Source organism: Micromonospora sp. M71_S20 (assembly GCF_003664255.1).
Classification (GTDB): domain Bacteria; phylum Actinomycetota; class Actinomycetes; order Mycobacteriales; family Micromonosporaceae; genus Micromonospora.
On sequence record NZ_RCCV01000001.1, the window covers coordinates 964,545 to 1,079,887 of the forward strand.

Here is a 115,343-nt window from a genome sequence, read left to right on the forward strand (position 1 = left end):
GCAGGTTCTCCAGCCCGGTCAGCGCCGGGTAGAACCCGGGGGTCTCGATCAGCGCGCCGACCCGACCGAGATAGCGCGCGGGCTGTGAGATCGGGTGACCGAGCACCGTGGCGGTGCCGGCGGACGGACGGACCAGGCCGAGCAGCATGGCCATGGCGGTGGTCTTGCCGGCGCCGTTGGGGCCCACGAACCCGGCGACGGATCCTCGCGGGATGTGCATGGTGAGCTGGTCGACCGCCGTGCGGGCACCGTAGCGCTTGGTCAAGCCGTCGAGGGTGACCGCCGCGTCCGGCGGCGCCGGCGGGGATGTGATCGTCATGGCGTACAGCCTCGGCGACCAGCCGCCGCACGTCGTCCGCATGCCGTGGAGATCGCCCTACGTCAGATGTGCAGACGCACTCAGCGCCGTGGCACCCGGACCAGGCCACTGTGGTACGCGAACACCACCAGCTGGGCCCGGTCCCGGGCGTGCAGCTTCATCATCGCCCGGCTCACATGGGTCCGCACGGTCGCCGGCGTGACGAAGAGCCGCGCGGCGATCTCGTCGTTGGACAGGCCCTCGGCGACCCGCGTCACGACCTCCCGCTCCCGGTCGGTCAGCAGCGCCATCGACGGCGGGACGGCGGTGGGCGCCGGCCGCGCCGCGTACTCGGCGATCAACCGTCGGGTCACCCCCGGCGACAGCAGGGCGTCACCGTCCGCCACCACCCGCACCGCGCGCACCAGCTCCGCCGGATGGGTGTGCTTGACGAGGAACCCGCTCGCCCCGGCGCGCAGTGCGTCGAACACGTACTCGTCGAGGTCGAACGTGGTCAGGATCAACACGCGGACGCCGGACAGGCGGTCGTCGGCCACGATCCGCCGGGTCGCGGCGATGCCGTCCGTCCCGGGCATCCGCACGTCCATCAGGACCACGTCCGGGACCGTGGCGACGACCGTGGCGAGGGCGGACGCGCCGTCGTCGGCCTCACCGACCACCGTGATGTCAGGCTCCACCGCCAGCAGCGCCCGGAAGCCGGCCCGGACCAGCAGCTGATCGTCGGCGAGCACCACCCGGATCACCGGTCCGCTCCCTCTACGGCACGAGCCGCCGCAGCGGGCCAGTGGGCCGCGACGGCGAACCCGCCACCCGGCCGAGGGCCGACCGCCAGGGAGCCGCCGGTCGAGGCGGCCCGCTCCCGCATCCCGATCACGCCGACCCGCCCCCCGGGTCGCCCGGCGCCACCCGCGGTGCCGACCCCGTCGTCCGTGACCGCGACCCGCAGCCCGTCCGCGTCGTCGTAGGTCACGGTCACGCGGGCCCGCGCGCCTGCGGCGTGGCGGGTCACGTTCGTCATCGACTCCTGCACGATGCGGTACGCGGCGAGCGCCACCGGTCGCGCCACCCGACCGGGTGGCACGGTGACCCGCAGCTCGACCGGCGTGCCGGCCAACTCGGTGGAGCGCGCCAGCGCGGCCAGGTCCGTCAGCCCCGGCACCGGGCGCAACGGCGACCGCTCGTCACCCGCGCGCAGCACCCGCACCATGGCGTTCAACTCGTCGAGGACCGCGCCGCTGACGCCACGGACCACCTCGAACGCCTCCCTGGCCAGGTCCGGCCGGCTGTCGATCACCTGCCCGGCCATGCCGGCCTGCACGTTGATCGTCGCCATCGCGTGGGCCACGGTGTCGTGCAGGTCCCGGGCGATCCGCAGCCGCTCCTCGGCCAGGCGGCGCTCCTCGTCCCGCTGCCGGGCCTGCGTCCGCAGCCGGGTCCGCTCCTCCTGCGCGAGCCGCCGCTCCCGAACTCCGCGCACGGCGTCGGCCGCGAACACGGCCGCCGCCGCCCACCCGACGAACGCCAGGTCCACCACGCCCGGCCCGCCGTCGACCAGGGCGCCGGCCGCCACCACCACGACGGCGGTGCCGGCCGCGAACCCGTAGGCCAGCCGCCTGGACCGCACGGAGCCGAGCCCGTACAGCACCACCAGACCCGCCAACAGCACCGGCCCGTCCGGATAGTGCCGCCCGGTGTACAGCAGCAGGGTCACCGCCACCGCGCCCGCTGCCTGGACCGGCCAGCGCCACGACACGGCGACAGCCGCACAGGCGCCGGCCACCGCGAGGTGGGCCAGGGCGTCGACGGCCCGCTCTCCGTCGTCCGGACGGACCTTCGTCGTGCCGACGACGACCAGGACGGTTCCGCACAGCCACAGTCCGACCCGCCAGAGCCGGACCAGGGCACACCGCTGCAACGACAGCATCACCGGCACATTGTGTCCGCCAGACACCGTGCGGTCGTCAGCGCCGTGTGGAGACCGCGGTCGCGCTGCCGGCCGTTGTCGTGACGACACCGAGGCCGGTTGGCGGCCTGCCGGCCCCACCGTCAGAGGATGCGGCGGACCCAGCCGTGCGGGTCGTCGACCTTGCCGCGCTGGAGGTCGACGAGCTGCTGGCGCAGGGCCGTCGTGACCCGGCCGGGCTCGCCGCCGCCCACCAGGAACTCGCCGTCGGGGAAGCGCACCCGCCCGATCGGGGTGACGACGGCGGCGGTGCCGCAGGCGAACACCTCGCGGAGCCGGCCGCTCGCGGCGTCCGCCTGCCAGTCGGCGAAGCTCACCGGCCGCTCCTCGATCCGGTGCCCGGCGTCGGCGGCCAGCGTGAGCACCGACTCCCGGGTGATGCCGGGCAGGATCGTGCCGGTCAGCGGCGGGGTGACCACGGTGTCGTCGTCGTAGACGAAGAACACGTTCATGCCGCCCAGCTCGTCGACGAAGCGACGCTCCACCGCGTCCAGGAAGACCACCTGGTCGCAGCCGTGCTCGATCGCCTCGGCCTGGGCCACCAGCGAGGCGGCGTAGTTGCCGCCGCACTTCGCCGCGCCGGTGCCGCCCGGGGCGGCCCGGGTGTAGTCCGGGGAGACCCAGACCGTCACCGGCTTCACCCCGCCGGAGAAGTACGCGCCGACCGGCGAGGCGATCACCACGTAGAGGTACTCGTTGGCGGGCCGGACGCCGAGGAACACCTCGCTGGCGAACATGAACGGCCGCAGGTAGAGGCTGCCGTCCGCGCCCTCGGGGATCCAGTCCTGGTCGGTGGCCACGAGCTGACGCAGCGAGTCGACGAACGCTTCCTCGGGCAGCGGCGGCATCGCCATGCGCCGGGCGGAGGCGGCGAACCGGGCGGCGTTGGCCTCCGGGCGGAACATGGTGACCCCGCCGTCGGCCGTCCGGTAGGCCTTCAGCCCCTCGAAGATCTCCTGCGCGTAGTGCAGCACCGCGGCGGCCGGGTCCATCGGGATCGGCGCCCGCGCCTCGACCCGGGCGTCGTACCAGCCCTTGCCGTCGGCGTAGCGGATGGTGACCATGTGGTCGGTGAAGACCCGGCCGAAACCCGGGTTGGCCAGCAGGGCGGCCCGGTCGGCGACGGATACCGGCGCGGGATTCGGACGGATCTCGAAGTCGAGCTTGTCACCACCGCTCATCGCGCTGACCTCCCTGCGGGACTACGGCACGCGGGTCCGCCTGCCGAGAAATCTGGTGCGAGAAACTTACCCCGAACGGTCGTTCAGCGGGTAGCGCCGCCCGGGCGTACCGGCAGCACCGGACGGGTGTACGCCGCCGGGCCAAGGTGCGGCCGGGCGGCGTGGTCGGAACTTCGGGACGGGGTGGCCGGCGGCCTCAGGAGGTGGCGTAACCGGCCAGCCGGTCGCCGACCTCCTCGGTGCGCAGTGCCGCGCCCGGCGCCCGCCCGGCCAGCTCCACGCCCACCGCCGCGGTGACCCGGGCGGCGGCGTCGGCGTGCCCGAGCTGGTCGAGCAGCAGGGCCGCCGAGAGTACGGCCGCCACCGGGTCGGCCACGCCGCGCCCGGCGATGTCCGGCGCCGAGCCGTGTACCGGCTCGAACATCGAGGGGTACGTCCCCTCGGGGTTGATGCTGCCGCTGGCGGCCAGCCCGATCCCGCCGGTGACGGCGGCGGCGATGTCGGTGAGGATGTCGCCGAACAGGTTGTCGGTGACCACCACGTCGTAGCGCTGCGGCTGGGTGACCAGGAACATCGCGGCGGCGTCGACGTGCTGGTACTCCGTGACCACGTCGGGGTGCTCGGCCGCCACGGCCTCGAACGCGCGCGCCCACAACGAACCGGCGTGGGTGAGCACGTTGGTCTTGTGCACGAGGGTGACCTTGCGCCGCTCCCGGCGCGCGGCACGGGCGAAGGCGTCGCGGATCACCCGCTCCACGCCGTGCCGCGTGTTCAGGCTCTCCTCGGTGGCGACCTCCGCCGGGGTGCCCCGGTGCAGCGCGCCACCGGCGCCGGCGTAGAGGCCCTCGGTGCCCTCGCGGACGACCACCAGGTCGACCTCGCCGGGCTTGACGCTCGCCAGCGGCCCGGCCACGCCGGGCCAGAGCCGCGACGGGCGCAGGTTGACGTACTGGTCGAAGGCGAAGCGCAGCTTCAGCAGCAGGCCCCGCTCCAGCACTCCCGGCGGCACGGTCGGGTCGCCGACGGCGCCCAGCAGGATCGCGTCGTGCCCGGCCAGCTCGGTCAGCACCGAGTCGGGCAGCACCTCGCCGGTGCGGTGCCAGCGGGCGGCGCCGAGGTCGTACTCGGTGGCGTCCACCCCCGGCAGCACGGCGTCGATGACCTTGCGGGCCTGCGCGACCACCTCGGGTCCGATCCCGTCCCCGGCCACCACCGCGATCCGTGCCACGTCCCTGTGCTCCCTCGCCTCGCCGTTTCGTCCGACCGTACGCCGCCGTCCCGCCTCCCGGTACGATCCTTCCAGAATGCGGGAAAGGAGGATGCACAGGATCCTCCCAGGTGGCATTCATGATGGGGTCATCTCCGCTGCCTAGCGTGATGACGAGCGGGTCAACGGGGGCCCGTGACGGAGGCCGCGAGGGCGCGGCCGGCGTCAGCGAGGGAGCAGCGTCATGCGGATCGACCAGCAGCCACGGACCCGATGGGTGGACCAGTCGGCCTTCCAGCCGCGCCGGCCGGACCTGCGGCTGGGCGCCCGCAGTCACCGCGTGGACCGGCCCGGCACGGTCGGCGAGGACCGGATCGCCGTCCAGCACACCGTGCGGACCTCCACGGCGGAATACTCGCTGCTGCTCAACGCCCCCGAGTGGCTGGGCCGTCGCGGTGTCGGGGAGGCGCTGCGGGACGCGGTGGCGGAGCTGCGGGCGATCGACCTCACCTACGGCCCGACCCGGCCGGAGAGCCTGGTCTCCCGGCTGCGCCGGGGTGAGATCAGCCCCGACTCGTACCCGCCGCTGGCCGACCTGGTGGACCGCTGCGCGGCGATGCGGGCGGCCACCGACGGCTGGTTCGACGCCTGGGCGGTGCCCGGCGGCTTCGACCCCGGCGGCCTGCTCGGCGGGTGGGCGGTCGAGCGCGCCGCCGCCCGGCTGCGCGCCGCCGGCGTCCACGACTACGCCGTGCTCACCGGCGCCGACCTGGTCGTCCGCGGGCACGCGGCGCACGGCGGTCCGTGGCGGGTGGCGATGCACCACCCGACGGACCAGCACCGGGCGCCGCTCGTGCTGGAGATGACCGCGGGCGCGGTCGGCACCTCGGGGGTGAGCGGCCGGCAGGGGCACGTGATCGACCCGCACACCGGGGAGCCCGCCGACCAGCTGGTCGCCGCGACGGTGGTCGGGCCGGACCTCGCCGTCGCCGACGCCTACGCCACCGCGCTCTACGCCGCCGGGCCGGCCGGGCTGGACTGGTTCCGCGACGGGTCGGACTACCGCGCGCTCTTCGCCCACCGCCGCTGAGCCGGCCCCGCGTCGCCTTGGGGAGCGGGCCGGACGCGCGATCGGCCCCCACGGTCTCGGCAACGACCGTGAGGGCCGGTCAGCGACGAGTGCGCGTGGCTCGCGCAATCGAGGGGTGCGGGCCGGACGGCCGGACGTCGACCTCGCCACCCGAAGACGGGCCCACGCCGCGAGCTCGGCCAGTGACCGCACCGATACGCTAGCGAATCGACGCAACTCAACGCAAGGGTCTCCACAGCGGACCGTCGCGACAGGAGCGTGCCGATCCGACGGCGGGCCGATTTCGACGCGGTGAACGGCGAATGGCACGCTGTCCGCCGTGAGTTTCGATCTGAGCGTGTGGGCCCTGGCGGACGGGGCGACACCCGAGGACGTGCGGGCGGCGGTGCTGCGGTGCCGGCAGGGACAGCACGTCGACCGGTACCCGGACCCGCGGGTGGTGGCGTTCTACCGCGCCATCACCGGCAGCTACCCGGACCGGCCGGCCGGCCCCGGCACCCCGTGGGCGGTGGCGCCGCTGCACGCGGCCAGCGACCACGTCGAGCTGAACCTGCACCCGACCTGCGAGGACCAGGTGCTGCTCGACATCGAACGGCTGGCCGGCGCGTACGACCTGATGCTCTTCGACGCGCAGGACGGCTCGGTCTATCCGCCGCCGGCCCGACTGCCCGGCTGACCACTCCCCGAGTACGACGAGGGGCCCGGCGGATCCGCCGGGCCCCTCCTGTCGCGCGTTCAGGTCACTCGTCGCGCAGGTCCGCCGCGCTGGCCGCGACCGCGCCGATCGAGTCCGCCGCCGAGGTGAGCAGGTCGGCGCCGAGCGCCTGGTCGACCGTGAGGGTCATCAGGGTCTCGCCGCCCGCCTCGCGGCGGGCCACCTGCATCGCCGCGATGTTGACGCCGGCCTCGCCGAGCAGCGTGCCGACCGTGCCGACCACGCCCGGGCGGTCGACGTAGCGCAGGAAGACCAGGATGCCCTCCGCGCCGATCTCCACGTCGAAGCCGTCGACCTCGGTGAGCTTGATGACGTCGCGACCGCCGGCGGTGGTCACCGTGCCGGAGACGCTGACCGTACGGCCGTCGGGCAGCGCGCCGCGGACGGTGACCAGGCTGGGGTGGTCGACCGCGTCGGTCTGGGCGACCAGCGTGACCTCGACGCCGCGCTCGGCGGCCAGGTGCGGCGCGTTGACGTAGGTGACCTGCTCCTCGACCACCGAGCTGAACAGCCCCTTGGTGGCGGCGAGCTTCAGCACCGACACGTCGTGGTTGACGATCTCGCCGCGCACCTCGACGGTGACGCTGGCGGCGACCCCGCCTGCGACGGCGGTGAAGGCCCGGCCGAGCTTCTCGGCCAGCGGCAGCAGCGGCCGCACGTCCTCGGCGACCACACCGCCGGCCTGCACGTTCACGGCGTCCGGCACGAACTCGCCCTGCAACGCCAGCTTCACGCTCTTGGCCACGGCCAGGCCGGCCTTGTCCTGCGCCTCGCCCGTGGAGGCGCCCAGGTGCGGGGTGGCGACCACGTTGTCGAAGGCGAACAGCGGCGAGGAGGTGCAGGGCTCCTTGGCGTAGACGTCCACGCCCGCGCCGGCGACCCGGCCCTCGGCGATCGCGTCGGCCAGGGCCTGCTCGTCGACGAGCCCGCCCCGGGCGGCGTTGACGATCCGGACGCCGGGCTTGACGACGGCCAGCTCCTTCTCGCCGATCAGGCCGACGGTCTCCGGGGTCTTCGGCAGGTGGATCGAGATGAAGTCGCTCTCCCGCAGCAGCTCCTCCAGCCCCACCAGGCGGACGCCGAGCTGGGCCGCGCGGGCCGGCTGGATGTAGGGGTCGTACGCGATCAGCCGGGTGCCGAAGGCGGCGATCCGCTGGGCGAAGAGCACGCCGATGCGGCCGAGGCCGACCACGCCGACGGTCTTGCCCTGGATCTCGACGCCGGTGTACTTCGACCGCTTCCACTCCCCCGCCTTCAGCGCGGCGCTGGCGCTGGCGGTGTTGCGGGCCACGGCGAGCAGCAGCGCGAGGGCCTGCTCGGCGGCGGAGACGATGTTCGAGGTGGGGGCGTTGACGACCATGAGGCCCCGCGCGGTGGCGGCCGGCACCTCGACGTTGTCCAGACCCACGCCCGCCCGGGCGACGACCTTCAGTCGGGGCGCGGCGGAGATCGCCTCGGCGTCGATCTGGGTGGCGCTGCGCACGATGACGGCGTCGGCCTCGGAGAGCGCCGAGAGCAGGGCCGGACGGTCGGTGCCGTCGACGTGCCGGACGTCGAAGTCGTGGGCCAGCACCTCGATGGCGGCGGGGGCGAGTTCTTCGGCGATCAGTACGACAGGAGTCATTGGTCCTCGTAGTTGTCGTCAGAGCGGTGGGCCGGGCTGCGGGACGCCGCGCTGCGCCCTGCGCTGATCCGGGCCATGGCCGTCAGGTGCCGGCTACGCACCTACCCCGCGATCGTAGGGGCCCGGCCGGCCGGCATGTCCCGGACTACGGGGTGAGTGCCCTCACAACGGGTGACGGCCCGCCGGTGAACGGCGCGTGACGGGCGCGTGGGGTCGCCCCGGCGTGGCGGGTGCGTCGGTCGGGCCCGGCCGGTTCGGCCCGGCCCGTCGCGCGGCGAGCCGGGGCGGACACGGCCTGCGCGAGCGGCGTGGTGGTGCGGACAGGGAGCGGCCCGGTCCGGGCGCCGGGGAGAGCGCCCGGGCCGGGCCGCCGGGGGTGTGTCTCAGGCAGTCTCGGTGATCGGGCGGTCGACCCAGCTCATCATGCCGCGCAGCTTGCTGCCGGTCTCCTCGATCGGGTGCGCCGCGCCCTCGGCCTGCCACTTGCTGAAGTTGGGCCGGCCGGCCTCGTCCTCGGCCACCCACTCCCGGGCGAACTCGCCGGACTGGACCTCGCTGAGGATCTTGCGCATCTCCTCCTTGACCCGGGCGTCGATGACACGCGGGCCGCGGGAGAGGTCGCCGTACTCGGCCGTGTCGGAGATGCTGTAGCGCATCTTCGCGATGCCGCCCTCGTACATGAGGTCGACGATCAGCTTCAGCTCGTGCAGGCACTCGAAGTAGGCCACCTCGGGGGCGTAGCCCGCCTCGGTGAGCACCTCGAAGCCGGTCTGCACGAGCGCCGCCGCGCCGCCGCAGAGCACCGCCTGCTCGCCGAAGAGGTCGGTCTCGGTCTCCTCGGTGAAGGTGGTCCGGATGACGCCGGCCCGGGTGCCGCCGATGCCCTTGGCGTACGACAGGGCCAGCGCGAGGGCGCCGCCGCTGGCGTCCTGCTCGACGGCGACCAGGCAGGGCACGCCCTTGCCGTCGGCGTACTGGCGGCGCACCAGGTGACCCGGGCCCTTCGGCGCGACCATCGCCACGTCGACGTCGGCCGGGGGCTTGATCAGGCCGTAGCGGATGTTGAAGCCGTGGCCGAAGAAGAGCGCCTTGCCCGGGGCCAGGTTCGGCGCGATCGACTCGGCGTAGATGCTGCGCTGGGCGGTGTCCGGCGCGAGGATCATGATGACGTCGGCCTCGGCCGCCGCCTCGGCCGGCGTGAGCACGCGCAGGCCCTGTTCCTCGGCCTTGGCCCGGCTCTTGGAGGCCTCCGGCAGACCGATCACCACGTCGACTCCGGAGTCGCGCAGCGACAGCGCGTGGGCGTGGCCCTGGCTGCCGTACCCGATCACCGCGACCTTCCGGCCCTGGATCAGGCCCAGGTCGGCATCGTCGTCGTAGTACACCTCAACGCTCATGATTTCCCTTTCGTACGGCGGCCCGGGCGGCCCGTCGTGGATCTGTGCGGTCCCAGGCGGCGCGACGCGCCGGCACTGGTCGGGCGGTCCCGGCCGGCGCGGGGCACCGGCCGGGTCGGGGTCAGGCGGCCCGGAGCGAGGGCCCGGCGGTGATGGAGCGCGAGCCGCGCCCGATCGCCACCAGCCCGGACTGGACCATCTCCTTGATCCCGAACGGTTCGAGGTCGCGCAGCAGCGCGTCGAGCTTGTCCGGGGTGCCGGTGGCCTCGATGGTCAGCGTGTCCGGCGCCACGTCGACCACCCGGGCCCGGAACAGGCCGACCGTCTCCAGCACCTGGGCCCGGGCCGCGCGGTCGGCGCGCACCTTGACCAGGAGCAGCTCCCGGGCGACCGAGACCTGCGGGTCCAGCTCGACGATCTTGAGCACGTTGACCAGCTTGTTGAGCTGCTTGGTGACCTGCTCCAGCGGGGACGACTCGGCGTTGACCACGATGGTGATCCGCGAGACGTCCGGGTTCTCGGTCTCCCCGACGGCGAGACTGTCGATGTTGAAGCCGCGCCGGGAGAACAGCCCGGAGACCCGGGCCAGGACGCCCGGCTTGTTCTCCACCAGGACGCTCAGCGTGTGCATTGTCATGCCACGACCTCGCTCCGCTCGGTCGTGCCCTGACGCGGCACGGGACTGAGCCTGATGATTCGCTCGCGTTGCTCGCTCATGTCAGATGTCATCCTCGTCGAAGGCCGGGCGGACGCCCCGGGCGAACATGATCTCGTCGTTGCTGGTGCCGGCGGCGACCATCGGCCACACCATGGCGTCCTTGCCGACGACGAAGTCGATGACCACCGGTGCGTCGTCGATGGCCATCGCGGCGGCGATGGTCCGGTCGACGTCCTCGGCGTTCTCGCAGCGCAGGCCCACGCAGCCGAGCGCCTCCGCGAGCTTCAGGAAGTCGGGGATGCGGTGCTTGTGGGTGCCGAGGTCGGTGTTGGAGTAGCGCTCCCCGTAGAACAGGGTCTGCCACTGCCGCACCATGCCGAGGTTGCCGTTGTTGATCACGGCGATCTTGACCGGGATGCCCTCCAGCGCGCAGGTGGCCAGCTCCTGGTTGGTCATCTGGAAGCAGCCGTCGCCGTCGATCGCCCACACCACCGTGTCCGGCTTGCCGGCCTTGGCGCCCATCGCCGCCGGCACCGCGTAGCCCATCGTGCCGAGGCCGCCCGAGTTCAACCAGGTGTACGGCTTCTCGTAGGAGATGAACTGCGAGGCCCACATCTGGTGCTGGCCGACCCCCGCCACGTAGATCGCGTCCGGGCCGACGAGCTCGCCGAGCCGCTTGATCACGTACTGCGGGGAGAGGGTGCCGTCGGCCGGCTCCTCGTAGCCCAGCGGGTACCGGTTGCGCAGGTCGTCGAGCTGGGTCCACCAGTCGGCGAGGTCGACGCGCCGGCCGGCCGCCTGCTCGTTGGTCACCGCCGCGATCAGCTCGTCGATGACGTGCCGGGCGTCGCCGACGATCGGGACGTCCGCGTGCCGGTTCTTGCCGATCTCGGCCGGGTCGATGTCGGCGTGCACCACCGCCGCGTCCGGGGCGAACGAGTCCAGCTTGCCGGTGACCCGGTCGTCGAAGCGGGCGCCCAGGGCCACGATCAGGTCGGCCTTCTGCAGGCCGTAGACCGCGGAGACCGTGCCGTGCATGCCAGGCATGCCCAGGTGCTGCGGGTGCGAGTCGGGGAACGCGCCGAGCGCCATCAGCGTGGTGACCACCGGGATCCCGGTCAGCTCGGCCAACCGGCGCAGCCCCTCCGTGGCGCCGGCCTTAAGCACGCCGCCGCCGACGTAGAGCACCGGGCGCCGGGCGGTGGCCATCAGCCGGGCCGCCTCGCGGATCTGCTTGCCGTGCGGGTGCAGGGTCGGGCGGTAGCCGGGCAGGTCCAGCGTCGGCGGCCAGGTGAAGGTGGTGGGCGCCTGGAGGACGTCCTTGGGGATGTCGACCAGGACCGGCCCGGGTCGGCCGGTGGCGGCCAGGTGGAACGCCTCGGCCAGCACCCGGGGGATCTCCTCGGCCTCCTGCACCAGGAAGTTGTGCTTGGTGATCGGCAGGGTGATGCCCTGGATGTCCGCCTCCTGGAAGGCGTCCGTGCCGATCGAGGGCCGCGCGACCTGCCCGGTGATCGCCACGATCGGCACCGAGTCCATGTACGCGTCGGCGATCGGGGTGACCAGGTTCGTGGCACCGGGCCCGGAGGTGGCCATGCAGACCCCCACCCGGCCGGTCGCCTGGGCGTAGCCCGTCGCCGCGTGCCCGGCGCCCTGCTCGTGCCGGACCAGGATGTGCCGGACGGTGGAGTCGTAGAGCGGGTCGTACGCCGGCAGGATGGCGCCGCCCGGGATGCCGAAGACGATGTCGACGCCGAGCGCCTCGAGGGACCGCACGAGCGAGCCAGCACCGCTGACCTGGGCCGGGGCGGGTGAGCGTACCCCCGGGACGGCCGGGGTGGCCGCGGCACGGGCGGCGCCGGCGTGCTCGGCGTCGCTCGCGGGCTCGGCGACCGTGCGGGCCCGCCGGGCGGAGTGGGCGAGTGTCTCTGGCGTGGGTCTCGTCATGGCGGTTCAGGCCTTCGGCTGGAGTGGGTGCGGCTGTTCGAGCGGGTGACGCGGGCGACGCCCGGCGTCGATGGGTCCGACGGCAACAAAAAAGCCCTCGTGCAGGATGCACGGGGCCAGCGCACTCTCGACATGGAGAGTGCGCTCAGGTAAGTACTCGCAGCGACCGGTACGACGACATGCGGCAAGCCTGACGCATCTCACGCGATGAGTCAACTGATCCCACATGTTGGTTGACGGAGCGTCGGATTTCACCCGTCCGGGACGCTAGGAACCCCGCTCCACCTGCGCGGACCTGTGCTCGGAGGGGCGTGGGGCGGGCAGCGTCGGCAGCCGCCGGGGCGGCGGCGACGCGGGCGAGCCGGCCGGCGCCGGGGCCTGGGCCGGGCGGGCCCCCGGGGACGTGGCCGCCTCCAGCATGGCTTCCAGGTGCTCGGCCGGCACGCCCCAGCCGAAGAGCGCTCCCTGGCCGAACCGGCAGCCGGCGGCGACCACAGCGGCCAGCTCCGTCGGCGTGGTCACCCCCTCGGCGATGACCTCCAAACCGAGCTGGTGACCGAGTCGCATGACGATGTCGACCATCGGCGCGAACGCCGGGCCGTCCCTGCCCACCGGCCGCACCGGCTCGTGCTCCGCGACCAGGCCGTGGTCGATCTTGAGGATGTCGATCGGCAGGCGGCGCAGCTGGCCGAGCGACGAGTATCCGGCGCCGAAGTCGTCCAACGCGATCCGGACGCCGGTCAGCCGCAGCGCCGTCAGCCGCCGGATCAGTTCGTCCAGGTCCGTCGCGACGGCGTGCTCGGTGACCTCCAGCACCAGCCGCTGCGGCGGCACGCGGTGGGCGCGCAGCGCCTCGGCGACCTGGACCACGTATTCCGGGGCGTGCAGCTCGCGGGGGGACACGTTGACCGAGACCCAGACGTCGTGGCCGTCGGCCAGCCAGCGGGAGAGCTGGTGGCACGCCTGGTGCAGCACCCAGGCGCCCAGCTTGGCGATCATCCCGCACTCCTCGGCCAGCGGGATGAACTCGTCCGGGCCGACGTTGCCCAGCACCGGGTGGCGCCAGCGCAGCAGCGCCTCCGCGCCGACCGGGCGCACCGAGGGCAGGGACGCCACCGGCTGGAACGCCAGGCGCAGCTCGTCGCGCTCGATCGCGCCGCGCAACTCGTGCTCCAGCGTGGTACGCCGGCGCAGCAGCTGGTCGTACGCGGCGTCGTAGCGCTCGATCCGGTTCTTGCCGCGCTGCTTGGCGTAGCGCAGCGCCAGGTCGGCGTGGCGCAGCAGCAGCTCCACGTCGGGCTCGCCCGTCCAGCCGGCCACCCCGATGCTCACCGACAGGAAGACCGGCCCCTCCGGCTGGTCGTAGGCGCGCCCGAGCACGCCGAGCAGGCGCTCGGCGACCCGGTCCGCGTCGGCGGGCTGGCCGTGCATCAGCACCGCGAACTCGTCGCCGCCGAGCCGGGCCGCCACGTCGCCGGGGCGCAGGTTGGCGCGCAGCCGCTCGCCGACCTCGGCCAGCACCGCGTCGCCCACGTCGTGGCCGCGCATGTCGTTGACGTGCTTGAAGCCGTCGAGGTCGAGCCCGAGCAGCACGCAGGGGGAGCCGGCCTCGGCGCACCGGTGCAGCGCCTGCAACAGCCCCCGCCGGTTGGCCAGCGCGGTCAGTTGGTCGGTGTGCGCCAGCTCGCGGAAGTGCGCCTCCCGCTCGGCCAGCCGCCGGGCGTAGCCGCGCACGTCGTGCAGCGTCAGGTACTGCCGGGTCACCAGGGCGAAGCCCTCCACGCTGCCGGCGACGATGCCCAGCGCGTCGAACCGGCCGTCCTGGAGCAGGTGGTACATCGCCGAGGCGGCCATGGCGAACATCGGGACGAACGCGTACGCGCCGTCGCGGCGGATCAGGTCGGTGGCCGGCCGGTCCGCCGCGTCCGGCCGGCGGGCGGCCGACGCGGCGGCGACCAGGCCGGCGGCGAGCACGCCCGCCCCGACCAGCGCCATGCCCGGCCCGGCCTGGCAGAGACCGGTGGCGATGCCGAGCCCGCCGCAGGTGACGGCGGTGGCCCCGGCGCCGCCCCAGGCGGCGCGACCGCGCGGCGGCGGGGCACGGAAGGCCACGATCAGGGCGAGCCCGGCGGTCAGGGCCGCGCTGACCGTGGCGAGCAGGATCGGCACGCAGGCCACCGGGGTGGCGTCGCCGAGCAGCCGGGTGGGCTCGGAGAAGATCACCCAACCGACGAACCAGAACGCCGTCGCCATCACCAGGCCGTCGAGCGCCAGCCGGGCGGTGGCCGCCGCCGTGGCGGCCACGCCGGGCAGCCGGAGCAGCCCGGCGGAGAAGATCAGCCCGCTGACCGCCGTGCCGATCGACACGACGCCGGCCCAGCCCATGCGCCGGTCCGGGGCCTGCCCCGCGTGCCCGGCGACGGAGAGCGCCACGGCCACCCCGACCAGCAGGGTGACCAGCGCCACCCCGGACGCGGCGGCGAGCAGCAGGTACGCCTGCCGGTGCGGACCGGCGCGGCGCAGGACGCCGACGGCCGACAGCGCGGTGGCCGCCGCGGCGACCAGCCCGCACAGCACCGCGACCGCGACCATGCCCGGGGGGAACTGCACGTTCCAACTGTGCCGGATACGTGCGCGGCGTGGGGGCCCGGGTGTGCATCCTTTGGGACACGGCGCGGACGGCGGCCGGCCGTCCCGGCGGCGGTGTCACACTGGTGGGCATGCCTGAGCTGCGGTCGAAGACCTCCACGCACGGTCGGACGATGGCCGGCGCCCGGGCCCTGTGGCGGGCCACCGGGATGACCGACGACGACTTCGGCAAGCCGATCGTCGCCATCGCCAACAGCTTCACCCAGTTCGTACCCGGTCACGTGCACCTCAAGGACATGGGCGGCCTGGTCGCCGAGGCGGTGGCGGAGGCCGGCGGGGTGGGCCGCGAGTTCAACACCATCGCCGTGGACGACGGCATCGCCATGGGCCACGGCGGGATGCTCTACTCCCTGCCCAGCCGGGAGCTGATCGCCGACGCGGTGGAGTACATGGTCAACGCGCACTGCGCCGACGCCCTGGTCTGCATCTCCAACTGCGACAAGATCACTCCGGGCATGCTGCTGGCCGCCCTGCGGCTGAACATCCCGGCCGTCTTCGTCTCCGGCGGGCCGATGGAGGCCGGCAAGACCGTGGCGATCGAGGGCGTCGTGCACTCCAAGATCGACCTGATCGACGCGATGATCGCCTCCTCCAACGAGGCCGTCACCGACGACCAGCTCGGCGAGATCGAGCGGTCGGCCTGCCCGACCTGCGGTTCGTGCTCCGGCATGTTCACCGCCAACTCGATGAACTGCCTCACCGAGGCGATCGGCCTGGCGCTGCCGGGCAACGGCTCGACGCTGGCGACCCACGCCGCGCGCCGGTCCCTCTTCGTCGAGGCCGGCCGCACCGTCGTGGAGATCGCCAAGCGGTGGTACGACGGCGACGACGCCTCCGTGCTGCCGCGCGCCGTCGCCAGCCGGGCCGCGTTCGAGAACGCGGTCGCCCTGGACGTGGCGATGGGCGGCTCGACCAACACGATCCTGCACCTGCTCGCCGCCGCCCGCGAGGCCGAGCTGGACTTCGACGTCGCGGACATCGACGCCGTCTCCCGCCGGGTGCCCTGCCTGGCCAAGGTCGCCCCGAACTCCCCGCAGTACCACATGGAGGACGTGCACCGGGCCGGCGGAATCCCGGCCATCCTCGGCGAACTGGACCGGGCCGGCCTGCTCCACCGGGACGTGCACGCGGTGCACTCCCCCAGCCTGGATCGCTGGCTCGCCGACTGGGACGTCCGGGGCGGGTCGGCGACGGCGGAGGCGGTCGAGCTGTTCCACGCCGCCCCGGGCGGGGTGCGCACCACCGAGCCGTTCTCCACCACCAACCGCTGGTCGTCGCTGGACACCGACGCGGCCGAGGGCTGCGTGCGGGACCTCGCCAACGCCTACAGCGCGGACGGCGGGCTGGCCATCCTGCACGGCAACCTGGCCCCGGAGGGCTGCGTGGTGAAGACCGCCGGGGTGCCCGAGGAGTGCCTGACCTTCCGGGGCCCGGCCAAGGTCTACGAGTCGCAGGACGACGCCGTCGAGGCGATCCTCAACAAGCGGATCGTCGCCGGCGACGTGGTGGTGATCCGCTACGAGGGGCCGAAGGGCGGCCCCGGCATGCAGGAGATGCTCTACCCGACCTCGTTCCTGAAGGGCCGGGGCCTGGGCCGCTCCTGCGCGCTGCTCACCGACGGGCGCTTCTCCGGCGGCACCTCCGGGCTCTCCATCGGGCACGTCTCACCGGAGGCGGCCTCCGGCGGGCTGATCGCCCTCGTCGAGTCCGGCGACGAGATCGTCATCGACATCCCGGGCCGGTCGATCGAGCTGAACGTGGCCCCCGACGTGCTGGAGGCCCGCCGCGTCGCGCAGGAGAAGCGCGACAAGCCGTACACCCCGGTCGACCGGCAGCGGCCGGTGTCCGCGGCGCTGCGCGCGTACGCCTCGATGGCGACCTCGGCCAGCGACGGCGCCTACCGCCGCGTGCCCGACTAGCCCGGCCCCGCCCCGCCCCGCCCCGCCCCCGGCGGATCTTGGCAGGAAACGGCCCCTCCAGGGGCGCTCTCCTACCAGGATCGGCGCGGTGGCTCGGTGATCGGCGAGCAGGCGTGCGTCGGCGGGTGGCGCCGATGCTACGTTGCGTCTTTTCGGGGCGGCTGGCGTCCCGGCGACGGGGCTCAGCCCCGGGGAGAAACGCGGTGCCCATTGTCGACATGCCCGCACTGCACGAGCGGATCGTCGTCCACATCTGCGCGACGATCGGCCCGATGTTGGAGCGACGTGCGACGGAGGAGCTGTACGCGGTGGCGCTCACCACGGACAGCGACGTCATCACGGTCCGCTTGGCGACGCACACCGAAGAAGCCCTCAGGCTGCTTGTCGATGTCGACGACGAGTATGCCGACGACTACCGCTGGTGGCCCGACGAGTGGGTTGTCGCCGATGACGACGGGACGCCCGAACAGGGTGTCGAGTCGACGGCCCAGATCAGCCGGGACATGTTCGACACCCACCTTTCTCTCGGCGAAGATGCCAAGGCTCACGGCGAATGGTGCGAGCGGGCCCGCGCGACACTCGAAGACGCCCTGGGTGACCGCCGCGTCCGGGCGAGCATCGCCGCTGTCAATCCCGCCTGGCACCCCGTGCTGTTCGTCACGGACACAGACGGCGATCAACGCCCCACGGTGCGCAGCATCGACCTCCTCAACACCGGCCACCCGAACCCCGACCTCGTCGCTTCCGCCCGCAGCTTCTTCCAGCAGACGTGACCGTGACGACGCCGCTCAGCCGGCCCTGGCGGCCTCCTGAGCGGCGTCACCAGTCAGGCCTTCCCCGCCCGGCAGCACGACGGTCCGGGCGTACCGGATGGCGGTCGGGGTGTCGGGGAAGACCAGGCCGTCGCGACGCAGCCGCTCCGCGACGCCGAGGGTGGCGAGCACCTGGTCGTGGCCGGGAGCGATGCCGGAGAGCAGCACGGTGATGCCGCGCTCCTGAAGCCGGAGGATCGCGTCGCCGAGCACGTGCGCGCCGGTCGCGTCGAGGGTGGTCACCCGCGACATCCGCAGGATGACCACGCGCACGTCGGCCACGTCGGAGAGCTGGAGCAGGAAGCTGTGCGCGGCGGCGAAGAAGAGCGGGCCGTCCAGCCGGTAGGCCACGATGTGGTCGGCGAGCAGGGCCCGCTCCTCGGCGCTGTGCTCGCCGGGGTCGAGCGGAACCCGTTCCACGCGGGCCGTGCGGGCCACCGCGCGCAGCGCGATCACGATCGCCACGCCCACCCCGACCGCGACGGCGGTCACCAGGTCCAGCGCCACCGTGACCGTGAAGGTGAGCACCAGCACGAGGGCGTCGCCCCGGGTGGCCCGGGCCAGCGCCCAGAGCGACCCGGCCTCGACCATCCGGACGGTGGTGGCCAGCAGGACGCCGGCCAAAGCGGCGAGCGGGATCCGACCGACCAGCGGGGCGGCGGCCAGCACGATCCCCGCGAGGGCGACGGCGTGGGTGAGCGCGGCCAGCTTCGAGCTGGCGCCGGCGCGCACGTTCACCGCCGTACGGGCGATGGCGGCGGTGGCGGGGATCCCGCCGAACGCCGGGGCGGCGAGGTTGGCCAGCCCCTGACCGAACAGCTCGCGGTCGGGGTCGTGGCGCTGGCCCACGGTCATCTGGTCGGCCACGGTGGCCGAGAGCAGGCTCTCCAGGGCGGCCAGCGCGGCGACCGCGAGGGCGGATGGCAGCAGGACCCCGACGGCGTCGAGGTCGAGGAAGGCCAGCGAGGGCGCGGGCAGGCCGGTGGGCAGTGCGCCGATGCGGGCCAGCTCGACCGGTGCGGTCTCGGCCACGACGGTCGCGACGGCCACCCCGAGCAGGGAGAACGGCCACCCGGGACGCCAGCGGGCGCCGAGCAGCATCACCGCCGCGACGCCGAGGGCCATCGTCACCGGTGCCGGCCGCGGGTCCGCGACGAACCGGGCGACCGCGTCGGCGGCCACGGCCCAGACGCGGTCGCCGTGCGCGTCGGTCACCCCGAGCGCCGCCGGCACCTGTTGCAGGGCGATGACCACCGCGATGCCGGCGGTGAAGCCCTCGATCACGGGGACGGGGAGGTAGCGGACGTAGCGGCCGAGGCGGGCGAGGGCCAGCGCGATCAGCACGAGCCCGGCCAGCGCCCCGACCATCAGCACACCGGTGGGGCCGAACTGCTGGACCACCGGCACCAGCACCACGGTCATCGCGCCGGTCGGCCCGGAGACCTGGAGGTGGGAGCCGCCGAAGACGGCGGCGACGGCGCCGGCCACCACCGCCGTCACCAGCCCGGCCTGGGCGCCAAGGCCGGAGGTGACGCCGAAGGCCAGGGCCAGCGGCAGCGCCACCACCGCCACGGTCAGCCCGGCGAGCAGGTCGCGCCGGGGCGAGCGGCGGACGGCCTGCCAGTCTGCGCGCGGCGGCAGCAGCCCGAGGAAGCGCTCGCCCAGCCTGAGTGCCTGGCTCACCGCTGCGTCCCGGCGGACCGCAGCTCGTCCAGCAGCGCGTCCCGGTCGGTGAGGACCGCGCCGAGAATGCGCCGACCGGCGGCGAGCAGGTCCGCCACGTCGGGGGTGCTGAGCGCGTACATCACCAGCGGCCCCTCCCGGCGGGAGGTGACCATGCCGGCCCGGCGCAGCACCGCGAGCTGCTGCGACAGGTTGGACGCCTCGACGTCGATCGCCGCCAGCAGGTCGCGGACCGGCTTCGGCCCGTCCTGGAGCAGCTCCAGCACCCGGATCCGGACGGGGTGGCCGAGGGTGCGGAACAGCTCCGCCTTGGCCTGGTAGAGCGGTACCGACACGTCAGCCTCCGTCGCGCCACGTCATATCGTTGCCGACTTTAGCACTTGCAGAATTCTTCAACTCGTGTCGCGGCGTGGACGGCGACGTGGTCCGCGCCGAGGTGCTTCCGATCGTGTCCGCCCGGGGCCGAGCCCGCCCCTCACCGCGACGACCGCAGCCGACGGGCGACCGGCTCTGGCGGCCACCGGCGCGTGCCGGCGTGGGCGTCAGACGGCCCGGCTACCGCTGCACACGCGGCAGGGCCGCCCCCTCAGTACGCGACTAGGGCGATGGCCAGCGACGACACCGCGGCGGCGAGCAGCACCGCGCCGGTGCCGACGCCGACCACCGCGCTCGCCGCGACGGTGCGGGCCCGGGCCACCGGGGCCGCCGCCAGCGCCACCGCCGTCACCAGGGCGGCGACCACGTGGATCAGCGGATAGTCGAGCAGCGCCGCGACTGGGAACAGGTGCACCCCCACCACGAGGGCGACCCAGACCGGGATCAGGTCCCGTCGGCGCCGCAGGGCGAGCAGCCCGGCACCGAGTGCGGCGATGCCGAACTCGATGCCCACGACGACGCCGAAGGCGCGGCTGGTGTCGGCGTCGAAGGCCGTCGCTTCGGACCAGCGCCGCCAGGTGATGGTCCCGCCGGCGACCGCGGTGAGCAGCGACAGCACCGATCCGACGCCGAGGAACGGTCGCCAACTCCTGGGCGGCGCCTCCTGGGCCCAGCCGAACCAGCTGGACGCGAAGAAGCCGAACACCACCGCCGTGCCCGACGCGTCACGAACGTGTTCCGCGATCATGGTTCTCCCCTGGGTGATGCGGCGTCGGGCTCTCGCCGCAGCGGCCACCCGATCTTGGTTAATCCTCGCCCCGAGGAGCGGACCGTCTGCCACCGGGGGCGGTGAGCTGCTCGGGGATGCTCGGGCCGACTCCCCTCGGGCACCTGAGGTGAGCGCCAACCTCAGCGACCGAGCCCCGCCGCCATGGCACGACGACAGCATCTCGAGCAGTCACCTGGCTGACATCCGGCACGGATTACTTCCACAAAGGTCCATACCGCTGAGGGGTTGACCAACCGCCAGACAAAGACGCATAGCCAACAGACGAAAGGACCTCCTACGCGGTCGGATCTTCGTGTGCGGAAGGGCAGCCGGTCCGACCGGTATCCGAACAAATAGCAGGTAGCTTCTCGTACACCACCGCTACGAGGAGTTCGTGCATGTCTGAGGAAACCTGGCTTACCGCTCGCTTGATTCCTACGTCAGGCATCAATGGGGCTGAGGAGCAGGAGCGCCGAGCAACTTCCGCCCTGCTTGCGGTCATGAGCGCGGTGCGCGAGTTCGGCCGGGTGATCACACAGTCGGTCGGCGCTCCAGCCGGGACAGTGCAGACCTTCATCGAGGTGCCCTTCAAGCTCGGCACCCAGCAACTGTTCCCGGACGGCTTGATTCGCGTCAGTCGGGGCCAACGGCAATGGACCGCACTGGTCGAGGTGAAGACCGGCAACAACACGCTGAAGACCGAACAGCTTGAGGCCTACCTGGATGTGGCTCGCGAGCAAGGCTTCGACGCCTTGATCACCATTTCCAATGAGATAGCACCTGTCGCTGGCCAACATCCGACGCCGGTTGACCGACGCAAGTTGAGGAAGGTCGCACTGCACCATCTGCCGTGGACCGAGATCCTCACGCACGCCGTCATTCAGAAGGAATACCGGGGTGTCGCCGACCCTGACCAGGCGTGGGTCCTCGGGGAGCTGATCCGGTACCTGGAGCACCCGCGCTCAGGCGCGATGGAGTTCAGTGACATGGGGCCCGCTTGGGTTCAGGTGCGCGAGGGCGTCTCCACCGGCACCCTCCGCGCCACCGACAGCGGCGCGGCCGAGATCGCGGGCCGGTTCGATGCCCTGATCCGATACGCCTGCCTGCGGCTGGGCAGACGCCTCGGCACCGAGGTGACGCCCGCCCTGAGCCGGAGGGACGTTGCGGACCCGAACGCGCGGACGCAGTCGCTTGTCGGCCAGTTGGCCTCGACCGGGACCCTGACCGGTGGCATCAAGATTCCCGGCTCGGTGGGCTCGCTCCACGTGTCAGCAGACCTTCGCGCAGGGCAGATCATTTGCCACGTTGACGTCGACGCCCCACGTGCGGGTCGGCCGACGACTCGGGTCAACTGGCTCGTACGCCAGTTGAAGGACGCACCCGATACGACACGGATCGAGGCCTTCGTCATGCACTCTCGCGGAGGCGGCGCCACCGAACTGCTCCGCGAGGTGCGTACTGACCCGACCGTTCTGATCATGGACCCCACCCGCGAGCTGCGCACCTTCCGCGTGGCCCGGTCCACCGCATCCGGCACCAAACGCGGTACTGGCCGAGGCGCGTTCATCGACTCGGTGCTGAACGCCATCGACGACTTCTACGAACAGGTCATCCAGAACCTCAAGCCTTGGATGCCGACGCCACCGCGCCTGCGCGCCCCGGAAGAGGTTGAGCAGGCGGAGCCCGTGGCCGCCAGCTTGATTTCCACCGCCATCTCGTCCCAGGACACCCCCGACTTCGGCCGGGAACCGCGATCAGAGAACCAGCGAGGGTGACGAGCCGTCGCCCCTGACAGCACGACGGAGATCTTGGTACGGAACGGCCCCTCCAGGGGCCGTTTCTTGCCAAGATCTCCGTCGTCGACCGTCAGTCGGCGACGGTGTCGCTGACGTGGCGCAGGACGGGGCGGGTGGTCAGGGCCGCCGGGGCCAGTGGGGCGTTCGTGCGCACCGTGAACGTGGTCGACTCGCCGGGTAGCAGGGTGACCAGTGCCTCGTCGACCTCCGCCGCGGGGTCCAGCCGGTCCGGGAAGAGCGTCAGGTCGCGCAGGACCGTGCGGGCGGTGACCCGGACCCGGTGCCCGCCGTCGACCGACTCGACCGCAGCGTCGTACCCGGCCGGCGGCCAGTCGGCGTCGCGGTCCTCGGCGAAGAACCAGAGCGCCCGCTCGGCCGTGCCGCCCGCGTCGGCCACCAGCAGCTCGCGGCGGGCCTCGTCCGGCCGCGCCAGCTCCGCCGGCAGCGCCAGCTCGATCCTGGCGTACGCGGGGACGTCCAGCTCCAGCGTGACCTTGGCCCGTGGCTCGCCGGTCAGGGTCAGCCGGGTCACCGATGCCGTCGCCCGCCACGGGGTCGCCCCGTCGTTGACCCCGATCAGGGCCAGGCCGCCCGCGCGGGGCTGGACGGTCAGCAGCCGGTCCGCGTACGCCCGGCGCAGCGCGTACCACAGCGGCTTGCGGCGGCCGTCGCCGTCGACGGCCGACCACGAGGTCACCGGCCAGCAGTCGTTGAGCTGCCACACGATCGTGCCCGCGCAGACGTCCCGGTGGGAGCGGAAGTGCTCCACCGCGAGCTGGATCGCCCGCGCCTGGTTGAGCTGCGTCAGCCAGTGCCAGTCGTCGAAGTCCGCCGGTGGCGGCAGGTGGGCGTCGAGCCCCCGCCGGAGCTTCGCGTCGCCGTCGATCGCCTTCTGGTGGTGCGCCATGCCGGGCGAGTCGGGCGCGAGGGGCTCGTCCGACAGCGCCCGGCGCAGCGTCGCGTACGCGGGCGGGGCCTGGTAGCCGAACTCGGCGACGAAGCGCGGCACGTACTCGCGGTACTTCGTGTAGTCGTCGGTGTTCCAGACGTCCCAGATGTGCGTGGTGCCGTGCGCCGGGTCGTTGGGGTGGATCTCCTCGCTGCCCGACCACGGGCTGCCCGGCCAGTACGGGCGCGTCGGGTCCAGCTCGGCCACGATCCGGGGCAGCAGCTCCAGGTAGTAGCCGCGCCCCCAGCTGCGCCCCGCGAGGGGCTCCTGCCAGTCCCAGTCGTGCCAGCCCCAGATGTTCTCGTTGTTGCCGGTCCAGAGCACCAGCGACGGGTGCGGCGCAAGCCGGACCACCTGCTCGGCGGCCTCGGCGGCCACCTCGGCGCGGAACGGCTCCTCCTCGGGGTAGGCGGCACAGGCGAAGAGGAAGTCCTGCTGCACCAGCAGCCCCAGCTCGTCGGCGAGGTCGTAGAAGTCGTCCGACTCGTACCGGCCGCCGCCCCAGACGCGCAGCAGGTTGACGTTCGCGTCGGCGGCCTGCCGGAACCGGTGCGCCAGCCGCTCGCGGGTGACCCGGGTGGGGAACGCGTCGTCGGGGATCCAGTTGACCCCCCGGACGAAGACCGGGGTGTCGTTGACGTGCAGGGCGAACGGGGTGCCGTGCGCGTCGGGGGCGGTGTCGAGGCGTACGGAGCGGAACCCGATCCGCCGGGACCAGGCGTCGAGCGGGCGGCCGGCGGCGTCGTGCAGCGTCACCTCCAGCGGGTGGCGGGGCTGATCGCCGTACCCCCGCGGCCACCACAGCGCCGGATCGCGGACGGTGAGGGTCAGCGCGGCCGTGCGCTGCCCGGCCGGGATCGTCGCCTCGGCCCGCGTGCCGGCGACGCTCGCCCGCACGGTCAGCGGCGCGTCCCCTGCCCGCTCGACCTCGACGTGTAGCTCCACCCGGCCGTCGCCGGCCTCGACGGTCACCAGGGGACGCACGACGGCCAGCCGCGCCGCGGACCAGGCGTGCAGCCCGATCTCCTGCCAGATGCCGGCGGTGACCAGGGTCGGCCCCCAGTCCCAGCCGAAGTTGCAGGCCATCTTGCGGATGAACGGGAACGGCTCCGGGTAGGCGTTCGGCCGGTCCCCGAGCCGGTCCCGCTGCGCCTCGGCGTAGCGGTAGGCGGAGTCGAAGCGTACGGCCAGGGTGTTGGACCCGGCGACCAGCCGCGACCGGACGGCGAAGCGGTGGCCGCGGTGCATGTTCTCGGCGCGGCCGACCTCGGCGCCGTTGAGGGTGAGCGTGGCGACGGTGTCCAGGCCGGCGCAGACCAGGTCGACCCGCTCGTCGTCGCCCGGCTCGTGGCGGAAGGTGGTCTCGTAGACCCAGTCGGTGCGCCCGACCCAGGCCAGCGCCTTCTCGTTGTCGTCCAGGTACGGGTCGGGGATCAGGCCGGCGGCGAGCAGGTCGGTGTGCACGCAGCCGGGGACGGTGGCCGGCACCGCGCGGCCCGCGACCGCGGGCGGCACCTGCGGTCCCGGTACCGCCCGCAGGGTCCAGCCCTCGTGCAACGCTTGCCGGGTCACGACTTCACCGCACCTTCCATGATTCCGCGGACGATCTGACGGCCGCCGACGAAGAGCATCACCAGCAGCGGGAGGGTGGCGACCAGGGCGCCGGCCAGCACCCGCCGGTACAGCACGTAGTTGCCGCTGGCGAGGTCGGAGAGGGCGACCATCGAGGTCGGATAGTCGGTGCCGCCGAGGGTGATCAGCGGCCACTGGAACTCGTTCCAGGTGGCGACAAAGGTCAGCAGGCCGAGCACCGCCATGGCGGGCCGGACCGCCGGCACCACCACGCTCCAGAAGATCCGCATGGTGCTCGCGCCGTCCATCCGCGCGGCCTCGACCAGCTCGTCGGGGACCGCGTCGAGGATGAACTGCCGCATGTAGAAGACGCCGAACGCGGTGACCAGGCCGGGCACGATCACCGCCAGGAGGGTGCCGTTCCAGCCGCCCTCGCCGGGCATCCGGCCCATCAGGATGTAGAGCGCGACGACACCGAGCTGGTTCGGCACGGTCATGGTCAGGACGACCATGACCATCAGCGCGTTGCGCCCCTTGAACCGCAGCTTGGCGAAGGCGAAGCCGGCCAGCGAGCAGAAGAAGAGCACCGACGCCGTCACCACCGACGACACGATCACGCTGTTGCCGAGCGACTGGAGGAAGAACACGTCCTGCATGGAGAAGACCTCCCGCAGGTTGGTGACCAGCTGACCGCCGGGCAGCACCTGGGGCGGGATCTTCGCCAGCGCCTCGTCGGTGTTCGTGGCGATGACGAACATCCAGTAGAGCGGGAACGCCGAGAACGCGATCACGACGCTCAGGAACAGGTAGGTCCAGACGCTGCCGGGCATGTGCTGCGGCGCCCGGCCCGCCAGCGCCGCCCGCCGGGAGTTCGAAACCTTCACTTTCGACCCCCTCCCAGGCGGTTGGTGATCAGGGCGTTGATCGCCGCGACGAGCAGGATGACCAGGAAGAGGGCCCAGGACATGGCGGCGGCGTAGCCGAGGTTGAGGTCCCGCCAGCCGACCTTGTAGATGAGCTGCGCGACGGTCTGCCACTGACCGTCGTCGCCGCCGAGACCCAGGGCCGGGTTGGCGTCGAAGAGCATCGGCTCGGTGAACAGTTGCAGGCCGCCGATGGTCGAGAGCACGACGGTGAAGATGACCACCGGCCGGATCATCGGCACGGTGATCCGCCACAGCTGGCGCCACGGCCCGGCGCCGTCGACGGCGGCGGCCTCGTAGACGTCGCGCGGGATGGACTGCATGGCAGCCAGGTAGAGCAGCGCGTTGTAGCCGATCCACTTCCAGTTGACCATGGTGGCGATGGCGATCCACGAGGACCACTTGGCGGAGCGCCAGTCGATCGGCGCGGTCTCGCCGATCCCGAGCAGCGACAGCGCCCAGTTGGCGATGCCGGTGTCCCGGGCGAAGACCACGGAGAAGATCAGCGTGGAGGCCGTCACCGGGGTGATGTACGGCAGCAGCACCCCGACCCGGAACCAGGTCTGGGCCCGCAGCTTCCGGTTCAGCAGCGACGCGACGACCAGCGCCAGCAGCAGCTGCGGCACGGTGGAGAGCAGGAAGATGCCGAAGGTGTTGGAGAGCGCGTTGAAGAAGTCGTCGTCGGTGAACAGGCGGCGGAAGTTCTCCAGCCCGGCCCAGCCGGTGAGCGTCGGGTCGTCGAGCCGCCAGTGGCGCAGGGCGACGACGCCGTTGAAGACGATCGGGAAGAGCCCGAAGACGGCGAAGAGCAGGAAGAACGGGGCGATCAGCAGGTACGGCACGTAGCGCATGTCGAAGCGGTGCAGCCGGGTCCGCCAGGGGCCGGGCTCGTAGGGGCGGTCGCGGCGGCTGGCCGTCGCGCCGGAGTCCCGGCCGGGCCGGGGCGTCTCGGGGGCGGCGCGGGTGGTGGACATCGGGGGACCTCCAGGGGACCGGGTGGGACGGCCGGTCGGGACGGGGCGACCCGCCCCGACCGGCGTACGGTCAGGACTTGGCGGCCTTCTCGGCTTCCTTGACCGCCTCGGTCCACGCCTGGTCGGGCTTGCCCTTCAGGTTTCCGGTGGCCAGCCGGTTCAGCACGTTCTCCACCGCCACCCGGGTCGGGCCGTTCCGGCGGCCGAGGTACTGGGGGGTCAGGTTCTCCGCCGTCCTGGAGAAGATCTGGCCGACCGGGGCGTCGCTGAAGAAGGGGTTGGTGAAGTCCCTGATCGCCGGGTCCTGGTAGAGCGCCGGCTGGGAGGGCAGGTTGCCGACCTTCTTGAAGATCTCGATCTGCTGCTCGGGCTGGATCAGCCACTCGACGAACCTGTACGCCTCGTCGACGTTCCTGCCCTGCTTGGGGATGGTCAGGAACGAGCCGCCCCAGTTGCCGCCCCCGCCGGGGATGGCGGCCACGTCCCACTTGCCGCTGGTGCCGGGGGCGGTGTTCTTGATGTGCCCCTGCATCCAGGCCGGGCAGGCGAGCACGGCGAAGTTGCCCTTGACGAAGCCGCTGTTCCACTCGGGGGAGAACGCGGTGAGGTTGGCCGAGAGGTCGGCGGCGATGGTCCGGGCCGCCACGTCGAACGCGACCTTCGGGCCGCCGTCCATCTTCAGCGCCTCGCTCTCGTCGTAGAAGCCGACCGGCTGCTGCCCGAGGACGGGGTTGAAGACGTTGGTGCCGGCGTCGATGAACTTCTTGCCGCTGCGTGCCGTGTACTGCTGGCCGACCTCGATGAACCTGTCCCAGGTGGGCCAGAGCGCGGAGACCTGGTCGCGTGCGGTGGGCAGGCCGGCTGCGGCGAACAGGTCGGTGCGGTAGCACATGGCCAGGCCGCCGACGTCGGTGCCGAGGCCGATCTGGGCCTTGCCGTCGGGCGTCAGGGTCTGCTTCCACTTCCACGGCAGGTACTTCTGCTCGTACGTGCCGGCGCCCTTGTCGAGCAGGTTGACGAACTTGTCGGCCTGGCCGCGGAACTGGACCACGAAGCCCTCGTCGACGGCGGCGATGTCCGGCGCGCCGGAGCCGGCGACGAGCTTCTTCTGCAGGTCCTCGTGCTGGGCGTTGTACTCGCCGGTGTTCAGGCTGATCTTGACGTTCGGGTTCGCGTCCTCGTACTTCGTCTTGAGCTCGTCGAGCCCGAAGTCGCCCCAGAAGTTGATTTTGAGGGTGACCGGGCCGCCCGCCTGGGAGTCGCCGCCACCCCCGCTGTTGCCGCTGCACGCCGCGACCATGACCAGGCCGACCGCGCCGACGGCGGCCGCCCTGGCCCAGTGCGTCAAGGACCGTCTCATGTCATCCTCCGCGCCAGATGGGATCGCTCCCGACATCGAGAGCCGTTGACTGAACCGGATAAGTTCCGCCACCGTACGGTCCGGTTTCGGCAGTGTCAACGGGCAGTCACCGCAGGCATCTCGCGGTAATCTGCACCGACGTGGGAGCGCGATCATGGGAGGTGGAACCATTTCGGTGAAAGACCTGGGACGCGCGCCAGCGGCACGGTCCGAGCCACCTCACGATCACTTAACCGGGAAAGTCGGCGACCGGCCCGGCGGCGCGCCCCGGTCGCGCCAGCCCGCTGTGGGAACGGTGCAGTAGCGTGGACCGCCGCCGGTCGCCCCGGCCTCGTGGTGACACCCGCCCGGGCGGGAGAGTGGAGGAGTACGCCGGTGAAGCGGCCCACGATCGCCGACGTCGCCCGCCGCGCCGGGGTGTCCAAGGGGGCGGTCTCCTACGCGCTGAACGGCCAGCCCGGGGTCTCCGAGGCCACCCGGCAGCGGATCCTCGCCATCGCCGCCGAGATCGGCTTCAACCCGAGCCGCGCCGCCCGCTCCCTCTCCGGGGCCACCGCCGACGCGGTCGGCCTGACCCTGTGCCGCCCGGCCCGCACGCTCGGCATCGAGCCGTTCTTCATGGAGCTGATCAGCGGCGTCGAGGCCGAACTCTCCGCCCGGTCGTACGCCCTCACCCTCCAGGTGGTGGCCGACCAGGACGCGGAGGTCGCGGTCTACCGCCGGTGGTGGGGCGAGCGCCGTGTCGACGGCGTCCTCGTCTGCGACCTGCGCGCCGACGACCGCCGGGTGCCGGTGCTGGAGGAGCTGGGCCTGCCCGCCGTGGTGATCGGCGGCCCGGGCGGCACCGGCGGGCTCGCCAGCGTCTGGTCCGACGACGCGGCGGCGCTGGTGGAGACCGTGGAGTACCTGGTCGCCCTCGGCCACCGCCGCATCGCCCGCGTCGGCGGGCTGCCCGCCCTGCTGCACACCGAGATCCGCACCGAGGCGTTCACCCAGGTGTGCCGCCGGCTCGGCCTGGCCGACGCGGTCACCGTGCCGTCGGACTACACCGGCGAGGAGGGCGCCCGCGCCACCCGGCGGCTGCTCAGCTCGGCCGCCCGCCCCACCGCCGTGATCTACGACAACGACGTGATGGCCATAGCGGGGCTGTCGGTGGCCCAGGAGATGGGCCTCGCCGTGCCGGGCGAGGTGTCCATCGTGGCGTGGGACGACTCGCCGCTCTGCCAGCTGGTGCACCCGCCGCTGACCGCGCTCGGCCGGGACATCCCGGCGTACGGCGCGCACGCCGCCCGGCAGTTGCTCGCGGTGATCGGCGGCGCACCGGCCAGCCGCGTCCAGGACGAGACGGCCCACCTGACCCCCCGGGGCAGCACGGCGCCGCCGCGCGCCGGCTGAACCGGCTGAGTCACCTGGCCTTCGTCACCGGCAACTGGAGCTCGGTGACGCCCTTCTCCGGCTCGTCCGGGGAGTAGTCCAGGTACAGCTCGCGGGCGTACCCGTCGGCCCGCCAGCCGTTCGCCTCGATCCAGGCGGCGAGCGCCTGCACGCTGCCCTCCACCTCGTCCATCGACCCGTGGTGGATGATCGTCGCGGCGGCGGGCACCGGGGGCAGGTCGACGACCGCGAAGTCCCGGGCCGCCGCGGGGTCGGCGGCCACCGTCACCCCGGCGTGCACCACCACGGCCTCGCCCTCCCCCGCCGGCTCGTACCAGGCCAGCGCCGGGCCCGAGGGCGCGACACCCGCCGCGCCGAGGCGCCGGAACAGCTCCGGGTAGAGCGGCTGGATCACCGTGGAGATGTCCGGAACCTCGTAGCTGCGGGCAACCCCGGTCAGCTCCGCCACCCGGACCGCGGGGAGTTCCTTGAGTACGACGTCCTGGCTGGTCATCCGACCCTCCGTCTCGATCATGCGGAGCCTCGCCTCGACCCCGGCCAGCCGGGCGGTGTCGGCCGCCATCTGGGCCTCCAGTTGGGACCGGCGCAGCCGCAGCATGCCGCGCAACTCGGCGACCTCGACGGCGTCGTCGAGGATCGCCTGCACCTGTCCGAGGGTGAGCCCCAGTTCCTTGAGGGCGATCACCCGGTTGAGCCGGTGCAGCTGCTCGGCCCGGTAGGACCGGTACCCGGTGTGCGGGTCGACGGCGGCCGGGCGGAGCAGCCCGATGCCGTCGTAGTGGCGCAGCATGCGGACCGACACGCGGCCCAGCCTGGCGAAGTCTCCGATGGTGAACATGGCCCCTCACACGTTCGGCCCTCACACGGTGTCAGAGTCAACCAGGCGGGGCGGGGCCCGTGGGCCGCCCGGTCAGCGCGAGGCCGAGGGGAACTCCTCGAAGTACGCCTCGACCCGCTCCGCGGTGGCCGGGCGGGCCAGCGCGAAGCCCTGCCCGTACCGGCAGCCGGCCCGCCGCGCGCCCTCGACCAGGTTGGCCGACTCCAGTTCCTCGGCCACGATGTCCAGACCCAGGCGGTCCCCCACGTTCACCACCACGTCGATCAGCGGGCGCTGCGGGTCCGCCGGGTCCACCAGCTGCGGGCCGACCTTGAGCAGGTCGATCGGCAACCGGCGCAGCTGCGCCAGCGAGGCGTGCTCGGCCCGGAAGTCGTCCAGCGCGGTGCGCACGCCCAGCGAACGCAGCCCGGCCAGCCGGGCCACCACGGTCGGCAGCTCGGCGCCCACCCGGGGCTCCGCCACCTCGACCACCAGCCGGTCCGGCGACAACCCGTACGCGTCGAGCACGGCCGCCGTGCGCGGCACGAAGTCGGGCGAGACCAGCTCCCGGACGGTCACGTTGACCGCCATCCAGAGCTGCCGGCTGCCCGCCGACCAGGCGGCGAGCTGCCGGCAGGCCCGGTCCAGCACCCAGCAGCCCAGCTCGCCCACGATGTCGAGGTCCTCGGCCACCGGCAGGAACTCGGCGGGAAGCACCGTGCCGAGCACCGGGCTGCGCCAGCGCAGCAGCGCCTCCGTGCCCACCGGCTGCCGGTCGGCCAGGTCGAGCACCGGCTGGTAGACGAGGTCCAGCTCGCCCCGGGCGACCGCCCCGGGCAGCTCCCGTTCCAGGTCGAGCCGGCGGACGAGCTGCTCCTCCAGGTAGGCGTCGTACCACTCGACCCGGTCCCGGCCGAGCTGCACGGCCCGCCGCCGGGCCAGGTCCGCCTGGCGCAGCACGTCCTCCGGGCCGCCGTTGCCGATCTCGGCCAGCCCGATGCCGGCCCGCAGCCGCAGCACCGCACCGGCCACCTCGTAGGGCTCGGTGAGCGCGGCGAGCAGCCGGGTGCCCAGCGCGTACGCCAGCACCGGCCCGACCTCGGTGACCACGGCGAAGCCGGTGGCGGTGACGTCGGCGAGCAGGTCGCGGGGGCCGACGACCGTGCGGGCCCGCCGGACGGCCTCGGCCAGCACGCCCTCGCGGCCCTGGTGTGCCTCGGCGGCGGGGCCGGTTCCGTCGAGGTCGACGACGAGCAGCGCGCCGGCGGGGCCCGGCGCGTCGCGGAGGGTGGCGAGGGCCCGCAGCAGCGCGGCCCGGTCCACGGGCGCGCCGGAGCGGTCCGGGTCCGGCGGGCGGTGCCGGACCGGCGGGCCGTCGGGGCCGGTCGACCGCGCCGGGTCGTCCGCCCGGAGCAGGTCGCGGAGCACCAGCGGCGGGGCCAGCGCGAGGGCGAGCAGGACCGCGGTGAGGTCCGGCGGCCCGCCGTCGCGGAGCTGCCACCCGACGGCCGCCACGGCCGCGACGGCCGGGACCACCGCCCGGGGCCACACCCTGGTCGGCGGGGCGGGCAGGTCCGGCTCCGGGCGGGTCGCCCGCCGCGCCCCCGCCGCCGTCAGCAGCACCCCACCCACCAGCGGGGGTACGGCCACCAGCGCCGCCCGCTCCGGGGCCGTGCCCGTCTGCACCGCGGCCAGCACCACCAGCCCGGACAGGGTGAGCGCCGCCCCGCCCCGGCAACGGGCCGCGCCGGTACGCCGGTGCGGCCCGGTCAGCACCAGGAGCACGGCGAGCGCGAGCCCGCCCAGGGCCACGGCCACGGCGAACCGCACCGGCGGGTCGAGCGGGTCACGGGGCAGCAGCAGCCAGCCGGCGAGGACCAGCCCCAGGCCGGCGGCGGTCGCGTCGACGGCCCCGCGCAGCCGGACCCGGGCGGACGGGCGGGGCCGCCGCGCCACCCGAGGCAGACCCGCGACGAACAACGCGGCGGAGGCGGCCAGCCCCGACACCACGACGGCGGACCGTTGGCCCGGTTCGGCGAGCGGGAGCACGGCGGCGGTGAGCCCCGCCGTCACGACCGCGGCGTCGAGCAGCGCGGCGACGCGGCGGGGCGGCGCCGCGCGCCGGCGGGCGGCACGGGACCGGGTCGGGACCTGTGTGGGGATGGGGGCCGGCGGCGGGGCGGCGGTGAGCCGGGAGAGCCGCGCGCCCGCCAGGGCGCAGCTGGCCGCGCCGGCCAGCGCCACGACGGCCAGGGCGGGCACCCGACCGGCCGCGCCGGCGAGCAGGAGCAGCGCGACGGCGGCGAGGACAAGGGTGTCCGGCAGTGCGGGGCGGGGGATGGACACGCGTTGCGGGTACGCGAGGGGCACGGCGGTCGCCTTCGTGAGGGGGCACGGGCGGTGCGACGGTGCGGGGCGCCGGACCCGGGGTTGGTCCGCTGCCCACCAGTCGCCAACGAGCGGACAGGAAGGCGGTGACGCCGGGTCGACCGTGATCCCCGTCACTGACGCTCGCGGTGCGCCCCGGTGCCGCCCGGCGCGTACCGGGGCCGGCGGGGGTGGGATCATCGGGGGGTGAGCAGCTCCGACACCGTCCACTTCCGGCACAACCAGGCCATCCTGGCCGCCGCGATCGTCGCCTTCTTCGGCGCCCTGCCGGTGGCCGGCGCCCGGTGGTACCTGCTGCCGGTGCTGCTCGTCCCGCTCGCCGTCACGGTGTGGGCGTGGCGCGCCGGCACCGACGCGGACGCCCGCGAGCTGCGCCTGCGGGCGCTGGTCGGGCAGCGCCGGATCAGCTGGGACCGCGTCGTCGAGCTGGCCGCCGACCCGCGCGGTCGGGCGGTCGCCCGGCTCGACGACGGCCAGCGCGTCACGCTGCCGGCCGTACGCGGCACCGACCTGCCCCGGCTGGTCTCGGCCACCGGCCAGACCCTGCCCGGCGCGGCCGGCTGAGCACCGCCGCGCCGGCACCGGTCAGTAGCCGTCCACCACCGTGTTGATCAGCGGCCCGCCGGCGGCGAACCGGCGGACCTGGTCGCCGACCAGCCGGTACGCGCGCGGCAGCAGGCCGCGCACCGATCCGGCGACGTGCGGGGTGAGCAGCACGTTCGGCATCGTCCACAGCTCGTGGTCGGCGGGCAGCGGCTCGGGATCGGTGACGTCCAGCGCGGCGGAGATCCGGCCGGTACGCAGCTCGGCGACCAGCGCCTGAGTCCGGGCCACCGGCCCACGGGCGGCGTTGACCAGCAGCGCGCCGTCCCGCATCGCGGCGAGGAACTTCTCGTCGACCAGCCCCCGGGTGTGCTCGGTCAGCGGCACCAGCAGCACCACCACGTCGGCCTCGGGAAGCAGCCCCGGCAGCTCCTCGACGCCGTGCACGCCCTGCTCCGGGCGGGCGGTCCGGGCCACCAACGTGAAGCTCACCTCGAAGGGCGCGAGCCGGTCCCGTACCGCCGTGCCGATGGAGCCCGCCCCGACGATCAGCACCCGCTTGCCGGTCAACTCGTCGGTGGGGGCCACCTCGTCGTACGCCCAGTCGCGCCGGGCCTGCGCGCGGGCGAGGGCCGGGAAGCCCCGCAGCTGGGACAGGATCGCCGCGACCACCCACTCGGCGGTGGACGGGTCGTGCACCCCCCTGGCGTCGCAGAGCGTCACCCCCTGCGGGACCCGGCCGGCCCACGCGTCCGCCCCGGCGGAGAGGAGCTGCACCACCGCCAGGTCGGGCAGCTCGCGCAGCAGCGCGGTGGCGTCCCCGCCGGCCAGGAAGGGCGGCACCCAGAACCGGACGCCGGCGGCGTCCGAGGGGAGCCGGGAGACGTCCTCGGCCACCTCGACCGTGACCTCCGGCGGCACCTCACCGAGGAGTGTCCGGCCGGCCTGGTGCGGGATCCATACCTTCACGCCCGCCGACGATAGCCGCCGGCGGGGATGCCCGCCGCGCGGGGCGGCCCCCGGCACCCGGACGGGCCCGCCCGACGCGGGTGAGGTGATCAGGGCGACGGTCCGGCGACCGCGTCGATTCCGGTCCGGAGGGGGTATAAGGGAGGACCGGAGTGCCGGTCGGCCTCCATCCGGCACGGACAGGTGGTCAATGACCGACGGCTCCCGCGACGACGCCCCGGAGCGGGCCGACCCGATCCCGGCGCTCCGCGATCCCGACCGGCTGCGTTCCCTCGCCGAGACCCGGCTGACGGCCGCCCCCGACGAGGCGTTCGACCGGTTCGCCCGGCTGGTCGGGGACCTGCTCGACGTGCCGGTCGCGCTGGTGTCCCTGGTCGACGCCGAACGCCAGTTCTTCCCCGGCGAGGTGGGCCTGGCCCGGCCGTGGGCCGTCCGGCGGCAGACCCCGCTGAGCCACTCGTTCTGCCAGCACGTCGTCGACCTCGGCACCCCGATGGTGCTGCCGGACGCCCGGCTCCATCCCGCCCTGCGGGACAATTTCGCCGTGCCCGAGCTGGGCGTGGTGGCGTACGCCGGGATGCCGCTGACCGATCTGGAGGGACGCGTCCTCGGGTCGCTCTGCGCGATCGACGACAAGCCGCGCGACTGGACCGCCGAGCAGTTGCGGACGCTCGCCGACCTGGCCGCCGCCTGCTCCTCCGAGCTGCGGCTGCGGATCGCCCTGGAGGGCGCCGAGCAGGCCCGGCGGCGCACCGAGGAGGCCAACGGGCGGCTGGAGCTGCTGGCCGGGCTGGCGGGGACACTGGCCGGGACGCTCGACGTGGCCACCGCGCTGCGCCACCTGCGCGACACGATGGTGCCGCTGCTGGCCGACTGGTCGCTGGTGACCCTGGTCGGGCCCGACGGGGCGCCGCGCGACGTGACCGCCGCGCACCGCGACCCGGCCCGCGCCCCCGACGTCGCCCGCTTCGCCGAGCTGATGCGCACGCGGCTGAGCCCCGACTCGATCACCCGGGCGGTGCTGCGTACCGGGCGGCCCGTGCTGGGCGGCGCCGCCACCCTCGCCGACGTGCGGCGGGGCACGATCGGAAAGGAGATGCCGGAGATCGCGGCCCGCCTCGGCTTCTCCTCGCACCTCAGCGTGCCGATCACCGACGCCGGGCGGGTGCTCGGCTGCATCACCCTGATCAACGGGCCGCAACGGCGGCACTTCGACGACAGCGACCTGCTCATCGCCGAGGACGTCGGCCGCCGGGCCGGACAGGCGATCGGCAACAGCCGGATGTACGGCGAACAGCGGCACGTCGCGCACGTCCTGCAACACAGCATGCTGCCGCAGCTGCCCGGCACCGACGACCTGGAGCTGGCCGCCCGCTACCAGCCGGCGGCGGACCGGGTCGAGGTCGGCGGCGACTGGTACGACGCCTTCCGTCAGCCCGGCGGGGAGCTGATCGCGGCGATCGGCGACGTGGCCGGGCACGACATCGAGGCCGCCGCGACCATGGGACAGCTGCGCAACCTCGTCCGGGGCAACGCGTACGGCCGGCCCGACGCGGTCGGCGAGCTGATGAGCCGCCTCGACGAGACGATCCGCGGGCTGCACATCCCCGCCGCGGCCACCGCGACCCTGGTACGGCTGCACGCCGACGACGCCGGCGGCCAGCAGGTCACCTGGTGCAACGCGGGCCACCCCGCGCCGCTCGTGGTCCGGGCCGGGGGCAGGGTGGAGGTGCTCGCCGGGACGCCGGAGCCGCTGCTCGGGCTGAACCGTCCGGTGCGGCGGACCAGCCGGCACGCCCACCTGGCCACCGGCGACACCCTGCTGCTCTACACCGACGGCCTCATCGAGCGGCGGGACCGGTCCATCGACGAGGGGATGACCGAGCTGGTCGCCCGGCTGGGCGGCACGGACCGGCTGCCGCTGGGCGAGCTCTGCGACCTGCTGCTGACCGCCGCGCCCCACCGGGAGGACGACGTCGCGCTGCTCGCCGTCCGGGCGATCTGACCGGCGCACCGAGTCGGTCCGATCCGTCGACGCCGGTGGGGCGCCCCGGCGGACTACCCTGGGCCGGGTGAGCGCCCGTCCCCCGTACCCCCGCACCCACCGTCTCCGGGCGGCCCTGGCGGCCTCGTGCGCGGCGCTGCTGCTGGCGACCGCCGGTTGCAGCCTCGGCGAGCCGGAGCCCGACCCCGCTGGTGAGCCGCCCACCTTCCCTACGCCGTCGGCGACGGCGAGCCCCGGCGGCGCCGGCCAGGAGGTCGTCACCACCGTGCTGGCCAAGGGCCTGCGGGTGCCGTGGGCGATCGCCTTCCTGCCCGACGGCGCGGCGCTGGTCACCGAGCGGGACAGCGGCCGGATCCTGCGGGTCGGCCCCGAGTCGGGGCCCGACGGGCTGAAGGTCACCCCCGTGCAGACCATCGCAGACGTGGCGGCCTCCGGCGAGGGCGGGCTCATGGGCATCGCCGTCTCGCCCGACTACCAGCGCGACAAGACGGTCTTCGTCTACTACACCACCGAGCGGGACAACCGGATCGTCCGGCTGGAGCTGGGCGGCACGCCCAGCCCGATCCTCACCGGCATCCCCAAGGCCGGCATCCACAACGGTGGCGGCCTGGCCTTCGGCCCGGACGGCCTGCTCTACGCGAGCACCGGCGACGCCGGCGACCGGCCGCAGGCGCAGGACGTCAAGCGCCTCGGCGGCAAGATCCTGCGGATCACCAGGGACGGCAAGCCGGCGCCCGGCAACCCGTTCCCGAATTCCCCCGTGTGGTCGCTGGGCCACCGCAACGTCCAGGGCATCGCCTGGGACGCCGGCAAGCGGATGTACGCCGTGGAGTTCGGCCAGAACACCTGGGACGAGATCAACCAGGTGACCAAGGGGCGCAACTACGGTTGGCCGACGGTCGAGGGGCGCGACGACGACAAGCGCTTCGTCAACCCGATCGCCCAGTGGCCGACGTCGGACGCGTCCTGCTCCGGCCTGACCGCCGTGGACCGGCTGCTCGTCACCGCGTGCCTGCGCGGCAAGCGACTCTGGCTGGTAGAGCTGACCGACACCGGCACCGTGCTCGGCCAGCCGCGCGAGCTGCTGACCGACCGCTTCGGGCGGCTGCGGGCCGTGGCCGCCGCTCCCGACGGCTCGATCTGGGTGAGCACCTCCAACCACGACGGGCGGGGCCAGCCCGCACCCGAGGACGACCGGCTGTTGCGGCTGGTCTTCGCGGGCGGCGGGGCCGGCCGGAGCTGACGCACCGGCTCATCCGGGTTTCCCAAGATCCTTCAGTGGGCAGGTCAGAATCTCACCATGGACGGCCAGGAGAACGAACAGCACGCGAACCGGGACGAGGACGCCCCGGTGACCGGTCCTGCCCCACGCACGGCGCTGCGGCGGGGTGGTGCCGACCGGACCGGTCGGCGCGCCCTCCGCGCGACCGGGGTGACCCTGGCGGTCCTCGTCGTCGCCCTGGTCGGCGTGGTGATCGGCGTGCTCGCCGGCGGGCGGGTCAGCACCGACATCGGCCCGTTCCAGGCCGACCTCACGGTCGCGCCGGCGATCGGCGGCGGCACCACCGTCGACATCCCGCCGCTGGGTGCGCTGCTGCTCGACAGCCACGACGGGCCGACCCACCTGACGGTGGAACTGGGCGCGCTGGACCAGAGCCGCACCGAGGCGCTGCTCGACGATCCGGCGAGCATCAACCGGGCCAGCCAGTCGGCCGTCGACGACGTCCGCGAGGGTGTGCTGCGCCTCGGCCTGCGGACGCTCGCCTCGGCGGTGCTGGTCACCCTGCTGCTGGCGCTGTTGCTCTTCCGCGACACCCGGCGGGCGGCCTGGGCGGGCGGGCTGGCGCTGGTGATCACCGCCGGCAGCCTGGGCGCCGCCGCGGCCACCATCCGGCCGGAGTCGATCGAGGAGCCGCGCTACGAGGGGCTGCTGGTCAACGCCCCCGCGATCGTCGGTGACGCCCGGCGGATCGCGAACGACTACAGCCGGTACGCCGAGCAGCTCCAGCGCATCGTCGGCAACGTCAGCCAGCTCTACACCACCGTGTCGTCGCTGCCGGTCTACGAGCCCGCCCCCGGCACGACCCGCGTACTGCACGTCTCCGACATGCACCTCAACCCGACCGGCTGGCAGCTCATCCGCACCGTCGTCGAGCAGTTCGGCATCGACGTGGTGATCGACACCGGGGACATCACCGACTGGGGCTCCGAGCCGGAGGCCTCGTACGTCGGCTCGATCGGCCTGCTCAGGAAGCCGTACGTCTACATCCGGGGCAACCACGACTCGGGGCGGACCGCGGCGGCCGTGGCCCGCCAGCCGAACGCGATCGTGCTGAGCAACACGACCACCACGGTCGCGGGGTTGACCATCGCCGGTATCGGCGACCCGCGCTTCACCCCCGACAAGAACACCTCGCCGGCGGGCAGCGGGCTCACCCAGCAGACCGCGGACCAGCTCATCGGCGTCGGCGACCAGCTCGCGGCCACGGTAGGCAGCTCGCCGCGCCCGGTGGACATCGCGCTGGTGCACGACCCGGCCTCCGCCGGCCCGCTGTCGGGCACGTGCCCGCTGGTGCTCGCCGGGCACACCCACGACCGGCAGGTCTCAAAGCTGCCCGAGGTGCCCGGGAAGGGACCCACGCAGCTGATGGTGCAGGGGTCCACGGGCGGTGCCGGCCTGCGCGGCCTGGAGGGCGAGAAGCCCACCCCGCTGTCGATGACGGTGCTCTACTTCGACAAGGACAAGCTGCTCCAGGCGTACGACGACATCACCGTCGGCGGCACGGGGCAGGCGCAGGTGAACCTGGAGCGGCACGTCGTGGAGGACCCGAAGGCCGGCGCTCCCGTCCCGGTCACCCCCACCCCGACCCGCTGACCCGGCCCTCTGGCCCCGGCCCCGGCCTGACCGTCGCTGACTGCCCTGCCCTGCCCTGCCCTGCGCCTGCCCATGACCGTTTCGCCGCTGACTGCCCTGTCCCTGACGCTCTGGCCTTGGTCCCATGTGCCGAGCGGTTGTCCTGGCCTTCACCGCGCTGCGCCCACCCACCCCGCGACTGCCACGGAGAGTAACAACCCCCGCCCTCGGCCGACCACGCCCTCGGACGCTTTGCTCTGCAGCCATGGACGCACCAGTAACCCGACGTAGCGGCCTGCTGCCGGCCCTCCATGAACGCGTTTGGCGTTGTAGCTGGTCAGCGGCATGGTGCGTCCGTGGCTGCAGAGCAAAGGGCGGGAGCGGGTAGCGCCAGCCTTTCACCCACCATCACGCTCCGCCACACAGCGCGGTAACCACTTTCGGTTACATCGACGGTGATTGTCGGCTGGCTACGCGCCGGCGACCGTGAAGGTCCGGAGGTTCGCTCGGCGACTCGCGATCGTGCCGCAGCTGCACGGCGGGGCGTCCGGGGTCCCGACCGCGCTCCTGTGCCCGCACCGGCACGCCCGCCGCAGCCGACCGCAGCCACCCACCGCGGCCGCCCACCGCAGCCGCCGCCGACCGCCCCGACGCAATGGACGGCCTTCGCACCAGGCCCACCCACCGCTGCCAGCCATCAGCTCGCCACCAGTGAACCGCCCCACCGGGCTCGCAGTCAGCGCAGGGACAGGGCCGCGAGGGCGGCGTTGACGATGCTGCCGGGCAGCAGGTCGTGCAGGTCGTACAGCTCGTGGACGCTGCCGGACTGGCCGAACTCGTCCACGCCCAGCGGCACCGCCGGGGCGGCGAGCGCCGAGCCGAGCCAGGCCATGGCGTGCGAGGCGGCGTCGTGCACCGTCACCACCGGCACCCGGTCGGCGAACGCCGAGCGCAGCGCGCCCGGCACGCTCGGCACGGTGGCCGTGCGTACGCCCTGACGCAGGGTGCGCTGCCAGGCCCGGTAGAGCCGGTCCAGTGAGGTGACGTCGACGACGTGCGCGGCGATGCCCTCCTCGGCCAGTTCCGCCGCCGCCGCGAGCACCTCGGGCAGCACCGCACCGGAGGCGGCGAGCTGCACCACCGGGGCGTCGGCCAGGTGCGGGTACGCCTCGTGGGCGTCCACCAGCCGGTACGCCCCGGCGACCGCCTGTCGGCGCAGCACCGCGTCGCCCAGCCGGGCCCGGGCCGCCTCGAAGGGCGCCTGGTCGATCGGGCGGGTGCTGAGCCGGAAGTAGTACGCGCCGTCCTCGGCGGGAGCCGCGGTCGCCGCCGGGGCCGCCCCGCCGGCGATCTGGCCCAGCGCGTCGCAGAGCAGCCAGTCCAGAGTGGCCGCGTACGCGGGTTCGAGGAACGTCACCCCGGGCAGCTCCAGACCCACCGAGGCGGTGATGGTCGACTGGTGGGCACCGCCCTCCGGGGCGAGCGTGATGCCCGACGGGGTGCCGGCGACCACGAACCGGGAGCCGGAGTACGTGCCGTAGAGGAACGCGTCCAGGCCGCGCAGCACGAACGGGTCGTAGACCGTGCCGACCGGCAGCAGCGGCTGCGCCGACAGGTCCCAGGCGAGGCCGAGCTGCCCGAGCAGCAGGAACAGGTTCATCTCCGAGATGCCCAGCTCGATGTGCTGGCCGGCGGGGCTCTCCGTCCAGCGCAGCATCCGGTCCTCGGTCCAGGAGCGCTGCTCCGTCGGGGCGAAGACGCCGGTCTTGTTGATGAACCCGGCCAGGTTGGTGGAGGTCGCCACGTCCGGCGCGGTGGTCACCAGGTAGCGGCCCACCTCGGGGTTGCGGGCCAGCTCGACCAGCACCCGGCCGAAGACCTCCTGCGTCGAGATCGGCTTGTTCGCGCGTACCCGCGTCGTGTCCGGGACGGTGACGCCCAGCGCCCGCTCGCGGGGCGCGCGGGACAGCGCCTCCCGGCGCTCGCCGGCCCGGATGCCCGCCGGGGACGCCGGGTCCAGGCGGTCCCACTCGGTCTCGCGCGTCAGCCCGTGCGCGGCGCGCACGGGCTGACCTGCTCGGTGGTGAGCAGCGCCGAGTGGTTGCGCGGATTGCCGGCGATCGGCAGACCCCACCCCTTGACGGTGTACGCGAAGACCACGCTGGGCCGGTCGGTGACCGCGTCGCACTGGGCGTACGCGTCGAGCATCGCCGCCATGTCGTGCCCGCCCAGGTCGGTCACGAGCGGCCCCAGCTCGTCGTCGCCGACGTCGGCGATGAACGCCTCGAGGCCCTCGGGCGCGCCGTCGAGGAACTGCTTGCGCAGCGCCTCGCCGGTGACCCCGAACAGCGACTGGTACTGCTCGTTGGGCATCGCGTCGATCCAGTCGCGCAGCGCCTCGCCGCCCGGCCGGGCGTACGCCTCGGCGAGCCGGCGGCCGTACTTGACCTCGACCACGTGCCAGCCGGCGGCCTCGAACTGGCCCCGCCACTGGTTGATCCGCACCCCGGGCACCACCCGGTCCAGCGACTGCCGGTTGAAGTCGACCAGCCACGTCACGTTGCCCAGGCCGGTGGTGGCCGGATCGGCGACGGCCTCCCAGATGTTCCCCTCGTCCAACTCGGCGTCGCCGATCAGCGCGACGAAGCGGGAGCGCGGGCGGGCGCCGAAGTGCGCGTCGACGTAGCGGCGGGTCACGGCCGCGAAGAGCGGCGCCGCCGCGCCGAGACCGACCGAGCCGGTGGAGAAGTCGACCTCGTCCGGGTCTTTGGTCCGCGACGGGTACGACTGGAGCCCGCCCCGGGCGCGCAGCATCGTCAGGTAGGAGCGGTCGAGGTTGCCCAGCAGGTACTGGATGGCGTGGAAGACCGGCGAGGCGTGCGGCTTGACCGCCACCCGGTCCTCGGCGTCCAGGTGCGCGAACCACAGCGCCGTCATGGCGGTGACCAGCGAGGCGCTGGACGCCTGGTGCCCGCCCACCTTCACCCCGTCGCCGGTGTCCCGGTCGTGGTTGGCCGCGTCCACGATCCGGGTCGCGAGCCAGAGCACCCGCTGCTGGATCTCGTCGAGGACGTCGAGGTCGGGCTGGTTCACGGTGGCTCCATCCGGGCGTCGCCGTTGACGCCCTGCCGAGGGGTGTGCGGTGCCGCCCCGCCCACCTGCCCACCCGCCTGTGTCGACCATGAGGTTCGCGGCAGCCGTCGATCTTCGAACTGCCGCCAACCTCATGATCGACGGGGTGGTTGAGGGGGTGGTTGAGGGGGTGGGCGGTGGGGGTGGGGTGGGGGTCAGGACTGGGCGCCGAGGCGCTCCAGGATCAGCTCGCGGACGGTCTTGGCGTCGGCCTGGCCGCGGGTGGTCTTCATGACCGCCCCGACCAGCGCTCCGGCCGCGGCGACCTTGCCGCTGCGGATCTTGTCGGCGATGTCCGGGTTGGCGGCGATCGCCTCGTCCACGGCGGCGGTGAGCGCGCCCGTGTCGGAGACGACCTCCAGGCCCCGGTTGGTCATGATCTCGGTCGGCGAGCCCTCGCCGGCCACCACGCCCTCCAGGACGGTGCGGGCCAGCTTGTCGTTGAGCTTGCCGGCGTCGACCAGTCCCTGGAGCTCGGCGACCTGCGCCGGGGTGGCCCCGATGTCGGCCAGCTCCACGCCGCTCTCGTTGGCCCGCCGGGACAGCTCGCCCAGCCACCACTTGCGGGCGGCGGCCGGGGAGGCGCCGGCGGCCACGGTCCGCTCGATCAGCTCGACCGCGCCGGCGTTGAGCACCGACTGCATGTCCGCGTCGGAGAGGCCCCACTGCTCCTGGAGGCGGCGGCGGTGCAGCCGGGGCAGCTCGGGCAGGGCGGCCTTCAGCTCGGCGACCCAGGCCGTGTCCGGCGCCAGCGGCACCAGGTCGGGCTCCGGGAAGTACCGGTAGTCGGTCGCGGTCTCCTTGGAGCGGCCCGGCGTGGTGTCGCCGGTGTCCTCGTGGAAGTGCCGGGTCTCCTGGGTGATCCGGCCGCCCGCGTCGAGTACGGACGCCTGCCGGATGATTTCCGACCGGACCGCCCGCTCAACCGACCGCAGCGAGTTGACGTTCTTGGTCTCCGTCCGGGTGCCCCACTCCTCGCCGGGCAGGTTGAGGGAGGTGTTCACGTCGCAGCGCAGCGACCCCTCCTCCATCCGCACGTCGGAGACGCCCAGCGAACGGATCACGTCGCGCAGCTCGGTGACGTACGCGCGGGCCACCTCGGGGGCCAGCGCGCCGGTGCCGGGGACCGGCTTGGTGACGATCTCCACCAGCGGAATGCCGGCCCGGTTGTAGTCGACCAGCGACTCGGTGGCGCCGTGGATGCGCCCGGTGGCGCCGCCGACGTGCAGCGTCTTGCCGGTGTCCTCCTCCAGGTGCACCCGCTCGATGCCGATGCGCACCAGCTCGCCGTTCACCTCGACGTCCAGGTAGCCCTCGAAGCACAGCGGCTCGTCGTACTGGCTGATCTGGAAGTCCTTCGGCATGTCCGGGTAGAAGTAGTTCTTCCGGGCGAACCGGCACCACTCGGCGATCGAGCAGTTCAGCGCCAGGCCGATCCGGATGGTCGCCTCGATTGCGGCCCGGTTCGCCACCGGCAGCGAGCCGGGCAGGCCCAGGCAGACCGGGCAGACCCGGGTGTTCGGCTCGCCACCGAAGTCGGTCGGGCAGCCGCAGAACATCTTGGTGTTCGTGCCCAGCTCGACGTGGGTCTCCAGGCCGATCACCGGTTCGTAGCGCGCGACGACCTCGTCGTACGCGGGCAGTGTCGTCGTCATCTGAGCTCCTGCCTCACAGTGCCGGTGGGGTGAAGGTGCCGACGACGCTCTCCAGCGCGGCGGCGACCCGGTACATCCGGTCGTCGGCCATCGTCGGGGCCATGATCTGGAAGCCGACCGGCAGCCCGTCGGAGAGCCCGCACGGCACCGAGATGCCCGGCCCGCCGTACAGGTTCGTCGGGATGGTGAACAGGTCGGCCAGGTACATCTGGTACGGGTCGGAGGTGCGCGCCCCGAGCGGGAACGCCACGAACGGGGTGGTCGGCGAGATCAGCGCGTCGACCTGCTCGAAGGCGGCGGTGAAGTCCCGGGTGATCAGGGTGCGGACCTTCTGCGCCTGCCCGTAGTAGGCGTCGTAGTAGCCCGACGAGAGCGCGTACGTGCCGATCATGATCCGGCGCTTGACCTCGGCGCCGAAGCCGGCCTCCCGGGTCAGCGACATGACCTCCTCGAGCGACCGGTTGCCGTCGTCGCCGACCCGCAGGCCGAACCGGACGCCGTCGAACCGGGCCAGGTTGGAGGAGGCCTCGCTCGGGGCGATCAGGTAGTACGCCGGCAGCGCGTACCGGAAGTGCGGGCAGGACACCTCGACGATCTCGGCGCCCAGCTTGGTCAGCGCGTCGACCGACTCACGGAACGCCGCCATCACGCCCGGCTCGGCGCCCTCGCCGACGAACTCGCTGACGATGCCGAGCTTCACGCCGGTCAGGTCGCCGGTCGCGCCGAGCCTGGCGGCGGCCACCACGTCCGGCACCGGCTGCGGGATCGAGGTGGAGTCGCGCGGGTCGTGCCCGCCGATCACCTCGTGCAGCAGCGCCGCGTCCAGCACGTTGCGGGCGCAGGGGCCGGGAGTGTCCAGGGAGGAAGAGAACGCCACCAGGCCGTAGCGGGAGGTGCCGCCGTAGGTGGGCTTCGCGCCGACGGTGCCGGTGACTGCGCCGGGCTGGCGGATCGAGCCGCCGGTGTCGGAGCCGATCGCCAGCGGCGCCTCGTACGCGGCCAGCGCCGCCGCGCTGCCGCCGCCCGAGCCGCCCGGGATGCGGCTCAGGTCCCACGGGTTGTGCGTCGGCCCGTACGCCGAGTACTCGGTGGAGGAGCCCATCGCGAACTCGTCCATGTTGGTCTTGCCGAGCATCACCGTGCCGGCGGCGCGCAGCCGCTGCACGATCGTCGAGTCGTACGGCGGGCGCCAGCCCTCCAGGATCTTCGACCCGACGGTGGTCGGCACGCCCTTGGTGGTCAGCACGTCCTTGACGGCGACCGGCACGCCGGCCAGCGGGCCCAGCTCCTCGCCGGCCGCGCGGCGGGCGTCGACCTCGGCGGCGGCGGCGAGCGCGCCCTCGGAGTCGACGTGCAGGAACGCGTTCACCCGCTCGTCGACGGCGGCGATCCGGTCCAGGTGCGCCCGGGTCACCTCGACGGCGGAGGTCTCACCGGTGGCGACGAGCCCCGCGATCTCCGTCGCGGTCAGTCTGGTCAGGTCGGTCTGGGTCATGACGCCACATCCTCGTCCAGGATCCGCGGTACGCGGAACCGCTGCTCCTCGGCGTCGGGCGCACCCGACAGCGCCTCCTGCGGGGTCAGCCCGGGCACCACCACGTCGTCCCGCAGGACGTTGGTCAGCGGCACCGAGTGCGACGTCGGCGGGATGTCCGCCGCGGTGACCTCGCCGACCTGCGCGACCGCCTGGAGGATCACGTCGAGCTGGCCGGCGAAGGTGTCCAGCTCCTCCTCCGTGACGGCGAGCCGCGACAGTCGCGCCAGATGCGCGACCTCCTCGCGGGAGATGGCGGCCATCGGTGCCCCCTTCGTGACGGTGCTGCGGGTCGGACCGGGTGTCGGCCGCGCGGCCGACGTGCGTGACGCGCGGTGACCGGAGCGAGTCTATTGTTCCGCCCCGGCGGCGCGTCCCCGACTCCCCCTCCGGCGCGGCGAGCGCCCTCCACCGGCGGTCGCACCCGGGCGCGGCGGCGACTCAGCGGGCGTGCCGGCGGGGGATCTCCGCGTCGGGGCTGGGCGTCGGGCGGACCGGCCGGTAGCGGGCCAGCCAGCCGACCAGTTCCTCGGCCGGCATCGGCCGGGCGTAGAACCAGCCCTGCGCCGCGTCGCAGCCCGCCGCGTACAGCATGCGCCAGGTGCGCTCGTCCTCGACGCCCTCGGCGACCACCCGCAGCCCGAGCGCCTTCGCCAGCTCGATCGTCGACTTGACGATCGCCGCGTCGTCGGCGTCCTCGGCCATGCCCAGCACGAAGGAGCGGTCCACCTTCACCTCGGACAGCGGCAGCCGCCGCAGGTGCTGGAGGGAGGAGTAGCCGGTGCCGAAGTCGTCCAGCGAGATGCCCACACCGATCCGGTGCAGCCGGGTGATGGTGGCCAGCACCCGACGCGGGTCGGCCATCAGGGCGCCCTCGGTGATCTCCAGTTGCAGCCGCTGCGGCGGCACGCCGTAGCGGGCGAGCCGGTCGGCGATCTGGTCGGCGATCTCCCCGGTGTGCAGGTCCCGCACGCTGACGTTGAGCGCCGCGGGCAGGCCCATCCCGGCGGCCGACCACTTGGCGAGCTGTTCCACCACGTCGTCCACCACCCGACGGGTGAGCAGCCGCATCACCGCGCTCTGCTCCGCGACCCGGATCAGCTCCTCCGGGTCCACCATCCCCCGTCGGGGGTGCCGCCAGCGCAGCAGCGCCTCCACCCCGACCACCTCGCCGGTCGCGATGGCGATCTGCGGCTGGTAGTACATGGTGATCTCGCCCGCGTCGACGGCCGGAGCGGTGTCCGCGTCCCGCCGGCCGGCCGCGTCGTGCCGGGCCCCCCGCCGGCCCGTCGGGGCGCGGTCGCCGCCGCGATCCCCCGCGCCGTCGTCGACGGGCGGGCCCTGCCGGCGTACGACCGCGCCGCCCTGCCCGCCGGGACGCCCGGCGCCGTTGCGGCGGCCGGGGCCGTCGCCCCGGTCGGGGCCGGTCTCCCCCGCGGCCAACGCCCGGCGGCGGATCGGGTCCGCGGCGGTCACGATCCGGTCGATCAGCTCGTCGCCGGGTGGCGGACCGGGTCGCTGCCGGCGGCGGCGCAGCCGCCAGCGGCCGGAGCCGGCGGTAAGGCCGGCGACGTCGGCCGGGAGTTCGGCCCCGTCCCCGCCCCGCGCGCCGCCGGCCCGCCCGTCACCCGGCAGCCGGCCGCCCGGCGTCGGTCCCGCCGGGACGGTCACCGCCCCGTCGCCCCGGGAACCGTCGCCCGGGGAAGCGTCGACGTCCCCGCCGGGCGGGACGCCGGCACCGTCCACGGCGGGCGGGGCGGTCGCGGGACGGCCCGCCTCCAGCACCCGGCGCAGGTCGGCGAGCAGCCCGAGCCGCTCGGCGGAGTTGTGGTCGGACTCGGCCGCGTAGACCGCCACGGTGTCGTTGCGATGCTTGGCGTCGTACATCGCCACGTCGGCGTGGCGCATCAGGGTCGCGAAGTCCTCGCCGTGCTCCGGGAAGAGCGCGATGCCGATCGAGCCGCCCACGTCGAGCGGCAACCCGTCCAGCGACACCGGCTCGGCCAGCGCCCGGACCACCCGGCCGGCGAGTTCCCGGGCCTCGTCGACGTCGGCCAGGCCGGTCATCACGATGGCGAACTCGTCCCCGCCCAGCCGGGCGACCATGCCCTCACCGACCACGTCGGTCAGCCGCGCGCTCACCTCGACCAGCAGCCGGTCCCCCACCGCGTGCCCGAGCGCGTCGTTGACGTTCTTGAACCGGTCGAGGTCGATCAGGAGCAGGGCGAGCCGGGCGCCGGGCTCGCCGCGGGCCGCCCGTTCGGCGTGCACGTGCACCTGCTCGCCGACCTCGGCCAGCAGCGCCTTGCGGTTGGGCAGGCCGGTGAGCGGGTCCAGGGCGGCGAGTTGCTGCTGCTCGACGCTGAGCCGGGCCATCCGGTAGACGGCGAACAACGGCACCAGCACCAGCGGGATCAGCGCCGCGCTGGCGCGCGCCGCCGCGACCAGCACCGGGGCGAGCAGCAGCAGCGAGCCGGTGGAGAGCAGCTCGAAGCCCAGCCCCTGCCGCAGGCTGGGCCACCACCGGTCGCCGAAGCGCAACCGCACGGCCGCGCTCACCAGCGCGTAGTTGACGGCGAACCAGGCCACCGTCGCGCCGCCCACCGCCAGCACGTCCGTCCCGCGCAGCCGGCCGTCGTCGAAGATGCTCCCGGGCCCCAGCCAGGTCACCGCGTACGCGGCACCCAGGGCTGCCGCGTACTGGGCGGCGTTGAAGGCCGTCCGCCACGGGGCGTGGCCCATCCGCCAGCCGGAGACGACGACGGCCACCGCCTGCACCAGGACCGCCGGGCCGAACCCCCAGCCGAGCAGGATGGCGAAGGTGAAGCAGGTGGACGGGAAGACCGCGGAGGTCTGCCGGCGGCCGGGCGGGACGAACGGGCGCGCGTCGCAGCCGACGGCCAGGGCCGCCATCACCCAGAACGCCACCGGCAGTCGCGGCAACTCGGCCGGGAGGTCGAGCAGCGGGCGTACGCAGAGCACCGCCGCCAGCGCGACCACCGACCAGACGAAGGCGAAGAACGGGCGTGCCCGGCCAGGCGGAACGGAGTTTCGCGAGTCCGCGGACTCCATCACACCTCCCGAGCGCTCGGTCCACGGGCGTGACCGGTCGCACGCCGTGCCACCAATGAAACGCCCTCCGTGTCGCAATGCCCGGCACGACAGTCGCGAATCGGTCGTAGTCGTAATTAAGTTGGTATCTCGACCTGCCCCCGCCGGGTCGGTGGCGGCTCCCGCCCGGTCGTCACTCCTCGGTGCGGGCGACCTCCCGGGCGGCCTCCGGGCCGGCGTCGAGCAGCACCCGGAAGCCGTCCTCGTCCAGCACCGGCAGCTTGAGGCTGGCCGCCTTGTCGGCCTTCGAGCCGGGATTCTCGCCCACCACGACGAAGGACGTCTTCTTGGAGACGGATCCGCTCACCTTGCCGCCGCGGCTCTGGATCGCCTCGGACGCCTGGTCGCGGCTGAACCCGGGCAGCGTGCCGGTCACCACGACGGTGAGCCCCTCCAGGGGGCGCGGCCCCTCGTCGACGGCCTCCTCCGCCATCCGTACGCCGGCCTCGCGCCACTTGCGGACCACCTCGCGGTGCCAGTCGACGGCGAACCACTCCCGGATGCTCGCCGCGATCGTCGGCCCGACGCCGTCGACCGAGGAGAGTTCCTCCTCGCTGGCCCGGTCGATCGCCTCGACGGAGCGGAAGTGCCGGGCGAGCGCCTGCGCGGCGGTGGGGCCGACGTGCCGGATGGACAGGCCCACCAGCACCCGCCACAGGTCGCGCTCCCTGGCCACGGCCAGGTTGTCGAGCAGCTTGATCGCGTTGCTGCCGAGCGTGCCGTCCTTGTTGACGAAGAAGGGCGAGCGGGCGAGCTGCTTCTCGTCCAACGAGAACAGGTCGCCCTCGTCGGTGATGACCTGGGCGTCGAGCAGCGCCGCCGCGCCCTTGTGGCCGAGCGCCTCGATGTCGAACACCTTGCGGCCGGCGAGGTGGTAGACCCGCTCGCGCAGCTGACCGGGGCAAGTGCGGGAGTTGGGGCAGCGGATGTCGACGTCGCCCTCCTTGGCCGGCGCGAGCGGCGTGCCGCAGGCCGGGCAGGTGGTGGGCATGACGAACGGCCGGGCGTCGGCGGGGCGCAGGTCGACCACCGGGCCGAGCACCTCGGGGATCACGTCGCCGGCCTTGCGCAGCACCACGGTGTCGCCGATCAGGACGCCCTTGCGTTCGACCTCGCGGGCGTTGTGCAGGGTGGCGTACGCGACGGTGGAGCCGGCCACCTTGACGGGCTGGAGGACGGCCCGCGGCGTGACCCGGCCGGTGCGCCCGACCTCGACGTCGATGTCGAGCAGCTTCGTGTTCACCTCCTCCGGCGGGTATTTGAAGGCGATCGCCCAGCGCGGTGCCCGGCTGGTCGAGCCGAGGCGACCCTGGATGGAGACCGGGTCGACCTTGACCACCACGCCGTCGATCTCGTGCTCGACGTCGTGCCGGTGCTCGGCGTAGTGGGCGATGTATTCCGCGACACCGGCCAGGTCGGGCACCACCCGCCAGCGGTCGCTGGTCGGCAGCCCCCACGCCTTCAGCGCCGCATAGGACTCGGACTGCGTCACCGGCTTGAAGCCGCGGCGGGCGCCGATGCCGTGCACCACCAGCCGCAACGGCCGGGAGGCGGTGATCCGCGGGTCCTTCTGGCGCAGGCTGCCGGCGGCGGCGTTGCGCGGGTTGGCGAACGGGGCCTTGCCCTGCTCGACCAGCCCTGCGTTGAGGTCGGCGAAGGCGGCCACCGGGAAGTAGATCTCGCCGCGGACCTCGACGAACTCCGGCACGTCGCCGAACTCCGCCGACGTGGCGAGCTGGCCCGGCACGTCGCGGATGCTGCGCACGTTGGCGGTGACGTCCTCGCCGGTGCGGCCGTCGCCCCGGGTCGCCGCCCGGACCAGCCGACCGCGTTCGTAGGTGAGGTTGATGGCGAGCCCGTCGACCTTCAGCTCGCAGAGGTAGGGCACCGGCCCGCCCGCGTCGCGCTCGACCCGCTCGGCCCAGGCCGCCAGCTCCTCGTCGGCGAAGGCGTTGTCGAGGGAGAGCATCCGCTCGGCGTGGGCCACCGGGGTGAAGTCGGTGGAGAAGGTGCCGCCGACCCGCTGGGTGGGCGACTCGGGGGTGCGCAGCGCCGGGAACTGCTCCTCCAACGCCTCCAGCTCGCGCAGCTGCCGGTCGAACTCGGCGTCGGGGATGGTCGGCGCGTCCAGCACGTAGTAGCGGTACTGGTGTTCCGTCAGCTCCTGGCTGAGCGTGGCGTGCCGTTCCCGGGCGTCGGGGGTCGGCTCGGCACCGGCCGCCGCCTCCTGTGCCGGAGTGACCTGCTGGGCAATGGCTTCCTCGGACACCGTGCGACCTCCCGTGATTCCGCTACCCCGGCACCGTAGCGGTCCGGTGGGACAATCCGCCGGCCACCCGTCGCGCCCGGCCGGCGCCGGGGCCCCGGCCGTGCGAGGATCGCCGGACGGCGGGGCCGCGGGGGCGGGTCGCTCCCGCCGTCACACCCGCGGCGTCCGCGCCGCGCCCACTGACCAGGCGGGGGTACGGATGCCGGAATGGCTGCTCTGGGCGGCGGCGATCGTGCTGGCCGTGGCCGCCGGCTGGGCGTGGAACGACTGGCGGCGGGGCGGCCGGGACGCCGCTCCGCGTCCACCCCGGCGGCCGGGTACCCGGCCCGGCCGCAGGACGCCGTCGGGCGGTCCCGGCCGCTCCACCGCGCCACCCCGTCCGCGTACCGCCGAACGGTCCCCCGCCGGGGCGCCGCGTCCCGGCGAGATCTGGTGGGCCGACGTCCCGTACGCCGACGGCACCGGCTCGAAGGTGCGGCCCTGCCTGGTGCTGCGGGCCGACAACCGGGGCGCCGACGTCCTGAAGATCACCAGTCAGGACAAGAGCGCCCGGGACGACCACGTCCGCATGCCGACCCGCGAGTGGGACCCCGACGCCGACCACGACAGCTTCGTCGACCTGGCCGAGCCGGCGCACGTCCCGCTCGCCGACTTCTCCCGCCACGCCGGCGCCTGCGATCCCGCCCTGTGGCGCCGCATCCGCCGCCTGCCCCACCTGCCCGGCGCCTGAGCGCAGCGCACCCCGACCGGGCCGACCGCGCCCGCAGCGCCCCGGGCGCGACGGATCCCGTCCGCGCACCCCGGGAGCGACGGTTCCGCCCGTCCGACCGGGGTGGAGGCGCAGGCCTGGCGGGGTCAGTCCCAGGCCCGGGCGAGGGTGGTGAGCTGGTCGGCGTACTCGATGCGGGCGGCCCACGGCGCGGGCCAGGCCGCCATGCCCAGCGCGGTGCCGACGAAGGCGCCGGCCAGCGCGGCGATCGAGTCGGAGTCGCCGGCGGTGGTGGCGCCCCGGGCCAACGCCGCCACCGGGTCGTCGGCGTGCCGGATCGCGCAGAACAGGGCCGTGGCAAGCGCCTCCTCGGCGATCCACCCCTCGCCGGTGTGCCGGCACGGGTCGCCGCCGTCGTCCGGTCCGGCGAGGGCGGCGTCGAGGCGGCCGAGGACCGCGAGGCACTCGTCCCAGCCCCGGGCGATGAAGTCCTCCGGCGCGTCCACGCCGGGGCGCTGCCACAGGTCGCCGAGCCAGTCGGCGCGGTAGACCCGCCGCTGGTCGCGGGCCCGCTCGGCGAGCAGCCGGGGCAGCTCCGCCAGCGCCGCACCGTCGCGCAGCAGCCGCACCGCGTACGCGGTCAGCTCGCTGGCCGCGAGGCCGGTCGGATGACCGTGGGTCAGCCCCGCCTGGAGCTGGGCCAGCCCGGCGAGGGTGTCCAGGTCGACGTCGACCAGGCCGACCGGGGTGACCCGCATGTTGGCCCCGCAGCCCTTCGAGCCGGCCACCGTCGCCTCCTGCCAGCGCACCCCGCGCCCGAGTTCCGCGCAGGCGCGCAGGCAGGTCATGCCCGGCGCCCGGTTGTTCTCCGGGCTGGCCGCCCAGTCGAGGAAGCGGCGGCGCAACAGCGGCTCGACCGCCTCCGGGGTCGGCGCGGGCGCGTCGTGCAGCGCCCAGCCGACCGCCAGCGCCATCTGCGTGTCGTCGGTCACCAGCGCCGGGTCGCCGACGAGCTCGCGCGGGCCGGCCGGCCCGTAGCGGCGAACGATCTCGCCGACGGTCAGGAACTCGGTCGGCTTGCCCAGCGCGTCACCGTAGGCGAGGCCGAAGAGGGAGCCGGCGGCCCGCCGGAGCGAGGTGTCGATCATTCCCGGATCATGCCGCCCGCCCGCAACCCGCACCACTCGACGGAGTCGGCTGCGCCGGCGCGACTCACTCGGGGAAGACCAGGCAGAAGGGATGGCCGGCCGGGTCGGCGTAGACCCGGAAGTCGTCGCCCTCGCCCGGCAGCCGCCGGGCGCCGAGCGCCAGCACCCGCTTCTCGGCCGCCTCCACGTCCGTCACCTGCACGTCCAGGTGGAACTGCTGGGGGCGTTCCGGGTCGGGCCACGCCGGCGGGCGCAGGTCGGGTGCCTTCTGGAAGGCGAGCCGGTGACCCGAGCCGGCGACCACGACCCAGCCGTCGTCGCTGGCGTCGGGGTCGACGGGCAGGCCCAGCAGCTCCGAGTAGAAACCGGCCAGGGCCCGGGGGTCGGGGCAGTCGATGACCACGGTGCGCAGTTGTCCGATCATGTCGGCCTTCTGCCCCGCCCGTACGACGGGAAACCTCAGTCCTCGGCGAGCCGCCGTCCCGCGTCCCGGCAGGCGGCGAGCACCGCGCGCGCGTACTGCGGGGTGGCGTGGGCGAGGCCGCAGGCCGGGGTCACCACGACCTGCTCCGCGAGGCGCCGGCGGGGGAACCCGAGGCGGTCCCAGAGCTGGCGTACGCGGTCGGCGACCTGCGCCGAGGTCGGCGCGCGACCGGCGGCCGACGGCCCGGTGGGCGCGGCCCCGGCCAGCAGCCCGAGCCCCGCGTCGATCGCTTCGCCCAGCGGGTCCAGGTCGGTGACGAGACCGAGGTCGAGGGCCACGCCGACGGCACCGGTCGAGCGGATCAGCTCCAGCGGCACGTCCGGCGCGCAGCAGTGCACCAGGGTCGGCACCCCGGCCGCCTCGACGACGGTGCGCAGCAGCGACGCGGCGACGCTCGGATCCACGGCCCGGTACGCGCCGAGCCCGCTCTCGGTGGGCACCCGCCCGGCGAGCACCGTCGGCATCGACGGCTCGTCGAGCTGGAGCAGCACGGTGGCGCGCGGCAGCCGGCGGGCGACCGCCGCCACATGCCCGCGCAGCCCTTCGGCGAGCGAGTTGGTGAGGTCCCGGACCGCGCCGGGATCGCGCAGCATCCGGCCGCCGATCGGCAGCTCCAGGGACGCGGCCAGGGTCAACGGGCCGCCGACCTGGACCTTGACCGGCCCCGCGTACTCCTCGGCCTGCTCCGCGAGCTGGTCGAGGTCGCGTTCCATCAGGTCGCGCGCGCGGCGCACGTCCCGTCCCGGGCGCGGTGCGATCCGCCAGCGGGCGGCGTACAGCTCCACCGGCAGCTCGACCAGCAGGCCGGCGGTCCGGCCGATGAGGTCGGCGCCGGGGCCCCGGGCCGGCAACTCCGGCAGGTGGGGCAGGGCGGGAAGCTCACCGAGGACGATCCGCTGCGCCTCGGCGATGTCGGTGCCGGGAAGCGAACCGATGCCGGTCGCCGCGCCGGCCGGCCAGGGCCACACCTGATCTGTCACGGCCGAAGACTATCCGGTCCGCGGATCGGCGGGTGAGTCGTCAGCCGGCGATGGTGGCGGAGCCGAGCACGACGTCGCCGGCCGGGTCCGGCCGGTACGCCACGATGGCCTGGCCGGCGGCGACCCCGCGGACGGGGCGGCGCAGCTCGGCGCGCAGCCCGTCGGCGGTCAGCTCGACGGTCGCCGGCACCACGTCCCCGTGCGCCCGCAGCTGCACCTCGCACTCCAGCGACGCGTCGGGGCGCGGGCCGCCCGTCCACACCGGACGCGCGGCGCGCACCCGGGAGACCTCCAGCGCCTCGGCCGGGCCCACCGTCACCGTGTTGGTCTTCGGCGTGATGGACAGTACGTAGCGGGGCCGGCCGTCCGGCGCCGGGCGGTCCAGGTGCAGGCCGCGTCGCTGCCCGACCGTGTACGCGTACGCGCCGGTGTGGCTGCCCACCACCGCGCCGGTGGCGGCGTCCACCACCGCGCCGGGCGCCTCGCCGAGCCGCTCGGCGAGGAAGCCGCGGGTGTCCCCGTCGGCGATGAAGCAGATGTCGTGCGAGTCCGGCTTGTCGGCCACCGCCAGCCCCCGCCGCGCAGCCTCCTCGCGGACCTGGGCCTTCGTCGAGTCCCCGAGCGGGAAGATCGACCGGTCCAACTGCTCGCGGGTGAGCACCGCCAGCACGTACGACTGGTCCTTGGGCAGGTCGACGCTGCGACGCAGCAGGCCGTCCGCGCCGAGCCGGGCGTGGTGGCCGGTGACCACGGCGTCGAAGCCCAGGGCCACGGCCCGGTCCAGCACCGCGGCAAACTTGATCTTCTCGTTGCAGCGCAGGCAGGGATTGGGCGTACGGCCGGCGGCGTACTCCGCGACGAAGTCGTCCACCACGTCGGCGTGGAAGCGGTCGGCCATGTCCCAGACGTAGAACGGGATGCCGATGACGTCGGCGGCCCGCCGGGCGTCGCGGGAGTCCTCCAGGGTGCAGCAGCCGCGCGCGCCGGTGCGGTAGGTCTGCGGGTTTCGGGCCAGCGCCAGGTGCACGCCGGTCACGTCGTGCCCCGCCTCGACGGCCCGCGCCGCCGCGACCGCCGAGTCGACCCCGCCCGACATCGCCGCCAACACCTTCACCGGCTCACTCCCTTCACCCCACCGACCCTATCCCCGCCCCACCCCCACCCCGCCCTCCCGCCCCGCCCTCCCGCCGATCATGCAGTTGTGGTGGTGGACGAATGCCGCGGGAAGTCACGCTTCGGGCACCACAACTGCATGATCGCCGCAGGGGTGGAGGGCGCGAGGTGGGGTGGGGGTCAGCGGGGGGTGCGGAGGGCGGCGGCGCGGCGGGCGCGCTCGACGGCGGCCGGGAGGGCGGCGATGAGGGCGTCGACGTCGGCGGGGGTGCTGGTGTGGCCGAGGGTGAAGCGCAGCGAGGAGCGGGCGCGGTCGTCGTCGGCGCCCATGGCGAGCAGCACGTGTGAGGGCTGGGCCACCCCGGCGGAGCAGGCGGAACCGGTCGAACAGGCGATGCCCTGGGCGTCCAGCAGGAGCAGCAGGGCGTCGCCCTCGCAACCGGGGAAGGAGAAGTGCGCGTTGCCCGGCAGCCGGCCGGTCGGGTCGCCGTTGAAGACGACCTCGGGCACCGCGTGCCGGACCCGCTCGACCAGGTCGTCGCGGAGCGCGGCGACCCGGGCCGCGTACTCCTGCTGGCCCTTGACCGCCGCCTCCACGGCGACCGCGAAGGCCACGATGCCGGCCGTGTCGAGGGTGCCGGAGCGCACGTCGCGCTCCTGGCCGCCGCCGTGCAGCAGCGGGGTGGCCGACACGTCGCGGGCGAGCAGCAGAGCGCCCACCCCGGTCGGCCCCCCGAGCTTGTGCCCGGTCACGGTCAGCGCGGCGACCCCGCCGACGGAGAAGTCGACCGGCACCTGCCCGACCGCCTGGATCGCGTCGGTGTGGAAGGGCACCCCGTGCTCGGCGGCGACCGCGGCCAGCTCGGCGACCGGCTGCACGGTGCCGACCTCGTTGTTGGCCCACATCGCGGTCACCACGGCGACCCGGTCGCCGTGGGCGGCCAGCTCGGCACGCAGCTCGTCGGGGCTGAGCCGGCCGGCGGCGTCGACGGAGAGCCAGCCCACGCCGGCACCCTCGTGGTCGGCCAGCCAGTCCACCACGTCGAGCACCGCGTGGTGCTCGACAGCGCTGCAGACCACCCGGTCCCGCCGGGGGTCGGCGGACCGGCGGGCCCAGAAGATGCCCTTCACGGCGAGGTTGTCGCTCTCGGTCCCGCCGCCGGTGAAGACGACCTCGGAAGGCCGGGCGCCCAGCGCGGCGGCCACCCGCTCCCGCGACTCCTCCACCCGCCGCCGGGCACGGCGGCCCGCCGCGTGCAGTGAGGACGCGTTGCCGACCTCGCGGGCGGTGGCGACGTACGCCTCCAGTGCCTCGTCGAGCATCGGAGTGGTCGCCGCGTGATCCAGGTAAGCCATCACGGTTCAGCCTACGACCGGCGCCGGACCCGGCGGTGGCCGGAGTACGCCGTGCGGGGCCGGGGCGGAAGGCGTGCGCTCCCGCCCCGGCCCCGTGCCCGCGACCGGATCGGGGATCCGGTCAGGCCGGCACGGCGGTGACCACGATGTTGTCGCGGTACCGGCGTGCCTCGGCGTCGAACGGCCCGCCGCAGGTGATCAGGGTCAGCCGGGGCTTGCCGTCCCGGGCGAAGTAGCGGTCCAGGGGGATCTTCGTCTTCCGGTACTCCTCGCGGGCCACGACCCGGTACTCCCTGCGGACGCCGTCGCCGCCGGTGGCGGTGAGGGTGTCGCCGCGGTCCAGCTCCCGGAGCCGGAAGAAGGCCCCCTCGCCCTGGGTGGCGCTGTCCACGTGCCCGGCGACGACCACCGATCCCGCCCGCGACTCCAGCCCCGGGCCGTGGCGGTACCAGCCGATCCGGTCCACGCTGGGCGGCACCTCGAACTCGCCGGTCGCGCCGTTGATCCCCACGGCGTCGACCGTGGCGGTGACGCCGATGGCCGGGACGACCAGCCGTACGGGCGGGACGGTCCGCGTACCGCCGGGCAGCTCGCCCCGGGTCACCGGCACCGACGGGCCGGCGGCCGGCGGGCTCGGGGCGGTGCCGGCCAGGTCGGCGGCCTCGGTCGCGCCGACGTTCCCGGCCGGCCGGGAGCCGCAGGCGACCACGGTCGCGACGGTGAGCGCGGCGACGCCGGCGGCCACGGCCGCCAGCGCCCCGCGGTGGCGCACCGTCACCTGCGACCGGTCCGGGCGGTGGCCACCCGCGCCCCGCCGCCGACCAGGAGCAGCGCGCCGGCGCCGGTCAGCACGTACCACCAGGTGTCGACGCCGGTGCCCGCCCGGCCGCCGTCGCCGCTGGGCACCCCGGCCGGGGCCGAGTGCAGACCGGTGATGGTCTGCGCCACGACGCCCAGGTTCTTCGCCTCGGCCGAGCCGATGGCGTACACGATCGTCGCGGTGCCCTCCTTGAGGTCGAGGTCCGCCGGCCCGATCGCCACGGTGTCGGTGCCGGCGAGCACCACGTCCGCCTTGACGGTGCCCGCGTCGACGTCGCCCTTGGCCTCGTTCGGGTTGGTGAGGCCCTCGAAGACCGGGGTGCCGCCGGCGCGCACGTCCACCGCCGGGGCGGCGGCGGTGTGCCGGACGATCAGCCGGGCCTTGCCGGCGGCGACCTTGCCGGTGTCGTTGACGAACGGCGTGATCCTCGGCTTGCCGGCGGCGTCGAGGTGGGCGGCGATGCTGATGTTCGCCCCACCCGGCACCGCGGCGTCGTCGACGCTGAGGATGGCCTGGGCGATCGGCTCGCCGGGCTTGGTGAGGGCGATGTCGTACGCGCCCTCCTCGAGGTTCAGCGGGCCGGCCACGTCGCCGGGCTTGAAGTTGTCCAGCGTCTTCTCGCCGTTGACGTACACGTCGACCGGGGTGTCCGGGATGCCGTGCACGACGGAGACCTTGGACGAGGCGGCGTACGCGGGGGTGGCGGTGAGGGCGCCGGCTCCGGCGAACGTCAGCGCGGCGACCGCCCCGCCCGCGGCGACCCGACGGAAGTACGAGAGCTGCATGTCTGCCTCCTGGTGATTGGTACTGGTTCGTCAGGCCTGGTGTGCAAAACGAGTTACGCCCGGTCCACCACCGCCGGATGCGGCCGGCGGCAACTTCTTTCGTCCGTCACAGCCGCATCCGTCCGCCGCCCGCGGTGCGAAGAGCTGCTGAGACCAGACCGACCGGAGAGGTGGGGCGATGGCTGTGGGAGCTACAGTCGGGCATGCCCCCTGGAAGGCGAGCCGCCCTGTGACAGCGGCACGGCAGGAGCCGGACCCACCCGTGGACGACCTGGCCGCCCGCTTCCGTGCGGGCGACGAGCTGGCGCTGCGGGAGGCGTACGACCGGTACGGCCGGGCGGTCCTGCACCTGGCCACCAGCACGTTGGCCAACCGCAGCGACGCGGAGGACGTGGCCCAGACCACCTTCGTCGCCGCCTGGCTGGGGCGGGACACCTTCGACCCGACCAGGGGCTCGCTGGTCGGCTGGCTGCTCGGCATCGGCCGGCGCAAGGTGATCGACCGGCTGCGGGCCTCCGCCCGGGAGACCCGGGTGGTCGAGACGGTCCGGCAGCTGCCGGAGTCGGTGCCGACCGGCCCGGATCCGGACACGGTGGTCGACCGGCTCGTGGTCGCCGACGAGCTGGCCCGACTGCCCGACGACCAGCGGCGCATGCTGGAGTTGGCGTTCTTCGACGACCTGACCCACCAGCAGATCGCGACGGTGACCGGGGTGCCGCTGGGCACGGTCAAGAGCCACATCCGGCGCGGCATGGCGAGCTTGAAACGCAGATGGGAGGTGGACGGTGCCGCACCTGGACCACGACCGGCTGGTCTTCCTGGCGCTCGGTGAGACCGAGGCGGACGCCGGAGAGAACACCCACCTCGACACCTGCGCGCACTGCCGGGCGGAGGTGGAGACGCTCCAGCACGTGGCCGGCCTCGGCGCCGGCGCCCAGGGCCTGCACGACCTGCCCGACCCGCCGGAGCGCGTCTGGCAGGGCGTCGTCGCGGAGATCCGGGCGGCGGAGGCCCTCCCGGTGCTGCCCGGGCCGCGCGCCGAGCGGTCGACCGACGAGCGCCCCTCGGGCGAACCGCCCTCCGACCGGTCGGGCGGGGTGCTCCTCGCGCCAAGGCGGGGGCGCTGGTCGCGCTGGGCCGTGACCGCCGCGACCGCGGTGGCCGCCGCCGCGATCGGCGTCGTCGGCACCGTCGCCGTGCTCGACGCGACCGGATCGACGCCGGAGCCCGCGCCGCGGCGGGTGGTGCTGGCCAGCGCGCCGCTGAAGGCGTACGGCGAGACGCCGCCGGACGCCAACGGCGAGGCCCGGGTCTTCGACAACGGCAGGTTGCACCTGCACGTGGCGAATCTCCCGGACGTCCCGGGGTACTACGAGGTCTGGCTCATCAACCCGCGGAACATGGAGATGTTCTCGGTCGGCGTGCTCGGCGACTCGGCGGACGAGCTGCTGCCGTTGCCGCCGAACGTGGACCTTCAGGCATACTCGGTTGTCGACGTCTCCGCCGAGGCGTACGACAACAACACCGCCCACTCCGGCAAGAGCCTGTTGAGGGGCACCCTGACGGGCTGATCGGCGGGCCGGCTCAGCTCCCCGGCCCGCCGATCAGCTCCCATCGCCCGCTCCGGCGGCCGGTGCCGCGATGCTGCCCGCCAGGCGACCGGCGGCCCCGCCGACCCCCGACGGCGGCTCAGCCGAGCCGGCGGCCGAAGCGGCCGAACCGCTTGTCGAGCGCGACGATGGCGGAGACCACGACGGCGATGCCCAGGATCCGCAGCCACGCCTGCCCGTCGATGGGCGCCGTGCGGAACAGGTCGTTCATCACCGGCAGGTAGGTCAGGGCGAGCTGGCCGAGGGCCTGCACCAGCACCCCGACGATCAGCCAGCGGTTGCTGAACAGGCCCAGCCGCCAGGGCGAGCGGGTCAGGGAGCGGCAGCTGAACAGGTAGAACGCCATCACGGTGACGAAGAGGTTCACCGCGGCGGTGCGCGCCTGCGCCAGGTCGGCCCCGCCGGAACGCTCCCACTCGAACAGCCACCAGGCGCCCACCACCAGCAGCGCGGAGACCAGCAGGATCCGGACCACCAGCGCGACGGTCAGCAGGGGCTGACCCGGGTCGCGGGGCGGGCGGTCCATGATCCCGGGCTCCCTCGGCTCGAAGGCGAGCGTCAGACCGAGGAACACCGCCGTGGTCATGTTGATCCAGAGGATCTGGCTCGGCAGGATCGGCAGCGCCGAGCCGAGCACGATCGCGACGAGGATGACCAGCCCCTCCGCCGCGTTGGTGGGCAGCGTCCAGGTGATGAACTTGGTCAGGTTGGCGAAGACGCCGCGCCCCTCCGCGACGGCCGTCTCGATGGTGGCGAAGTCGTCGTCGGTCAGCACGACGTCGGCGGCCTCCTTGGCCACCTCGGTGCCGCTGCGGCCCATGGCCACCCCGATGTTGGCCTGGCGCAACGCGGGGGCGTCGTTGACCCCGTCACCGGTCATCGCGACCACCTGGCCGTCGGCCTGCAACGCCTCCACCAGTCGCAGCTTCTGCTCGGGCGAGACGCGGGCGAACACCGACGCCTGTCGTACCGCCGCGGGCAGCTCCCCGGCGGGCAGCGCCGCCAGGTCGGCGCCGGTCAGCACGTCGCCCGGGCCGGGCTCGGTACGCAGCAGCCCGAGCCGGCGCGCGATGGCGCTGGCGGTGGCCAGGTGGTCCCCGGTGATCATCTTCACGTCGATCCCCGCGCGGTGGCAGGACCTGACGGCCGCCGCGGCGGCGGCCCGGGGCGGGTCGAGCATCGCGTGCAGCCCGGTGAAGACCAGGGTGCCGGCCAGTTCCTCCTCCGCGAGCCCGTCCGCCGGGCCGACCGGCCGCATCGCGGTGGCGAGCACCCGCAGCCCCTCGGCGGCCAGTTCGTGGGCGGCGGCCAGCACGGCCGGGGCGTCGAGCGGGCCGGTCGAGCCGTCGGGACGCGCCGCCGAGCCGGACCACTCGACCACCCGCTCCACGGCCCCCTTGACCAGCACCATCCGCCCGCCGTCGGGACGCTCGTGCAGGGTCGCCATGAACTGCCGCTCCGAGGTGAACGGGACGGCAGCCACCCGGGGCAGTTCCGCGGCGACCTCGTGCGCGTGCAGCCCCACCTTGGCGCCCGCCACCAGCATCGCCCCCTCGGTGGGGTCGCCCAGCACGACCCACCGCCCGTCCTGCTCGTCCAGCCGGGCGTCGTTGCAGCCCACGCCGGCCAGCAGCGACCAGCGCAGCGCGCCCTCCCCGGTCGGGGCCGGGCCGCCCCCGGGGTCCCGGATCTCGCCGGTCGGGGCGTAGCCGGTCCCGCCGACCTCGTAGCGCCCCTGCGGCGTCCAGAGCACCTGGACCGTCATCTGGTTCTCGGTGAGGGTGCCGGTCTTGTCTGTGCAGATCACCGTGGTGCTGCCCAGCGTCTCCACCGCCGGCAGCCGCCGGATCACCGCCCGACGGCGGGCCATCCGGGACACGCCGATCGCCAGGGTGATCGTCACGGCGGCGGGCAGCCCCTCCGGGATCGCGCCGACGGCCAGCGCCACGGCGGCCGTGAACGTCTCGCCGGCGTCCTGCCCCCGTACCACGCCGATGCCGAAGGTCAGCGCGGCGAGGAGCAGGATCGCGACGGTGAGCAGCCGGCTGAACCGGGCGAGCTTGACCGTCAGCGGCGTGTCCAGCACCTGCGCGCCGCCGACCAGGCGGTGGATCCGGCCCAGTTCCGTCTCCGCCCCGGTGGCGACCGCGACGCCGAGCGCCGTGCCGCCGGTGAGCAGGGTGCCGGAGTAGAGCAGGTTGCGGCGGTCGGCCACCGGCGTCTCGGCCGGTACGACCAGCTCGTCCTTGCGTACGGGCAGCGACTCGCCGGTCAGCGCCGACTCGTCGGCCCGCAGTTCGGCGGCGCGGACCAGCCGCAGGTCGGCGGGCACCTTCTCCCCCGCCTCCATCAGCACCAGGTCCCCGGGGACCACGTCGTCCGACGGCACGTGGCGCTGCCGGCCGCCGCGCAGCACCCGGGCCTGCGTACGCACCATCGCCCGCAGCGCGTCGAGGGCCGCCTCCGCACGGGACTCCTGGAGGAAGCCGACGACGGCGTTGACGAGCACCACCCCGAAGATCACCGCCGAGTCGACGTACTCGGCGAGCAGCAGGGTGACCACGCCAGCGGCGACCAGCACGTAGATCAGCGGGTTGTGGAACTGCCGCAGCAGCCGGCGCAGGGCCCCGCCCCGCGCCGCGCTGGGCAGCACGTTGGGCCCGTACCGCTGGAGCCGGGCCGCCGCCTCCTCGTCGGTCAGCCCGTGCTCGGTGTCGGTCCCGAGCAGCAGCACGACCTCGTGCACGGCGAGCGCGTGGTGGTCACCCTCGGACGTCCTGGCCGGCATCGGCACACTCCTGTTCCGCACGGGCACGGCCGCACCGGGCACCCGGGGAGAGCGTCTCCATCGTCGCAGGCTGGCGCGGGGCCCGTGGGTCGTTCCGGGCGCGACCGCAGAAACGGCGAGGGCCGGGAACCGTGTCGCGGTTCCCGGCCCTCGCGCGGACGGACGTCAGCTCACTTGCGCTTGCGGATCTCCTCCGCGGCCTGCGGGACGATCTTGAACAGGTCGCCCACCACACCGAAGTCAGCCAGCTCGAAGATCGGCGCCTCGCCGTCCTTGTTGACCGCGACGATCGTCTTCGAGGTCTGCATACCGGCCCGGTGCTGGATCGCACCCGAGATACCGAGCGCGACGTAAAGCTGCGGAGACACCGTCTTACCGGTCTGACCCACCTGGAACTGGTGCGGGTAGTAACCGGAGTCGACCGCCGCGCGCGACGCCCCGACAGCACCACCGAGCAGGTCGGCCAACTCCTCGACCAGCTTGAAGTTGTCGGCGTTACCGACACCACGACCACCCGAGACCACGATGCCGGCCTCGGTCAGCTCCGGACGCGAGCCCTTCTGCTCGGCAACCCGCTCGACGACCCTCGCCAGCTTGTCGGTGTCGGCGACCGCGACGGTGAGCTGCTCCACCGCCGGGCTGGCCGCCGCCGGGGTCGGGTTGACCGAGTTCGGCCGCACCGTGACCAACGGCAGACCCCGGGTGACCTTCGACTTGACGATCGCGGAACCGGCGAACGCCACCTGCGTGGCGGTGCCGTCGGCGGCCAGACCGACCACGTCGGTCAGGATGCCGTTGTCCAACTTCACCGCCAGCCGGGCGGCGATCTCCTTGCCCTCCTGCGACGACGCCAGCAGCACAGCGGCCGGCTGCACCCGCGACACCAACTCGGCCACCACGGTCGCCTTCGGCGCCACCAGGTAGCCGTCGATCTCCTCGCTCTCGGCCGCGTAGACCTTCTCCGCACCGTACTCGCCCAGCCTGGCGCTCAACGCCTCGGCAGCGCCGGGGCCGCCGAGCACGACCGCGCTCGGGCTGCCCAGCTCGCGGGCGAGGGTGAGCATCTCCAGGGTGACCTTCTTGACGCCGAACTCCCGGGTGGCTTCGACGACGACGAGAACCTCAGACATGTCCAGACCCCTCACACAAACTTCTCGGCAGCGAGGAACTCGACCAGCTTCACGCCGCCGTCGCCCTCGTCGGTGACCTTCGCGCCGCCGGAGCGCGGCGGACGCTTCGAATGCTCCAGCACGGCGCTGGTCGCGCCCTCGAAACCCACCTCCGCCGCAGCCACCCCGAGATCGGCCAGGGACAGCGTCTGCACCGGCTTCTTCTTCGCGGCCATGATGCCCTTGAACGACGGATACCGCGGCTCGTTGATGGTGTCCCAGACGGAGACCACGGCGGGCGTGGTGGCGGTGACCACCTCGTAGCCCTCCTCGGTCTGCCGCTCGACGGTCAGGGTCGCACCGTCGACGGTGAGCTTGCGGGCGCCGGTCAGCGCCGCGATGCCCAACCGCTCGGCGAGCATGTGCGGCATCACCTGCACCCGGCCATCGGTCGACTCGCTGCCACACAACACCAGATCGGCGTTCAACTGACCGAGCGCGGCGGCGAGGACCTTCGACGTGGCGACGGCGCAGGAGCCGTGCAGGGCGTCGTCCAGCACGTGCACGGCCTTGTCCGGGCCCATCGACAGCGCCTTACGGATCGACTCGGTCGCCCGGTCCGGACCCATCGTCAGGACCGTCACCTCACCCCCGTGCGCCTCCTTGATCTTCAACGCCTCCTCGATGGCGTACTCGTCCATCTCGTTGATCACGTTGTTCGCCGAACCGCGGTCGACGGTGTTGTCGTCAGTACGCAGGCTGCGGTCCGCGCCCGAATCAGGCACCTGCTTGACGAGTACGACGATGTTCATCGCGCTTCGACGACCCTCCTGTTGGTGTTGCGATCGCTCGCCCGGTCTGGGGCGCAGCCTCGCGCTTCCGTTGACGCCGGTCAACCGCGCGGTGCTGTGCAGTTGCCCACGGCGCAATGTTACCTGCCAGTAGCATCCGCCTCCGGCGCCCTCAGGGTGACACAGCTCACCGACGGCCCTGCGGGCGGGTAATCTGGCGAAACAGGAGGTGTCACGAAATGTCAGAAAAAGCCAAATCCGGCCGTCCCGACGTCTCGCGGCACCGCTGCCGCCGGACGCGACCCGAGGCGTACCGGTGCGCCTGCGGCCGGCTCCGCGACCGGTGCGTGCGGGCCACCGTCCGGGCGCTCTGGTCGCCGGAGCGGCTCACGCCGGCTGATCCAGCGCGTCCCTGATCCGCGCGATGGCCGCCGCCTCCGCCGGGGCCACCCCCCGGTGCGCGCCGGCCACCCGCTCGGCCGCAGACAGCACCACCTCGCGGTAGCCCGCCACGTCCCGGGGCGACTTCTCGCGCAGGATCCGCACGGACCGCCCCAACGCCGGCAGCACCACCGACTCGATCTCCAGCGCCGAGTCCTTGGGCAGCTTCGGCAACGGACCGCTGGTCAGCGCCTCCTTCACCACCCCGCTGCTGTCGGCCATCGCACCGGAGGCGGCGAAGCTCTCCCGGAACAGCGCGAGCATCCCCGGGTCCGCGTTGGCCACCAGGAACACCGCCCCGAACGCGCCCGTCTTGAGGGTCAGCCGCTCGTCCTCCGTCAACCGCTGCTCCATGATCACGGAGTGTAGACGTACGGCGTGGTGGTCGTGACCGGGACGAGACCGAGCCGCTGAAGGATCGGCCGGCTGTCGTCGGAGGCGTCCACCTGGAGCAACGTCCGGTCGCGCTGGGCCGCCAGCCGGGCCCGATGGTTGACCAGCGCCCGGTAGATGCCCCGGCGACGCCACGGCGCCAGCGTCGACCCGCCCCACAGCGTGGCGAACCCCGTCCCCGGCACGTACCGCACCCAACCCGCGCTGACCACCTCGTCGCCCGCCTCGGCCACCACCACGGTGATCGACTGCGGGTCGGCGGCGATCTCCTTCTCCAGACCGGTCGCCAGGTGGCCGCGGTCGGAGTTCCAGACCGCCTCCTCCATCGCCACGATCCGGTCCAGGTCCGCCCGGGCGGTCACCTCCCGCAGGCGTACGCCCTCGGGGACGACCGGGAGCGCGGCGGCGAGCGGCGCGACCGGCCCGATCATCACGGTCTCCCGCTCCTCCGGGACGAATCCCGCCGCGCGCAACCGGTCCGGCAGGTCCGCCGGCTCGTCGTGGCCGTGCAGCTTCCACTCGACCGACTCGCCGCGCGCCCGGAAGGTCTCCACCTGCCGGGCGATCAGCTCGTCCAGCGCCGCGCCGGTCAGCCCGCCCAGGTCGCGGTAGGCGAGGAAGCCGCCGTGGTCGAGGCCGAGGATGCGGATCAGCGGGCCGTCCCGTTCCACCGCCACCCCGGCCGGCAACGGGTCGGGCACCAGCGCCCGCAACTGCTCGTCGTACGCGTTCCGCAGCGTGGTCACGTCAAGATCCGTCACCGCTCCAGGCTACGACCGGACGGAAACGGATAATAGCCACGTGTGGCAGGCGATCAGGCGATGGTTCGACCCGCGCGAACTGCGCTCGGTCGGCAGCACCCCCGACTACCGCTTCTCGCTGGCCAACGAGCGGACCTTCCTGGCCTGGCTGCGTACCGGGCTGGCGCTGGTCGCGGGCGGACTGGCCGCCGCGCAGTTCCTGCCACCCCTGCCGCTGGCGCACCTGCGCGAGGTGATCGCCGTCGCGCTGCTGCTGCTCGGCGGCACGGTCGCCGTGCGGGCGGTCGACAACTGGGCGCGTACGGAGCGGGCCATCCGGCTCGGCGAGGAGTTGCCCGCCTCCCGCTTCCCGGCGGTGCTCGCCCTCGCCGTCGGTCTCGGCGCGCTGCTGCTGGTCGCGGCGGTGCTGGCCCGGGCGGTCGGCGGTCCGTGAGCCACCAGACGGAGCCGCCACGGCGGGACCGGCCGGCGCGTGACCCGGGACTGCAACCCGAGCGGACCCGGCTGGCCTGGCGGCGTACGGCGCTGGCGCTCACCGTGATCATGGTGCTGACCGTGCGGCTCGCGCTCACCGGCCCGCCCGCCGGCGGGACGCTCGGCGCGCTGGTCGCCGGGGTCGCCGTGCTGGGCTGGGGCGCGGCGCTGACGGTCTGCTGGCGGCGGGCCACCGGCAGCGGTCCACCCCCCGGCTACGGGCGGTCGCTGCCCCTGGTCGCCCTCGCCACCGCCGGCTTCGCGCTGCTCGGCGCCCTCCTGGCGGCGCGCGGACTGGGTTGACGGGAGCCGGTAGGCCATCATTGACCCATGGCCCGGCTCTACGTCCTCCTCTTCGTCGTGCAGATCGTCCTCGCCGTCTGCGCGCTGATCAGCTGCCTCTCCGCCGAGGAGGGCGAGATCAAAGCCCTGCCCCGGATCGCCTGGGTGCTGATCATCCTGTTCTTCCCGCTGCTCGGCTCCCTCGCCTGGTTCGCCGCGGGTCGCGAGCGCGTCCCCGGGCGCCCCGCCGGCGGAGCGCCGAAGGGCCGGATCCTGCCGCCCCGGGAGCGGCCCCGCCCGGTCGCCCCCGACGACGACCCCGAGTTCCTCCGCTCGCTGGGCGAGCGCTCCCGGCGGGAGGACGGGGAGCTGTTCCGCCGCTGGGAGGAGGACCTGCGCCGCCGCGAGGACGAGATGCGCCGGCGCGACGGCGAACCGCCGCGCGAGGAGGACCGGCCCGAGGGGTCCACGCCCGGCGCCTGAACCCACACCGCCGTCGCCGGCCTCCCGGCGACGGCGGCGGGCCGGGCTCAGGCCAGGTTCGACGAGCGGGGGTACGCGTCCGCCGGGTCGGTGAGCACGTTGACCAGGTACGGCACGCCGGAGTCGAACGCCCGCCGCAGGGCCGGGCCGAGGTCGCCGGCCTTCGCCACCGTCTCGCCGGCCCCGCCCAGGGCGCTCACGACATGGTCGTAGCGCAGCTCCGGCTGGAGGTCGGCGGCGACGTCGTAGCCGTACATGGCACGCATGGGGTGCTTCTCCAGGCCCCAGATGCCGTTGTTGCCGACCACGATCACCACCGGCAGCTTCTGCCGGGCCAGGGACTCCACGTCCATCAGCGAGAAGCCGGCCGCGCCGTCGCCCATGAGGACGCAGATCTGCCGGTCGGGGTGGCTGACGCGGGCGCCCATCGCGTAGCCCATGCCGGTGCCGAGGCAGCCGTACGGGCCGGGGTCGAGCCAGGTGCCGGGCTGCGCGGGCTCCAGGTAGCGGCCGGCGTACGAGACGAAGTCGCCACCGTCGCCGATGGTGATGGCGTCGCGGGCCAGGACCTTGCGCAGCTCGCCGTAGACCCGGGCGGGCCGGATCGGGTCCGTCTCGGCGGACATCTCCTCGGCGTCGCGGGCCTTCGCGGCGTCCTCGGCGGTACGCAGCTCGGCGATCCAGTCGGCGTGGTCGGCCCGGTCGCCCGGGTGGTCGGCCAGCGCGGTGAGGATCAGCCGGAGGTCGCCGGCGGGGGCGGCGGCCGGCTGCACGTGCGCGGCCCGCTGGCTCGGCGCGTCGACGACGTGCACCACCTGGGCGTCGCCGAAGTCGCCGAAGCTGAGCCGGAAGTCGAGCGGGGTGCCGATCACCACGACCACGTCGGCGCCCCTCAACGCCACGCGACGGGCCTTGGCGAAGGCGAGCGGGTGCTCCGGCGGCAGCGCGCCCCGGCCCATCCCGTTGGTGAAGACCGGCACCTGGAGCGACTCGGCGGCGGCCCGCAGGGCGTCGACCGCGTCCCCGGCGTAGACGTCGGAGCCGGCGATGATCACCGGGCGGCTCGCGGCGGCGATCAGGCCGGCCGCCTTCGTCACCTCGTCGGGGTCGGGCTCGACCGGCGCGATGCCCGGCAGCGCGGGCAGCTCGGCGTCGGAGACCGAGAAGACCGCCTCCAGCGGGAAGTCGAGGAAGACCGGGCCCCGGTGCGGGGTGAGCGCGGTGGTCAGCGCCGCGGTCACCGCGCGCGGGATGTCGTCGGGGCTGAACACCGTCTCGGCGTGCTTGGTGACCGGGGCGACCAGCGGCAGGTGGTCCATCTCCTGGAGGCTGCCCGAACCCCAGCGGAACTGCGGGGCCCGGCCGCCCAGCACCAGCACCGGGGAGGCGTTGAAGTACGCGCTGGTCAGCCCCGAGATGCCGTTGGTGACGCCGGGGCCGGCGGTGAGCACGGCGAGGCCGGGTCGGCGCTGGAGCTTCGCCACCGCCTCGGCGGCGAAGACCGCCGACTGCTCGTGCCGCACGTCGTAGATGGGGAAGCCGGTCTTGTGCGCGGCGTCGTAGAGCGGAAAGACGTGCCCGCCGGAGAGGGTGAACATCTCCCGCACCCCGTACGCGCGCAGCGCCGCGAGTGCGAGCTCCCCGCCGTGACCTTCGATCCGCTCCGTCATCGCCGCTCTTCCCTTCGTCCGCATGGCCGGAGTCACACGCTACTCACCGGTAGGCGGAATGTGAACCGTTCTCGGCTCGACGCCTGGGCCGGCGGGTCGCCCCCGCCGGCCCGGACCGGTCAACGACCGGTGAAGTCCGGCTTGCGCTTCGCCACGAACGCCGCCATGCCCTCGCGCCGGTCGTCGGTGGCGAACAGCGCCGCGAAGAGCTGGCTCTCCCAGGCCAGACCGGAGTTCAGGTCCATGTCCAGACCGGCGTCGACGGCGAGCTTGGCGGCGCGCAGGGCCTGCGCCGGACCGGTGAGGTACGGGCGGACCAGCTCGACCGCGGTGTCGTAGACCTCGGCCGCCGGGGCGACCCGGTCGGCCAGGCCGATCCGCAGGGCCTCCTGGGCGTCGACCATCCGGCCGGACATGATCAGGTCCTTGGCGCGGGCCGGGCCGACCAGGCGGGCCAGCCGCTGGGTGCCACCGGCGCCGGGGATGATGCCGAGCTTGATCTCCGGCTGCCCGAGCCTGGCGTCCTCGGCCACCACCCGCCAGTCGCACGCCAGCGCCAGCTCGCAGCCGCCGCCGAGGGCGTAGCCGGTGATCGCGGCCACGACCGGCTTCGGGATCCGGGAGATCGCGCCGAGCGCGCTGGACAGGCCGGCAGCCCGGTCCGCCATGTCCACGTAGGACATGTCGGCCATCTCCTTGATGTCCGCGCCGGCCGCGAAGACCTTCTCCCCGCCGTACACGATGACGGCGCGGACGCCCGGGTCGGCGGTGGCCGCCGCGGCGGCGGCGCGCAACTCCTCCTGCACCTGGGTGTTCAGGGCGTTCATCGGCGGCCGCTCCAGCCGGATGGTGCCGATGCCGTCCTTGGTCTCCAACCGCACGAACTCGCCCACGCTGGCCCTCACTTCCTCGTCGAAGTCGCGTGCCAACCTTACGGCCCGAATCGTTGGGGTAAGTAGTGTGGTGTCAGGCCCGCCACCGGGAGTACCGCCATGATCACGTACTACGACGACAGGTCCGTGCAGGTCACCTCGACCGCCGTCCGGGTGGACGGCCGGACCTTCCGGCTGGCCGACATCAGCATGGTCTGGCACCGGCGCGGCAGCCGGTCCTGGCGGGTGCTCGTCGGCCGCGGCGCGATCGGCGCGGCGCTCGCCGGCCCCCTGGTCGCCGCCGCGCTCGGCATCGCGTTCGCGCTCTGGCTGGACCGCTCCCTGACCGTCACCATCGCCATCGTCGGCGCCTCGGTGCTGATCGGGCTCGCGGTCGGCCCGGTCGCCGACTTCCTCTTCGAGCACCTCGACCGCTCGTACGCCAGGGGCAGCCGGCAGTTGGAGATCTGGGCCCGCTGGCGCGGCCAGCCGGTGCGCCTGCTGTGCACCGGTGACGCGCTGCGCTTCGGCCAGATCTACCGGGCGGTGCAGCGGGCCGTCGAGGCCGGCCAGCCGGTGTCGCCCCGCCGCCGCTAGAACCCGATCGGCCCGTCCGGCAGCATGCCCAGGCCACGCAGCAGTCCGAAGAGGTCCTGCTCGCCCCAGAACTGCACGATCCGGCCGCCGGCCAGCCGGTACATCTTGCACGCGCTCTGCACCGCCGTCGCGCCGGTGGCGTCCCGCCGATAGGTCTGCGCCAGCGACACCACCACGCGGTCGCCGGCCGCGAAGATCTCGACGATCTCCTGGTCGAGCACGGTCAGCCCCGGCGAGGCGACGGCCCCCTCGACGTGGTGCCGCCCCCGGACCCCGGCACCGGAGCCGTAGATCAGCACGTCCTCGTCGACCACCGCGCGCAACTCCGCCAGGTCCTTGGTGACGAAGGTCCGCAGGTAGCGGCGGACCACCTCGACGTTGCGCTCCTGCTCCGTCATGACCGGTCACGATACCGACCCGAACCGACTCGGACCGGCCCCGGACCGGCCGGACGACGCGCTGGCGACGCGGGCCTTGAGGCCCGTCAGGCGAAGGGGCCTACCGCCCGCGCTGTCGAACGGGGCAGCTCGACAGTCGCCCGGGCGGGCTCTCGAAAGCCGCTCCGACGCCGTCGCGGTGGCGCTCCATCGCGGTTGCGGTGAGCGTCGGACCGGAGGCGGACGAGGCGCACCCGTCACACGGCAGCGGCAGTACGCCTCGCGCGCCCTTTGGAGCTGATGACGCAAACGACTCAGCCGCTCCGGCCTCCCGACGAGCGCCAGCGACCAACAGGGCGATGTCATGAACGATTCAGCTCGAGAGGACCGACGCGACACCACGTGGTCCGGCACGGCCCGCCCGACATGAACCTCCGCGCGACGCTGCCTCACCTGACACCGCCGCGCCCGGCGCCACCCCCGCCGGAGCGGACCGCGCGAGCGGCGCGGCCCGCCCGGCAGTGGTTAGGCTTAGTGATGACCATCTATTACCGGGACGACGCGGTGCAGGTGACGTCGGAGTCGATCCGGGCCGGGGGCCACGCCGTGGCGATCGCCGACGTGACGTACGTCTGGCACGCGCAGGGGCCGAAGACGCTTGCGGTACGGGGGCGGGTGCTGGGTCGCGGCGTCCTGGTCCTGCTCCTCTCGCTGCCTCCGCTGGTCGCGGTGGTCTGCGTGCTCTCGCTGGCCTGGTCGGCGCAGGACCGGGGCGAGTGGCAACTGGCGCTGATCATCCTCGCCGCGTGCGTCGTCGCGGCGCTGGCCCTGGCCCCCTTCCTGGAGATCCCCCTCGGCTGGCTCGACCGCTCCTACGAGCGGGGCAGCAAGGTGCACGAGCTCTGGGTCCAGCACCACGGCCGGGAGGTGCTGCTGCTGCGTACCCCGGACGCGCTGCGGTTCGGGCAGATCTACCGGGCGGTGCAGCGCGCGGTGGAGCAGTACACGGACTCCTGACCGCGGGGGCCGCCGCCCTGTCCGGCGGTACGGGCGCGGGCGACGCACACTGGATGCCATGGTGATTCCCCTCCCCCGGCCCGCCGCGGTCGTCGGTCTGACCCGCTCCGCCCTCGACCAGGCCCTCGGCTCGGCGGCCTCGTTCGCCGCCGTGCCGGCCCGCGCGTTCGCCGTGCTGGACTCGGTGGAGGCCCTGCTGAAGCGGGTCGACGGCATGGTGGACCGCATCGACGGCGTGGTGGACCGGATCGAGCAGACCCTCGACCGCACCGACCGGGTGCTCACCGACGCCGAGGGCGCGGTACGGGAGGTGGCGGTCATCAGCGCCGCCGCGACCACCGCGATCGAGACGGCCACCGAGGTGGCCACCGCCGCGGCCGTCGTGGTCGGCGAGGCGGAGAAGGTGTCCCGGACGGCCGGTGCGGTGGTCGCCGAGGCCGACGCGGTGGCCGTACGGGCCGCCGGCACCGTGGGCACCGCGGCGGAGGCGGCGGCCACCGCCGCCGAGCTGCTGACGGCGTACGAGCCGGCGCTGCGCCGGGGCGCCCCGATGGCGAACCGCTTCGTCGAGCAGCTCAGCCACGAGGAGGTGAACGCCGCGATCCGGCTCGTCGACGAACTGCCGAAGCTCAAGCAGCACCTGACGGCGGACATCCTGCCGATCCTGGCCACCCTCGACCGGGTCGGGCCGGACCTGCACGACCTGCTCGACGTCACCCGCGACCTGAAGCTCGCCGTCGCCGGCATCCCCGGTCTGGGCATGCTCCGGCGCCGGGGCGAGAAGCTCACCGACGACGCCGAGGCCTGACCCCTGGGGCGTACAGCACCCTGGGACGTACGGCCGTGGCCGGTCGGCCGGATCAGGCGGGGACGTACAGCTCGTCGATCTCGGCCCGGGTGGGCAGCGCCACGGAGGCGCCGAGCCGGCGGGCGCAGGCCGCCCCGGCCGCCGCCGCCCAGCGCACCGCGTCGACCACGTCCCGGCCCTCGCCCCAGGCCACCGCGAGCGCGGCGGTGAAGGCGTCCCCGGCGGCCGTGGAGTCCACCACGTCGACCTTGACCGCCGGCACGTGCACGGCGGTGCCGTCCCGGTCCCCGTACCAGGCGCCCTCCGCGCCGAGGGTGAGCACCGCCCGGGCCGCCAGGTCGAGCAGGGCCGACGGCTCGTCCCGGCCGCGCCCGGTGAGCGCCTGCGCCTCGGTCTCGTTGACCACCAGCAGGTCGGTGGCCGCCAGCAGCTCCGGCGGCACCGGCACGGCCGGGGCGGCGTTGAGCACCACCCGGGTGCCGGCCGCCCGGGCGGCAAGGGCCGCCTCGGTCACCGTCGCGACCGGGATCTCCAGCTGCGCGAGCAGCACGTCCGCCCCGCGTACGGCGGTCAGTTCCGGTTCGGTCAGGCCGGTCATCGAGGCGTTGGCGCCCGGGCTGACCAGGATCGCGTTCTCGCCCTCGGCGTTCACCATCACCAGCGCCACCCCCGACGTGCCGTACGTCGTGCGGAGCTGGTCCGTGTCGACCCCGGCGGCGGTGATCCGCGCCCGCAGGGTGACGCCGAACGAGTCGGAGCCGATCGCCCCGAGGAAGGCGCAGGAGGCGCCGGCCCGGGCCGCGGCGACGGCCTGGTTGGCGCCCTTGCCGCCGGGCACCATCACGAAGTCGGTGCCGAGCAGGGTCTCCCCCGGGCGGGGCAGGGCGGGGGCAGTGCCCACCAGGTCCATGTTGGCGCTGCCCACCACGACGACCCGGGTCTGCCGCATCGCAAGCTCCCCGTCAGGCGGCGCGGGCGGTGAACCGGTCGCCGGAGCGCTGGACCACCAGCGGCAGCCCGAAGGTCTTGGAGAGGTTGTCCCCGGTCAGCGTGTCGTCGAGGAGCCCCTGCGCCACCACGCCGCCCTCGCGCAGCAGCAGCGCGTGGGTGAAGCCGGGCGGGATCTCCTCCACGTGGTGGGTCACCAGCACCAGCGCCGGGGCATCGGGGTCGTACGCCAGCTCGGCCAGCCGGGCGACCAGGTCCTCCCGCCCGCCCAGGTCGAGCCCGGCGGCCGGCTCGTCGAGCAGCAACAGCTCCGGGTCCGTCATCAGCGCGCGGGCGATCTGCACCCGCTTGCGTTCCCCCTCGGAGAGGGTGCCGTAGGTGCGCTCGGCGAGGCCCCCGATGCCGAGCTGGCCCAGCAGGGCGCGGGCCCGGGCCTCGTCGCTGCTGTCGTAGCTCTCCCGCCAGCGACCGACCACCGACCAGGCGGCCGTGACGACGACGTCGCTGACCCGCTCGTCGGCGGGCACCCGCTCGGCGAGCGCGGCGGTGGAGAGCCCGATGCGGGTGCGCAGCTCGTTGACGTCGGTGCGGCCGATCCGCTCGCCGAGCACGTGGGCGGTGCCGGTGGTCGGGTGCAGCCGGCCGGCGGCGAGGTTGAGCAGGGTCGTCTTCCCCGCGCCGTTCGGCCCGAGCACCACCCAGCGCTCGTCCAGCTCGACCCGCCAGTCGACGTCGTGCAGCAGTGCCGTGCCAGCCCGGCGTACGCCGACGCCGTCGAGGCTGACCACCAGATCCTCGTCCCCAGTCACCCGACCATCCAACCACGCAACGCCGGGGCTCCCCCCACGGGCGGCGTCCCGGCCATAGGGTGGGGCGCCGTGTCGTTGGTCACCACAACCGGAGGACGGTCCATGCCCGGTCGCAGCACGGAGCCGCGCGGATGAGCGCGGTCATCGAGATCGAGGGTCTGCGCAAGACCTTCCACAGCGTGCGGCAGGGCCGCCGGGTGGCGGTCGACGGCTTCGACCTGTTGGTGGAGGCCGGCCAGATCCACGGTTTCCTCGGCCCCAACGGCTCGGGCAAGACCACCACGTTGCGCGCCCTGCTCGGGCTGGTGCGGGCCGACGCGGGCCGGATGACGGTGCTGGGCGTCCCCTCACCGGACGGGCTGCCCCTGGTGGCCGGGCGGGTCGGGGCCATCGTGGAGAGCCCGCAGTTCTTCGGCAACTTCACCGGCCACCGGACCCTGCGCCTGCTCGCCCGGGCCGGCGGCGTGCCGACGGCCCGGGTCGACGAGGTGCTGGAGCAGGTGGGCCTGCGGGACCGGGGCGACGAGCGGGTCAAGGGCTACTCGCTGGGCATGAAGCAGCGGCTGGCGGTGGCCTCCGCCCTGCTCAAGGACCCGGAGCTGCTGATCCTGGACGAGCCGGCGAACGGGCTGGACCCGGCCGGCATCCGGGAGATGCGGGACCTGATGCGCTCGCTGGCGCAGGCCGGCGTGACCGTGCTGGTCTCCAGCCACATCCTGGCCGAGATCCAGCTGATCTGCGATCACGTGACGATCATCTCGCGGGGCCGGCGGGTGGCGGCCGGGCGCGTCGACGAGGTGCTGGCCGGCTTCGACCGGCACGAGCTGCTGGTGCGGGTGGACGATCCGCAGCGGGCCGTGGAGCTGCTGACGGCGGCCGGGCTGGCGGCGACCGGGCACGACGACCACCTGGTGGTGGGCGACGTGGACGACGCCACCGAGGTCAGCCGCACCCTCGGCGAGTCGGGCCTGTGGGTACGCGAGCTGACCCCGCTGCGGCCCGACCTGGAGAGCGTCTTCCTCGAACTGACCGGCACGGCGGCGCACCCGACGCTGCCCCGGCAGGTGGACGACTCGGTGTCGCCCGACGGCGGGCCCTCCGAACCGGTGATCGACCTCGACGTGCGGGGAGTGGACGCGTGAACCTGGTCCGTGCCGAACTGGAGCGTCTCGGCGCCCGGCGCTTCGTGCAGCTCATGCTCGTCCTGCTGGTGCTCGCGTTCGGCGTCACCGCGGCGACCACCCTGGCGAGTTCCCACCGGCCCACCGCCCAGGAGGTCTTCGACGCCCAGCGCGCCGCCGCCGCGGCGCGGATCGACCTGGAGCGCACCCACCAGCTCTGCCTGGACCGGCAGCGTGGTGTCGTGCAGGCGGACGACGTGCGGGAGTACGTCCCCGACGACTGCAGCGAGGTGGATCCGGCCCAGATGGAGCGGGCGCCCGTGGCGGCCGACTTCCTTCACGGGGTGTTCACCTTCGCCGAGGAGGCCGGGCCGCTGCTCTACTTCCTCATCGCCTTCCTCGCGCTCTTCGGGTTCCTGGTCGGCGCCTCCTACATCGGCGCCGACCTGAACTCCGGCGGCGTGGTCAACCTGCTGCTCTGGCGTCCCCGGCGGATGACCGTGCTCGGCACCAAGCTGGGCACGCTGCTCGGCGGGACGGCGCTGCTGTCCGTGCTGGCCTCGGCGGCGTACCTCGGGACGTTCTGGCTGATCGCTGCGTTCGCCGGGCGGCCGGGGCGGCTGGACGGGGAGTTCTGGGGCTCGTTGGGCGCGACCTGGGGCCGCGGCATGCTGCTGGTGCTGCTGCTCACCGTGGTCGGCTTCGCCGTCGCCACCCTGGGCCGGCACACCTCGGCGGCGCTCGGCGCGATCGCCGGCTACCTGGTGGTGTGGGAGCTGGGCGCCCGGCTGGTGATGGAGATCCTGGAAGTCGTCAAGGTGGACCGGTACATGCTCTCCAGCTACGCGGCGGCCCTGCTCAACGGCCGGGTCGAGTTCTGGGACTACCGGGCGTGCGCCACCGGGTCGACCGCCTCCTGCGACGGCCTCTACGTGGTGACCTGGCAGCCGGCGCTGCTGTTGCTGCTCGGGTTGACCGGCGCGCTGGCCGCCGCCGCCTTCGTGGCGTTCCGCCGCCGCGACCTGATGTGACGCCCGGCCGGGGGCGCGGCAAGTCCTTGCAGTATCCGGTCCAGCGATGAAATATTCCTTCAATGACGCCCGGCCGCCGCCGACCCCGCCGACCCCGGTCGGCGGGGACCGGCGCGCGGTCCGCGCCAGCGGGCGGCCGGCCCCGGTCAGCCGACGGTCGAGCCGAAGACCTCGTCGCGCACGGCGTCGAGGGCGGTACGCAGCGCCCCCCGCAGGATCGGCTCCTCGGTCAGCCCCGTCGGCACGACCCGGGGTCGGACCAGCGTGATCGCCGCGACCTCGTGCTGCACGCGCTCGGCCAGCGCCGCCCCGCCGGCCTGGCCGACCTCGCCGGCGAGCACCACCAGCGGCGGGTCCAGCACCACGCAGGTGCTCGCCACGCCCAGCGCCAGCCGGCGGGCCACCTCGTCGAGCATGGGACCGCCGGCCGTGCCGTCGGCCACCGCCGCCCGCACCGCCGCGGCCCCGCTGTCGTCCGGGTAGCCGTGCGCGCGGGCCAGGTCGCGGACCGCGTCCGCGCCGATCAGCTGCTGGAACGCCGGCTTCGCCCGGCGGGACACGTCACGCGGGATGGGCGCGCCGGGCACCGGCAGGTAGCCGATCTCGCCGGCGGCGCCGCTGCTGCCGTGGTGCAGCCGCCCGCCCAGCACGATCGCCAGGCCGACGCCGGCGCCGACCCAGACCAGCACGAAGTCCGTCAGCCCCTGGGCCGCGCCCGACTGCGCCTCGGCGACGGCGGCCAGGTTCACGTCGTTCTCGAAGACCACCGGGGTGTGCAGGTCGTCCCGGAGCGCGGCGAGCAGACCGGTGTGCCAGCGGGGCAGGTTGAAGGCGAACGTGATGTCGCCCGTGCCGGGGTCGACGAGGCCCGGGGTGCCCAGCACGATCCGCCGTACGCTCGACAACTGCGCCCCGGCGCTGCTCGCGGCCTGGACGACCGCGTTGTGCACGACCCCGACGGGGTCGTCGGTGTCGTGGGTCGACTGCTCGACGCGGCCGATCACCGCCCCGGTGATGTCCGCGCAGGCGGCCACCACCCGGTCGGCGCCCACGTCCACCCCGACCACGTGCGCGCTGCCGGGCCGCACGGCGTAGAGCTGGGCGTTGGGTCCCCGCCCGCCGGCCTGCTCGCCGACCCGGGTGACCAGGCCCCGCTCCTCCAGCCGCTCCACGAGCTGCGAGGCGGTGACCTTGGACAACCCGGTCAGCTCGCCGAGCCGGGCCCGGGTCAGCGGCCCCCGCTCCAGCAGCAGCTCCAACGCCGCGCGGTCGTTCAGCGCCCGCAACAGGCGGGGGGTGCCGGGCAGCCGGGTCGCACTCATGCCACGTCCTCTAGTTTTGGTAAACCTTGCTAACTGTAAACCGACCTGCGAGCGGGTAGCCGACAGCGTATCGGCCGCCCGGGAGCGGGGTGGTCGGCCGACCCGGTACGTCACCGACCCCCGCCGGTACGACTTCCGTGCCCGCGGGGACGAAAGGGGAAGATCACGTGGGGCTGGATCCAGGACTGCGCCGGCTCGCGCTCGGCACGCTGCTCGCCGCGTACCCGGGGCCGGTGCCCCCGGGCTGGGCGGTCGACCTGGTCGCCGAGGGGCTCGCGGGGCACACCCTCTTCGGCACCAACGTCCACGACCCGGGGCAGGTGGCGGCGAGCACCGCCGCCCTGCGGGCCGGCCGCCCGGACGTGCTGATCGCGATCGACGAGGAGGGCGGCGACGTCACCCGGCTGGCGCACGCCACCGGCAGCCCGTACCCGGGCAACGCGGCGCTCGGCGCGATCGACGAGGTGACGCTGACCCGCCGGGTCTACGAGGCCATCGGCGCGGAGCTGGCCGCCCTCGGCGTCACCGTCAACCTCGCGCCGACAGTGGACGTCAACACCGCCGACGAGAACCCGGTGATCGGCACCCGCTCGTTCGGCGCCGACCCGGCCCGGGTCGCCGCGCACTCCGCCGCCGCCGTGACCGGCCTCCAGGCCGCCGGGGTCGCCGCCTGCGCCAAGCACTTCCCGGGGCACGGCGCGACGGTCGCCGACTCCCATTACGAGCTGCCCACCGTGGACGTGCCGCTGGACGTGCTGCGCCGGCGCGACCTGCCGCCGTTCGCCGCGGTCGTCGCGGCCGGCGCGCGGGCCGTGATGACCGCGCACATCCGGGTGCCGGCGCTGACCGGCGACGGCCCCGCCACGTTCAGCCGGGCGGTCCTGGTCGACCTGCTGCGCGGCGAGTACGGCTTCACCGGCACGGTCATCACCGACGCGCTGGAGATGAAGGGCGCCGCGGTGGCGGCCGGCGGGGTCGGCCCGGCCGCCGTCCGGGCCCTCGCCGCCGGCGCCGACCTGCTGTGCATCGGCGCCCAGGTCGACGCCGAGCTGGTCGAGCGGGTGGTCGCGGAGATCGTCGGCGCGCTCGGCGACGGCCGCCTGGACCGGGCACGGGTGGAGGAGGCGGCCGGCCGCGCCGCCGCGCTCGCCGCCTGGACCCGGGCCGCCGGCGCGACGTCGACCGCCCCCGACGGACTCGGGTACGCGGCGGCGCGCCGCGCCGTACGGGTGGAGGGCGAGCTGACCGGCCTGGACCGCCCGCTGATCGTCCAACTGCACGCCGCGTCGACCATCGCCGAGGGGCGGGTGCCGTGGGGCCTCGGGCCGCACCTGGACGGCGCGGAGGAGCTGCGGGTGGTCGCCACCGAGACCGGGCCGGCCGTCCTGCGCCAGCTCGCCGGGGACCGGCCGATCGTGCTGGTCGGCCGCCACCTGCACCGGCTGCCGGGCGGGGCGGAGCTGGTGACCGCGCTGGCCGCCGAGCACCCGGTGACCGTGGTCGAGATGGGCTGGCCCTCGCGGTGGCGCCCGGCCGGCGTGCGGGCGTTCGTCACCACGTACGGCGCGAGCCACGCCTGCGGCCGCGCGGCCGCCGAGGTGCTCGGCCTGGCCGGCTGACGCCAACGGGTACGCGCCGTCAGGTGGCGGTTCGCTCACGGCCGGGCCCGGCCGGCTTCGACCGGGCCCGGCCGGGGTATGCGACAGCATGACCACCACCGACCCGTGGCACCGGGCCCTGGCCGACCTGGTGTCCCGGTCCCACCGGCTGCCCCCGGACGAGCTCGCGGCCACGGTCGACGCCGTGCTCCGGCCGCTGGGTGTGACCGCGACCGTGTACCTGGTCGACGCCGAGCAGCACGGCCTGCGCCCGCTGCCCGGCACGGGGCGGGTGGCACCGGAGCTGCTGCCGATCGACACCAGCCTGGCCGGGCGTGCCTTCACCCAGGTCGAGGTGCACGCGGGGCAGGGGCCGCCGCCCCGGCTGTGGGTGCCGATCGTCAACGGCACCGACCGGCTGGGGCTGCTGGAGGTGTTCCCGCCGGCCGACGCCGACCTCGCCGACGAGACGCTCCGCGACGGCTGCCGGCTCATCTCCGGCCTGGTCGGTCACCTGGTCACCAGCAAGAGGGACTACGGGGACGTCCTGCACCGGGCGCGGCGCAGCCGGCCGATGGGGGTCTCCGCCGAGCTGCTCTGGCACCTGCTCCCGCCGCTGACCTTCGCCACCTCGGAGGTGGTGGTCAGCGCCCTGCTCGAGCCCTGCTACGAGGTCGGCGGGGACGCCTTCGACTACGCGGTGCACGACGGGAGGTTGACGCTGGCGATCCTCGACGGGGTCGGGCACGGCCTGCCGGCGGTGCTCACCACCTCGGTGGCGCTGGCGGCGCTGCGGGCGGCCCGGCGCGCCGGCTCGGACCTGCCCGGCCTCGTCCGGGCCGTGGACGCCGCGATCGCCGGCCAGTGGCACGACGCGCGGTTCGTCACCGCGGTGCTCGCCGAGTTCGACACCGGCTCCGGACTGCTGCGGTACGTCAACGCGGGGCACCCGCCGCCGGTGCTGCTGCGCCGGGGACGGGCCGTGCGGGAGTTGGCCGGAGGCCGCCGGCTTCCGCTCGGCCTGCCCGACGGCCGCGTCGAGGTGGCGCAGACCCGGCTGGAGCCCGGTGACCGGCTGCTGCTGCACACCGACGGGATGACCGAGGCACGCGACGCGGCGGGCGAGATGTTCGGGCTGTCCCGCCTCGCGGACCTCGCCGAACGGCACATCGGTTCCGGGCTGCCGGCCGCGGAGACGCTCCGCCGCCTCGGCCACGCGGTGCAGGAACACCAGGGCGGGGCGCAGCAGGACGACGCGACCCTGCTGCTGGTCGAGTGGTCCGCCGACGCGTCGGCGAACTCGGAGCCCTGAGCCGATCAGTCCAGCCCGCGCCACCCGCGCGCGACGGGCCGACCGGCGTCGGAGTCGGAGTCGGAGTCGGCGAACCCGAGCAGGGTGTTGACCCCGGTGATCCGCAGGACCCGCGCCACGCCCGGCTGCGGGTCGGTCACCCGCAGCGTCACGTCGCGCTCGCGGCCGACGGAGACGCCGTGCACCAGGACGCGTACGCCGCTGGAGTCCAGGAACCGCACGGCGGCGAGGTCGACGACGACCTCCCGGACGCCGGGCCGGTGCAGCGCCTCGGTGAGCGTCGCCTCGAACTCGCCGGCGGTGGCCATGTCGATCTCACCGGCCGGGCGCAGGACCACCCGCCCCGGCTCCGCGTTCCGCTCGCCCCGGTCCATGGCCGCCTCACCGTCGAAGGACGCGCCGGCACCGGCGCGACTCGACCATACCGACCCCCGCCCGGCCGGGCCACGCCGACGGTCGTCCAGGCCACTTGAACGTGTTCAAGAAGTCGCCTACGCTGAGGCGGCAGGATTTGAACACGTTCAAGAGAGGCGTCGGCGATGGACACGAAGGTCTGGATGTACCTGGTCTACCTGGCGATCAGCATCGGGCTGACCGTCTGGGTGGCTCGGGCGCTGTCGCGCAACGGGCTGGTCTTCCTGGAGGAGGTCTTCGCCGACGAACGGCTGGCCAGGGCCGTGAACAGCCTGCTCGTCGTCGGCTTCTACCTGCTCAACCTCGGCTACGTCACGGTGGCGATGAAGCACCCCGACCCGGTCGGGTCCACCGCCCAGGCCATGGAGGAGCTCTCCCTCAAGATCGGCCTGGTGCTGCTGGTCCTCGGCGCGCTGCACTTCTTCAACGTCTTCGCGCTCGGCCGGTACCGCCGTGGCCGGCTGCGCCAGTTCGCCACCCACCCGCCGCTCGCGCCGATCGGCCGGCTGCCGATGCCGCCGCCCGCGCCGCGCGGCGCCCACCCCGTCGGCCCGCACCCGGCCGGCCCGCATCCCGCCAGCGCCCATCCCGCCGGTCCGCACCCCACCGGCCCGCACCCCACCGGTCAGCGCCCCGCCGGTCAGCACCCCGCCGGCCCGCACCCCGCCAGCGCCCACCCTGCCGATCCGGGGGCGGAGACCGGGCCGGCCGGCAGCCCGCCGGTCCGATGAGCACCCGGCCCGTCGACGGGTCGGGCGGATTCCCGGACGCCACCGCGCACGGGGGCGGTGGCGTCCGGGGCTTCACGGTCCTCTACGACGCGCACTGCCCACTCTGCCGGTCCGCCCGGCGCTGGCTGGCGTCCCGCGCCCAGCTCGTACCCCTGGAGTTCGTGCCGGCAGGCTCGGCAGAGGCCCGGCGGCGCTTCCCCGGCCTGGACCACGACGCCACGCTGCGCGACCTGACCGTGGTCGCGGACACCGGCGAGGTGTACGCGGGGGACTGCGCCTGGTTCGCCTGCCTCTGGGCCCTGGCCGACCACCGGGGCACCGCCGAGCGGCTGGCCCGACCGCACCTGCTCCCCCTCGCCCGGCGGGTGGTCGCCGCCGCCGCCTCGGTCCGCGAACGCGTGCGCGACCCGTGGGCGGAGCCGGGCGACGACCTGGCGGGATACGGTGACCCCGATGACCGAGCAGACTGCGCCGACGACCGCTGCGGGTGAGCCGGCTACCGCGCGCGGCGAGCAGACCCGGCAGCTCATCCTGGACACCGCCATGCGGCTGTTCCGCGAGCGCGGGTACGCCCGGACCACCATGCGTGCCATCGCCCAGGAGGCCGGGGTGGCGGTGGGCAACGCCTACTACTACTTCGGCTCCAAGGAACACCTGATCCAGGAGTTCTACGCCCGCGCCCAGACGGAGCACCGGGCGGCGGCCGGCCCGGTGCTCGCCCGCGAACCCGACCTCGCCGCCCGGCTGGCCGGGGTGATGCACGCCGGGATCGACGTGCTCACCCCGTCGCACGCCTTCGCCGCCAGCTTCTTCAAGACGGCGGCGGAGCCGACCTCCCCGCTGAGCCCCTTCTCGGCGGAGTCGTCCGGCCCGCGCGAGGCGGCGATCGGCCTCTTCGCCGAGGCGCTCGACGGCTCCACCGCCCGGGTCGACCCGGAGTTGCGCCCGCACCTGCCGGAGCTGCTCTGGTTGGCGTACATGGGGGTGGTGCTCTACTGGGTCTACGACCGCTCGCCCGGCCAGGCCCGCACCCGGCAGTTGATCGACGGCGCGGTGCCGTTGGTCGACCGGCTGGTGGGGCTGTCCCGGTTGCGCGTGCTGCGCCCGGTGACCCGGCAGGTGCTCGACCTCATTCGTACGCTGCGTCACTGACCCTCACGATGCCATCCTCCGAATAGCCGCAGGTCAAGTCCGCTACTCGACACCCGGATCGCACCCATGGCGCCTTGTCTTCACCACGATAGTTACGTAGCGTGATTGGTGCGCACGTCACCCGCGGGACCCTGGGGGAGACTGCGGACCGTGGATCCGGCCCGGGATCCACGGTCCGCGCCCCGCCGCCGCGCTCACGCTCAGGGTGGGTAGACGCCGAACGAGCGCCAGCCCCGGTCGGGGAAGCCGGCGGCGGTCGCCACCCGGGCGGAGGCGGTGTTGGCGGGGTCGTGCAGGTACGTCGGGACGGCCCCCTCGGCGAGCACCCGACGCGCCGCCTGGGCGACCAGCCGCCGGGCCAGTCCCCGCCCCCGGGCCGTCGGCACGGTGCCGACGGCCAGTTCGTGGCCGTACGCGTCGTGCCGCTTGATCCCGACCCCGGCCAGGTAGTGCCCCCGGGCGTCGCGCACCACCAGCACCGGGCGGTCGAACACGCGGAGCCAGGACGGCAGCCCGGCGGCGCTCGGGGGTGTCCACTCCCCCACGTCCGGCAGGAGGGCCGGCGCCACGCTCCACCGGAACACGCTCTCGTGCACCGCCCAGCCGGGTCCCGCCACCACGGCGGGCAGTTGCGGAAGCGGCGGCCCGCCCGGCCGCCGGACCCACTCGCGCACCGCCGCGACCCGGTCGGGGGGCACCGAGAGCACGGTGCTCGCGCCGGCGGTCACCGCGACGGCCGGCCGGAGCCGGCCGTCCCAGGCCGGTCGGGTCCGTCGGTGCGAGCCGACCACGTGCAGCCCGGGACCCGCCGGCCACTGGCCGAGCCAGCTCGCCAGGTGCAGGTGCAGCCGCCGGTCGGACATCGCCGGTCACCTCCCCGCGGCCGTCGGTGGTCACCCGGCGGCCGGGCCGCCGACGCCCGGCCCGCCTCGCCGACGATCACCGTACGCGGGCGCGGCGGCCCCGCGTGACGGAACCCGTCCGGGGCGGACGACCGGGCGCCCCGCGACCCGACGGGCCCGGCCCCGGGGGACGCGCGCCGGCGCCAGGGTTGGGTGCCGCGGCGAGCGGGTAGACGTACCGGAACGCCGATGGCCACGAATTCGTGGGACGGCGGCAGATCACGGGAACCGGACGCATCGATCGGTCGTCATATTCACTTTCATACATGGACAACTTTGTTTGGGACGGTATGGTCATGCCGAATCAGCCGAACGACCGGTACCACCAGGACCCCGTGCGACTCTGGCGGGCCACCGAGGCCGGCGGGCGGTTCCCGGCCCAGTCGGCGTACCGGGGTCACCGCGCCGGGACCGAGGCGCTCTCGTGGAGCGAGGTGAACAAGCAGCCCGCCGGCGCCTCCTCGCGCGGCGGCCTGAACACCCGCTGACCGCTGCGCGCGGCGGGGCGGCTCCGCGACACACCCGGACGGTCCACCGGCGGCTTTCGCACACCTGTCGGGTAATTTCTTCTGGTCCGGCATCCCGGCCTACGACAGGAGAAGCTCCGCGCATGGGCAAGAAGACGATCCACGTCTCCGACTTCAGCGGCACGGTCATCCAGCCCGACGACGAGGTGGTCCGCGTCGTCGTCCTGGAGCACCCTGACCTGGTCGCGGGGCCCGTGCGGTTGGACGCCACCCCGGTCGAGGTCGAGGGCATCGACGACGCCGCGCTGGACGTCGCGGTGGTCGAGATCCACGACCGGCACGGGGACGGCGAGCCGCGCCGGGTGGTGCTGACCGCGAGCGAGTTCGACGCGATGGCGACCGACGTGCCGATGGCGCAGCTGCTGAGGACGGCCGAGCGGGTCCGCCCGCCCAAGGCCCGCAAGGGCGCGGAACGGGTCGACTACGGCACGATCGAGCACGCCGGCCGGCCGCACCGGGGCCGGGTCACCGAGGAGGAGGCCCGGCTGGTGCGCGAGCGGCTCGACGAGGTCAACAAGCGGCTCGCCGACGCCGGGATCCGCCAGGTCGACCCGACGGACCCCGAGCACGCCGCCCGCTACGGCTTCCCGGCCGCGCCCTGAGGCGGGTCATTCCCGCATCTGCACGGCCCGCAGGGCCGCCGCCACCCACTCCTCGGTCGCGGCCTTGGTCACGCCGAGCCCGCTGAGGACCCCGGCGCCGTTCTCGTGCTCCAGCAGCGCGAGCAGGATGTGCTCGGTGCCGATGTAGTTGTGCCCCAGCCGCAGGGCCTCCCGGAAGGTCAGCTCCAGCGCCTTCTTGCCCTGGGCGTCGTACGGGATCAGGTCGGGCACCTCGGCGGCCGAGGGCGGCAGCGCCGCCGTCGCGGCCTCGCGTACCCGCTCCAGCGGCGCCCCCTGGGCGACGATCGCCTTCGCGGCCAGGGCCTCCGGCTCGCTGAGCAGCCCCAGCACCAGGTGCTCGGGGCGGATCTCGGCGTGCCCGGTGGCCCTGGCCTCGTTCTGCGAGGCCATCACCGTGTTGCGGGCGCGGGGGGTGAAGCGGTTGAAGCCCTGCTGCGGATCGAGCGGCGGATCGTCGGCCTTCGGCACGAAGCGCTTCTGCGCCGCCTGCTTGCTGACGCCCATGCTGCGGCCGATCTCGGTCCAGGACGCGCCGGAGCGGCGGGCCTGGTCGACGAAGTGGCCGATCAGATGGTCGGCGACCTCGCCGAGATGGTCGGCGGCGATGACCGCGTCGGTGAGCTGGTCGAGCGCGTCGGGGTGCGCCCTCTTGATCGCCCGGATGAGGTCGTCCAGACGTACCGGGTTGTTCATCTGCACTGGTTCCGTCATGCGTCAACCATAGGTTGACGGCACTCGACCGTCAACCCCAAGTTGACGATACGGTCCACAGCGCCTCCGGCTCGCCGACCCCGACGGATGACGGTGCGTGACGGGCCGTAGGAAAGTTTCACCATTGCCCCGGCTGATATAGAAGATTTACGATCCGGTCTCCATCGTCCAACCGCCCCCTGCGGGACGAACATCGGAGGCAACATGTGTGACGCACCGGAGACAGCCGGCCTGAGCCACGTACCGGCCCGGCGCCGCACCCTCCTCACGGCGCTCGGCGTCGGCGTGGGGATCGGGGTCGTCGGCCTGCCCAGCCCCGCGCAGGCCGCCGTCGGCGCCTGGAGCAACCCGACGCGTGGCACGCTGACCTCCGGCTACAAGACCCCCAGCCGGCCGACGCACACGGGCTGGGACGTGGCCAACAGCCAGGGCACCCCGGTCTACGCCACCGCCGCCGGGACCGTCCGGGACATCAAGACCAACTCGTACCCCGGCGACACGGCGAGTGGCCCGCTGGCCGGCCGCACCGGCAACAGCGTCCACATCAACCACGCCGACGGCTACTTCTCCTACTACGGCCACCTGTACCGGGTGCTGGTCAGCGACGGCCAGCAGATCAGCTGCGGCCAGTTGGTCGGCCTGATGGGCACCACCGGCAACTCGACCGGCCCGCACCTGCACTTCGAGATCCACAACCCCCGGCTGACCTCGATGGACCCCCGGGTATTCCTGGCCAACCGGGGCATCACCCTCGGCTCGACGGCTCCCGTCGGCAGCACCGGCTACCCGAGCGTCGGCCAGGGCGCGTCGGGGTGGGTGCCCCGGGTGATCCAGTACCTGGTGCGGGCGCGCGGCGTCTCCGTCGTGGTGGACGGGGTCTACGGGCCGGGCTGCGCCGCCTCGGTCAGGTCGTTCCAGAGCGGCCGGGGCCTCTACGCCGACGGCCTGGTCGGCCCGATCACCTGGACCGCGCTCGTGCTGCCCCTGCGCGAGGGCAACTCCGGCGACCTGGTGCGCGGCCTGCAGACCGCGCTCAACGCCCGGGGGGCGAGCCTCCTCGTCGACGGCGGCTTCGGGTCGGTCACCACCAGCGCGGTACGCAGCTTCCAGAGCCGCAACGGCCTCGTCGTCGACGGCCTCGTCGGCCCGGTGACCTGGAGCGTGCTCATCTGAGTGGGCCCGTCAGAGCCAGCCGTTGTCCCGGGCGGTGCGGAACGCCTCCGCCCGGTTGGCCACCCCGAGCTTGCTGACCGCCGCGGAGAGGTGGTTGCGGACCGTGCCCGCCGACAGGTGGGTACGGCGGGCCACCTCCGCCACCGGCGTGTCGTACTCGGCCAGCCGGAGCACGTCCAGCTCGCGCGGCGTGAGCGGGCACTCGGGCGCGGTGAGCGCGTCGGCGGCCAGGGCCGGGTCGACGTACCGGCCGCCGGCGTGCACCCGGCGGATGACGTCGGCGAGCGTCCCGCCCGGCGCGCCCTTGGGCAGGAACCCCTTGGCCCCGGCCGCCAGCGCGCGTTGCAGGTGCGGCGGCCGGCCGTGCCCGGTCAGGATCACCACCTTGCAGGCGGGCAGGACGCGCGCCAGCTCCGCGGTCACCTCCAGCCCGTCCAGGGCCGGCATCTGGAGGTCCACCACGGCGACGTCCGGCCGGTGGGCGAGCGCGGCGGTCACGGCGGCCCGCCCGTCCGGCGCCTCGGTCACCACCTCCAGGTCGGACTCCAGACCGAGCAGGGCGGCCAGCGCCGCCCGGATCAGGTCCTCGTCGTCGGCGAGCAGCACCCTGATCACGGGCGGGTCCGTACCGTCACGTCGAGGCGGAACACCCCGTCGTCGATCCGGTGGCGCAGGGTCCCGCCGGCCTCGGCCAGCCGCTCGGCCAGCCCGCGCAGCCCGAAGCTGTGCCGGTCCGGCGACGCCCCCTCGGCGCCGTCGTTCGTCATGGTCATCCGTACCTCGTCCTCGTCCTGGCTGATCTCGATGGTGCACCAGGTGGCCCGGCTGTGCCGCAGCACGTTGGTGCTGGCCTCCCGCAGCACCGCGACGAACTGCCGGGCGATCTCCGACGGTACGTCGTCCGGCGGCAGCGCGACCGCGCAGCGGATGCCGGAGGAACGCAGCACCTGCTCCACCGCGGCGATCTGGTCCCCGAGGTCCACCGCACGGTACCCGTGCACCACCTCGCGCAGCTCGACCAGCGCCGACGCGGCCAGCCGCTGCACCTCGGCGGCCTCCCGGCTGGCCCGCCCGGCGTCCGTGGCCGCCAGCCGGGACGCCAGCTCGGCCTTCAGCGCGATGACCGAGAGGCTGTGCCCGAGCAGGTCGTGCACGTCGCGGGCGAAGCGCAGCCGCTCCTCGGTGGCGGCGAGCCGGCCCTGGGCGGCCCGCCCCCGCTGCGCCTGGACGAGCAGCCCCCACAGCCAGAGCTGCAGGGCGTTCCACGCGGCCATGGAGAGGCCGGCGACCAGCACGATGGTGACCTGGCCGCGGACCGGGGCCCCGTTCCAGGTCGCCACCCCGGCGGCCGTCGCCAGGGACAGCAGCACCGCCGGGACGGCGACCCACCACTGCCTCAGCAGGGACACCGAGCCGATCACCGACGCGCCCAGGAACCCCCAGGTCGCCCACTCCGGCCCGCCCACGGGCCCGACCAGCGGTACGGAGAGCACGGCGGCCCAGACGAACCCGGCGAGCAGGCGGCGCCGCGTCGGCTCGGCCAGCCACGGGGTGATCGCCCCGTACAGCGCCCCGCTCTGCGCGGCGACGAACAGGACGACGCCCACCGTCCCGGCGACCACCCAGCGGGGATCCTCCTCCCGCGACAGTCCGACGGCGGCCAGCAGCAGCGTGCCCAGGACGCCGCTGCCGACGGTGCTCAACGTGACGGCACGGGCGCGGCGCAGGCCGACATCACGCTCGACCTGCGCCCGCTCCATGCTCACGCTCCCGATGCCAGGTGGCGCGATGACCTCGATCATCCGTGCCGGGGCTCCCAGCGGAAGTACCGGGCGGCCGTGAACAGCGACACCGCCAGCCAGACCAGCAGCACCCCGAAGGAGGGCAGCGTCTCGACCAGCGTCCCGGCGAAGCTCAGGGCCTGGCCCTCGTCGGTGCGGGTGAGCCAGCCGACGCGCATGATCTCGGTGAACGGCCCCATGGGCAGGAACCAGAGGATCCGTTCCAGCGACTCCGGCAGCGCGCCGAGCGGCAGCAGCGCACCCGGCGTGGCCAGGAAGATCACCACGGTCGGCAGGGTGGTCAGCATGGCCGCCTCGGAGCTGCGGGTGATCGCGGAGAGCGCCGCCGAGAACGCCGCCATGATCGCCGACCCGATCAGCAGCGCCAGCGCCATGACCAGCGGGTTCTTCGGCATCGGCAGGCCCAGCACCAGGGTGGCGTAGGCGGCCAGCACGACGAACTGGGCGAGGAAGATCGCCACGGTGCTGCTGGCCGTGCCGAGCAGGATGGTGCGGTCCGAGGCGAGCCCCGCCCGCAGCCGCTTGAGCACCAGCTCCTGGCGGCGCGACGCGTACACGGTGGTCAGGTGGTGGTGCACCAGGAAGACCATGATCAGGGTGGTGATGCTGACGACCCGGCGGACGCCGGGCACCGCCTCGCCGCCGTACTCGCTGACGAGCAGGATGGCGATCATCAGCGGGGTCACCACGGACATGGCGGTGGCCGTCCAGTTGCGACGCAGCGCCAGCAGTTCCATCTTGAGCATCGCGGCCATCTGCCAGAGCGGCCTGGTCGCCCGGTCGCGCGGGGTGGCGGTGGTGGTGGGGCTCTGCGTCGTCATCGTCCCGCTCATCGGGCGGCCTCCGGTTCCGCGTGCTGGTCGGTCAGGTCGTCGTGGTCGGCGGCGATGTCCAGGAAGACATCCTCCAGGGTGGCCGGTCGGGCCGACAGGGACGCCAGTCGGATGTCGCCCGCGTTGGCCCATTCGAGCAGCCGGGTGAGGTCGGTCTGGAGGTGGCGGGACTCGTACGTGACGCGGTCGCCATCGACCATGCGGGCGGCGTGCGGCAGGTCGGGCAGGGCGTCCGTCGCCGGCAGCCGGAAGCTGATCCGGGCGGGCAGGGTGCGCACGACGTCCTCCGGGGCGCCCGTGGCGACGATGCTGCCGCCCCGCATGATGGCCACCCGGTCGGCGAGGACCTCCGCCTCCTCCAGGTAGTGCGTGGTGAGCAGGACCGTGGTCCCACCCTTCTGGAGCTCGCGGACGACGTCCCAGGTGCGGCGCCGGGAGGCCGGGTCCATGCCGGTGGTGGGCTCGTCGAGGAAGAGCACCTCCGGGCGGCCGAGCACGGCCAGCGCCAGCTCCAGCCGCCGGCCCTCGCCGCCGGAGAGCTGCTCGACCGCCACGTTCATCCGGCCGCCGAGGTCGACCAGGTCCAGCACCTCCGCGGTGGTCTGCGGCCGGACGGTGAGGGAGCGCCAGATCTCCACCGTCTCCCGGACGGTCAGCGCACCGGTGAACCCGCCGTGCTGGAGCATCACCCCCGTGCGGGGACGCAGCGCGGCCCGGTCGCGCACCGGATCCAGCCCGAGCACCCGGACCCGGCCGGAGGTGGCCGGTTGCAGTCCCTCCAGGACCTCGATGGTGGTGGTCTTACCGGCACCGTTGGTGCCCAGCAGGGCGAACAGCTCGCCCCGGCGGATCCGCAGCGAGATCCCGCGCACCGCCTCGAACTCCCCGTAGCTGCGGCGCAGCCCGTCCACTTCGATCACGACGTCATCCATGCTTCACAGGCTGCCGTCGACCGGCGACAGAACCAACCCCCGCCGCGTCACGTTCCGACCGTGTCGTACGCATGCCTCACCCGTGCGTCCGCCACGTGCGCGGCGCCGCCCCGGCGGGCGCTCACCCGGTGGTGGCGACGAACGGCGGCACGTCCACCGGGAGTTCCGGCAGCACTCCCGCGAGAGCCTGGACCTTCGACCACGTCATGGTCACCTGGTCGAGGTCCCCCTCGCCCAGCGGGACGCCCAGCTCGCCGAACGCCTCGGCCAGCCGCTCCCGCCGGACGGGGTCGACACCGTCGGCGGGCGCCTCCGGGGCGCAGACCGCCGCGAGGTCCGTCACGACCTCCAGCTTCGGCTCGCGCTCGTGCCAGCCCGTACGCCGCTGGTAGACGTCGGCGACGGCGGCCAGCTCGAAGTCTCGGCCGGGGGCGGCGGCCAGTTGCAGCGACAGCGGCAACCCGTCGCCGTCGGCCCCCATCGGCAGCGCCAGCGCGGGGAAGCCGACCGCGCTCCAGATGCTGGGCAGGAAGGAGATCGTCTGGAGGCTGGCCTGGTCGTCGTAGCGGGGGGCGGCGGACGGCCAGGCGGGCGTGGCGATGACGTCGACGTCCCGCAACCGCGCCCGCAGGGCCTCGGCGCCCCACCCACGCACCCGCTGGGCCCGCAGGTACGTCTCCGCCGGGAGCACGCCGCCGAGCGCGACGTTCCACCGGAACGGCCGACCGTAGTCGTTCCAGCGCGCCCGGAACTGCGCCCCGTGCACCTCGAACGCCTCCACCAGCATCGTCACGAGCTGCGCGGCGAAGAGCGGGAACGCCTCGTCGAAGGGCACGTCGACGACCTCCGCCCCGGCGGCCCGCAGCTCGTCGAGCGCGGCGTCGAAGGCGGCGGCGGTGTCGTCGGTCAGCCCGGCGGCGTACCGCACGAGGTCGCCCGGCACGCCGACGCGGACGCCCGCGAGGTCGGCGAGCGCCGGCCGGGACAGCTCCGCGGGCCGGTCCGCCATCACGGCGAGCAGCCGCGCGCACTCCCGGGCCGTGCGGGCCAGCGGGCCCGCCGTCTCGACCGACCGCGCCAGCGGACGTACGCCCGCCGCAGGCAGGAGACCCTGCGTCGGCTTCAGCCCGGTCACGCCGCACAGCGCGGCCGGGATCCGGATGCTGCCGTTGCTGTCGGTGCCGACACCCGCGTCGAAGAACCCGGCGGGGATGCCGTTGGCGCTGCCGCAGCTCGACCCGCCGGTCCACCGGTGGGGGTCCCACGGGTTGCGCGGCACCGGGAAGGACGCGTCCGGGTCCGGCCGGGACAGCGCGTGCTCCGCCATCGTGGTCTTGCCCACGATCACGGCGCCCGCCGCGCGCAGCCGGGCCACCACTGTCGCGTCGCGGTCGGCCCACCAGTTCGCGTCGTGCACGACGCTCTGGCAGGTGCTCGGCGCGCCGGCGACGGCGACGACGTCCTTGACGCCGATCAGCGTGCCACGCAGCGGCCCGTCCGTGCCGGGCTCGTCGACCGGGAAGCGGTGCAGGAAGGTGCCGAGCATCGGCCCGAGCCGGTCGGCCCGCTCGGCGGCGGCGAGGCGGTCCATGTCAGCTCACCACCTGGTGACCGGGCCGGCCGGTCGCGACGGTTCGCGGCGCGGCGGAATTGACGGGCCGATTACCGGCCAATTCCCGTTCGGTGCCCGTCACAGTTTCCCGAAAGAAGTCGGTGTGTGGAAAGGCGAACAACTCGGCCGTGGCGTCGTCACGACCCATGACATCCGTTCCCGCGTCGACGGTCGACGAATGACCGTCACCGTTCCGCCTCTGACGTGCCACGAACACCTCCCCGCACGGGCCACGGAATGCGCAGCCCAGGACCACGACAGGTCCGACGATGGCGCTTACGGCCATCGCGGGGTAACCCCTACGGTCACCCCTCACCACCCCGGAATAAGGCGCCTCGGACGCCGGTTCTCGCGGCGGCGGCCCCGGAATTCCTGGCTCCCCGCTCCCTAGCGCTGCTAAATACTATTCGCATACCCGCACCGATCTAAATGGGGAAATCAATGAGCAACGCAATCGCGAACCTCGTGGCCACACCCACGCTCGGTGCGGTGGACCCACAGGCGATCGACGTGGCGGACGTGCACAAGAGCTACGGCGACGTGCGCGCCGTCAACGGCATCGACCTGCGGATCGCTCCCGGCGAGGTGGTCGCGTTGCTCGGGCCCAACGGCGCGGGCAAGTCCACGCTCGTCGACATGATCCTGGGGCTCACCCGCCCCGACCGTGGCGAGATCCGCGTCTTCGGGCACACCCCCCGGGAGGCCATCACCCGGGGCGTCATCGGGGCGACCCTCCAGGACGGCGCGCTGCTCGACGACGTGTCGATCCGCGAGCTGCTCACGATGGTGGCGTCACTGCACACCGCTCCGTTGCCGATCGCCGAGGTGCTGCGCCGCACCGACCTGACCGACGTCGCCGACCGCCGCAGCCGGCTCTCCGGCGGTCAGCGCCAGCGGCTGCGGCTGGCCATGACCCTCGTGTCCGACCCGAAGCTGCTGGTGCTGGACGAGCCGACGGTGGCGATGGACGTCGAGTCCCGCCACGTGTTCTGGGCCGCCATGCGGGAGTTCACCGACTCCGGGCGCACCGTGGTGTTCGCCTCCCACTACATGGAGGAGGCCGAGGAGTTCGCCGACCGGGTGGTGCTCGTCCAGGCCGGGAAGATCATCGCCGACGGCACGGTCACGGAGATCCGCTCCGTGGTGGCGGGGCGCTCGCTGTCGGCCACCGTCCCGGACGCGACGGTCGAGCAGCTACGCCTGCTGCCCGGCGTGATGACCGTCGAGGCCCGTGGCGAGCGCGTCGAGATCGTCAGTTCCGACTCCGACGCCACCGCCCGCGAGTTGTTCGCGCGCTTCCCCCAGGCGTACGACGTCGAAATCGGCGCCCTCGGCCTGGAACAGGCGTTCCTGGCCCTCACCGCGACGAAGGGCGGGGCCGCCTGATGAACGCCGCTTTCCTCAAGCTCGAAGTGAAGCGGGTGATCCGGGCCCGCAAGTTCTGGATCGCCGCGTTCCTGTTCCCGACGCTGCTCTACCTGATGCAGGCCAACCTGTTCGACATGATGCAGGCCAACATGTTCCGCGGTGGAGGCCGCGAAGGCACCGCCATCAACTTCAGCGAGCACCTGCTCGGCAGCCTCGCCGCCTTCGGCGCGCTCTTCGTCGCGCTGAACGTCGGCACCAGGGTGGCCATCGAGCGGTCCACGGGCTGGCAGCGTCAGCTGCGCATCACCCCCCTGTCCCCGACCTCCTACCTGGCGGCGAAGCTGGCCGCGGCGATGGTGGTGGCGCTGCCGGCGATCACGGCGGTGGCGCTCACCGGCGCGCTGTTGCAGGGCGTCCGGCTGCCGGTGGGTGGCTGGCTCCAACTGGTGCTCGGGGTGTGGCTCGGCACGCTGCCGTTCGCGCTGCTGGGTGTCTTCATCGGCCAGGTCGCCACGGCCGAGAGCGTGCAGGTCCTCACCTCCGTCTCGCACATGCTGCTCGGCGTGCTCGGCGGCGCGCTGGTCCCGTCGGTCGCGTTCCCCGACTGGATGCAGACGGCGTCCGCGATCATGCCGAGCCACTGGCTGGCCGAGATCGGGCACAGCCCGTTCGAGGACACCGCCCGGCTCGGGCTCGCCGCCGTGGTGCTCGCGGGCTGGACCGTCGTGCTCGGCGGCGCCGTGATCCTGCGGTACCTGAAGGACAGCGCCCGCGTCTGAGCGCCCGCGACCGGGAGCGCACGGGCCGCACCCCCTGAACGACGAACGTACGCACCGCTACGACGAGGGATCCCATCGTGAAGAAGAACTCCTGGCAGATACTGCGCAAGGGCGGGCCGGGCGGCCTCACGCTCACCGTCGACTTCACCAGCACCGGCCGCACCCAGGCGTGCTTCCGCGACCTGGTCCCCCTGTTGAGCGCGCCCGGCGAGATCTGGGAGACCGTGGCACCCGCCTCCGGCGCCGAGGACACGATGTCCGGCGCGGACTACGTCGAGCGGTGGGCGAAGGGCGTACGCCGGCGGGAACGCACCGTCGACACCGTGATCGGCTACTGCGTGGGCGCGGTGTTCGCCGCCCCCCTCGCGTCCCGGCTGGCCGAGTCGCAGGACGAGGCGCCGAGGCTGGTCCTGCTGGACCCGGAGCTGCCGAACATCGTCGGGCTGTACCGGGACTTCCACGCCGCCGCGGACGCGCTGCGGACCATCCTCACCCCCGAGGAGATCGCCGCCTTCCACGCCGACGGCCAGGCGGTGCAGGAGAAGCACGGGCTCGAGGACCTCACCCTCATCGGTCCCGCGCTCGCCGGGATCTTCCGCGACGCGATCGACGTGGCGGGCCGCCGGCTCGGCCTGGACGACGACGTCCGGGCCGAACTGGGCGGCAGCTTCGCGTCCTTCGTCGGCTACCTGCGGGCGGCGACGGAGATCGACCCCGCCCCGCAGTGGGCGACGGCGACGGCGATCACCTCCGCGCACTCGACCCAGCGCGGGCCGGGCTTCGGGCGCACCATCCCGCTCGCCGTCGACCACGACCAGATGCTGCGCCACCCCGACGTCGCCGCGACGGTCTCCGGCCTGATGACCGGTGCGGACGCCGGTCAGCGGATCGCGGGGTAGCGCGGTGGCACCGGGCCCGGCGGGCGGCGAGCCCGCGCTCTTCACCGACCTGTTCGCGCAGCAGGTGCGGCGCACCCCGGACGCCACGGCCGTCGTGTGGGGCGAGAACCGCAGGACGTACGCCGAGCTGGACGCCGAGGCGAACCGGCTCGCGCACCGGCTGGTGTCGCTCGGCGCGGGCCCGGAGCGGCTCGTGGCGATCGGGATCCGCTCGGCGCACCTGGTGGTCGCCGCCCTCGCCACCCTCAAGGCCGGGGCGGCCTACCTGCCGCTGGACCTGAGCTACCCGCCGCAGCGGCTGGAGCACATGCTCACCGACGCGCGGCCGATGCTGCTCCTGACCACCGGCGACGACCAGCACGCGGTGCCGGCGGCCGACCTGCCGCGGGTCCTGCTCGACGCCCCGGACGCGTACGCCGGCCAGCCGGACACCGACGTCACCGACGCCGACCGGCTCGCCCCGCTGCGGCCCGCAAACGTCGCGTACGTCATCTACACCTCCGGCTCCACCGGTAGCCCGAAGGGCGTGGTGATCGAGCACCGCCAGCTCGGCACGTACCTCCGTCACGTCGTGCGGTCCTACCCGGGCGTACGCGGCCGGGCGCTGCTGCACTCCTCGTTCGCGTTCGACCTGACGGTCACCGCGTTCTACGCGCCGCTGATGACGGGCGGCTGCGTGCACCTCGGCGCCCTGGAGGAGATGGGCACGCCCGCCGCCGGACCGGCCGGGCAGCAGCGGCCCACCTTCGTGAAGGTGACGCCGTCGCACATCCCGCTACTCACCGCGCTGCCGGCCCAGGCGTCCCCGACCGGGGAGCTGATGGCCGGCGGCGAGCTGCTGCTCGGCGAGACCGTCGACGCCTGGCGCCGCCGGCACCCCGGCGCGCGGGTGGTCAACGAGTACGGCCCGACGGAGACGACCGTCGGGTGCAGCACCGTGGTCATCGAGCCCGACCAGCCGGTGCCGCCGGGGCCGCTGCCCATCGGTCAGCCCATGCCCGACGTGCGCTACCACGTGCTGGACGACGAGCTGCGCCCCGTGCGGCCCGGCGAGATCGGCGAGCTGCACATCGCGGGCGGCCAGCTGGCCCGGGGCTACCTGCACCGGCCGGGCCTGACCGCCGAGCGGTTCCTGCCCGACCCGTTCGGCCCGCCCGGCTCGCGCATGTACCGCTCCGGCGACCGGGTCCGGCCCACCGAGGACGGCGAGTACGAGTTCTGCGGGCGGGTCGACAACCAGGCCAAGATCCGCGGCTACCGCATCGAGCTGGGCGAGATCGAGGCGGCGCTGCTGCGCCGCCCGGAGGTGCGGCACGCGGCGGCGGTGATCCGCACCGACGCCCCGGAGGTCAAGCAGCTCGTCGCGTACGTCGTGCCCGCGGAGGGCGCGAGGGTCGACCCCCAGCAGGTGCGCAAGGACCTCGCCGAGACCCTGCCGGACTACATGGTGCCGAGCGCCGTGGTGAGCCTCGCGGCGCTGCCGCTGACCGTCAACCGCAAGCTCGACACGGCGGCCCTGCCGGCGCCGGAGGTCGCGGCGACCCCGGGCGGGCGGGCGCCTGCCGACGAGTTGCAGGCGCTGCTGTGCGAGCTCTTCGCCACCTACACGGCCGTCTCCTCGATCGGCGTCGACGACGACTTCTTCGTCCGGGGCGGCACCAGCCTCGGCGCCGCCCAACTGGTCAACGAGGCACGCCGGCGCGGGCTCAGCCTGTCGCTGCGCGACGTGCTGGAAAACCGGACCGTGGCGCGGCTCGCCGAGGTCTGCGCCGACACCGACCGAGGGGACGAGTGAGCATGAGCATCGCGGCCAGCAGGAAGGAAGCAGCCATGTGGCTGCTCGAGCGGCTGGTGCCGGACACCGGGGTCAACAACGTGGCGGTCGCCTTCGAGGTGGCCGGCCGGATCGACCGCGGGCTGCTCACGGCGGCGCTGCGGGCGGTCCTGGCCCGCCACGAGGTGTTGCGCACGGTGTTCCGCTCCGACGACGCGACGCTGACCCGGGAGGTGCTCGGTCCCGACGAGGTCGACGTGCCCCTGGTGGAGATCGGGGCGGGCGACGACGGGATGGACGCCGACCTGACCGCGTTCGCCGCCGAGCCCTTCGCCATCGACGGCCGCCCCCTGCTGCGGGCGGGGATCCGCGCGGGCGCGGACGCCGACGTGTGCTGCGTCGTCGTGCACCACCTGAACTTCGACGCCATGTCGACCACGATCCTGCTCCGCGAGCTGCTCACCGGCTACGAGGCGCTCGCGGCGGGACGCCGGCCGGACGACGCCCCGGTGGCCGCGCTCGTGGAGCGCGCGCCGGACGAGCGCAGCGTCGCGTACTGGCGCAAGAACCTCGACGGGCTGCGGGCCGCCGAGGCGGGCCTGTGGTGCGCCCGGCCGCCCGTCGGGGCGCCGTCCCTGCGCGCCCGGACCATCCACCACGAACTCTCCGCGCCGGCCCGCGCCGTGGTACGCCGCTTCCAGCGCGAACTGCGCGCCTCCGAGGCCGTCGTGCTGCTCGCGGCGTACTCGGTGCTGCTCGCCCAGCACGGCGCGGGCTCCGACGTGGTCATCGGCACCCCGGTGAACGTCCGCGACCAGCGCAGCATGAGCGCCATCGGCTACCACGCGAACCTGGTGCCGCTGCGGGTCCGGGTCGACCCGGACGCCGACTTCCGCGCCGTCGTGAAGCAGACGCGCAGCACCTTCCTCGAGGCGATCAGCCACGCCGACGTACCGCTGGAGCATGTGTCCCCCGCCGTGCTCGGCGACGCGCCGTCGTCGTGGCGCAGCTCGTTCTTCCGGCACCTGTTCAACTACGTGCCCGGCACCGTCGACGACTCCGCCACACTGACCGGGATGCCGGTGCGCCACGTCATGGTGGAGAACGGCTACAGCCGCTTCGACCTGGAGTTCTTCATCATGCCGGGCGAGGAGGCGACCACCGTCCGCGCGGCGTTCTGCGTCGACGCCTTCGACGCGGCCGACGTCGGGCTGCTGCTGGAACGGTACGACGCGCTGCTCGTGCAGCTGGGCGACGACCTGGACCGGCCGGTGGCGCAGCTGTCCCGCCAGGGCGCGGGCGACCTCGCCCTGCCGGCGTCGCCGCCGGAGTCGGCCACCACGGCGTCCGTGCTGGACGCCGTGCACAAGACGGTCGCCGCGAACCCGGACCTCGTCGCGGTGCAGGACGGCACGCACGCCGTGTCGTACGGCCGGCTGTGGTCGGCGGCGATCGCCACCCGGGACCTGGTCGCGGCCTCGGACGGAAGCACGGTCGCCGTGCTGGCGCCGCGCGGCGCGGAGCTGGCCGCCGCGTGGCTCGGCGTGTGGCTGGCGGGCAAGCGCTGCGTCCTGCTCGACCCGACCCAGCCGATCCCCGACCTCGCCGCGCGGCTGGCCGACTCGGGTGCCGACCCGGTGCTGGCCGCCGAGGGCCTCCCCGTGCCCGGCGCGGTGCGCATCCCCGCCGTTCCCGGCGCCACCGACGCGGTCCGCACCGACGCGCCGTCCGGTCCCGGCCTCGACGCGGTGGCCTACCTGGAGTACCACCTCGACGCGCCCGCCCCGCTCGCGGTGACGGTCACCCACCGGGCCCTGGCCCGCGCCGTCGCGCGGCTCGCCGACCGGGTCGCCGCCACCGGGTCGGCCGTCACCGCCTGGCTGGGCAGCGCCGCCACCGACGCGGCGCTGACGGAGCTGCTGGTCGCGCTGACCACCGGCGGCCGGGTCGTCGTCGCCCCCGACGGGGCCCGCGCCGACGGCCACGCGCTCGGCGAGCTGGTGGAGCGGCACGGGGTGACCGTGGCGCAGGCGCCGCCGGCGGTGTGGCGCCAGGTGGTCGAGCAGGCGGGTGCCCGGCTCGCGGGCCGCGCCGTCCTGGTGTCGCACGAACCGCTCCCCCGCCCGCTCGCCGCGCAGTTGCACGCCACCGGGTGCACGCCGCACCACGGCTACACCACGCACGGCGTCGCCGGGTACGCCGCGCTCGACGGCGGACGGGACTCCACGGGTGTCCTTCCGGCCGCCCGCGTGTTCGTCACCGAGCCCGGCACCGGCCACGAGCTGGGCATCGGCGTACGCGGGGAGCTGTGCGTCGCGGGCGACACGCTGGCCGCCGGCTACCACGGCCGGCCGGAGCTGACCGCAGCCCGGTTCGGCGAGCACCCCACGTACGGGCGGTTCCACCGCACCGGCGACCTCGCCCGCCTGCTGCCGGACGGCCGGATCGACGTCGTCGGCCCCCTGTCGGCCCAGGTGCGCGTCGCCGGCCAGCGGATCCACCTCCGCGACATCGAGTCCGTCCTCGCCGCCCACCCGGACGTGGAGGCGGTCGCCGCCGTCGGGTCCACCGGCGACGCGCAGGACGTGACGGTCGTCGCGTTCGTCGAGTCCCGCAAGCCCGACGTGGCGGAGCGGCTGCGCGAGCACGCCCGCGCCGCACTGCCGCTCACGCCCGACCTGGTCGTGCTGAACCAGTTGCCGGTCACCGTGGCGGGCACCGTGGACCGCGCGGCCCTCGTCGCCCTCGCCGCGGCGAGGGCGTCGGCCGAGGCCGACCCGCCGGACGAGACGACCGTCGCCCTGGTGGGGATCTGGACCGAGATGCTCGACCGGCCGGGCCTGCACGCGGACTCGAACTTCTTCGCCAGCGGTGGCCACTCGCTGCTGGGCGCCCAGCTCGTGCAGCGGGTGCGGACCGAACTGTCGATGCCGGTACAGCTCGCCGACCTGTTCGCCAACCCGACGCCACGGCAGCTCGCGGAGCACCTGCAGAACGCGTTCTGGGACGACGACGAGGACGACGACTGACCGTTCGCTCAACCCCCACACCGTCTCGAACCTCAGCAGAGGAGGCTCGGCGTGACCGTCGACGTCCAGCCCACACGCAGTACCGACCGTTCGATCGTCCTGACCCGCGAGGAGAACATCGAGGTCGACACGATCGCCCGCTACCTGGCGGGCCGACCGCCGCGCCTGGTGGACTCGGCCGCCTGGCTCGAAACGGCCCGCGAACTCTCCAGCAACCTGCCCGTACGCCTGCGCCAGATGGTGCGGCGCTTCGCCTGGGATCCCGGACCCGACGCCGTGCTGCTGGTGCGGAACCTGCCCGTGGACGCCGACGAGCTGCCCAACACGCCCACGGTGGCCGGCTCGGCGCAGCGGGAGTCCACCGTGCCCGCCGCCGCGCAGGTGCTGCTCGGGCTGCAACTCGGGGAGCTCATCGCCTTCAAGGAGGAGAAGGCCGGCGCGCTGGTGCAGGACGTCGTGCCGGTGCCGGGCATGGAGAAGTTCCAGGGCAACGCGGGCTCGGTGACGCTGTCCATGCACGTGGAGAACGCCTTCCACGTCTACCGCCCGGACTACGTCGGGCTGCACTGCCTGCGCAACGACCACGACAACGTGGCCGGGTTGCAGGTGACGTCGATCCGCAACGCCCTGCCGCTGCTGTCCGAGCAGGTCCGCAAGGTGCTGCACGAGCCACGGTTCGTCACCGAACCGCCGGCGTCGTTCGGCGACCTGCGCGGCGCGCCGGAACCGCACGGCATCCTCAGCGGCAGCTTCGAGGACCCGGACGTCCAGGTCGACTTCGAGAGCTCGTTCCCGCTCGACCCCGAGGCGGCACAGGCGCTGTCGATGCTCGGCGACGCGCTGCGCACCGTCCGCCGGACGTTCATCCTGGAACCCGGTGACCTCGCGTTCGTCGACAACCGGCTGGCCCTGCACGGCCGGACCGAGTTCACGCCCCGCTACGACGGCCGCGACCGGTGGCTCCAGCGGATCTTCGTGCACCGCGACTTCCGGCGCTCCCGGGCCCTGCGCCCGCACGACGGGAACGTGCTCAACAGCGGCAACTGACGGCCCGGCCGGAAGGTCGACGCCGGGTCCGTACGCACGGACCGGCTCGTCGACGACGGACCGTGGGACGCGGTGGTGATCGGCGCCGGAACGCGGCAGCCGCACCACCGCGTCCGTGTCCCGCCCCGCGGACGCCGCCCACCGGCGACGACACCCGCCCGCGCAGTCCCCTCCGGCGCCGCGCAGTCCCCCGGCGCGTCACGCAGGCCCCCGCCGCCGCGCAGCCGCCGTCCGCCTGCCGCGCAGCCGCCGTCCGGCTCCGCGCGGCCCGGCCCGGGTTCCCCGACCGCGGTGTTCCGCCCCGCGGCGGGGCATGGCACCATTCGCACCTGACCGGTCGGTGCGATTCCCCGCGGGGACGTCATTTGACTCCCGGCGCGAGGGTCGACCATTCCGCGACCCCGGCCGCCCGCCCCGCCACATTCGCCGGCCGGCGACTCGCGTCAATGCGTCGCGCGGGCCGTGGAATCGTCGCGCGCCGGGGCGCGGCCTTCCGTGGGACGCCGATCCCTCCCGCGCCCGCCCCGTAAGCGGTGGCCCGGGACAGCCGGAACGCGACGGCGGGAGAGCCGGTCCCGGTCCACGCCGTTACCGATCCGCATACGTGCGGGGTGCCGTTCCCACACCGTGTGTGCGCGGATCATCAGACCTCCGTGACGGTCTCATGCCCCACCACCACCCGACAATGTCTGACCAGCAACTCCACACTGCCAACCCAATGACACCCACCATGCACCCCCACCTCCTGCGGGGTGCCCTAGGGGTGCCTCGCCAATGACCGCCGATGGGAAACTCGGACCCCGCCGGAAACACACCACCCCGGCCACATCCCACCCCCGGAGCAAACCCATGCGCTTCTCCGTACTCGGCAGCACCGAAGTCACCAACAACGGCCACCACCTCGAACTCGGCGGAATCAGACAACGCGCAATCCTCGGCTACCTCCTCCTCAACGCCAACAAAGTCGTCGCCACCAGCCAGATCCTGCACGCCATGTGGGACGGCAACCCACCCCCCACCGCCCGCAAAATGGTCCAGAACGCCGTCTCCGGCATCCGCCGCATGCTCACCCACAACACCGACCCCACCACCAACCCCACCCTGCGCACCCACCCACCCGGCTACCAACTGCGCATCGACACCGAAACCATCGACCTCTACCGCTTCCGCCGACTCGTCCGCGAAGGCCGCAACGCCACCACCAACGGCAACCCCCACCGCGCCGCCCAACTCCTCACCGAAGGACTCACCCTCTGGCGCGGACGCGCCCTCGCCGACCTCGTCGAAACCGGCACCTGCTGGTCAGAACTCGCCGCCATCGAAGACGAACGACTCTCCGCACTCGAAGACCGCCTCGACGCCGAACTCGCCTGCGGCCGACACCGCGAAATCACCCCCGAACTCGAAATCCTCACCGCCACCGAACCCATGCGCGAACGCCTCTGCCACCAATTCATGCTCGCCCTCTACCGCAGCGGCCGCCAAGTCGACGCCCTCCGCGTCTACCGACGCACCCGCGAAGCCCTCGTCGACGGCCTCGGCCTCGAACCCGGCCGCAGCCTCCAAGAACTCCAACAACGCATCCTCGAACACGACGCCAAAATCCAGATCCCCGCACTGACCCACTAACCCACCCCACACCAGCCACGATCGCTTCCACGATTACCCGAGCGTGGACCAGTTACGGGCAACATCAGGGGCGCGCGCGGTCCGTGACGCCTGGCGCACCGGAGGCCGACGGCGATTCCTGCTCAGCGACCACAGCGAGGACGACATGGCGAACAAGTGCCCGGCGCACGGGCATCAGATGCTGATGGACGACGACTACTTCGCGAGCCCGTACGCGGCGTACGAGCTCTACGCGTCACTGCACGAGAAGGGCGCCGTCCACCGGACCTGCCTCGACGACCACGGCCCCGTGTGGCTGGTGACCGGCCACGCCGAGGTCTACTCCGCGCTGCGCGACAGGCGCCTCGCGCGGCCCCGCGAGTACAGCAACGGCGACTTCACCAGCAAGCGCTTCCCGGAGGGCGAGGCGACCGGGACGATCGTCACCCTCGACCCGCCGGAGCACACGCGGCTCAAGAAGATGATCAACTTCACCTTCCTCCCCCGCAACCTGGAGACCTTCCGGCCCCGGGTGCACCAGCTGGTCGAGGCCCGGCTGGACGCGATCGAGGCGGCGGGCGGCGGCGACCTGGTCGAGGACTACGCGGCCATCCTGCCGATCACGATCGTCTGCGACGTGCTCGGCATCCGCGAGGAGTACCGCAAGGACCTGAAGCACTGGGCGGACCTGGTGTTCAGCGGCGACAACGAGACCAACGCGATGGTCCGCACGAAGATGTCGCACTTCATGAACATGGTCCGCGAGGAGAAGACGAAGGAGCCCGGCGAGGACCTCTTCTCGTACTGGATCCACGCCAAGAACGCCGACGGCGAGCCCGAACTCAACGTCTACCAGGTGATGGCCCTGGCCCTGCTGACGATGCTGGGCGGGTACGACACCACCGCGGGCATGATCGGCCGGGGCGCGCTGGCGCTGCTGGACAGCCCGGAGACGCTGGAGCGGCTCCGCAAGGACCCGGACCTGTTCGACGTGGCCGTCGAGGAGCTGCTGCGCAAGCACGGCTCCGTGCACCACGGCTTCCGCCGCTTCGCCACCGAGGACCTGGAGATCGACGGCACGAAGATCGCCAAGGGCGAGACGGTGCTGCTGCATCTGACCGCGGCGGGCAACGACCCGAAGCGGTTCCCCGATCCGCAGGTGCTCGACATCGACCGCGAGGACAAGGGGCACGTGGCGTTCGGCGGCGGCCCCCACTTCTGCTCGGGTTCGGAGCTGGCCCGGATGGAGACGACCATCGCGCTGCGGCAGCTGTTCACCCGTTTCCCGAACATCAAGCTCGCCGCACCTCGGGAGTCGCTGAAGGTCCGGCGTACGCCGCTGGTGCCCGCACTGGTCTCCCTCCCGGTCACGGTCTGAGCGTTTCCCTTCCCGGCCCGCATCGCAACTCCTGTCCGACAAGAGGTTGTTGAACCATGCCGCGTACCGATCTGCTCCGCCCCCTGCCCGAACTGCTCCGGACAAACGCCGAACGGTCCGGCACCCGGATCGCGTACGCCGACCCACGGCGGAGCGTGACCCACGCGGAGCTGGCGGAACGGACAGCGCGGCTCGCCGGCCACCTCGCTGATCTCGGCGTGTGGCCGGCGGACCGCGTCGTCGTCCTGCTCGACGGCGTCGCGGCGGTGGAGGGCGTCCTCGCGGTCGTCCGGGCCGGCGGCATCGCCGTGCCGCTGGACCCGGCCCTGGACGACGCCGAGCTGGCCCGGCTGGTCGAGGACGCGGGCGCCGACGCGGTGATCACCGACGCGGCCAACGCGGCGCGGGTGGCCGTGTCGGTCCTCGTCGTCGACGGCGCGTACGACGGCGAGGCGCACTCGTTCGAGGAGCTGGCGACGACCGACCCGTCGTCGCCGCCCCAGGACGAGGCCGGCCTCGACGACCTGGCGTTCCTCACCTACACCGCGGGGACGACCGGTCCCCGCAAGGGTGTGCTGTCCACGCAGCGCAACGCGCTGTGGCCCGCCGCCGCGGCGGCGTACGTGGCCGGACTCGGCTGCACCGCGGACGACCGGGTGCTGTGGATGCTGCCCGTGCACGCCTGGTTCGGGCAGCTGCTCGCCGCCACCGCGGCGGGGGCGTCGGTACGGCTCGCGGGCGGCCTCTCCCCCGACGAGCTGCGGGCCGCGTTCGCCGCGCAGGGCAGCACCGTGCTGGTGGGCACCGGCCCGACGCACCGGGCCCTGCTGGACGCGCCGGGCCCGGCCCCGGAGGGCGTACGGATCGCGCTGGCCCTCGGCCCGGTGGACGCGACGCTGCGCCAGCCCTTCGAGGCGGCGTTCGCCGCTCCGCTGCTCACCGGCTACGTGACCACCGAGACGTCCGGCCTGATCGCGGTGAGCTGGCCGGACGGCGACGCCGAACGGCGCTGCCTGCCCCTGCCGGGGTCGAGCCTGCGGGTGGTCGATCCCGCATCGGGTGCCGACCTGGGCCCCGGCCAGGAGGGTGAGGTCTGGGTCAGCGGCCCGAACGTGATGGCCGGCGGCTACCACGACCGGGCCGCCGAGACGGCCGAGGCGCTGCGCGGGGGCTGGTACCGCACGGGCGACCTGGCCCGCCGCGACGACTCCGGGCACCTCGCGATCACCGGCCGGCTGGCCGACGTGGCCGAGGTCGGCGGCGAGCGGGTCCGGCTGGACCGCACCGACACCGTGCTGCGGACCGTGCCCGGGGTGCGCGACGCGGCGACCCGGGCCTCCTCGGACGGGCCGGTCGCGTACGTGGCCGGGTCCGACGTGGACGCTGACCGCCTGCTGGCGACGTGCCGCACGGAACTGTCCGCCGCGGCCGTGCCGGTCGAGACGTACCTGGTGCGGGAGATCCCGCGCACCGCCATGGGCAGCCCCGCGCGCCACCGGCTGTCCGAGCTGCCCGGCCGCCTGCTCCGCGTGGCCGCGTCGCGGCACGACGCGCTGCACGCGCTCCACTGGGAGCCGGCGCCGACCGCCGATCACCCGGAGCAGGACGGCACGGACGCCGCCGCGACCCGGCTGACCTGGTCGGTGGCGGGCCCGCCCGAACTCACCGCCGGCCTCGCCGGCGACGGACCCGCCGTCGACACCTACGCCGACCCCGCCGCGCTGGCCGAGCTGCTGACCCGGGTGCTCGACGAGGACCGGCCGGCGGATTCCCGACTGGTCGTGCTGACCCGTGGCGCCGTCCACGGCGACGACGCCACGGATCCCCGGCGGGCCATCGCGTGGGCGGTGGCGCGGGCCCACCAGCTGCGCCACCCCGACCGGCTCGTCCTGGTGGACGCCGACGAGGTCAGCACGGACGTGCTGCGCGCCGCCGTGGCCTCCGGCGAGGACGTGCTCGCCGTACGCGCGGGCGAACTGCTCCTGCCGAGGTACGCGGCCGTCCCCACCCGGGCCGGCGGCGCACCGCAGCGGGGCACGGTCGCGCTCGTCGCCCGCTCGTACGACGCGGCGCTCGCCCGCCACCTCGTGGCGGCCCACGACGTCCGCGACCTGGTCCTGGTGGGACCGGACGACGTTCCCGCCGACGCGGCGGCCGAACTGGCGGCGTACGGCGCCGAGGCGTCCGTGCACCCGGGCGTGCCGTTCGACCGGGAGGCGCTGGCGGCCGTGCTCGGCGACCGACCGCTCACCGCCGTCATGGCGGTGGACCTCACGACCGAGGAACTGCTGGCGCTGCACGAGGCGACGCCCGCGCACGCCGCCGCCGCGCTCGTGCTGCTCACCGGCGGCCAGGACGCCGCCGCCACCGCCGTCGCCGACGCGCTGGTGCGGCACCGCCGCGCGCGCGACCTGCCCGGCGTCTCCGTGACCTGGGCCGCTCCCGGATTCGCCGAACTGCCCGTGGCGCGACGCACCGCCCTGCTCGACGCCGCGCTGGCCGCGGGCGAGCCCTGCGTGGTCGCCGCGCGTCCCGTGGCGCCCGCCGAGGTCGACCCCGAGGGCACCCGGGCCGCCCTCACCGAGCGGCTGCTGGCCGTGCCGGAGCCCGACCGCCTCGGCCTGCTGCGCGACGTCGTACGGGCCGCCACGCGCGAGGTCCTGCGCGACCAGGCGCCCGCCACGATCGAGGGCGAGACGCCGTTCCGCCAGCTCGGCTTCGATTCCCTCACCGCCGTACAGCTGCGGGGCCGGCTCTGCGCCACGACCGGCCTGAACCTGCCGGCGAGCCTGGTCTTCGACTACCCGACCCCCGACATCGTCGCCGGCCACCTGCTGGACGCCCTGGGCCTCGGCGCGGCCGAGCCGGAAGCGACCGTCGCCGAGACCCACGACGACGACGAACCCATCGCGATCGTCGGCATGGCCTGCCGCTATCCCGGCGGCGTCACCTCCCCCGACGACCTCTGGCGGATCGTCGAGGGCGGGGTGGACGCCATCGGCGAGTTCCCCACCAACCGCGGCTGGGACCTCGCCGCGCTCTTCGCGGGCGACGGGCCGGGCACGTGCAGCGCGACCGCCGGCGGGTTCCTGTACGACGCCGACGAGTTCGACGCGGAGTTCTTCGGCATCAGCCCCCGCGAGGCGCTGGCGATGGACCCGCAGCAGCGGGTGCTCATGGAGACCGCGTGGGAGGCGCTGGAGCACGCCGGCATCCCGCCGAACTCGCTGCGCGGCAGCGACACCGCCGTCTTCACGGGCCTGCACGTGCAGGACTACGGCCGGGCCGGGCACAGCGAGGAGGACGGGGTCGACGGCTTCCTCATCACCGGCACCCACGGCAGCGTGGCGTCCGGCCGGATCGCGTACGCCCTGGGCCTGGAGGGCCAGGCGATGACCGTCGACACCGCCTGCTCGGCGTCGCTGGTCGCCCTGCACCTGGCCGTCCGGGCGCTGCGCTCCGGCGAGTGCGCGATGGCCCTGGCGGGCGGGGTGACGGTGATGTCCGGCACGGACACCTTCACCGAGTTCTCCCGGCAGAACGGCCTCTCCCCCGACGGGCGGTGCAAGGCGTTCTCCGACGACGCCGACGGCACCGGCTGGGGCGAGGGCGCCGGCGTACTGGTGGTCGAGCGGCTCTCCGACGCCCGCCGCAACGGCCACCGCGTGCTCGCGGTGGTACGCGGCTCCGCCGTCAACCAGGACGGCGCCTCCAACGGCCTCACCGCCCCCAACGGCCCCTCGCAGCAGCGGGTCATCCGGGCCGCCCTGGCCAACGCCGGCCTCACCGCCGACGAGGTCGACGCCGTCGAGGCACACGGCACCGGCACCACCCTCGGCGACCCCATCGAGGCCCAGGCCATCCTCGCCACCTACGGCCAGGACCGCGAACGCCCCCTCTGGCTCGGCTCACTCAAGTCCAACATCGGGCACACGCAGGCCGCCGCCGGCGTCGGCGGCGTCATCAAGATGATCCTCGCCCTGCGCAACGGGCTGCTGCCGCGCACCCTGCACGTCTCGGAGCCGAGCCGCAAGGTGGACTGGTCGGCCGGGGCGGTGTCGCTGCTGACCGAGCCGGTCGCCTGGCCCGCCGGCGACCGCCCGCGCCGCGCCGCCGTCTCGTCCTTCGGCATGAGCGGCACGAACGCCCACGTGATCATCGAGGAGCCGCCCGCCGCCGATCCGGAGGCCGCCGCCACCCCGGACGCCACCGCCCCCGACGCCGCCGCCACCTCGGACGCCGCGCCGTCGGTGGTGCCGTGGCTGCTGTCGGCGCGCTCCGAGCAGGCGCTGCGGGAGCAGGCCCACCGCCTGCACGAGCACCTGACCGCCCGCCCCGACCTGGCGGTCGCCGACGTCGGCCGTTCCCTCGCCACCACCCGGGTCGCCTTCGGTCACCGGGCCGCCGTCACCGGCGCCACCCGGCAGGACATGCTCGACGGCCTCGCCGCCCTCGCCATCGGCGGGAGCGCGCCCGACGTGCTGACCGGCACGGCCGGCTCCGGCGGGCTGGCGTTCCTGTTCACCGGTACGGGCGCCCAGTACCTCGGCATGGGCACCGAACTCGCCGCCGCGTACCCCGTCTTCGCGAACGCGTTCGACGAGGCCTGCGCCGAGCTGGACCGGCACCTGGACCGGCCGGTACGCGAGATCATCCGCAGCGACGACCTGCACCGGTTCGCGTACACGCAGCCCGCCCTGTTCGCCTTCGAGGTCGCCCTCCACCGGCTCGTCGAGTCGTGGGGCATCCGCCCCGACTTCGTGGCCGGACACTCCCTCGGCGAGCTCTCCGCCGCGTACGTCGCCGGGGTCTGGTCGCTCGCCGACGCCGCGAAGCTCGTCGCCGCGCGCGCCACCCTCATGGCGGCCCTGCCCCTGGGCGGCGCGATGGTCGCCGTGCAGGCCACCGAGGAGCAGGTCACCGGCTACCTGAGCGACCAGGTCGGCATCGCCGCCATCAACACCCCCACCGACCTGGTCATCTCCGGCGACGAGGCCGCGACGCTCGCCGCCGCCGAGCAGCTCGCCGCGCTCGGCCACAAGACCAAGCGGCTGCCGATCCCGCTGGGCGCGCACTCCCACCTGATGGACCCGATGCTCGACGCCTACCGCGCCGTCGCCGAGTCCATCACCCACCACGAACCCCGCATCGGCCTGATCTCCACCGTCGACGGACGACCCCTGCGCTCCACCCCCGAGCACTGGGTCGACCAGGTCCGCCGTGCCGTCCGCTTCCGCGACGCCGTCCAGCGGCTCACCACCGAGCACCACGTCGACACCTTCCTGGAGATCGGCCCCGACACCGTCCTGGCCACCACCACCGGCGACGCCACCGGCATCGCCACCATGCGCCGGGGACACCCCGAGACCCACACCCTCGCCAGGGCCGTCGGCCACCTCTTCACCACCGGCACCGCCCCCGACGCCGACCGCTACTTCACCGGCGCCCGGACCGTCGAGCTGCCGACGTACCCGTTCCAGCGGAGGTCGTACTGGCTGCGGCCCTCGGGCGGCGGCGACGTGGCCGCGGCGGGCCTCACCGCGGCGCGGCACCCGCTGCTCGGCGCGGTGCTGGGCGTCGTCGACACCGACCGGCTCGTGCTCACGGGACGGCTCTCCCTGCGCGAGCAGCCCTGGCTCACCGACCACGCCGTCCTCGACACCGTCCTGCTGCCCGGTACGGCGTTCCTGGAACTGGCCGCGCACGCCGCCGAGCACACCGGCAGCGGCACCATCGAGGAACTCACCCTCCAGGCCCCGCTGACGCTGACCGAGCAGCAGCGGGTCAACATCCAGGTGTGGGTCGGCCGACCCGACGAGCAGGGCCGCCGCGAGTTCGGCGTGTACTCCCAGCCGGCCGGGCACACGCCGGGCGCGGAGTGGACGAGCCACGCGTCGGGCATGCTGGCCGAGGCGCCGACGCCGGCCCCGGCCGTGGAGGAGTGGCCGCCGCCCGGCGCGGAGCCCGTCGACATCGGCGACTTCTACGGCTGGCTGCTGGCGCGTGGCTTCTGCTACGGCCCCGCCTTCCAGGGCGTGCAGGAGGTGTGGCGGCGCGGCGACGAACTGTTCTCCCGGGCCACCCTGCGCGCCGAGGACGAGCCGGCCGCCGTGCGCTACGGCGTGCACCCGGCACTGCTCGACGCCGCCATGCACCCGCTCGTGCTGCACGTCGACGACGGCGGGGACCCGGCGGGCCGGGCGTGGCTGCCGTTCTCCTGGCGCGGGGTGCGGGTGCACCGCCGGGGGGCCTCGGCGGTGCGGGTCCGGCTGACCCCGGCCGGCGAGAACACCCTGCGGGTGAGCACCACCGACGACGAGGGCAACCCGGTGCTCAGCGCCGACGCGGTCGCGGTGCGCCCCGTCACGACGAGCGGACTGACCGGCGTGACCGGCCCCAGCGCGGCCCTCTACCACACGGAATGGGTGCCGGTGACCGCCCCGACGGGCACCGGCACGCCCGACGTCGAGGTGTTCCGCGTCGAGGCGGGCGGCACCGCCGACGCCGTACGGCGGTCCCTGTACCTCACCCTGGCGAGGGTCCAGGAGGCGGCGGCCGGCACCGGGCGGCTGGCCGTGGTCACCCGCCGCGGGGATCTCGCGGGGGCCTCCGCCTGGGGTCTGGTCCGCTCCGCCCAGACCGAGCACCCGGACCGCTTCGTCCTCGTCGAGACCGACGGCAGCGACAAGTCGGAGCGCGCCCTCGCCGCCGCGATCGCCACCGGGGAGCCGCAGCTCGCCGTCCGCGACGGGGCGCTGACCGTGCCGCGGCTCGCGCGGCACACCTCCGCCGCCCCCGAGGGCGGGCTCTTCGACCCGGCCGGCACGGTCCTGATCACCGGTGGTACCGGTACGCTCGGCGCCGCGCTCGCCCGCCACCTGGTCACCCGGCACGGCGCGGAACACCTGCTCCTCGTCTCGCGGCGCGGCGCGGACGCGCCCGGCGCCGCCGAGCTGACCGAGGAGCTGGCCGCCCTCGGCGCCACCACGGTCGACGTCGTCGCGTGCGACACCGCCGACCGCGAGGCGCTGGCCACGCTGCTCGCCGGGCTCGCCCGGCCGCTGGCGGGCGTCGTCCACACCGCGGGCGTGCTCGACGACGGCATCCTGGAGTCGCTCACGCCCGAACGCCTGGACGCCGTCCTGCGGCCCAAGATGGACGCCGCACTCAACCTGCACGAGCTGGCCGGCGACGTGGAGCTGTTCGTGCTCTACTCCTCGGTCGCGAGCGTCATCGGTACCGCCGGGCAGGCGAACTACGCGGCGGCGAACGCGTTCCTCGACGGCCTGGCCGCACAGCGGCGGGCCGAGGGCCGCTCGGCTACCTCGCTGTCCTGGGGCCTGTGGGCGCAGGCCAGCGCCATGACCGGCCAGCTCGGCGAGACCGACCTGGCCCGCATCGCGCGCGGCGGTCTCCTGCCGCACAGCGTCGAGGAAGGGCACGCGCTGTTCGACGCCGCGTGCCGCTCGGACGAGGCGCACCTGGTGCCCGTCACCATCGACGTCGCCGCGGTGCGCGCCGCGACGCACGCCGCGCCGCCGCTGCACGGCCTGGCCCGGGTGCCGCGCCGGCGGCAGGCCGCGACCCGGCCGGGCGCCACCGCGCTGGCCCGCGAGCTGGCCGGGCGCAGCGAACAGGAGCAGCGCGGGCTGCTGCTCGACATCGTGCGTACGCAGGTGGCCACCGTCCTCGCCCAGCCGGACGTGGACTCGGTCTCCGTGGCCGAACCGTTCCGTCAGCTCGGCTTCGACTCGCTGATGGCCGTCGAGTTGCGCAACCGACTCAACACCGCGACGGGGCTGCGCCTGCCCGCGACGTTGACCTTCGACTACCCCACCCCGGAGGTCCTCGTCGAGTACCTGCGCGGCGAGCTGGGCGGCCGCGAGGACGAGCCGCAGCCCGCCGTGGCGGCGGTCGCCGCCCGTCCCACCGACGAGCCCATCGCGATCGTCGGCATGGCCTGCCGCTACCCCGGTGGCGTCACCTCGCCGGACGAGCTGTGGCGGATGCTGGTCGACGGCCGCGAGGGCATCACCGGCTTCCCGACCGACCGTGGCTGGCAGCTGGACACCCTGTTCGACCCCGACCCGGACACCCCCGGCACCAGCTACGTCGACCGGGGCGGATTCCTGCTCGACGCGGCCGGGTTCGACGCGGAGTTCTTCGGCATCAGCCCCCGCGAGGCGCTGGCGATGGACCCGCAGCAGCGGGTGTTCCTGGAAACCTGCTCGGCGGCGCTGGAGAACGCCGGCCTGCGACCGGACACGCTGCGCGGCTCACCCACCGGTGTCTTCGCCGGTCTCATGACGCACGACTACGCCGCCCGGTCGGGCGCCGTACCCGACGAGGTCGAAGGGTTCTGGGGCACCGGAACCGCCGGCAGCGTCGCCTCGGGCCGGGTGGCGTACACGTTCGGGCTGGAAGGGCCGGCGGTCACCGTCGACACCGCCTGCTCGTCGTCGCTGGTCGCCCTGCATCTCGCCGTGCAGGCGCTGCGCTCCGGCGAGTGCTCCCTCGCGCTCACCGGCGGCGTGACCGTCATGTCCACGCCCAGCCTGTACGTCGAGTTCTCCAAGCAGCGGGGCCTCGCCCGCGACGGCCGGTGCAAGTCGTTCGCCGCCGCGGCCGACGGCACCGGCTGGGCGGAGGGCGTCGGCGTACTGGTGGTCGAGCGGCTCTCCGACGCCCGCCGCAACGGCCACCGCGTGCTCGCGGTGGTACGCGGTTCCGCCGTCAACCAGGACGGCGCCTCCAACGGCCTCACCGCTCCCAACGGCCCCTCGCAGCAGCGGGTCATCCGCGCCGCGCTCGCCAACGCCGGCCTCACCCCCGACCAGGTCGACGCCGTCGAGGCACACGGCACCGGCACCACCCTCGGCGACCCCATCGAGGCCCAGGCCATCCTCGCCACCTACGGCCAGGACCGCGAACGCCCCCTCTGGCTCGGCTCACTCAAGTCCAACATCGGCCACGCCCAGGCCGCCGCCGGCGTCGGCGGCGTCATCAAGATGATCCTCGCCCTGCGCAACGGGCTGCTGCCCCGCACCCTGCACGTCGACGAGCCGTCCCCGAAGGTCGACTGGTCGACGGGCTCCGTCGCGCTGCTGACCGAGCCCGCCGAGTGGCAGCCGAACGGCCACCCGCGCCGCGCCGGGGTCTCCTCGTTCGGCGTCAGCGGCACGAACGCGCACGTGATCATTGAGGAGCCGCCCGCCGAACCGGACGGCGCAGACGCCGGCACGCCGCCGCCGGCGCTGCCGTGGCTGCTGTCCGCCCGCTCGGAGCAGGCCCTGCGGGAGCAGGCCCGTCGCCTGCACGACCACCTCGCGACCCGGCCCGAACTGCCGGACGCCGACGTCGCCCGTTCCCTGGCCGCCCGGGTCCGGTTCACGCAGCGGGCCGCCGTCGTCGGGACCGACCGGCGGGAACTCCTCGACGGCCTCGCCGCACTGGCCGCCGGCCGGGAGGCCGCCAACCTGGTCACCGGCACCCCCGGGGCCGGCCGGTTGGCGTTCCTGTTCACGGGGCAGGGTGCGCAGCGGTTGGGCATGGGCGCCGAACTCGCCGCCGCCTACCCCGTCTTCGCCGCCGCGTTCGACGACGTGTGCGCCGCCCTGGACAAGCATCTCGACCGGCCCCTACGCGAGGTCATCGACACCGACGAGCTGCACCAGACCGGCTACACCCAACCCGCCCTGTTCGCCTTCGAAGTCGCCCTCTACCGACTCGTCGAATCCTGGGGCATCCGCCCCGACCACCTCGCCGGACACTCCATCGGCGAACTCACCGCCGCCCACATCGCCGGCATCCTCGACCTCACCGACGCCGCCACCCTCGTCACCGCCCGCGCCCGCCTCATGCAGAACCTCCCCACCGGCGGCGCCATGATCGCCGTACAGGCCACCGAGGACCAGGTCACCGACCACCTCACCGACACCGTCGGCATCGCCGCCGTCAACACCGCCACCGACCTCGTCCTCTCCGGCGACGAGACCGCCACCCTCAGCACCGCCGAAGCACTCGCCGCACAGGGCCACCGCACGAAACGCCTCACCGTCTCCCACGCCTTCCACTCCCACCTGATGGACCCCATGCTCGACGACTACCGCGCCGTCGCCGCGTCCGTCATCCACCGGCAACCCACCATCCCCGTCACCTCCACCCTCACCGGCCGACCCCTCACCCCCACCCCCGACCACTGGGTCGAGCAGGTCCGCCACACCGTCCGCTTCCACGACGCCATCACCACCCTCACCACCACCTGCAACGTCGACACCTTCCTCGAAATCGGCCCCGACACCGTCCTCGCCACCGCCGCCGCCACCGACGACACCACCGCCATCGCCACCATGCGCCGCGGACAACCCGAACCCGCGACCCTCGTCAGGGCCGTCGGGCGGCTCTTCACCGCCGGGACCGGCCCCGACGCCGGCGCGTACCTGGCGGGCGCCCGCGAGGTGGAGCTGCCGACGTACCCGTTCCAGCACCAGCGGTACTGGCTGGTCCCCGACGACTCCCCCGGCGACGCCGGCGGACTCGGCCTCGGGGCGGCGGACCACCCGCTGCTCGGCGCGGTGCTGGGGCTCGCCGACTCGGAGCGGAGCGTGCTCACCGGCCGGCTGTCCCTGCGCGAGCAGCCCTGGCTCGCCGACCACGCCGTCCTGGGCACCGTCCTGCTGCCGGGCGCCGCGTTCGTCGAACTCGCGCGGCGGGCCGCCGAGCACGTCGACCTCGACCTCATCGAGGAGCTGACCCTGCACGCGCCGCTGGTGCTGCCACCGGACGGCGCGGTACGGATCCAGGTGGAGGTCGGGGAACCCGACGAGGCCGGCCGTCGGCCGCTGCGGGTGCACTCCCGACGCGAGGACGCACCCGACGGCGAGCCGTGGACGCAGCACGCGAGCGGCCTGCTCGACGCCGCCGCGGAACCCGAGGCCGGCTGGGCCGGTGAGTGGCCACCCGCCGACGCCGTCCCCGCCCCGGTCGAGGACCTTTACGACCGCGTCGCCGACCTCGGCATCGACTACGGCCCCGCGTTCCGGGGACTGGTGGCGGCCTGGCGCCGCGGCGACGAACTGTTCGCGGAGGTCGCGCTCCCCGCCGACGCGCCCACGGGTCGCTTCGGACTGCACCCGGCGCTGCTGGACGCGGCCCTGCACCCGATCTCCCTGGCCACCGGGACCGACGGCCCGCTGCGCCTGCCGTTCAGCTGGCACGGCGTACGGGTGCTGACCGCCGGGGCGACGGCTCTGCGGGTGCGGATCACCCCCACCGCTGAGGACGCGTACGCCCTGGCCCTCGCCGACGGCACCGGGATGCCGGTGGCCACGGTCGAGTCCCTGGTCGCGCGCCCGGTGACGATCGAGCAGCTGCGCTCCACCGCCGGCCCGGACGGGCTGCACCGGTTGGAGTGGCTGCCGGTCCCCACGCCCGTGGCCCCCGCCGACGCGTTCGACGTGTTCCCGGTCGGCACCGGTACGGACGCC

The 115,343-nt window shown here is 74.1% G+C and carries 90 protein-coding genes and 1 pseudogene (2 of these 91 cut by a window edge); 38 read left to right on the forward strand and 53 right to left on the reverse strand.

The genetic code is table 11. From position 1 onward, the window contains the following. The 5 genes from DER29_RS04485 to DER29_RS04505 form a co-directional block, all read right to left on the reverse strand. Nucleotides 1-319, reverse strand: partial view of an ABC transporter ATP-binding protein gene (locus DER29_RS04485; RefSeq protein ID WP_121396161.1) — the beginning only. 620 nt of this gene lie to the left of the window's left edge; 319 of the gene's 939 nt are visible here — the first part of the coding sequence; it begins with the start codon at nt 317-319; the stop codon falls past the left edge of the window. 80 nt (nt 320-399) lie between these two features. Continuing rightward, nucleotides 400-1,062 (reverse strand): response regulator transcription factor, encoded by a 663-nt coding sequence (locus DER29_RS04490; RefSeq protein ID WP_121396162.1) that lies wholly within the window; start codon nt 1,060-1,062, stop codon nt 400-402. Next, entirely contained in the window at nt 1,059-2,243 is a 1,185-nt protein-coding gene (locus tag DER29_RS04495; RefSeq protein WP_233600008.1) for a sensor histidine kinase, read from the reverse strand. The genes DER29_RS04490 and DER29_RS04495 overlap by 4 nt, the downstream gene beginning before the upstream one ends. Before the next feature lie 122 nt (nt 2,244-2,365). Next, complete coding sequence (locus tag DER29_RS04500) at nt 2,366-3,463, reverse strand: branched-chain amino acid aminotransferase (RefSeq protein ID WP_121396164.1); 1,098 nt, start codon at nt 3,461-3,463, stop codon at nt 2,366-2,368. A 196-nt stretch (nt 3,464-3,659) separates the two neighbouring features. Next, nucleotides 3,660-4,691: a 3-isopropylmalate dehydrogenase gene (locus DER29_RS04505; protein WP_121396165.1), complete on the reverse strand. Its 1,032-nt coding sequence runs from the start codon at nt 4,689-4,691 to the stop codon at nt 3,660-3,662. 223 nt (nt 4,692-4,914) lie between these two features. Between DER29_RS04505 and DER29_RS04510 the strand changes: the two genes are divergently transcribed. Both DER29_RS04510 and DER29_RS04515 read left to right on the forward strand, forming a co-directional pair. Next, the gene (locus DER29_RS04510; protein WP_121396166.1) at nt 4,915-5,760 is read left to right on the forward strand and encodes an FAD:protein FMN transferase; all 846 of its coding nucleotides are present in this window, start codon (nt 4,915-4,917) and stop codon (nt 5,758-5,760) included. Nucleotides 5,761-6,079: 319 nt separating this feature from the next. After that, a complete protein-coding gene (locus DER29_RS04515) occupies nt 6,080-6,436 on the forward strand; it encodes a hypothetical protein (RefSeq protein WP_121396167.1) in 357 nt (118 codons plus the stop codon). Nucleotides 6,437-6,500: 64 nt separating this feature from the next. On the opposite strand, the gene serA is transcribed toward DER29_RS04515, so the two are convergent. From serA to DER29_RS04540, 5 genes are all read right to left on the reverse strand, one after another. Further along, nucleotides 6,501-8,099: a phosphoglycerate dehydrogenase gene (serA, locus tag DER29_RS04520; protein ID WP_121396168.1), complete on the reverse strand. Its 1,599-nt coding sequence runs from the start codon at nt 8,097-8,099 to the stop codon at nt 6,501-6,503. A 383-nt stretch (nt 8,100-8,482) separates the two neighbouring features. Continuing rightward, nucleotides 8,483-9,496, reverse strand: a complete 1,014-nt coding sequence (ilvC, locus tag DER29_RS04525; RefSeq protein WP_121396169.1) for a ketol-acid reductoisomerase — start codon at nt 9,494-9,496, stop codon at nt 8,483-8,485. Nucleotides 9,497-9,617: 121 nt separating this feature from the next. Then, nucleotides 9,618-10,133: an acetolactate synthase small subunit gene (gene ilvN, locus DER29_RS04530; RefSeq protein ID WP_089001623.1), complete on the reverse strand. Its 516-nt coding sequence runs from the start codon at nt 10,131-10,133 to the stop codon at nt 9,618-9,620. Between the two features lie 81 nt (nt 10,134-10,214). Then, a complete protein-coding gene (locus tag DER29_RS04535; protein WP_121396170.1) occupies nt 10,215-12,101 on the reverse strand; it encodes an acetolactate synthase large subunit in 1,887 nt (628 codons plus the stop codon). Between the two features lie 267 nt (nt 12,102-12,368). After that, on the reverse strand, nt 12,369-14,693 hold the full coding sequence (locus DER29_RS04540; protein ID WP_370040245.1) for a putative bifunctional diguanylate cyclase/phosphodiesterase: 2,325 nt from the start codon (nt 14,691-14,693) through the stop codon (nt 12,369-12,371). Between the two features lie 128 nt (nt 14,694-14,821). Between DER29_RS04540 and ilvD the strand changes: the two genes are divergently transcribed. After that, on the forward strand, nt 14,822-16,669 hold the full coding sequence (gene ilvD, locus DER29_RS04545; protein ID WP_121399001.1) for a dihydroxy-acid dehydratase: 1,848 nt from the start codon (nt 14,822-14,824) through the stop codon (nt 16,667-16,669). Between the two features lie 203 nt (nt 16,670-16,872). Further along, the gene (locus DER29_RS04550; RefSeq protein WP_158618963.1) at nt 16,873-17,442 is read left to right on the forward strand and encodes a DUF4303 domain-containing protein; all 570 of its coding nucleotides are present in this window, start codon (nt 16,873-16,875) and stop codon (nt 17,440-17,442) included. Nucleotides 17,443-17,457: 15 nt separating this feature from the next. On the opposite strand, the gene DER29_RS04555 is transcribed toward DER29_RS04550, so the two are convergent. The 3 genes from DER29_RS04555 to DER29_RS04565 form a co-directional block, all read right to left on the reverse strand. Further along, nucleotides 17,458-19,164, reverse strand: coding sequence for a SulP family inorganic anion transporter (locus tag DER29_RS04555; protein ID WP_121396173.1), 1,707 nt, complete (start codon nt 19,162-19,164; stop codon nt 17,458-17,460). After that, complete coding sequence (locus DER29_RS04560) at nt 19,161-19,499, reverse strand: helix-turn-helix transcriptional regulator (protein WP_121396174.1); 339 nt, start codon at nt 19,497-19,499, stop codon at nt 19,161-19,163. The genes DER29_RS04555 and DER29_RS04560 overlap by 4 nt, the downstream gene beginning before the upstream one ends. A gap of 251 nt (nt 19,500-19,750) precedes the next feature. Further along, a complete protein-coding gene (locus DER29_RS04565) occupies nt 19,751-20,287 on the reverse strand; it encodes a hypothetical protein (RefSeq protein WP_121396175.1) in 537 nt (178 codons plus the stop codon). Nucleotides 20,288-20,706: 419 nt separating this feature from the next. Here DER29_RS04565 and DER29_RS04570 point away from each other — a divergent pair, with 419 nt between their 5' ends. Then, nucleotides 20,707-22,083, forward strand: a complete 1,377-nt coding sequence (locus DER29_RS04570; protein WP_121396176.1) for a stress response protein — start codon at nt 20,707-20,709, stop codon at nt 22,081-22,083. Nucleotides 22,084-22,174: 91 nt separating this feature from the next. Here the strand turns inward: DER29_RS04570 and DER29_RS04575 are convergent, their stop codons facing one another. The 4 genes from DER29_RS04575 to DER29_RS04590 form a co-directional block, all read right to left on the reverse strand. Beyond that, nucleotides 22,175-24,625 (reverse strand): glycoside hydrolase family 2 protein, encoded by a 2,451-nt coding sequence (locus DER29_RS04575; RefSeq protein ID WP_121396177.1) that lies wholly within the window; start codon nt 24,623-24,625, stop codon nt 22,175-22,177. After that, nucleotides 24,622-25,455: a carbohydrate ABC transporter permease gene (locus DER29_RS04580; RefSeq protein ID WP_121399002.1), complete on the reverse strand. Its 834-nt coding sequence runs from the start codon at nt 25,453-25,455 to the stop codon at nt 24,622-24,624. The genes DER29_RS04575 and DER29_RS04580 overlap by 4 nt, the downstream gene beginning before the upstream one ends. Nucleotides 25,456-25,505: 50 nt before the next feature. Further along, a complete protein-coding gene (locus DER29_RS04585; protein WP_121396178.1) occupies nt 25,506-26,522 on the reverse strand; it encodes a carbohydrate ABC transporter permease in 1,017 nt (338 codons plus the stop codon). 70 nt (nt 26,523-26,592) lie between these two features. After that, the gene (locus DER29_RS04590; RefSeq protein WP_121396179.1) at nt 26,593-27,882 is read right to left on the reverse strand and encodes an extracellular solute-binding protein; all 1,290 of its coding nucleotides are present in this window, start codon (nt 27,880-27,882) and stop codon (nt 26,593-26,595) included. A 375-nt stretch (nt 27,883-28,257) separates the two neighbouring features. Between DER29_RS04590 and DER29_RS04595 the strand changes: the two genes are divergently transcribed. Continuing rightward, nucleotides 28,258-29,277 (forward strand): LacI family DNA-binding transcriptional regulator, encoded by a 1,020-nt coding sequence (locus tag DER29_RS04595; protein ID WP_121396180.1) that lies wholly within the window; start codon nt 28,258-28,260, stop codon nt 29,275-29,277. A gap of 10 nt (nt 29,278-29,287) precedes the next feature. Here DER29_RS04595 and DER29_RS04600 read toward each other — a convergent pair whose 3' ends face one another. Together DER29_RS04600 and DER29_RS04605 are read right to left on the reverse strand one after the other, a co-directional pair. Next, the gene (locus DER29_RS04600; protein ID WP_121396181.1) at nt 29,288-30,115 is read right to left on the reverse strand and encodes a MerR family transcriptional regulator; all 828 of its coding nucleotides are present in this window, start codon (nt 30,113-30,115) and stop codon (nt 29,288-29,290) included. Between the two features lie 72 nt (nt 30,116-30,187). Continuing rightward, the gene (locus DER29_RS04605; RefSeq protein WP_233599636.1) at nt 30,188-32,440 is read right to left on the reverse strand and encodes a bifunctional diguanylate cyclase/phosphodiesterase; all 2,253 of its coding nucleotides are present in this window, start codon (nt 32,438-32,440) and stop codon (nt 30,188-30,190) included. 228 nt (nt 32,441-32,668) lie between these two features. Between DER29_RS04605 and DER29_RS04610 the strand changes: the two genes are divergently transcribed. Next, nucleotides 32,669-33,046, forward strand: coding sequence for a PH domain-containing protein (locus DER29_RS04610; RefSeq protein WP_121396183.1), 378 nt, complete (start codon nt 32,669-32,671; stop codon nt 33,044-33,046). A 21-nt stretch (nt 33,047-33,067) separates the two neighbouring features. Here DER29_RS04610 and DER29_RS04615 read toward each other — a convergent pair whose 3' ends face one another. Then, nucleotides 33,068-33,994: a 2-hydroxyacid dehydrogenase gene (locus DER29_RS04615; protein ID WP_121396184.1), complete on the reverse strand. Its 927-nt coding sequence runs from the start codon at nt 33,992-33,994 to the stop codon at nt 33,068-33,070. Nucleotides 33,995-34,184: 190 nt separating this feature from the next. On the opposite strand from DER29_RS04615, the gene DER29_RS04620 reads away from it, so the two are divergent. From DER29_RS04620 to DER29_RS04630, 3 genes are all read left to right on the forward strand, one after another. Beyond that, entirely contained in the window at nt 34,185-35,999 is a 1,815-nt protein-coding gene (locus DER29_RS04620; RefSeq protein ID WP_121396185.1) for a SpoIIE family protein phosphatase, read from the forward strand. Between the two features lie 67 nt (nt 36,000-36,066). Continuing rightward, nucleotides 36,067-37,242, forward strand: a complete 1,176-nt coding sequence (locus DER29_RS04625; protein WP_121396186.1) for a sorbosone dehydrogenase family protein — start codon at nt 36,067-36,069, stop codon at nt 37,240-37,242. A 57-nt stretch (nt 37,243-37,299) separates the two neighbouring features. Then, nucleotides 37,300-38,874 (forward strand): metallophosphoesterase, encoded by a 1,575-nt coding sequence (locus tag DER29_RS04630; RefSeq protein WP_121396187.1) that lies wholly within the window; start codon nt 37,300-37,302, stop codon nt 38,872-38,874. A 715-nt stretch (nt 38,875-39,589) separates the two neighbouring features. Here DER29_RS04630 and DER29_RS04635 read toward each other — a convergent pair. The 6 genes and pseudogenes from DER29_RS04635 to ligA all read right to left on the reverse strand — a co-directional run bounded on the left by DER29_RS04635 (nt 39,590) and on the right by ligA (nt 50,554). Continuing rightward, nucleotides 39,590-41,946, reverse strand: a pseudogene (locus tag DER29_RS04635) (transketolase C-terminal domain-containing protein). A gap of 194 nt (nt 41,947-42,140) precedes the next feature. Then, nucleotides 42,141-43,640 carry an Asp-tRNA(Asn)/Glu-tRNA(Gln) amidotransferase subunit GatB gene (gene gatB / locus DER29_RS04640; protein WP_121396188.1) on the reverse strand — a complete coding sequence of 500 codons (1,500 nt, stop codon included), beginning with the start codon at nt 43,638-43,640 and terminating at the stop codon, nt 42,141-42,143. Nucleotides 43,641-43,653: 13 nt separating this feature from the next. After that, nucleotides 43,654-45,135 carry an Asp-tRNA(Asn)/Glu-tRNA(Gln) amidotransferase subunit GatA gene (gatA, locus tag DER29_RS04645; RefSeq protein ID WP_121396189.1) on the reverse strand — a complete coding sequence of 494 codons (1,482 nt, stop codon included), beginning with the start codon at nt 45,133-45,135 and terminating at the stop codon, nt 43,654-43,656. Continuing rightward, complete coding sequence (gene gatC, locus DER29_RS04650) at nt 45,132-45,437, reverse strand: Asp-tRNA(Asn)/Glu-tRNA(Gln) amidotransferase subunit GatC (protein WP_121396190.1); 306 nt, start codon at nt 45,435-45,437, stop codon at nt 45,132-45,134. Before gatC ends, gatA begins: the two co-directional genes overlap by 4 nt. 178 nt (nt 45,438-45,615) lie before the next feature. Beyond that, nucleotides 45,616-48,246 carry a bifunctional diguanylate cyclase/phosphodiesterase gene (locus tag DER29_RS04655; RefSeq protein ID WP_121396191.1) on the reverse strand — a complete coding sequence of 877 codons (2,631 nt, stop codon included), beginning with the start codon at nt 48,244-48,246 and terminating at the stop codon, nt 45,616-45,618. 172 nt (nt 48,247-48,418) lie between these two features. Further along, nucleotides 48,419-50,554, reverse strand: a complete 2,136-nt coding sequence (ligA, locus tag DER29_RS04660; protein WP_121396192.1) for an NAD-dependent DNA ligase LigA — start codon at nt 50,552-50,554, stop codon at nt 48,419-48,421. 199 nt (nt 50,555-50,753) lie between these two features. On the opposite strand from ligA, the gene DER29_RS04665 reads away from it, so the two are divergent. Then, on the forward strand, nt 50,754-51,284 hold the full coding sequence (locus DER29_RS04665; RefSeq protein ID WP_121396193.1) for a type II toxin-antitoxin system PemK/MazF family toxin: 531 nt from the start codon (nt 50,754-50,756) through the stop codon (nt 51,282-51,284). A 125-nt stretch (nt 51,285-51,409) separates the two neighbouring features. Here the strand turns inward: DER29_RS04665 and DER29_RS04670 are convergent, their stop codons facing one another. From DER29_RS04670 to DER29_RS04700, 7 genes are all read right to left on the reverse strand, one after another. After that, nucleotides 51,410-52,411, reverse strand: coding sequence for an ADP-ribosylglycohydrolase family protein (locus DER29_RS04670; RefSeq protein WP_121396194.1), 1,002 nt, complete (start codon nt 52,409-52,411; stop codon nt 51,410-51,412). A 64-nt stretch (nt 52,412-52,475) separates the two neighbouring features. Next, complete coding sequence (locus DER29_RS04675; RefSeq protein WP_121396195.1) at nt 52,476-52,835, reverse strand: VOC family protein; 360 nt, start codon at nt 52,833-52,835, stop codon at nt 52,476-52,478. Between the two features lie 35 nt (nt 52,836-52,870). Then, nucleotides 52,871-53,875 carry a methionine synthase gene (locus DER29_RS04680; protein WP_121396196.1) on the reverse strand — a complete coding sequence of 335 codons (1,005 nt, stop codon included), beginning with the start codon at nt 53,873-53,875 and terminating at the stop codon, nt 52,871-52,873. Nucleotides 53,876-53,915: 40 nt separating this feature from the next. Beyond that, nucleotides 53,916-54,989 carry a tRNA 2-thiouridine(34) synthase MnmA gene (gene mnmA, locus DER29_RS04685; protein WP_199729119.1) on the reverse strand — a complete coding sequence of 358 codons (1,074 nt, stop codon included), beginning with the start codon at nt 54,987-54,989 and terminating at the stop codon, nt 53,916-53,918. Nucleotides 54,990-55,168: 179 nt separating this feature from the next. After that, on the reverse strand, nt 55,169-56,344 hold the full coding sequence (locus DER29_RS04690; protein ID WP_121396197.1) for a cysteine desulfurase family protein: 1,176 nt from the start codon (nt 56,342-56,344) through the stop codon (nt 55,169-55,171). Between the two features lie 121 nt (nt 56,345-56,465). After that, nucleotides 56,466-57,122, reverse strand: coding sequence for a class F sortase (locus tag DER29_RS04695; protein ID WP_121396198.1), 657 nt, complete (start codon nt 57,120-57,122; stop codon nt 56,466-56,468). Then, nucleotides 57,119-57,949: a DUF4397 domain-containing protein gene (locus DER29_RS04700; RefSeq protein ID WP_121396199.1), complete on the reverse strand. Its 831-nt coding sequence runs from the start codon at nt 57,947-57,949 to the stop codon at nt 57,119-57,121. The genes DER29_RS04695 and DER29_RS04700 overlap by 4 nt, the downstream gene beginning before the upstream one ends. 229 nt (nt 57,950-58,178) lie before the next feature. Between DER29_RS04700 and DER29_RS04705 the strand changes: the two genes are divergently transcribed. Both DER29_RS04705 and DER29_RS04710 read left to right on the forward strand, forming a co-directional pair. Then, nucleotides 58,179-58,781, forward strand: coding sequence for an RNA polymerase sigma factor (locus DER29_RS04705; RefSeq protein WP_121396200.1), 603 nt, complete (start codon nt 58,179-58,181; stop codon nt 58,779-58,781). Beyond that, complete coding sequence (locus DER29_RS04710) at nt 58,735-59,520, forward strand: anti-sigma factor (RefSeq protein WP_121396201.1); 786 nt, start codon at nt 58,735-58,737, stop codon at nt 59,518-59,520. The genes DER29_RS04705 and DER29_RS04710 overlap by 47 nt, the downstream gene beginning before the upstream one ends. Nucleotides 59,521-59,638: 118 nt before the next feature. Here the strand turns inward: DER29_RS04710 and DER29_RS04715 are convergent, their stop codons facing one another. The 5 genes from DER29_RS04715 to DER29_RS04735 form a co-directional block, all read right to left on the reverse strand. Next, entirely contained in the window at nt 59,639-62,347 is a 2,709-nt protein-coding gene (locus tag DER29_RS04715) for a cation-transporting P-type ATPase (protein ID WP_121396202.1), read from the reverse strand. A gap of 170 nt (nt 62,348-62,517) precedes the next feature. After that, on the reverse strand, nt 62,518-63,477 hold the full coding sequence (locus tag DER29_RS04720) for an electron transfer flavoprotein subunit alpha/FixB family protein (protein WP_121396203.1): 960 nt from the start codon (nt 63,475-63,477) through the stop codon (nt 62,518-62,520). A gap of 11 nt (nt 63,478-63,488) precedes the next feature. Beyond that, nucleotides 63,489-64,268 (reverse strand): electron transfer flavoprotein subunit beta/FixA family protein, encoded by a 780-nt coding sequence (locus DER29_RS04725; RefSeq protein ID WP_121396204.1) that lies wholly within the window; start codon nt 64,266-64,268, stop codon nt 63,489-63,491. Nucleotides 64,269-64,634: 366 nt separating this feature from the next. Beyond that, entirely contained in the window at nt 64,635-65,042 is a 408-nt protein-coding gene (locus tag DER29_RS04730; RefSeq protein WP_121396205.1) for a hypothetical protein, read from the reverse strand. A gap of 2 nt (nt 65,043-65,044) precedes the next feature. Beyond that, nucleotides 65,045-65,842, reverse strand: a complete 798-nt coding sequence (locus DER29_RS04735) for a GNAT family N-acetyltransferase (RefSeq protein WP_121396206.1) — start codon at nt 65,840-65,842, stop codon at nt 65,045-65,047. Between the two features lie 40 nt (nt 65,843-65,882). On the opposite strand from DER29_RS04735, the gene DER29_RS04740 reads away from it, so the two are divergent. The 3 genes from DER29_RS04740 to DER29_RS04750 are packed head-to-tail and all read left to right on the forward strand — an operon-like array spanning nt 65,883 to nt 67,081. After that, complete coding sequence (locus DER29_RS04740; protein ID WP_121396207.1) at nt 65,883-66,275, forward strand: YidH family protein; 393 nt, start codon at nt 65,883-65,885, stop codon at nt 66,273-66,275. Beyond that, nucleotides 66,272-66,619, forward strand: a complete 348-nt coding sequence (locus DER29_RS04745; RefSeq protein WP_121396208.1) for a DUF202 domain-containing protein — start codon at nt 66,272-66,274, stop codon at nt 66,617-66,619. Before DER29_RS04740 ends, DER29_RS04745 begins: the two co-directional genes overlap by 4 nt. 27 nt (nt 66,620-66,646) lie before the next feature. Further along, complete coding sequence (locus DER29_RS04750; RefSeq protein WP_121396209.1) at nt 66,647-67,081, forward strand: PLD nuclease N-terminal domain-containing protein; 435 nt, start codon at nt 66,647-66,649, stop codon at nt 67,079-67,081. Nucleotides 67,082-67,128: 47 nt separating this feature from the next. Here the strand turns inward: DER29_RS04750 and DER29_RS04755 are convergent, their stop codons facing one another. Together DER29_RS04755 and DER29_RS04760 are read right to left on the reverse strand one after the other, a co-directional pair. Continuing rightward, nucleotides 67,129-68,751 carry an acetolactate synthase gene (locus DER29_RS04755; RefSeq protein ID WP_121396210.1) on the reverse strand — a complete coding sequence of 541 codons (1,623 nt, stop codon included), beginning with the start codon at nt 68,749-68,751 and terminating at the stop codon, nt 67,129-67,131. A gap of 119 nt (nt 68,752-68,870) precedes the next feature. Further along, on the reverse strand, nt 68,871-69,644 hold the full coding sequence (locus DER29_RS04760) for an enoyl-CoA hydratase/isomerase family protein (protein WP_121396211.1): 774 nt from the start codon (nt 69,642-69,644) through the stop codon (nt 68,871-68,873). A gap of 99 nt (nt 69,645-69,743) precedes the next feature. On the opposite strand from DER29_RS04760, the gene DER29_RS04765 reads away from it, so the two are divergent. Beyond that, nucleotides 69,744-70,220 carry a DUF6232 family protein gene (locus DER29_RS04765; RefSeq protein WP_121396212.1) on the forward strand — a complete coding sequence of 159 codons (477 nt, stop codon included), beginning with the start codon at nt 69,744-69,746 and terminating at the stop codon, nt 70,218-70,220. Here the strand turns inward: DER29_RS04765 and DER29_RS04770 are convergent. After that, on the reverse strand, nt 70,217-70,618 hold the full coding sequence (locus DER29_RS04770) for a nuclear transport factor 2 family protein (protein ID WP_121396213.1): 402 nt from the start codon (nt 70,616-70,618) through the stop codon (nt 70,217-70,219). The genes DER29_RS04765 and DER29_RS04770 overlap by 4 nt on opposite strands. 516 nt (nt 70,619-71,134) lie before the next feature. Between DER29_RS04770 and DER29_RS04775 the strand changes: the two genes are divergently transcribed. Both DER29_RS04775 and DER29_RS04780 read left to right on the forward strand, forming a co-directional pair. Further along, nucleotides 71,135-71,614, forward strand: coding sequence for a DUF6232 family protein (locus DER29_RS04775; protein WP_121396214.1), 480 nt, complete (start codon nt 71,135-71,137; stop codon nt 71,612-71,614). A 58-nt stretch (nt 71,615-71,672) separates the two neighbouring features. Further along, on the forward strand, nt 71,673-72,422 hold the full coding sequence (locus tag DER29_RS04780; protein WP_121396215.1) for a hypothetical protein: 750 nt from the start codon (nt 71,673-71,675) through the stop codon (nt 72,420-72,422). 52 nt (nt 72,423-72,474) lie between these two features. Here DER29_RS04780 and DER29_RS04785 read toward each other — a convergent pair whose 3' ends face one another. Together DER29_RS04785 and DER29_RS04790 are read right to left on the reverse strand one after the other, a co-directional pair. Next, on the reverse strand, nt 72,475-73,371 hold the full coding sequence (locus DER29_RS04785) for a ribokinase (RefSeq protein WP_121396216.1): 897 nt from the start codon (nt 73,369-73,371) through the stop codon (nt 72,475-72,477). A 13-nt stretch (nt 73,372-73,384) separates the two neighbouring features. After that, nucleotides 73,385-74,191, reverse strand: a complete 807-nt coding sequence (locus DER29_RS04790) for an ABC transporter ATP-binding protein (RefSeq protein WP_121396217.1) — start codon at nt 74,189-74,191, stop codon at nt 73,385-73,387. Nucleotides 74,192-74,310: 119 nt separating this feature from the next. On the opposite strand from DER29_RS04790, the gene DER29_RS04795 reads away from it, so the two are divergent. Together DER29_RS04795 and DER29_RS04800 are read left to right on the forward strand one after the other, a co-directional pair. After that, the gene (locus DER29_RS04795; protein ID WP_121396218.1) at nt 74,311-75,321 is read left to right on the forward strand and encodes an ABC transporter ATP-binding protein; all 1,011 of its coding nucleotides are present in this window, start codon (nt 74,311-74,313) and stop codon (nt 75,319-75,321) included. Continuing rightward, complete coding sequence (locus tag DER29_RS04800; protein WP_121396219.1) at nt 75,318-76,331, forward strand: ABC transporter permease subunit; 1,014 nt, start codon at nt 75,318-75,320, stop codon at nt 76,329-76,331. Before DER29_RS04795 ends, DER29_RS04800 begins: the two co-directional genes overlap by 4 nt. A 146-nt stretch (nt 76,332-76,477) precedes the next feature. On the opposite strand, the gene DER29_RS04805 is transcribed toward DER29_RS04800, so the two are convergent. Beyond that, nucleotides 76,478-77,653 carry an ROK family transcriptional regulator gene (locus tag DER29_RS04805; protein WP_121396220.1) on the reverse strand — a complete coding sequence of 392 codons (1,176 nt, stop codon included), beginning with the start codon at nt 77,651-77,653 and terminating at the stop codon, nt 76,478-76,480. Between the two features lie 167 nt (nt 77,654-77,820). On the opposite strand from DER29_RS04805, the gene DER29_RS04810 reads away from it, so the two are divergent. Next, the gene (locus DER29_RS04810; protein ID WP_121396221.1) at nt 77,821-79,272 is read left to right on the forward strand and encodes a glycoside hydrolase family 3 N-terminal domain-containing protein; all 1,452 of its coding nucleotides are present in this window, start codon (nt 77,821-77,823) and stop codon (nt 79,270-79,272) included. 88 nt (nt 79,273-79,360) lie between these two features. Then, the gene (locus DER29_RS04815) at nt 79,361-80,563 is read left to right on the forward strand and encodes a PP2C family protein-serine/threonine phosphatase (protein ID WP_121396222.1); all 1,203 of its coding nucleotides are present in this window, start codon (nt 79,361-79,363) and stop codon (nt 80,561-80,563) included. Nucleotides 80,564-80,568: 5 nt separating this feature from the next. On the opposite strand, the gene DER29_RS04820 is transcribed toward DER29_RS04815, so the two are convergent. Then, nucleotides 80,569-80,937 carry an STAS domain-containing protein gene (locus DER29_RS04820; RefSeq protein WP_121396223.1) on the reverse strand — a complete coding sequence of 123 codons (369 nt, stop codon included), beginning with the start codon at nt 80,935-80,937 and terminating at the stop codon, nt 80,569-80,571. A gap of 165 nt (nt 80,938-81,102) precedes the next feature. Here DER29_RS04820 and DER29_RS04825 point away from each other — a divergent pair, with 165 nt between their 5' ends. From DER29_RS04825 to DER29_RS04835, 3 genes are read left to right on the forward strand one after another with little or no spacing between them, the layout of a single operon-like run. Next, a complete protein-coding gene (locus tag DER29_RS04825) occupies nt 81,103-81,708 on the forward strand; it encodes a hypothetical protein (protein WP_233600085.1) in 606 nt (201 codons plus the stop codon). Next, nucleotides 81,705-82,199, forward strand: coding sequence for a thiol-disulfide oxidoreductase DCC family protein (locus DER29_RS04830; RefSeq protein ID WP_121396224.1), 495 nt, complete (start codon nt 81,705-81,707; stop codon nt 82,197-82,199). The genes DER29_RS04825 and DER29_RS04830 overlap by 4 nt, the downstream gene beginning before the upstream one ends. Then, nucleotides 82,162-82,860, forward strand: coding sequence for a TetR family transcriptional regulator (locus DER29_RS04835; RefSeq protein WP_121396225.1), 699 nt, complete (start codon nt 82,162-82,164; stop codon nt 82,858-82,860). The genes DER29_RS04830 and DER29_RS04835 overlap by 38 nt, the downstream gene beginning before the upstream one ends. 200 nt (nt 82,861-83,060) lie before the next feature. Here DER29_RS04835 and DER29_RS04840 read toward each other — a convergent pair whose 3' ends face one another. Beyond that, nucleotides 83,061-83,723: a GNAT family N-acetyltransferase gene (locus DER29_RS04840; RefSeq protein ID WP_121396226.1), complete on the reverse strand. Its 663-nt coding sequence runs from the start codon at nt 83,721-83,723 to the stop codon at nt 83,061-83,063. A gap of 335 nt (nt 83,724-84,058) precedes the next feature. Between DER29_RS04840 and DER29_RS04845 the strand changes: the two genes are divergently transcribed. Together DER29_RS04845 and DER29_RS04850 are read left to right on the forward strand one after the other, a co-directional pair. After that, a complete protein-coding gene (locus tag DER29_RS04845) occupies nt 84,059-84,250 on the forward strand; it encodes a DNA repair protein (RefSeq protein WP_121399005.1) in 192 nt (63 codons plus the stop codon). Between the two features lie 122 nt (nt 84,251-84,372). Continuing rightward, complete coding sequence (locus DER29_RS04850) at nt 84,373-84,891, forward strand: hypothetical protein (protein WP_121396227.1); 519 nt, start codon at nt 84,373-84,375, stop codon at nt 84,889-84,891. 6 nt (nt 84,892-84,897) lie between these two features. On the opposite strand, the gene DER29_RS04855 is transcribed toward DER29_RS04850, so the two are convergent. Continuing rightward, the gene (locus tag DER29_RS04855) at nt 84,898-85,623 is read right to left on the reverse strand and encodes a Clp protease N-terminal domain-containing protein (RefSeq protein ID WP_121396228.1); all 726 of its coding nucleotides are present in this window, start codon (nt 85,621-85,623) and stop codon (nt 84,898-84,900) included. Between the two features lie 204 nt (nt 85,624-85,827). Between DER29_RS04855 and DER29_RS04860 the strand changes: the two genes are divergently transcribed. Next, a complete protein-coding gene (locus tag DER29_RS04860) occupies nt 85,828-86,796 on the forward strand; it encodes a peptidoglycan DD-metalloendopeptidase family protein (RefSeq protein WP_121396229.1) in 969 nt (322 codons plus the stop codon). A 9-nt stretch (nt 86,797-86,805) separates the two neighbouring features. On the opposite strand, the gene DER29_RS04865 is transcribed toward DER29_RS04860, so the two are convergent. The 6 genes from DER29_RS04865 to DER29_RS33825 form a co-directional block, all read right to left on the reverse strand. Next, complete coding sequence (locus tag DER29_RS04865) at nt 86,806-87,411, reverse strand: DNA-binding response regulator (RefSeq protein ID WP_101411373.1); 606 nt, start codon at nt 87,409-87,411, stop codon at nt 86,806-86,808. After that, entirely contained in the window at nt 87,408-88,556 is a 1,149-nt protein-coding gene (locus DER29_RS04870) for a sensor histidine kinase (protein ID WP_121399007.1), read from the reverse strand. Before DER29_RS04870 ends, DER29_RS04865 begins: the two co-directional genes overlap by 4 nt. Nucleotides 88,557-88,594: 38 nt before the next feature. Beyond that, nucleotides 88,595-89,419 carry an ABC transporter permease gene (locus DER29_RS04875; protein WP_121396230.1) on the reverse strand — a complete coding sequence of 275 codons (825 nt, stop codon included), beginning with the start codon at nt 89,417-89,419 and terminating at the stop codon, nt 88,595-88,597. Nucleotides 89,420-89,427: 8 nt separating this feature from the next. Then, nucleotides 89,428-90,363 carry an ABC transporter ATP-binding protein gene (locus DER29_RS04880; protein WP_121396231.1) on the reverse strand — a complete coding sequence of 312 codons (936 nt, stop codon included), beginning with the start codon at nt 90,361-90,363 and terminating at the stop codon, nt 89,428-89,430. 121 nt (nt 90,364-90,484) lie between these two features. Continuing rightward, the gene (locus tag DER29_RS04885; protein ID WP_121396232.1) at nt 90,485-91,954 is read right to left on the reverse strand and encodes an amidase; all 1,470 of its coding nucleotides are present in this window, start codon (nt 91,952-91,954) and stop codon (nt 90,485-90,487) included. 1 nt (nt 91,955) lies between these two features. Next, nucleotides 91,956-92,186, reverse strand: coding sequence for a hypothetical protein (locus DER29_RS33825; RefSeq protein WP_148709974.1), 231 nt, complete (start codon nt 92,184-92,186; stop codon nt 91,956-91,958). A 230-nt stretch (nt 92,187-92,416) separates the two neighbouring features. On the opposite strand from DER29_RS33825, the gene DER29_RS04890 reads away from it, so the two are divergent. The 9 genes from DER29_RS04890 to DER29_RS04930 form a co-directional block, all read left to right on the forward strand. Further along, entirely contained in the window at nt 92,417-93,361 is a 945-nt protein-coding gene (locus DER29_RS04890) for an ABC transporter ATP-binding protein (RefSeq protein WP_121396233.1), read from the forward strand. After that, a complete protein-coding gene (locus DER29_RS04895; protein ID WP_121396234.1) occupies nt 93,361-94,122 on the forward strand; it encodes an ABC transporter permease in 762 nt (253 codons plus the stop codon). Before DER29_RS04890 ends, DER29_RS04895 begins: the two co-directional genes overlap by 1 nt. 77 nt (nt 94,123-94,199) lie before the next feature. Continuing rightward, nucleotides 94,200-95,021, forward strand: coding sequence for a hypothetical protein (locus DER29_RS04900; RefSeq protein WP_121396235.1), 822 nt, complete (start codon nt 94,200-94,202; stop codon nt 95,019-95,021). Nucleotides 95,022-95,025: 4 nt separating this feature from the next. Continuing rightward, entirely contained in the window at nt 95,026-96,816 is a 1,791-nt protein-coding gene (locus tag DER29_RS04905) for a non-ribosomal peptide synthetase (RefSeq protein ID WP_158618964.1), read from the forward strand. A gap of 2 nt (nt 96,817-96,818) precedes the next feature. Beyond that, complete coding sequence (locus DER29_RS04910; RefSeq protein WP_121396237.1) at nt 96,819-99,824, forward strand: condensation domain-containing protein; 3,006 nt, start codon at nt 96,819-96,821, stop codon at nt 99,822-99,824. A gap of 51 nt (nt 99,825-99,875) precedes the next feature. After that, nucleotides 99,876-100,871, forward strand: a complete 996-nt coding sequence (locus tag DER29_RS04915; RefSeq protein WP_121396238.1) for a TauD/TfdA family dioxygenase — start codon at nt 99,876-99,878, stop codon at nt 100,869-100,871. Nucleotides 100,872-101,720: 849 nt separating this feature from the next. After that, nucleotides 101,721-102,500, forward strand: a complete 780-nt coding sequence (locus DER29_RS04920) for an AfsR/SARP family transcriptional regulator (RefSeq protein WP_158618965.1) — start codon at nt 101,721-101,723, stop codon at nt 102,498-102,500. Between the two features lie 145 nt (nt 102,501-102,645). Further along, nucleotides 102,646-103,857 carry a cytochrome P450 gene (locus tag DER29_RS04925; RefSeq protein ID WP_121396240.1) on the forward strand — a complete coding sequence of 404 codons (1,212 nt, stop codon included), beginning with the start codon at nt 102,646-102,648 and terminating at the stop codon, nt 103,855-103,857. A gap of 56 nt (nt 103,858-103,913) precedes the next feature. Continuing rightward, nucleotides 103,914-115,343, forward strand: the 5' portion of a protein-coding gene (locus tag DER29_RS04930) for a type I polyketide synthase (RefSeq protein WP_121396241.1). Its footprint extends 1,602 nt past the window's final position; only the first 11,430 of its 13,032 coding nucleotides appear in the window; its start codon is at nt 103,914-103,916; its stop codon lies off the right edge, out of view.

Bases quoted from the DNA above. Each gene is read 5' to 3' on its own strand.
- DER29_RS04495 (WP_233600008.1), bottom strand. From the start codon at position 2,243: ATGCTGTCGTTGCAGCGGTGTGCCCTGGTCCGGCTCTGGCGGGTCGGA.
- DER29_RS04500 (WP_121396164.1), bottom strand. From the start codon at position 3,463: ATGAGCGGTGGTGACAAGCTCGACTTCGAGATCCGTCCGAATCCCGCG.
- DER29_RS04510 (WP_121396166.1), top strand. From the start codon at position 4,915: ATGCGGATCGACCAGCAGCCACGGACCCGATGGGTGGACCAGTCGGCC.
- serA (WP_121396168.1), bottom strand. From the start codon at position 8,099: ATGACTCCTGTCGTACTGATCGCCGAAGAACTCGCCCCCGCCGCCATC.
- ilvC (WP_121396169.1), bottom strand. From the start codon at position 9,496: ATGAGCGTTGAGGTGTACTACGACGACGATGCCGACCTGGGCCTGATC.
- ilvN (WP_089001623.1), bottom strand. From the start codon at position 10,133: ATGACAATGCACACGCTGAGCGTCCTGGTGGAGAACAAGCCGGGCGTC.
- DER29_RS04535 (WP_121396170.1), bottom strand. From the start codon at position 12,101: ATGACGAGACCCACGCCAGAGACACTCGCCCACTCCGCCCGGCGGGCC.
- DER29_RS04540 (WP_370040245.1), bottom strand. From the start codon at position 14,693: ATGGTCGCGGTCGCGGTGCTGTGCGGGCTGGTCGCCGCGGCGGCCACC.
- ilvD (WP_121399001.1), top strand. From the start codon at position 14,822: ATGCCTGAGCTGCGGTCGAAGACCTCCACGCACGGTCGGACGATGGCC.
- DER29_RS04565 (WP_121396175.1), bottom strand. From the start codon at position 20,287: ATGATCGCGGAACACGTTCGTGACGCGTCGGGCACGGCGGTGGTGTTC.
- DER29_RS04570 (WP_121396176.1), top strand. From the start codon at position 20,707: ATGTCTGAGGAAACCTGGCTTACCGCTCGCTTGATTCCTACGTCAGGC.
- DER29_RS04580 (WP_121399002.1), bottom strand. From the start codon at position 25,455: ATGCCCGGCAGCGTCTGGACCTACCTGTTCCTGAGCGTCGTGATCGCG.
- DER29_RS04585 (WP_121396178.1), bottom strand. From the start codon at position 26,522: ATGTCCACCACCCGCGCCGCCCCCGAGACGCCCCGGCCCGGCCGGGAC.
- DER29_RS04590 (WP_121396179.1), bottom strand. From the start codon at position 27,882: ATGAGACGGTCCTTGACGCACTGGGCCAGGGCGGCCGCCGTCGGCGCG.
- DER29_RS04600 (WP_121396181.1), bottom strand. From the start codon at position 30,115: ATGTTCACCATCGGAGACTTCGCCAGGCTGGGCCGCGTGTCGGTCCGC.
- DER29_RS04620 (WP_121396185.1), top strand. From the start codon at position 34,185: ATGACCGACGGCTCCCGCGACGACGCCCCGGAGCGGGCCGACCCGATC.
- DER29_RS04630 (WP_121396187.1), top strand. From the start codon at position 37,300: ATGGACGGCCAGGAGAACGAACAGCACGCGAACCGGGACGAGGACGCC.
- gatB (WP_121396188.1), bottom strand. From the start codon at position 43,640: ATGACGACGACACTGCCCGCGTACGACGAGGTCGTCGCGCGCTACGAA.
- gatA (WP_121396189.1), bottom strand. From the start codon at position 45,135: ATGACCCAGACCGACCTGACCAGACTGACCGCGACGGAGATCGCGGGG.
- gatC (WP_121396190.1), bottom strand. From the start codon at position 45,437: ATGGCCGCCATCTCCCGCGAGGAGGTCGCGCATCTGGCGCGACTGTCG.
- DER29_RS04655 (WP_121396191.1), bottom strand. From the start codon at position 48,246: ATGGAGTCCGCGGACTCGCGAAACTCCGTTCCGCCTGGCCGGGCACGC.
- DER29_RS04665 (WP_121396193.1), top strand. From the start codon at position 50,754: ATGCCGGAATGGCTGCTCTGGGCGGCGGCGATCGTGCTGGCCGTGGCC.
- DER29_RS04670 (WP_121396194.1), bottom strand. From the start codon at position 52,411: ATGATCGACACCTCGCTCCGGCGGGCCGCCGGCTCCCTCTTCGGCCTC.
- DER29_RS04675 (WP_121396195.1), bottom strand. From the start codon at position 52,835: ATGATCGGACAACTGCGCACCGTGGTCATCGACTGCCCCGACCCCCGG.
- DER29_RS04690 (WP_121396197.1), bottom strand. From the start codon at position 56,344: ATGGCTTACCTGGATCACGCGGCGACCACTCCGATGCTCGACGAGGCA.
- DER29_RS04700 (WP_121396199.1), bottom strand. From the start codon at position 57,949: ATGCAGCTCTCGTACTTCCGTCGGGTCGCCGCGGGCGGGGCGGTCGCC.
- DER29_RS04715 (WP_121396202.1), bottom strand. From the start codon at position 62,347: ATGCCGGCCAGGACGTCCGAGGGTGACCACCACGCGCTCGCCGTGCAC.
- DER29_RS04720 (WP_121396203.1), bottom strand. From the start codon at position 63,477: ATGTCTGAGGTTCTCGTCGTCGTCGAAGCCACCCGGGAGTTCGGCGTC.
- DER29_RS04725 (WP_121396204.1), bottom strand. From the start codon at position 64,268: ATGAACATCGTCGTACTCGTCAAGCAGGTGCCTGATTCGGGCGCGGAC.
- DER29_RS04730 (WP_121396205.1), bottom strand. From the start codon at position 65,042: ATGGAGCAGCGGTTGACGGAGGACGAGCGGCTGACCCTCAAGACGGGC.
- DER29_RS04750 (WP_121396209.1), top strand. From the start codon at position 66,647: ATGGCCCGGCTCTACGTCCTCCTCTTCGTCGTGCAGATCGTCCTCGCC.
- DER29_RS04755 (WP_121396210.1), bottom strand. From the start codon at position 68,751: ATGACGGAGCGGATCGAAGGTCACGGCGGGGAGCTCGCACTCGCGGCG.
- DER29_RS04765 (WP_121396212.1), top strand. From the start codon at position 69,744: ATGATCACGTACTACGACGACAGGTCCGTGCAGGTCACCTCGACCGCC.
- DER29_RS04770 (WP_121396213.1), bottom strand. From the start codon at position 70,618: ATGACGGAGCAGGAGCGCAACGTCGAGGTGGTCCGCCGCTACCTGCGG.
- DER29_RS04775 (WP_121396214.1), top strand. From the start codon at position 71,135: ATGACCATCTATTACCGGGACGACGCGGTGCAGGTGACGTCGGAGTCG.
- DER29_RS04780 (WP_121396215.1), top strand. From the start codon at position 71,673: ATGGTGATTCCCCTCCCCCGGCCCGCCGCGGTCGTCGGTCTGACCCGC.
- DER29_RS04785 (WP_121396216.1), bottom strand. From the start codon at position 73,371: ATGCGGCAGACCCGGGTCGTCGTGGTGGGCAGCGCCAACATGGACCTG.
- DER29_RS04795 (WP_121396218.1), top strand. From the start codon at position 74,311: ATGAGCGCGGTCATCGAGATCGAGGGTCTGCGCAAGACCTTCCACAGC.
- DER29_RS04805 (WP_121396220.1), bottom strand. From the start codon at position 77,653: ATGAGTGCGACCCGGCTGCCCGGCACCCCCCGCCTGTTGCGGGCGCTG.
- DER29_RS04815 (WP_121396222.1), top strand. From the start codon at position 79,361: ATGACCACCACCGACCCGTGGCACCGGGCCCTGGCCGACCTGGTGTCC.
- DER29_RS04820 (WP_121396223.1), bottom strand. From the start codon at position 80,937: ATGGACCGGGGCGAGCGGAACGCGGAGCCGGGGCGGGTGGTCCTGCGC.
- DER29_RS04825 (WP_233600085.1), top strand. From the start codon at position 81,103: ATGGACACGAAGGTCTGGATGTACCTGGTCTACCTGGCGATCAGCATC.
- DER29_RS04830 (WP_121396224.1), top strand. From the start codon at position 81,705: ATGAGCACCCGGCCCGTCGACGGGTCGGGCGGATTCCCGGACGCCACC.
- DER29_RS04835 (WP_121396225.1), top strand. From the start codon at position 82,162: ATGACCGAGCAGACTGCGCCGACGACCGCTGCGGGTGAGCCGGCTACC.
- DER29_RS04840 (WP_121396226.1), bottom strand. From the start codon at position 83,723: ATGTCCGACCGGCGGCTGCACCTGCACCTGGCGAGCTGGCTCGGCCAG.
- DER29_RS04845 (WP_121399005.1), top strand. From the start codon at position 84,059: ATGCCGAATCAGCCGAACGACCGGTACCACCAGGACCCCGTGCGACTC.
- DER29_RS04850 (WP_121396227.1), top strand. From the start codon at position 84,373: ATGGGCAAGAAGACGATCCACGTCTCCGACTTCAGCGGCACGGTCATC.
- DER29_RS04855 (WP_121396228.1), bottom strand. From the start codon at position 85,623: ATGACGGAACCAGTGCAGATGAACAACCCGGTACGTCTGGACGACCTC.
- DER29_RS04860 (WP_121396229.1), top strand. From the start codon at position 85,828: ATGTGTGACGCACCGGAGACAGCCGGCCTGAGCCACGTACCGGCCCGG.
- DER29_RS04870 (WP_121399007.1), bottom strand. From the start codon at position 88,556: ATGGAGCGGGCGCAGGTCGAGCGTGATGTCGGCCTGCGCCGCGCCCGT.
- DER29_RS04875 (WP_121396230.1), bottom strand. From the start codon at position 89,419: ATGACGACGCAGAGCCCCACCACCACCGCCACCCCGCGCGACCGGGCG.
- DER29_RS04880 (WP_121396231.1), bottom strand. From the start codon at position 90,363: ATGGATGACGTCGTGATCGAAGTGGACGGGCTGCGCCGCAGCTACGGG.
- DER29_RS04885 (WP_121396232.1), bottom strand. From the start codon at position 91,954: ATGGACCGCCTCGCCGCCGCCGAGCGGGCCGACCGGCTCGGGCCGATG.
- DER29_RS04890 (WP_121396233.1), top strand. From the start codon at position 92,417: ATGAGCAACGCAATCGCGAACCTCGTGGCCACACCCACGCTCGGTGCG.
- DER29_RS04895 (WP_121396234.1), top strand. From the start codon at position 93,361: ATGAACGCCGCTTTCCTCAAGCTCGAAGTGAAGCGGGTGATCCGGGCC.
- DER29_RS04910 (WP_121396237.1), top strand. From the start codon at position 96,819: ATGAGCATCGCGGCCAGCAGGAAGGAAGCAGCCATGTGGCTGCTCGAG.
- DER29_RS04920 (WP_158618965.1), top strand. From the start codon at position 101,721: ATGCGCTTCTCCGTACTCGGCAGCACCGAAGTCACCAACAACGGCCAC.
- DER29_RS04925 (WP_121396240.1), top strand. From the start codon at position 102,646: ATGGCGAACAAGTGCCCGGCGCACGGGCATCAGATGCTGATGGACGAC.